At 70.2% G+C, this 106,894-nt stretch carries 132 protein-coding genes and 2 tRNA genes (1 of these 134 cut by a window edge); 39 read left to right on the top strand and 95 right to left on the bottom strand.

All coding sequences use genetic code 11. The features are described from left to right. Nucleotides 1-183, bottom strand: partial view of a mandelate racemase/muconate lactonizing enzyme family protein gene (locus ACYSUO_RS19010; protein ID WP_461777328.1) — the start only. 975 nt of this gene lie to the left of the window's left edge; 183 of the gene's 1,158 nt are visible here — the first part of the coding sequence; its start codon is at nt 181-183; its stop codon lies off the left edge, out of view. 203 nt (nt 184-386) lie between these two features. Here ACYSUO_RS19010 and ACYSUO_RS19005 point away from each other — a divergent pair, with 203 nt between their 5' ends. After that, nucleotides 387-1,046, top strand: a complete 660-nt coding sequence (locus ACYSUO_RS19005; protein WP_461777327.1) for an SCO2400 family protein — start codon at nt 387-389, stop codon at nt 1,044-1,046. A 33-nt stretch (nt 1,047-1,079) separates the two neighbouring features. On the opposite strand, the gene ACYSUO_RS19000 is transcribed toward ACYSUO_RS19005, so the two are convergent. Beyond that, nucleotides 1,080-1,529: a MarR family winged helix-turn-helix transcriptional regulator gene (locus ACYSUO_RS19000; protein ID WP_461777326.1), complete on the bottom strand. Its 450-nt coding sequence runs from the start codon at nt 1,527-1,529 to the stop codon at nt 1,080-1,082. Between the two features lie 125 nt (nt 1,530-1,654). On the opposite strand from ACYSUO_RS19000, the gene ACYSUO_RS18995 reads away from it, so the two are divergent. From ACYSUO_RS18995 to ACYSUO_RS18985, 3 genes are all read left to right on the top strand, one after another. After that, entirely contained in the window at nt 1,655-2,680 is a 1,026-nt protein-coding gene (locus ACYSUO_RS18995; protein WP_461777325.1) for an NADP-dependent oxidoreductase, read from the top strand. 158 nt (nt 2,681-2,838) lie between these two features. Continuing rightward, on the top strand, nt 2,839-3,261 hold the full coding sequence (locus tag ACYSUO_RS18990; protein ID WP_461777324.1) for an organic hydroperoxide resistance protein: 423 nt from the start codon (nt 2,839-2,841) through the stop codon (nt 3,259-3,261). Nucleotides 3,262-3,315: 54 nt separating this feature from the next. Continuing rightward, complete coding sequence (locus tag ACYSUO_RS18985; protein ID WP_461777323.1) at nt 3,316-4,236, top strand: EI24 domain-containing protein; 921 nt, start codon at nt 3,316-3,318, stop codon at nt 4,234-4,236. Between the two features lie 15 nt (nt 4,237-4,251). Here the strand turns inward: ACYSUO_RS18985 and ACYSUO_RS18980 are convergent, their stop codons facing one another. Next, on the bottom strand, nt 4,252-4,818 hold the full coding sequence (locus tag ACYSUO_RS18980; protein WP_461777322.1) for a TetR/AcrR family transcriptional regulator: 567 nt from the start codon (nt 4,816-4,818) through the stop codon (nt 4,252-4,254). Nucleotides 4,819-4,947: 129 nt separating this feature from the next. Between ACYSUO_RS18980 and ACYSUO_RS18975 the strand changes: the two genes are divergently transcribed. After that, entirely contained in the window at nt 4,948-7,398 is a 2,451-nt protein-coding gene (locus tag ACYSUO_RS18975; protein ID WP_461777321.1) for a beta-glucosidase family protein, read from the top strand. A gap of 101 nt (nt 7,399-7,499) precedes the next feature. Here the strand turns inward: ACYSUO_RS18975 and ACYSUO_RS18970 are convergent, their stop codons facing one another. Both ACYSUO_RS18970 and ACYSUO_RS18965 read right to left on the bottom strand, forming a co-directional pair. Next, on the bottom strand, nt 7,500-8,498 hold the full coding sequence (locus tag ACYSUO_RS18970) for an aldose epimerase family protein (RefSeq protein ID WP_461777320.1): 999 nt from the start codon (nt 8,496-8,498) through the stop codon (nt 7,500-7,502). 46 nt (nt 8,499-8,544) lie between these two features. Continuing rightward, nucleotides 8,545-9,468 carry an SGNH/GDSL hydrolase family protein gene (locus tag ACYSUO_RS18965; RefSeq protein WP_461777319.1) on the bottom strand — a complete coding sequence of 308 codons (924 nt, stop codon included), beginning with the start codon at nt 9,466-9,468 and terminating at the stop codon, nt 8,545-8,547. A gap of 351 nt (nt 9,469-9,819) precedes the next feature. Here ACYSUO_RS18965 and ACYSUO_RS18960 point away from each other — a divergent pair, with 351 nt between their 5' ends. Further along, nucleotides 9,820-10,314 carry a DUF3145 domain-containing protein gene (locus ACYSUO_RS18960; RefSeq protein ID WP_461777318.1) on the top strand — a complete coding sequence of 165 codons (495 nt, stop codon included), beginning with the start codon at nt 9,820-9,822 and terminating at the stop codon, nt 10,312-10,314. A gap of 167 nt (nt 10,315-10,481) precedes the next feature. Here ACYSUO_RS18960 and ACYSUO_RS18955 read toward each other — a convergent pair whose 3' ends face one another. From ACYSUO_RS18955 to ACYSUO_RS18935, 5 genes are all read right to left on the bottom strand, one after another. After that, the gene (locus ACYSUO_RS18955; RefSeq protein WP_461777317.1) at nt 10,482-11,753 is read right to left on the bottom strand and encodes a beta-ketoacyl-[acyl-carrier-protein] synthase family protein; all 1,272 of its coding nucleotides are present in this window, start codon (nt 11,751-11,753) and stop codon (nt 10,482-10,484) included. 88 nt (nt 11,754-11,841) lie between these two features. Further along, complete coding sequence (locus tag ACYSUO_RS18950; RefSeq protein WP_266720003.1) at nt 11,842-12,090, bottom strand: acyl carrier protein; 249 nt, start codon at nt 12,088-12,090, stop codon at nt 11,842-11,844. 73 nt (nt 12,091-12,163) lie between these two features. After that, nucleotides 12,164-13,195 (bottom strand): beta-ketoacyl-ACP synthase 3, encoded by a 1,032-nt coding sequence (locus ACYSUO_RS18945; RefSeq protein ID WP_461777316.1) that lies wholly within the window; start codon nt 13,193-13,195, stop codon nt 12,164-12,166. Between the two features lie 18 nt (nt 13,196-13,213). Beyond that, the gene (locus tag ACYSUO_RS18940; protein ID WP_461777315.1) at nt 13,214-14,140 is read right to left on the bottom strand and encodes an ACP S-malonyltransferase; all 927 of its coding nucleotides are present in this window, start codon (nt 14,138-14,140) and stop codon (nt 13,214-13,216) included. Nucleotides 14,141-14,229: 89 nt separating this feature from the next. Further along, entirely contained in the window at nt 14,230-15,459 is a 1,230-nt protein-coding gene (locus tag ACYSUO_RS18935; RefSeq protein WP_461777314.1) for a PucR family transcriptional regulator, read from the bottom strand. 94 nt (nt 15,460-15,553) lie between these two features. Between ACYSUO_RS18935 and ACYSUO_RS18930 the strand changes: the two genes are divergently transcribed. After that, complete coding sequence (locus ACYSUO_RS18930; protein ID WP_461777313.1) at nt 15,554-16,210, top strand: pirin family protein; 657 nt, start codon at nt 15,554-15,556, stop codon at nt 16,208-16,210. A 90-nt stretch (nt 16,211-16,300) separates the two neighbouring features. Here ACYSUO_RS18930 and ACYSUO_RS18925 read toward each other — a convergent pair whose 3' ends face one another. Beyond that, nucleotides 16,301-17,110, bottom strand: a complete 810-nt coding sequence (locus ACYSUO_RS18925) for a serine hydrolase domain-containing protein (protein WP_461777312.1) — start codon at nt 17,108-17,110, stop codon at nt 16,301-16,303. 30 nt (nt 17,111-17,140) lie between these two features. Continuing rightward, the gene (locus ACYSUO_RS18920; protein WP_461777311.1) at nt 17,141-17,608 is read right to left on the bottom strand and encodes a GNAT family N-acetyltransferase; all 468 of its coding nucleotides are present in this window, start codon (nt 17,606-17,608) and stop codon (nt 17,141-17,143) included. A gap of 111 nt (nt 17,609-17,719) precedes the next feature. Between ACYSUO_RS18920 and ACYSUO_RS18915 the strand changes: the two genes are divergently transcribed. Then, nucleotides 17,720-18,193: a MerR family transcriptional regulator gene (locus ACYSUO_RS18915; RefSeq protein WP_461777310.1), complete on the top strand. Its 474-nt coding sequence runs from the start codon at nt 17,720-17,722 to the stop codon at nt 18,191-18,193. A 5-nt stretch (nt 18,194-18,198) separates the two neighbouring features. Next, a complete protein-coding gene (locus tag ACYSUO_RS18910; RefSeq protein ID WP_461777309.1) occupies nt 18,199-19,245 on the top strand; it encodes an aldo/keto reductase in 1,047 nt (348 codons plus the stop codon). A 42-nt stretch (nt 19,246-19,287) separates the two neighbouring features. Here ACYSUO_RS18910 and ACYSUO_RS18905 read toward each other — a convergent pair whose 3' ends face one another. The 7 genes from ACYSUO_RS18905 to ACYSUO_RS18875 all read right to left on the bottom strand — a co-directional run bounded on the left by ACYSUO_RS18905 (nt 19,288) and on the right by ACYSUO_RS18875 (nt 26,873). Continuing rightward, nucleotides 19,288-20,517, bottom strand: coding sequence for an acyltransferase family protein (locus ACYSUO_RS18905; protein ID WP_461777308.1), 1,230 nt, complete (start codon nt 20,515-20,517; stop codon nt 19,288-19,290). Continuing rightward, nucleotides 20,514-21,644, bottom strand: a complete 1,131-nt coding sequence (locus ACYSUO_RS18900; RefSeq protein WP_461777307.1) for an alpha/beta hydrolase — start codon at nt 21,642-21,644, stop codon at nt 20,514-20,516. Before ACYSUO_RS18900 ends, ACYSUO_RS18905 begins: the two co-directional genes overlap by 4 nt. A 153-nt stretch (nt 21,645-21,797) precedes the next feature. After that, entirely contained in the window at nt 21,798-22,475 is a 678-nt protein-coding gene (locus ACYSUO_RS18895; protein WP_461777306.1) for a response regulator, read from the bottom strand. 15 nt (nt 22,476-22,490) lie between these two features. Further along, nucleotides 22,491-23,867, bottom strand: coding sequence for a sensor histidine kinase (locus tag ACYSUO_RS18890; RefSeq protein ID WP_461777305.1), 1,377 nt, complete (start codon nt 23,865-23,867; stop codon nt 22,491-22,493). An 81-nt stretch (nt 23,868-23,948) separates the two neighbouring features. After that, nucleotides 23,949-24,827 carry a DUF4429 domain-containing protein gene (locus tag ACYSUO_RS18885; RefSeq protein ID WP_461777304.1) on the bottom strand — a complete coding sequence of 293 codons (879 nt, stop codon included), beginning with the start codon at nt 24,825-24,827 and terminating at the stop codon, nt 23,949-23,951. Nucleotides 24,828-24,903: 76 nt separating this feature from the next. Then, a complete protein-coding gene (locus ACYSUO_RS18880; RefSeq protein ID WP_461777303.1) occupies nt 24,904-26,115 on the bottom strand; it encodes an alpha/beta hydrolase in 1,212 nt (403 codons plus the stop codon). A gap of 116 nt (nt 26,116-26,231) precedes the next feature. Next, nucleotides 26,232-26,873, bottom strand: a complete 642-nt coding sequence (locus ACYSUO_RS18875) for a TetR/AcrR family transcriptional regulator (RefSeq protein ID WP_461777302.1) — start codon at nt 26,871-26,873, stop codon at nt 26,232-26,234. 110 nt (nt 26,874-26,983) lie between these two features. Here ACYSUO_RS18875 and ACYSUO_RS18870 point away from each other — a divergent pair, with 110 nt between their 5' ends. From ACYSUO_RS18870 to ACYSUO_RS18860, 3 genes are all read left to right on the top strand, one after another. After that, nucleotides 26,984-28,594, top strand: a complete 1,611-nt coding sequence (locus ACYSUO_RS18870; protein ID WP_461777301.1) for an MFS transporter — start codon at nt 26,984-26,986, stop codon at nt 28,592-28,594. 214 nt (nt 28,595-28,808) lie between these two features. Next, nucleotides 28,809-29,183 (top strand): peptidase inhibitor family I36 protein, encoded by a 375-nt coding sequence (locus ACYSUO_RS18865; RefSeq protein WP_461777300.1) that lies wholly within the window; start codon nt 28,809-28,811, stop codon nt 29,181-29,183. 102 nt (nt 29,184-29,285) lie between these two features. Then, entirely contained in the window at nt 29,286-29,597 is a 312-nt protein-coding gene (locus ACYSUO_RS18860; RefSeq protein ID WP_461777299.1) for a small hydrophobic protein, read from the top strand. Nucleotides 29,598-29,694: 97 nt separating this feature from the next. Here ACYSUO_RS18860 and aceE read toward each other — a convergent pair whose 3' ends face one another. After that, nucleotides 29,695-32,442, bottom strand: coding sequence for a pyruvate dehydrogenase (acetyl-transferring), homodimeric type (gene aceE / locus ACYSUO_RS18855; protein ID WP_461777298.1), 2,748 nt, complete (start codon nt 32,440-32,442; stop codon nt 29,695-29,697). A 443-nt stretch (nt 32,443-32,885) separates the two neighbouring features. Between aceE and ACYSUO_RS18850 the strand changes: the two genes are divergently transcribed. The 6 genes from ACYSUO_RS18850 to ACYSUO_RS18825 all read left to right on the top strand — a co-directional run bounded on the left by ACYSUO_RS18850 (nt 32,886) and on the right by ACYSUO_RS18825 (nt 37,497). Further along, nucleotides 32,886-33,317: a DUF3052 domain-containing protein gene (locus ACYSUO_RS18850; protein WP_266720038.1), complete on the top strand. Its 432-nt coding sequence runs from the start codon at nt 32,886-32,888 to the stop codon at nt 33,315-33,317. Nucleotides 33,318-33,487: 170 nt separating this feature from the next. After that, complete coding sequence (locus ACYSUO_RS18845; RefSeq protein WP_266720040.1) at nt 33,488-33,946, top strand: peroxiredoxin; 459 nt, start codon at nt 33,488-33,490, stop codon at nt 33,944-33,946. 132 nt (nt 33,947-34,078) lie between these two features. Then, complete coding sequence (locus ACYSUO_RS18840; protein WP_461777297.1) at nt 34,079-34,654, top strand: TerD family protein; 576 nt, start codon at nt 34,079-34,081, stop codon at nt 34,652-34,654. Nucleotides 34,655-34,758: 104 nt separating this feature from the next. Continuing rightward, nucleotides 34,759-35,334, top strand: a complete 576-nt coding sequence (locus tag ACYSUO_RS18835) for a TerD family protein (RefSeq protein ID WP_461777296.1) — start codon at nt 34,759-34,761, stop codon at nt 35,332-35,334. A gap of 160 nt (nt 35,335-35,494) precedes the next feature. Next, nucleotides 35,495-36,640, top strand: coding sequence for a DUF475 domain-containing protein (locus ACYSUO_RS18830; RefSeq protein ID WP_461777295.1), 1,146 nt, complete (start codon nt 35,495-35,497; stop codon nt 36,638-36,640). A gap of 113 nt (nt 36,641-36,753) precedes the next feature. Then, the gene (locus tag ACYSUO_RS18825; RefSeq protein WP_461777294.1) at nt 36,754-37,497 is read left to right on the top strand and encodes a TerD family protein; all 744 of its coding nucleotides are present in this window, start codon (nt 36,754-36,756) and stop codon (nt 37,495-37,497) included. Here the strand turns inward: ACYSUO_RS18825 and ACYSUO_RS18820 are convergent. Next, complete coding sequence (locus ACYSUO_RS18820; protein WP_461777293.1) at nt 37,484-38,326, bottom strand: TerD family protein; 843 nt, start codon at nt 38,324-38,326, stop codon at nt 37,484-37,486. The genes ACYSUO_RS18825 and ACYSUO_RS18820 overlap by 14 nt on opposite strands. 220 nt (nt 38,327-38,546) lie before the next feature. On the opposite strand from ACYSUO_RS18820, the gene ACYSUO_RS18815 reads away from it, so the two are divergent. From ACYSUO_RS18815 to ACYSUO_RS18805, 3 genes are all read left to right on the top strand, one after another. Continuing rightward, nucleotides 38,547-39,719: an HpcH/HpaI aldolase/citrate lyase family protein gene (locus tag ACYSUO_RS18815; RefSeq protein ID WP_461777292.1), complete on the top strand. Its 1,173-nt coding sequence runs from the start codon at nt 38,547-38,549 to the stop codon at nt 39,717-39,719. A gap of 83 nt (nt 39,720-39,802) precedes the next feature. Then, nucleotides 39,803-42,199, top strand: a complete 2,397-nt coding sequence (locus ACYSUO_RS18810) for a phosphoribosyltransferase (RefSeq protein ID WP_461777454.1) — start codon at nt 39,803-39,805, stop codon at nt 42,197-42,199. Continuing rightward, on the top strand, nt 42,196-43,002 hold the full coding sequence (locus ACYSUO_RS18805) for an HAD family hydrolase (protein ID WP_461777291.1): 807 nt from the start codon (nt 42,196-42,198) through the stop codon (nt 43,000-43,002). The genes ACYSUO_RS18810 and ACYSUO_RS18805 overlap by 4 nt, the downstream gene beginning before the upstream one ends. A gap of 390 nt (nt 43,003-43,392) precedes the next feature. On the opposite strand, the gene ACYSUO_RS18800 is transcribed toward ACYSUO_RS18805, so the two are convergent. The 4 genes from ACYSUO_RS18800 to ACYSUO_RS18785 all read right to left on the bottom strand — a co-directional run bounded on the left by ACYSUO_RS18800 (nt 43,393) and on the right by ACYSUO_RS18785 (nt 46,520). After that, nucleotides 43,393-43,617, bottom strand: coding sequence for an FmdB family zinc ribbon protein (locus ACYSUO_RS18800; protein ID WP_461777290.1), 225 nt, complete (start codon nt 43,615-43,617; stop codon nt 43,393-43,395). A gap of 15 nt (nt 43,618-43,632) precedes the next feature. Next, nucleotides 43,633-44,151 carry a DUF4383 domain-containing protein gene (locus tag ACYSUO_RS18795; protein ID WP_461777289.1) on the bottom strand — a complete coding sequence of 173 codons (519 nt, stop codon included), beginning with the start codon at nt 44,149-44,151 and terminating at the stop codon, nt 43,633-43,635. Between the two features lie 104 nt (nt 44,152-44,255). Then, nucleotides 44,256-45,662, bottom strand: a complete 1,407-nt coding sequence (locus tag ACYSUO_RS18790) for a hypothetical protein (protein WP_461777288.1) — start codon at nt 45,660-45,662, stop codon at nt 44,256-44,258. A 78-nt stretch (nt 45,663-45,740) separates the two neighbouring features. After that, entirely contained in the window at nt 45,741-46,520 is a 780-nt protein-coding gene (locus tag ACYSUO_RS18785; protein WP_461777287.1) for a DUF4097 family beta strand repeat-containing protein, read from the bottom strand. A gap of 214 nt (nt 46,521-46,734) precedes the next feature. Here ACYSUO_RS18785 and ACYSUO_RS18780 point away from each other — a divergent pair. Both ACYSUO_RS18780 and ACYSUO_RS18775 read left to right on the top strand, forming a co-directional pair. After that, a tRNA-Val gene (locus tag ACYSUO_RS18780) sits at nt 46,735-46,806 on the top strand. Between the two features lie 602 nt (nt 46,807-47,408). Beyond that, entirely contained in the window at nt 47,409-47,639 is a 231-nt protein-coding gene (locus tag ACYSUO_RS18775) for a helix-turn-helix domain-containing protein (protein WP_461777286.1), read from the top strand. Between the two features lie 486 nt (nt 47,640-48,125). Here ACYSUO_RS18775 and ACYSUO_RS18770 read toward each other — a convergent pair whose 3' ends face one another. From ACYSUO_RS18770 to ACYSUO_RS18600, 35 genes are all read right to left on the bottom strand, one after another. Next, a complete protein-coding gene (locus ACYSUO_RS18770; protein WP_461777285.1) occupies nt 48,126-48,461 on the bottom strand; it encodes a hypothetical protein in 336 nt (111 codons plus the stop codon). Then, nucleotides 48,458-48,913 carry a hypothetical protein gene (locus ACYSUO_RS18765; protein ID WP_461777284.1) on the bottom strand — a complete coding sequence of 152 codons (456 nt, stop codon included), beginning with the start codon at nt 48,911-48,913 and terminating at the stop codon, nt 48,458-48,460. The genes ACYSUO_RS18770 and ACYSUO_RS18765 overlap by 4 nt, the downstream gene beginning before the upstream one ends. Nucleotides 48,914-49,000: 87 nt before the next feature. Next, on the bottom strand, nt 49,001-49,837 hold the full coding sequence (locus ACYSUO_RS18760; RefSeq protein WP_461777283.1) for a helix-turn-helix domain-containing protein: 837 nt from the start codon (nt 49,835-49,837) through the stop codon (nt 49,001-49,003). A 16-nt stretch (nt 49,838-49,853) separates the two neighbouring features. After that, nucleotides 49,854-50,582 carry a DUF6879 family protein gene (locus ACYSUO_RS18755; protein ID WP_461777282.1) on the bottom strand — a complete coding sequence of 243 codons (729 nt, stop codon included), beginning with the start codon at nt 50,580-50,582 and terminating at the stop codon, nt 49,854-49,856. Between the two features lie 118 nt (nt 50,583-50,700). Continuing rightward, nucleotides 50,701-51,384 (bottom strand): collagen-like protein, encoded by a 684-nt coding sequence (locus ACYSUO_RS18750; RefSeq protein WP_461777281.1) that lies wholly within the window; start codon nt 51,382-51,384, stop codon nt 50,701-50,703. After that, the gene (locus ACYSUO_RS18745) at nt 51,381-51,713 is read right to left on the bottom strand and encodes a hypothetical protein (protein ID WP_461777280.1); all 333 of its coding nucleotides are present in this window, start codon (nt 51,711-51,713) and stop codon (nt 51,381-51,383) included. The genes ACYSUO_RS18750 and ACYSUO_RS18745 overlap by 4 nt, the downstream gene beginning before the upstream one ends. Nucleotides 51,714-51,758: 45 nt before the next feature. After that, on the bottom strand, nt 51,759-51,986 hold the full coding sequence (locus ACYSUO_RS18740) for a holin (RefSeq protein WP_461777279.1): 228 nt from the start codon (nt 51,984-51,986) through the stop codon (nt 51,759-51,761). A gap of 2 nt (nt 51,987-51,988) precedes the next feature. Then, the gene (locus tag ACYSUO_RS18735; protein WP_461777278.1) at nt 51,989-52,219 is read right to left on the bottom strand and encodes a hypothetical protein; all 231 of its coding nucleotides are present in this window, start codon (nt 52,217-52,219) and stop codon (nt 51,989-51,991) included. A 7-nt stretch (nt 52,220-52,226) separates the two neighbouring features. After that, a complete protein-coding gene (locus tag ACYSUO_RS18730; RefSeq protein ID WP_461777277.1) occupies nt 52,227-53,015 on the bottom strand; it encodes a peptidoglycan recognition protein family protein in 789 nt (262 codons plus the stop codon). Between the two features lie 62 nt (nt 53,016-53,077). Continuing rightward, complete coding sequence (locus tag ACYSUO_RS18725) at nt 53,078-53,416, bottom strand: hypothetical protein (RefSeq protein ID WP_461777276.1); 339 nt, start codon at nt 53,414-53,416, stop codon at nt 53,078-53,080. Between the two features lie 13 nt (nt 53,417-53,429). Continuing rightward, nucleotides 53,430-55,052, bottom strand: coding sequence for a right-handed parallel beta-helix repeat-containing protein (locus ACYSUO_RS18720; RefSeq protein WP_461777275.1), 1,623 nt, complete (start codon nt 55,050-55,052; stop codon nt 53,430-53,432). Nucleotides 55,053-55,065: 13 nt separating this feature from the next. Beyond that, nucleotides 55,066-58,863: a hypothetical protein gene (locus tag ACYSUO_RS18715; RefSeq protein ID WP_461777274.1), complete on the bottom strand. Its 3,798-nt coding sequence runs from the start codon at nt 58,861-58,863 to the stop codon at nt 55,066-55,068. A gap of 3 nt (nt 58,864-58,866) precedes the next feature. Continuing rightward, nucleotides 58,867-61,170, bottom strand: a complete 2,304-nt coding sequence (locus ACYSUO_RS18710; RefSeq protein ID WP_461777273.1) for a hypothetical protein — start codon at nt 61,168-61,170, stop codon at nt 58,867-58,869. A gap of 204 nt (nt 61,171-61,374) precedes the next feature. Then, nucleotides 61,375-61,878: a DUF7426 family protein gene (locus ACYSUO_RS18705; RefSeq protein WP_461777272.1), complete on the bottom strand. Its 504-nt coding sequence runs from the start codon at nt 61,876-61,878 to the stop codon at nt 61,375-61,377. Next, complete coding sequence (locus ACYSUO_RS18700) at nt 61,878-62,348, bottom strand: phage tail tube protein (protein ID WP_461777271.1); 471 nt, start codon at nt 62,346-62,348, stop codon at nt 61,878-61,880. The genes ACYSUO_RS18705 and ACYSUO_RS18700 overlap by 1 nt, the downstream gene beginning before the upstream one ends. A gap of 12 nt (nt 62,349-62,360) precedes the next feature. After that, nucleotides 62,361-62,792, bottom strand: coding sequence for a minor capsid protein (locus tag ACYSUO_RS18695; RefSeq protein ID WP_461777270.1), 432 nt, complete (start codon nt 62,790-62,792; stop codon nt 62,361-62,363). Nucleotides 62,793-62,850: 58 nt separating this feature from the next. Next, nucleotides 62,851-63,201, bottom strand: coding sequence for a minor capsid protein (locus ACYSUO_RS18690; protein ID WP_461777269.1), 351 nt, complete (start codon nt 63,199-63,201; stop codon nt 62,851-62,853). Then, nucleotides 63,198-63,512 (bottom strand): hypothetical protein, encoded by a 315-nt coding sequence (locus ACYSUO_RS18685; protein WP_461777268.1) that lies wholly within the window; start codon nt 63,510-63,512, stop codon nt 63,198-63,200. Before ACYSUO_RS18685 ends, ACYSUO_RS18690 begins: the two co-directional genes overlap by 4 nt. After that, on the bottom strand, nt 63,506-63,925 hold the full coding sequence (locus tag ACYSUO_RS18680; RefSeq protein WP_461777267.1) for a hypothetical protein: 420 nt from the start codon (nt 63,923-63,925) through the stop codon (nt 63,506-63,508). Before ACYSUO_RS18680 ends, ACYSUO_RS18685 begins: the two co-directional genes overlap by 7 nt. Nucleotides 63,926-63,934: 9 nt before the next feature. Then, a complete protein-coding gene (locus tag ACYSUO_RS18675) occupies nt 63,935-64,441 on the bottom strand; it encodes a hypothetical protein (RefSeq protein WP_461777266.1) in 507 nt (168 codons plus the stop codon). After that, nucleotides 64,441-64,749, bottom strand: a complete 309-nt coding sequence (locus tag ACYSUO_RS18670; protein WP_461777265.1) for a hypothetical protein — start codon at nt 64,747-64,749, stop codon at nt 64,441-64,443. Before ACYSUO_RS18670 ends, ACYSUO_RS18675 begins: the two co-directional genes overlap by 1 nt. Before the next feature lie 22 nt (nt 64,750-64,771). Then, entirely contained in the window at nt 64,772-65,716 is a 945-nt protein-coding gene (locus ACYSUO_RS18665; protein WP_461777264.1) for an SU10 major capsid protein, read from the bottom strand. Nucleotides 65,717-65,764: 48 nt separating this feature from the next. Further along, nucleotides 65,765-66,514, bottom strand: coding sequence for a hypothetical protein (locus tag ACYSUO_RS18660; RefSeq protein ID WP_461777263.1), 750 nt, complete (start codon nt 66,512-66,514; stop codon nt 65,765-65,767). Between the two features lie 285 nt (nt 66,515-66,799). Continuing rightward, complete coding sequence (locus ACYSUO_RS18655) at nt 66,800-67,939, bottom strand: phage minor capsid protein (RefSeq protein WP_461777262.1); 1,140 nt, start codon at nt 67,937-67,939, stop codon at nt 66,800-66,802. A 3-nt stretch (nt 67,940-67,942) separates the two neighbouring features. Then, nucleotides 67,943-69,523, bottom strand: coding sequence for a phage portal protein (locus tag ACYSUO_RS18650; protein ID WP_461777261.1), 1,581 nt, complete (start codon nt 69,521-69,523; stop codon nt 67,943-67,945). Continuing rightward, nucleotides 69,504-69,683, bottom strand: coding sequence for a hypothetical protein (locus ACYSUO_RS18645; RefSeq protein WP_461777260.1), 180 nt, complete (start codon nt 69,681-69,683; stop codon nt 69,504-69,506). Before ACYSUO_RS18645 ends, ACYSUO_RS18650 begins: the two co-directional genes overlap by 20 nt. Beyond that, a complete protein-coding gene (locus ACYSUO_RS18640; protein WP_461777259.1) occupies nt 69,680-70,957 on the bottom strand; it encodes a PBSX family phage terminase large subunit in 1,278 nt (425 codons plus the stop codon). The genes ACYSUO_RS18645 and ACYSUO_RS18640 overlap by 4 nt, the downstream gene beginning before the upstream one ends. Beyond that, nucleotides 70,944-71,495, bottom strand: a complete 552-nt coding sequence (locus ACYSUO_RS18635) for a helix-turn-helix domain-containing protein (protein WP_461777258.1) — start codon at nt 71,493-71,495, stop codon at nt 70,944-70,946. The genes ACYSUO_RS18640 and ACYSUO_RS18635 overlap by 14 nt, the downstream gene beginning before the upstream one ends. A 171-nt stretch (nt 71,496-71,666) precedes the next feature. Beyond that, nucleotides 71,667-71,810: a hypothetical protein gene (locus tag ACYSUO_RS18630; RefSeq protein WP_461777257.1), complete on the bottom strand. Its 144-nt coding sequence runs from the start codon at nt 71,808-71,810 to the stop codon at nt 71,667-71,669. Between the two features lie 132 nt (nt 71,811-71,942). Then, a complete protein-coding gene (locus ACYSUO_RS18625) occupies nt 71,943-72,554 on the bottom strand; it encodes a hypothetical protein (RefSeq protein ID WP_461777256.1) in 612 nt (203 codons plus the stop codon). Beyond that, on the bottom strand, nt 72,551-73,063 hold the full coding sequence (locus tag ACYSUO_RS18620; protein ID WP_461777255.1) for a hypothetical protein: 513 nt from the start codon (nt 73,061-73,063) through the stop codon (nt 72,551-72,553). Before ACYSUO_RS18620 ends, ACYSUO_RS18625 begins: the two co-directional genes overlap by 4 nt. Continuing rightward, complete coding sequence (locus ACYSUO_RS18615) at nt 73,060-73,623, bottom strand: hypothetical protein (RefSeq protein ID WP_461777254.1); 564 nt, start codon at nt 73,621-73,623, stop codon at nt 73,060-73,062. The genes ACYSUO_RS18620 and ACYSUO_RS18615 overlap by 4 nt, the downstream gene beginning before the upstream one ends. Beyond that, nucleotides 73,623-74,459, bottom strand: coding sequence for a protein transporter Sec31 (locus ACYSUO_RS18610; protein ID WP_461777253.1), 837 nt, complete (start codon nt 74,457-74,459; stop codon nt 73,623-73,625). Before ACYSUO_RS18610 ends, ACYSUO_RS18615 begins: the two co-directional genes overlap by 1 nt. A 70-nt stretch (nt 74,460-74,529) precedes the next feature. After that, nucleotides 74,530-74,685, bottom strand: coding sequence for a hypothetical protein (locus ACYSUO_RS18605; protein WP_461777252.1), 156 nt, complete (start codon nt 74,683-74,685; stop codon nt 74,530-74,532). Further along, the gene (locus ACYSUO_RS18600; protein WP_461777251.1) at nt 74,682-75,053 is read right to left on the bottom strand and encodes a hypothetical protein; all 372 of its coding nucleotides are present in this window, start codon (nt 75,051-75,053) and stop codon (nt 74,682-74,684) included. The genes ACYSUO_RS18605 and ACYSUO_RS18600 overlap by 4 nt, the downstream gene beginning before the upstream one ends. 182 nt (nt 75,054-75,235) lie before the next feature. Between ACYSUO_RS18600 and ACYSUO_RS18595 the strand changes: the two genes are divergently transcribed. Further along, entirely contained in the window at nt 75,236-75,640 is a 405-nt protein-coding gene (locus ACYSUO_RS18595) for a helix-turn-helix transcriptional regulator (RefSeq protein WP_461777250.1), read from the top strand. Nucleotides 75,641-75,730: 90 nt separating this feature from the next. After that, nucleotides 75,731-75,970 (top strand): hypothetical protein, encoded by a 240-nt coding sequence (locus ACYSUO_RS18590; protein WP_461777248.1) that lies wholly within the window; start codon nt 75,731-75,733, stop codon nt 75,968-75,970. Nucleotides 75,971-76,087: 117 nt separating this feature from the next. On the opposite strand, the gene ACYSUO_RS18585 is transcribed toward ACYSUO_RS18590, so the two are convergent. Further along, entirely contained in the window at nt 76,088-76,318 is a 231-nt protein-coding gene (locus ACYSUO_RS18585; protein ID WP_461777247.1) for a hypothetical protein, read from the bottom strand. Further along, nucleotides 76,315-76,557, bottom strand: coding sequence for an ArsR family transcriptional regulator (locus ACYSUO_RS18580; protein ID WP_461777246.1), 243 nt, complete (start codon nt 76,555-76,557; stop codon nt 76,315-76,317). Before ACYSUO_RS18580 ends, ACYSUO_RS18585 begins: the two co-directional genes overlap by 4 nt. 114 nt (nt 76,558-76,671) lie before the next feature. Between ACYSUO_RS18580 and ACYSUO_RS18575 the strand changes: the two genes are divergently transcribed. Together ACYSUO_RS18575 and ACYSUO_RS18570 are read left to right on the top strand one after the other, a co-directional pair. Then, nucleotides 76,672-76,884 carry a hypothetical protein gene (locus ACYSUO_RS18575; protein ID WP_461777245.1) on the top strand — a complete coding sequence of 71 codons (213 nt, stop codon included), beginning with the start codon at nt 76,672-76,674 and terminating at the stop codon, nt 76,882-76,884. 18 nt (nt 76,885-76,902) lie between these two features. After that, a complete protein-coding gene (locus ACYSUO_RS18570; protein ID WP_461777244.1) occupies nt 76,903-77,187 on the top strand; it encodes a hypothetical protein in 285 nt (94 codons plus the stop codon). A gap of 40 nt (nt 77,188-77,227) precedes the next feature. On the opposite strand, the gene ACYSUO_RS18565 is transcribed toward ACYSUO_RS18570, so the two are convergent. The 22 genes from ACYSUO_RS18565 to ACYSUO_RS18460 all read right to left on the bottom strand — a co-directional run bounded on the left by ACYSUO_RS18565 (nt 77,228) and on the right by ACYSUO_RS18460 (nt 86,820). After that, the gene (locus ACYSUO_RS18565; RefSeq protein WP_461777242.1) at nt 77,228-77,398 is read right to left on the bottom strand and encodes a hypothetical protein; all 171 of its coding nucleotides are present in this window, start codon (nt 77,396-77,398) and stop codon (nt 77,228-77,230) included. A gap of 360 nt (nt 77,399-77,758) precedes the next feature. Then, nucleotides 77,759-78,508, bottom strand: coding sequence for a hypothetical protein (locus tag ACYSUO_RS18560; protein ID WP_461777241.1), 750 nt, complete (start codon nt 78,506-78,508; stop codon nt 77,759-77,761). 95 nt (nt 78,509-78,603) lie between these two features. Beyond that, on the bottom strand, nt 78,604-78,867 hold the full coding sequence (locus tag ACYSUO_RS18555; protein ID WP_461777240.1) for a hypothetical protein: 264 nt from the start codon (nt 78,865-78,867) through the stop codon (nt 78,604-78,606). Continuing rightward, a complete protein-coding gene (locus ACYSUO_RS18550) occupies nt 78,864-79,100 on the bottom strand; it encodes a hypothetical protein (protein WP_461777239.1) in 237 nt (78 codons plus the stop codon). The genes ACYSUO_RS18555 and ACYSUO_RS18550 overlap by 4 nt, the downstream gene beginning before the upstream one ends. Continuing rightward, the gene (locus ACYSUO_RS18545) at nt 79,097-79,228 is read right to left on the bottom strand and encodes a hypothetical protein (RefSeq protein ID WP_461777238.1); all 132 of its coding nucleotides are present in this window, start codon (nt 79,226-79,228) and stop codon (nt 79,097-79,099) included. The genes ACYSUO_RS18550 and ACYSUO_RS18545 overlap by 4 nt, the downstream gene beginning before the upstream one ends. Next, the gene (locus tag ACYSUO_RS18540; RefSeq protein ID WP_461777237.1) at nt 79,225-79,497 is read right to left on the bottom strand and encodes a hypothetical protein; all 273 of its coding nucleotides are present in this window, start codon (nt 79,495-79,497) and stop codon (nt 79,225-79,227) included. The genes ACYSUO_RS18545 and ACYSUO_RS18540 overlap by 4 nt, the downstream gene beginning before the upstream one ends. Before the next feature lie 77 nt (nt 79,498-79,574). Continuing rightward, nucleotides 79,575-80,126, bottom strand: a complete 552-nt coding sequence (locus ACYSUO_RS18535) for an Lsr2 family DNA-binding protein (RefSeq protein ID WP_461777236.1) — start codon at nt 80,124-80,126, stop codon at nt 79,575-79,577. A gap of 67 nt (nt 80,127-80,193) precedes the next feature. Further along, a complete protein-coding gene (locus ACYSUO_RS18530) occupies nt 80,194-80,439 on the bottom strand; it encodes a hypothetical protein (protein WP_461777235.1) in 246 nt (81 codons plus the stop codon). Then, a complete protein-coding gene (locus ACYSUO_RS18525) occupies nt 80,436-81,254 on the bottom strand; it encodes a hypothetical protein (RefSeq protein ID WP_461777234.1) in 819 nt (272 codons plus the stop codon). Before ACYSUO_RS18525 ends, ACYSUO_RS18530 begins: the two co-directional genes overlap by 4 nt. A gap of 83 nt (nt 81,255-81,337) precedes the next feature. Beyond that, the gene (locus tag ACYSUO_RS18520; protein WP_461777233.1) at nt 81,338-81,775 is read right to left on the bottom strand and encodes a hypothetical protein; all 438 of its coding nucleotides are present in this window, start codon (nt 81,773-81,775) and stop codon (nt 81,338-81,340) included. Further along, nucleotides 81,775-82,011 (bottom strand): hypothetical protein, encoded by a 237-nt coding sequence (locus ACYSUO_RS18515; RefSeq protein WP_461777232.1) that lies wholly within the window; start codon nt 82,009-82,011, stop codon nt 81,775-81,777. The genes ACYSUO_RS18520 and ACYSUO_RS18515 overlap by 1 nt, the downstream gene beginning before the upstream one ends. After that, nucleotides 82,008-82,301, bottom strand: coding sequence for a WhiB family transcriptional regulator (locus ACYSUO_RS18510; protein WP_461777231.1), 294 nt, complete (start codon nt 82,299-82,301; stop codon nt 82,008-82,010). Before ACYSUO_RS18510 ends, ACYSUO_RS18515 begins: the two co-directional genes overlap by 4 nt. 2 nt (nt 82,302-82,303) lie before the next feature. Further along, nucleotides 82,304-82,735, bottom strand: coding sequence for a hypothetical protein (locus ACYSUO_RS18505; protein WP_461777230.1), 432 nt, complete (start codon nt 82,733-82,735; stop codon nt 82,304-82,306). Next, a complete protein-coding gene (locus tag ACYSUO_RS18500; protein ID WP_461777229.1) occupies nt 82,732-82,950 on the bottom strand; it encodes a hypothetical protein in 219 nt (72 codons plus the stop codon). Before ACYSUO_RS18500 ends, ACYSUO_RS18505 begins: the two co-directional genes overlap by 4 nt. Next, nucleotides 82,947-83,252, bottom strand: a complete 306-nt coding sequence (locus ACYSUO_RS18495) for a hypothetical protein (protein WP_461777228.1) — start codon at nt 83,250-83,252, stop codon at nt 82,947-82,949. The genes ACYSUO_RS18500 and ACYSUO_RS18495 overlap by 4 nt, the downstream gene beginning before the upstream one ends. Beyond that, entirely contained in the window at nt 83,249-84,163 is a 915-nt protein-coding gene (locus ACYSUO_RS18490) for a hypothetical protein (RefSeq protein WP_461777227.1), read from the bottom strand. Before ACYSUO_RS18490 ends, ACYSUO_RS18495 begins: the two co-directional genes overlap by 4 nt. Further along, nucleotides 84,160-85,050: a PD-(D/E)XK nuclease-like domain-containing protein gene (locus ACYSUO_RS18485; RefSeq protein WP_461777226.1), complete on the bottom strand. Its 891-nt coding sequence runs from the start codon at nt 85,048-85,050 to the stop codon at nt 84,160-84,162. Before ACYSUO_RS18485 ends, ACYSUO_RS18490 begins: the two co-directional genes overlap by 4 nt. Next, complete coding sequence (locus ACYSUO_RS18480) at nt 85,047-85,307, bottom strand: hypothetical protein (RefSeq protein WP_461777224.1); 261 nt, start codon at nt 85,305-85,307, stop codon at nt 85,047-85,049. Before ACYSUO_RS18480 ends, ACYSUO_RS18485 begins: the two co-directional genes overlap by 4 nt. Next, on the bottom strand, nt 85,301-85,633 hold the full coding sequence (locus ACYSUO_RS18475) for a hypothetical protein (protein WP_461777223.1): 333 nt from the start codon (nt 85,631-85,633) through the stop codon (nt 85,301-85,303). The genes ACYSUO_RS18480 and ACYSUO_RS18475 overlap by 7 nt, the downstream gene beginning before the upstream one ends. Continuing rightward, entirely contained in the window at nt 85,630-86,118 is a 489-nt protein-coding gene (locus ACYSUO_RS18470) for a hypothetical protein (RefSeq protein WP_461777222.1), read from the bottom strand. Before ACYSUO_RS18470 ends, ACYSUO_RS18475 begins: the two co-directional genes overlap by 4 nt. After that, nucleotides 86,115-86,489, bottom strand: a complete 375-nt coding sequence (locus ACYSUO_RS18465) for a hypothetical protein (protein ID WP_461777221.1) — start codon at nt 86,487-86,489, stop codon at nt 86,115-86,117. The genes ACYSUO_RS18470 and ACYSUO_RS18465 overlap by 4 nt, the downstream gene beginning before the upstream one ends. Before the next feature lie 94 nt (nt 86,490-86,583). Next, on the bottom strand, nt 86,584-86,820 hold the full coding sequence (locus ACYSUO_RS18460) for a hypothetical protein (RefSeq protein WP_461777220.1): 237 nt from the start codon (nt 86,818-86,820) through the stop codon (nt 86,584-86,586). A 565-nt stretch (nt 86,821-87,385) separates the two neighbouring features. On the opposite strand from ACYSUO_RS18460, the gene ACYSUO_RS18455 reads away from it, so the two are divergent. The 3 genes from ACYSUO_RS18455 (at nt 87,386) to ACYSUO_RS18445 (ending at nt 89,776) form a co-directional block, all read left to right on the top strand. Then, the gene (locus ACYSUO_RS18455; RefSeq protein ID WP_461777219.1) at nt 87,386-87,736 is read left to right on the top strand and encodes a helix-turn-helix domain-containing protein; all 351 of its coding nucleotides are present in this window, start codon (nt 87,386-87,388) and stop codon (nt 87,734-87,736) included. A gap of 549 nt (nt 87,737-88,285) precedes the next feature. Beyond that, nucleotides 88,286-89,578, top strand: a complete 1,293-nt coding sequence (locus tag ACYSUO_RS18450) for a site-specific integrase (RefSeq protein ID WP_461777218.1) — start codon at nt 88,286-88,288, stop codon at nt 89,576-89,578. A gap of 80 nt (nt 89,579-89,658) precedes the next feature. Continuing rightward, nucleotides 89,659-89,776, top strand: a tRNA-OTHER gene (locus ACYSUO_RS18445). A 34-nt stretch (nt 89,777-89,810) separates the two neighbouring features. On the opposite strand, the gene ACYSUO_RS18440 is transcribed toward ACYSUO_RS18445, so the two are convergent. After that, complete coding sequence (locus ACYSUO_RS18440) at nt 89,811-90,245, bottom strand: hypothetical protein (RefSeq protein ID WP_461777217.1); 435 nt, start codon at nt 90,243-90,245, stop codon at nt 89,811-89,813. 160 nt (nt 90,246-90,405) lie between these two features. On the opposite strand from ACYSUO_RS18440, the gene ACYSUO_RS18435 reads away from it, so the two are divergent. After that, nucleotides 90,406-90,657: a DUF2277 domain-containing protein gene (locus ACYSUO_RS18435; protein WP_461777216.1), complete on the top strand. Its 252-nt coding sequence runs from the start codon at nt 90,406-90,408 to the stop codon at nt 90,655-90,657. A 57-nt stretch (nt 90,658-90,714) separates the two neighbouring features. Here the strand turns inward: ACYSUO_RS18435 and ACYSUO_RS18430 are convergent, their stop codons facing one another. Beyond that, complete coding sequence (locus ACYSUO_RS18430) at nt 90,715-91,347, bottom strand: DedA family protein (RefSeq protein WP_461777215.1); 633 nt, start codon at nt 91,345-91,347, stop codon at nt 90,715-90,717. Nucleotides 91,348-91,586: 239 nt separating this feature from the next. On the opposite strand from ACYSUO_RS18430, the gene ACYSUO_RS18425 reads away from it, so the two are divergent. Further along, nucleotides 91,587-92,120, top strand: coding sequence for a superoxide dismutase family protein (locus ACYSUO_RS18425; RefSeq protein WP_461777214.1), 534 nt, complete (start codon nt 91,587-91,589; stop codon nt 92,118-92,120). Nucleotides 92,121-92,208: 88 nt separating this feature from the next. Here ACYSUO_RS18425 and ACYSUO_RS18420 read toward each other — a convergent pair whose 3' ends face one another. The 4 genes from ACYSUO_RS18420 to ACYSUO_RS18405 form a co-directional block, all read right to left on the bottom strand. After that, complete coding sequence (locus ACYSUO_RS18420; RefSeq protein WP_327663548.1) at nt 92,209-92,658, bottom strand: DoxX family protein; 450 nt, start codon at nt 92,656-92,658, stop codon at nt 92,209-92,211. 96 nt (nt 92,659-92,754) lie between these two features. Continuing rightward, entirely contained in the window at nt 92,755-94,740 is a 1,986-nt protein-coding gene (locus ACYSUO_RS18415) for an FAD/NAD(P)-binding protein (RefSeq protein WP_461777213.1), read from the bottom strand. A 292-nt stretch (nt 94,741-95,032) separates the two neighbouring features. Then, nucleotides 95,033-96,667 (bottom strand): alkaline phosphatase D family protein, encoded by a 1,635-nt coding sequence (locus ACYSUO_RS18410; RefSeq protein ID WP_461777212.1) that lies wholly within the window; start codon nt 96,665-96,667, stop codon nt 95,033-95,035. 148 nt (nt 96,668-96,815) lie between these two features. Continuing rightward, nucleotides 96,816-97,460: an HNH endonuclease family protein gene (locus ACYSUO_RS18405; protein ID WP_461777453.1), complete on the bottom strand. Its 645-nt coding sequence runs from the start codon at nt 97,458-97,460 to the stop codon at nt 96,816-96,818. A gap of 275 nt (nt 97,461-97,735) precedes the next feature. Between ACYSUO_RS18405 and ACYSUO_RS18400 the strand changes: the two genes are divergently transcribed. Both ACYSUO_RS18400 and ACYSUO_RS18395 read left to right on the top strand, forming a co-directional pair. After that, on the top strand, nt 97,736-98,482 hold the full coding sequence (locus ACYSUO_RS18400) for a DUF4142 domain-containing protein (RefSeq protein ID WP_461777211.1): 747 nt from the start codon (nt 97,736-97,738) through the stop codon (nt 98,480-98,482). A gap of 205 nt (nt 98,483-98,687) precedes the next feature. After that, a complete protein-coding gene (locus ACYSUO_RS18395; RefSeq protein WP_461777210.1) occupies nt 98,688-99,365 on the top strand; it encodes an HAD-IA family hydrolase in 678 nt (225 codons plus the stop codon). A 113-nt stretch (nt 99,366-99,478) separates the two neighbouring features. Here ACYSUO_RS18395 and ACYSUO_RS18390 read toward each other — a convergent pair whose 3' ends face one another. Beyond that, nucleotides 99,479-99,712: a peptidoglycan-binding domain-containing protein gene (locus tag ACYSUO_RS18390; protein WP_461777452.1), complete on the bottom strand. Its 234-nt coding sequence runs from the start codon at nt 99,710-99,712 to the stop codon at nt 99,479-99,481. Between ACYSUO_RS18390 and ACYSUO_RS18385 the strand changes: the two genes are divergently transcribed. Then, nucleotides 99,705-100,205 (top strand): hypothetical protein, encoded by a 501-nt coding sequence (locus ACYSUO_RS18385; RefSeq protein WP_461777458.1) that lies wholly within the window; start codon nt 99,705-99,707, stop codon nt 100,203-100,205. The genes ACYSUO_RS18390 and ACYSUO_RS18385 overlap by 8 nt on opposite strands. Nucleotides 100,206-100,568: 363 nt before the next feature. Further along, complete coding sequence (locus ACYSUO_RS18380) at nt 100,569-102,638, top strand: DHA2 family efflux MFS transporter permease subunit (protein WP_461777209.1); 2,070 nt, start codon at nt 100,569-100,571, stop codon at nt 102,636-102,638. Here ACYSUO_RS18380 and ACYSUO_RS18375 read toward each other — a convergent pair. Further along, nucleotides 102,568-103,119, bottom strand: coding sequence for a GNAT family N-acetyltransferase (locus ACYSUO_RS18375; RefSeq protein WP_461777208.1), 552 nt, complete (start codon nt 103,117-103,119; stop codon nt 102,568-102,570). The two genes, ACYSUO_RS18380 and ACYSUO_RS18375, sit on opposite strands and share 71 nt — an antisense overlap. A 126-nt stretch (nt 103,120-103,245) precedes the next feature. Here ACYSUO_RS18375 and ACYSUO_RS18370 point away from each other — a divergent pair, with 126 nt between their 5' ends. Both ACYSUO_RS18370 and ACYSUO_RS18365 read left to right on the top strand, forming a co-directional pair. After that, nucleotides 103,246-103,902: a hypothetical protein gene (locus tag ACYSUO_RS18370; protein ID WP_461777207.1), complete on the top strand. Its 657-nt coding sequence runs from the start codon at nt 103,246-103,248 to the stop codon at nt 103,900-103,902. A 5-nt stretch (nt 103,903-103,907) separates the two neighbouring features. Beyond that, nucleotides 103,908-104,510, top strand: coding sequence for a hypothetical protein (locus tag ACYSUO_RS18365; RefSeq protein WP_461777206.1), 603 nt, complete (start codon nt 103,908-103,910; stop codon nt 104,508-104,510). 138 nt (nt 104,511-104,648) lie between these two features. Here the strand turns inward: ACYSUO_RS18365 and ACYSUO_RS18360 are convergent, their stop codons facing one another. After that, nucleotides 104,649-104,972, bottom strand: coding sequence for an antibiotic biosynthesis monooxygenase family protein (locus ACYSUO_RS18360; protein ID WP_461777205.1), 324 nt, complete (start codon nt 104,970-104,972; stop codon nt 104,649-104,651). A gap of 25 nt (nt 104,973-104,997) precedes the next feature. Next, the gene (locus ACYSUO_RS18355) at nt 104,998-105,423 is read right to left on the bottom strand and encodes a DnaJ family domain-containing protein (RefSeq protein WP_461777204.1); all 426 of its coding nucleotides are present in this window, start codon (nt 105,421-105,423) and stop codon (nt 104,998-105,000) included. Between the two features lie 87 nt (nt 105,424-105,510). On the opposite strand from ACYSUO_RS18355, the gene ACYSUO_RS18350 reads away from it, so the two are divergent. After that, the gene (locus tag ACYSUO_RS18350) at nt 105,511-105,918 is read left to right on the top strand and encodes a hypothetical protein (protein WP_461777203.1); all 408 of its coding nucleotides are present in this window, start codon (nt 105,511-105,513) and stop codon (nt 105,916-105,918) included. On the opposite strand, the gene ACYSUO_RS18345 is transcribed toward ACYSUO_RS18350, so the two are convergent. Beyond that, nucleotides 105,903-106,589 carry an O-methyltransferase gene (locus ACYSUO_RS18345; protein WP_461777202.1) on the bottom strand — a complete coding sequence of 229 codons (687 nt, stop codon included), beginning with the start codon at nt 106,587-106,589 and terminating at the stop codon, nt 105,903-105,905. The two genes, ACYSUO_RS18350 and ACYSUO_RS18345, sit on opposite strands and share 16 nt — an antisense overlap. Between the last annotated feature and the right edge of the window lie 305 nt (nt 106,590-106,894).

The following is a 106,894-nucleotide window of genomic DNA, read 5'->3' as shown; positions in this document are numbered from 1 at the left end:
CGGGTCGGAGCCGACAATGTGGTTGGCCTGGGCCTCGTGCAAGTAACCGATGAGCGCATCGGTGTGGCCCAGCATCCGGGTCTCGCCGACACCGGTGAGTCCTTCGTCGGTGTGCACCTGTACGTAGGTCAGGTTCCGCCACGGAGTCCCGACCACGTGCGTGCTGATTCCCGTGATCCGCAAGGCAGTTGCCCCCTGTGCTGTTCGAAATTTCGTCACACGTTCGAAATGCTGGCGAGACAGTAAGTCGGCCTCACAGGGCTGTCAATGGGTCCGGACCGGACTGGGAGTGATCGAGGGCCGGTCGATCGGCGTCGCGTTCCGTGCAGAAGTTTCACAGGACAGGCATTTTCTCCCACCAGCCCCGCGCATAGCCTCCGTTGGTCATGGACGACTACTGCCATCCGTGCCGCAGACATCTCAACGGGGCCCTGGCCTGCCCGGGTTGCGGCACGCCGGAAGAGGCCGTGCGGGCCTACGGGGAGTGGGTCGCCTCGCACGAGGGGGCGGCGGAGGAGGAGCCGGGCCAGGAGACCGCGCCGGTCCGGGCGCGGGTCCGGCGCCGCGCGCACCGCTCGACACGCCGCTCCGCTCGGTCCCGGCGGCGCGGGCGCGTCCTCCTCACCACGGCGGGTATCGCGCTCGTCGCCGGCGGCGTCGGCCTCGGCGTCGCCCGGCTGGGGGAGGGGCCCTCCGGGGGTGGATCCCACGCCCAGGCGGCTCCCGACATCTCCGAGGCCCCTACGAAGGGCGCCGACTCCGTGTCCCCGTCCACCACGGCCGAACGCTCCACCCCACCCGCGTCCCGCGCCTCTCGTACGTCATCGGCCCCCGCCTCGACGCCACCGGAGCGCACACCGACCTCCGGTCCTGTGGACGCCGACACGACGCACCGGGCGACGCGCCCCGCCCCGACCACGTCCGAACCGCGCACCTCCGCGAGCTCCCGGCCGACGCCCTCACCCTCCCGCTCGTCGTCCGCCACGCCCACGGCGGAGCCGAGCCCTTCGGAGTCGTGCGAGCGCTTCCTGTGGTGGTGCACGTAGAGCGCTCCTGGCGGTGCGCGTAACGGGCTGCGGTCAGACCGCCCCGACGTCCGTCCCGAGCATCCGCCGCAACATGTCCCGGAACGCCACCCGCTCCTCCTGCGAAAGCCCGGCCAGCGGCTCCCGCGCGAAGTCGAGCGACTCGCGCAGGGCCCGCGCGATCCGCCGCCCCTCCGCGGTGGCGGCGGCCACCTTCACCCGGCGGTCGCCCGGCGAGGGCTGCCGCTCCACGAGGTCGCGGGCCTCCAGCCGGTCCACGATCCCCGTCACGTTCGACGGCTCGCACTTCAGCCGCTGCGCCACCTGCCGCATCGGCAGCGGTCCCAGGGACAGCAGCCCGAGCACCCGCGCCTGCGCCCCGGTGAGCCCGTGCCGCGAGGCGGCCTCCTCGTACTCCTGGTGGTAGCGCGCGACGATCTCCCCGATGAGCTCGACGACCTCGAGCGTGAGGGGGTCCGTGCGGGGGGTACGCGTGGCGGCCATACGCACCAGGGTACCCAGTTGCTTGACATCATGAAATATTCAGGAGCATTGTTGTTTCAGGTACTGAAGTATTTTTCGCATGCTTCGGCCCACGTGCTTCCGCCCCCTCGACAAAGGATCAGCGCATGACCGCCGACACCCCCCAGATCCCCACCACCGGCCGCGAGTGGGTCCTGCTCAGCCGCCCCGTCGGCTGGCCGAAGCCCGAGGACTTCGAGCTGCGCGAGGCCCCGGTGGCCGAGCCGGGCCCCGGCCAGGTCCTGGTCAAGAACCTGTACGTATCCGTGGACCCGTACATGCGCGGCCGGATGAGCGCCGCGAAGTCGTACGTCGCCCCGTACGAGCTGGGCAAGCCCATGCAGGCCGGCGCCGTCGGCGTCGTCCTCGCCTCGAACGACGAGGGCGTGTCCGTCGGCGACCACGTGCTGCACTTCTTCGGCTGGCGCGAGTACGCGACGTTCGACGCGAAGCAGGCCGTGAAGGTCGACCCGGATGCCGCGCCCCTGTCCACGTACCTCGGTGTGCTCGGCATGACGGGCCTCACCGCGTACGCGGGCCTGCTGCGCACGCTGGACTTCAAGGAGGGCGACAGCGTCTTCGTCTCCGGCGCGGCCGGTGCGGTCGGCGGTCAGGTCGGCCAGATCGCCAAGCTCAAGGGCGCCTCGCGCGTCATCGGCTCGGCCGGCTCGGACGAGAAGGTCAAGCTGCTCCTCGAGGAGTACGGCTTCGACGCCGCCTTCAACTACAAGACGGGCGACGTCCACACCCTCCTGAAGGAGGCGGCCCCCGACGGCATCGACGTCTACTTCGACAACGTCGGCGGTGACCACCTCGAGGCCGCCATCGCGCGCCTGAACCGCGACGGCCGCATCGCCATCTGCGGCCAGATCTCCGTCTACAACAACACGGAGCCGGCCCCGGGCCCGCGCAACCTCTCCCGCCTGATCCAGACCCGCGGCCGCATCGAGGGCTTCCTCGTCGGCGACCACTACGACCTGCAGCCGCAGTTCGTGCAGGAGGTCGGAGCGTGGGTCCGTTCCGGCGAGCTGAAGTACCGCGAGACGTTCGTCGAGGGCATCGAGAACAACCTGGAGGCGTTCCTCGGGGTACTGCGCGGCGACAACACGGGCAAGATGGTCGTCAAGCTCTGACGTTCCGCGCTTGATGTTCCGCGCTTGATGTTCCGCGTTCTTGCCGGGTGGCCCTCGTCCTCTGTGACGGGGGCCACTTTCGTTCCTCCGTGCATTCGATACGCTGCTTCCATCTAACGGATGACACTTTCCGCATTCTGGAATCAGGGAGTACGGCCATGGCCATCACGCAGTCCGACGTCGTCTACACCGCCACCGCCACCGCGGAGAACGGCCGCGACGGCCGCGTCTCCACCAGCGACGGCAAGCTCGACCTCGTCGTCAACCCGCCCAAGGAGCAGGGCGGCTCCGGCGCGGGCACCAACCCCGAGCAGCTCTTCGCGGCCGGCTACAGCGCCTGCTTCCAGGGCGCGCTCGCCGTCGTCGCCCGCCAGGAGGGCGCGGACGTGTCCGGCTCGACCGTCACGGCCAACGTCGGCATCGGCAAGAACGACGACGGCTTCGGCATCATCGTCGAGATCTCCGCCGCGATCCCGAACGTGGACGCGGCCACCGCCAAGTCCCTGGTCGAGAAGGCCCACCAGGTCTGCCCGTACTCCAAGGCCACCCGCGGCAACATCACGGTCACGCTCACCGTCTGAGCCTGATCCGCCGGTCTTTTCTGTGGGCCGGGCCCGTCCCGTAAGGTTTGCGCCATGCGTGATCTCGGGGCGGGCTTCGGCTATTTGATGAAGGGGCAGCGTTGGGTTGCCCAGCACGGAAAGCAGTACGGCTGGGGCCTGCTGCCGGGACTGATCACCCTCGTCCTGTACGCGGCGGCGCTGGTCTGCCTCGGTGTCTGGGGCGGCGACTTCATCTCCTGGTCCACCCCGTTCGCCGACGACTGGACCTCCCCGTGGCAGGGCGTCTTCCGCGGCTTCCTCACGGCGGTCCTCTTCGCCCTCGCCCTGCTCCTCGCGGTGCTCACCTTCACCGCGGTGACCCTGCTGATCGGCCAGCCCTTCTACGAGTCGCTGTCCGAGGAGGTCGACCGGGCCGAGAGCGGTGGGTACGCGCCGGAGTCCGGCCTCTCGCTCATGCGTGAACTGTGGATCTCGGCCCGCGACAGCCTGCGGCTGCTCGTGCGCGCCGTCCTGTGGGGGATCCTCCTCTTCGCGCTCGGATTCATCCCCTTCATCGGCCAGACCGTGATCCCGGTCATCGGCTTCTTCGTCACCGGCTACTTCCTCACGGAGGAGCTGACGTCGGTGGCGTGGCAGCGTCGCAACCGCGAAGTCCGTGAGCGCCTTGCGGTGTTGCGCTCGCGGCGGGGTCTCGCATGGGGTTTCGGTACGCCGCTGGCCCTCGCGTTCCTGGTCCCGTTCGTCGCGGTGTTCCTGATGCCCGGGGCGGTGGCGGGCGCGACGCTGATGGTCCGCGAGCTGGAGGGTGAATCGGGCGGCCCGGAACCGGCGCAGGCGCAGGCGCACGCGCAGACGCCGGGCCCCGAGGCGCAGTGGCCGGCCGCTTATGGCCAGGGCCAGGGGCAGGGGCCGGTTCAGGGTGCGCACGGCCAGGGGCAGGGTCAGAGCGCGCAGTGGTCGGGCCCGCAGCACGGCCAGGGCTGGACCAACTAGCCACATCGGCCCCGACTAGCCCTCCACGGCGAGCAGTTCCAGGAAGTCGCGCACCGCGCCGGGCATGTCCACGGCCTCCGGGTCGAGCAGCCACTGGTACTGCAGTCCGTCCAGCACCGCGACGAGCAGCGGCGCGGCCCGCTCGGGCGTGAGCCCGCCCGGCAGCCGCTCCCCGTACTCGGCGCGCAGCACCTCCGCCATCGCCCCCCGTACGTCGGCGTAGCGCCGCGTGAAGAACTCCCGCGCCGGGTGCCCCTCGGTCACCGACTCGCCGAGCAGCGCCGAGAAGGTCTGCACGATCGCGGGCCGCATCGCGTTGTACTCGACCAGCGTGCCGAGCAGATCGAGCCGCCACTGGCTGCTGGGTACCGAGTCCCACTGGTCGCGCTCCTCGAGGACGGCGACGAGCAGCGCCTCCTTCGTGGGGAAGTGGTGCAGCAGCCCCTGCTGGGTCAGCCCCACGCGCTCGGCCACCGCCGCCAGGCTCGCGCCCCGGTAGCCGCGCTCGGCGATGACGTCGAGCGCGGCCCGCAAGATCTCGGCCCGACGTTCCTGGCTCCTGGCGGTCCTGGTGCTGCTCATGCGGTCACGGTACGTCACGGCCGTGACATGCCCCGACCTCGTAGATTACGTAAAGGTAACGAAACCTACCGCTCTACAAGTAGCGGGTGCAGGATGGAGGTGCCCAGACTTCGACGAGGAGGTGCCGGCATGGCGCAGCAGGCGGACGACGGTAAGGGGCGGGCCGACCGGGCCCGCGAGGCGGCGGTCGAGGCCGCGCTCGGCAAGCTCGACCTGGACACCAAGGCCCGGCTGCTCGGCGGCCAGGACATGTGGTCGCTCCCCGCGGTCCCCGACATCGGCCTGAAGTCCCTCGTCATGTCCGACGGCCCCATCGGCGTGCGCGGAGTGCGCTGGAGCGCCGACGACCCGTCGATCGCGCTGCCGTCCCCGACCGCGCTCGGCGCCACCTGGGACCCCGAACTGGCCCGCCGTGCAGGCGAGTTGCTCGCCCAGGAGGCCCGCCGCAAGGGCGTCCACGTGCTGCTCGCCCCGACCGTGAACCTGCACCGCTCCCCGCTCGGCGGCCGCCACTTCGAGACGTACAGCGAGGACCCGTACCTCGCCGGGGTCATGGGCACCGGCTACGTCCAAGGCGTGCAGTCCGGCGGCGTCGGCACCACCATGAAGCACTACGTGGCGAACGACGCCGAGACGGACCGCTTCACGGTGAACAACCTGGTATCCGAACGGGCCCTGCGCGAGCTGTACTTGGCGCCCTTCGAGGCCATCGTCAAGAACGCCCACCCGTGGGGCGTCATGACCGCCTACAACTCGGTCAACGGCACCTCGATGACCGAACACCGCTACCTCGTCAACGAGATCCTGCGCGGCGAATGGGGCTTCGACGGCTTCAACGTCTCCGACTGGATGGCCGCCCGCTCGACCGTCGGGGACATCAAGGGCGGCCTGGACGCCGCGATGCCCGGCCCGCAGACGGTGTACGGCCCGGCCCTCGTGGAGGCCGTCCGCTCCGGCGAGGTCGACGAGTCCGAGGTCGACGGGGCCGTACGCAATGTGCTGCGGCTCGCCGCCCGCGTCGGCGCCCTGGAAGGCGCGGAACCCGTCGTGCCTCTTTCGGGGCTTCCGGCGGAGGTCGACGGCGAGGCCCTGGCCCGCGAGATCGCCCACCGCGCCTTCGTCCTTGTCCGTAACTCCGGGGTGCTGCCGCTGAGTTCGGACGCCCGGGTCGCCCTCATCGGGGCCGCCGCGCGCGACGCCCGCGTCCTCGGCGGCGGCTCAGCCACCGTCTTCCCGTCCCGAATCGTCTCGCCGCTCGACGGGTTGACCGCCGCGCTGCCCTCGCTGACCTACAGCGTCGGCGCCGACCCGAGCGATGAACTGGCCGTCGCCGACAAGGGGTTCACGCTCCGCGCCGTCTGCCGCGACGCCGAAGGCGCCGTCCTGGGGGAGGGCACGCTCCCGAACGGCCAGGTCCAGTGGCTGGGCGACGACCTGCCCGCCGGCGTCACCCACGAGGCCCTGCACAGCATCGAGGTGACCGGCACCTTCACGCCGCGCGAGAGCGGCGACCACGCCTTCGGAACGCGCGGCCTCGGCGCCTTCACCCTCACCGTCGACGGCACCGTCCTGTACGAGGGGGTGCAGGCCATGGGCCCCGAGTCCGACCCCTTCGAAGCCTTCTTCGGCGCCCCGGTGGAACGCGGCAAGGTGACGCTCGCGGGCGGGCAGCCGGTCGAGATCTCCCTGCTCCACACCCTCGACAAGTCCCTCGCGATGCCGCTGCCCGCGGTGCTGTTCAGCCTCGTGCACCTCGACCCGCGTCAGGACGAGGACACCCTGCTCGCCGAGGCCGTCGCCGCCGCGCGCGACGCCGAGGTCGCCGTCGTCGTGGTCGCCACGACGGACCGCGTGGAGTCCGAGGGCTTCGACCGCGCCGACCTCCGACTCCCGGGCCGCCAGGACGAGTTGGTGCACGCGGTGGCCGCCGCCAACCCGAACACCGTGGTCGTCGTCAACTCCGGCTCCCCGGTGGAGATGCCGTGGCGCGAGGACGTCGCCGCCGTGCTGCTGTCGTGGTTCCCCGGCCAGGAGGGCGGCGCGGCCCTCGCCGACGTCCTCACGGGTGCCGAGGAACCGGGCGGCCGCCTCCCCACCACGTGGGGCTCGCTGGCCGACGCCCCGGTCACCCAGGTGACCCCGGTCGACGGCGAACTCCCGTACACCGAGGACGTCTTCATCGGCTACCGCGCCTGGGAGAGGTCGGGCGCGGTCCCCGCCTACCCCTTCGGCCACGGCCTCGGCTACACCGACTGGACGTACGAGTCGCTCGAGGTCCACGGCACCACGGCCACGGTCCGCGTCCGCAACACGGGCTCCCGCCCCGGCCGCGAGGTCGTCCAGCTTTACCTGTCCCTGGTCGACCACGACGAGACCCGCCCCTCCCGCTGGCTCGCCGGCTTCACCACGGTCACCGCGGCCCCCGGCGAAACCGCCTCGGCCACCATCGACCTCCCCCGCCGCGCCTTCGAAACCTGGGACGAGACGACGCACACATGGTCCTTGGGAACCGGCCCGTACGAACTCCTGGCAGGCCGCTCCCTGACGGACATCCGCCAATCGAGCCTCTGCACTCCTTAAAGCCCCTGCGGCGATTGAGCAGCGGGGTTTGGGGCATAGCCCCGATCTTTTCAGCCCCGCCGGCGATTGAGGCGCGGGGTCCGGGGCAGAGCCCCGAGTCGTCAACCCCGGTTCCCGAACCGATACACCGTCTGCGACCGGTACACGCCCCCCGGCCGCAGCACGGTCGACGGAAACTCCGCCCGATTCGGCGAATCCGGAAAGTGCTGCGTCTCCAACGCGATCCCGTCCCCGGGCGCAAACGGCAGCGCCGCATCGAACCCGTCCGACGTATACAACTGCACACCCGGCTCGGTCGTCCCCACCACCAGCACCCGCCCCGACGCCGGATCCCGCAACTCGGCCACCTCCACGGCCTCGCCGCCAACGCCCTTGTCGAGCACATAGTTGTGGTCGTACCCGCCCCCCACCTTCCGGCTCTCCCGGAAGTCGAACCGCGTCCCGCCCACATCAACCAGCTCCCCGGTCGGAATGAGCCCTTCGTCGACGGCCGTCACCCGCCCACCGTCGATCCGCAGCTCATGACCGCCCGCGCTCCCGGACGCGGCCCCGCCGAGATTCCAGTACGTGTGATTGGTCAGGTTCAGATGCGTCGGCGCATCGGTCACGGCCTCGTACGAGATCCGCAGCGCCCCACCCGCCTCCAACGCGTACGTCACCGAGACCTCGACCCGCCCGGGGAACCCCTCCTCGCCGTGCGGCGACACACGGCTCAGCCGCACCCCGTGCTCGCCGACGGCCTCGGCGTCCCACACCCGCTTGTCGAAGCCGCGCTCACCGCCGTGCAGCGAATTCGGACCGTTGTTCTGCGCGAGGTGGTAGATCCGCTCGTCCAGCGTGAACCGGCCGCCGGCGATCCGGTTCGCGTACCGCCCGACCACCGCGCCCAGATACGGCTCCGGGTGCGTCAGATACCCGTCGAGATCGGCGAACCCGAGCACCACGTCGGCCACGGCGCCGTCCCGGTCGGGCACCTCCACCGACTGCAGGATCCCGCCGTACGTCAGGATGCGTACCCGCACTCCGTCCCGCTCCAGGGTCCAACGGTGGACGGGCGTGCGGTCGGGGTCGGGCAGGGTGCCGAAGAGTTCGCTGCTCATGATCGCGACCCTACGCCCGCGCGCCCGGTCCCTGGTCGGGAGGTTGCTACGGCCGTTCGGCCGTCACCCCGCGGTACGCGAGCGCGGCGAGCCGGGCCTGCCCGTTCACGCTCGGGTGGAACCAGTCCCACTCGCTCAACTGCGCCTGCCCGAACTTGTACCCGAACACGGCCCCGCCGTCGTACCGGCACTTCTTGTCCTTCGCGCAGACCTCGCGCAGCACGTCGTTGTACGCCCTCACGCGCGCCTGCACGGAGTCCCGCCGCGCGGTGGCCGCGGCGTTCAGATCGTCCGGATCGGCCAGCATCGACGCGCAGATGCCGAGCTTCCACACCTGCTTGCCCAGCGGGTTCGCCCGCCCCTGCGACCAGAGCCGCTTCAGATCCGGCACGCTCAGGACGTACACCTGTGCCTTGGGCGCCGTGCGCCGCAACTGGCGCAGGGATTCCTCGAAGTCGGCCCGGAAGTCCGCGACAGGGGTCATTCCGGCGGCCGTGGGCCGGCACGCGTCGTTCGAGCCGGCCATGACCGTCACGAGTTCCGGCTTCTCGGCCGCCGCCAGGCTCATCTGCGCGGGCAGATCGGCCATTCGCGCCCCGGTCCGCGCGTGGTTCCAACTGTGCGTCCTGGCGCGACTCTCACCGAGCAACCGCACGGCGAGACTCTTGACCGACTTGTCCGTCCCCGTCGCCCACGACACCTTGGGGCAGTCGGAGAGCACCGAACACGCGTCGAAGCCGCGCGTGATCGAGTCACCCACCGCGGCAACCGACCGGGGCTTCGTGTCCCACGTGGGAGTGGGCTTCGGCGACGGCTTCGCGGAGCTAGGGGAGCCGGAGGGGCCGGGAGAGTTGTCACCCGTGGCGTCGCACGCGACGAGCGAGCCGGCTCCGATCACGGCCGCCGTCACAGCGGCGACAGCGGCCCGAACGGCGAACGGCCGGTCGCCACGGTCGCTACGCTTCCGCATCGGCCCTCCTGCCTCTCGCTCGCCCTCACCACCCTTACCCGACCCGTCTGACGTCGCCCGCGGGGGCGGGGTTGCCTCCCGCCGGGTGAAAGGTCGGTGTTTGTGAGCCCCGGGACCGACAGTACGTCACACTCCTTGCGCTGCTGCGCGATAGCCTCGCCCCGGGATCCCCGGTCGACCCACTGGGGGCCCGCTGTACCGGTTCCGCTAAATTACTACACGTCAGATGTGTCCCTTTTTGTCTGGACCTTTTCGTTCCGGACAAGGTCGTTCAGGACAAGAGGGAAGAAGGCTCGGCACGGGCGCGAGGCCGCTGGGGAAGGCGAACCTCGACCCACACTGGAGGTCCCGGTGACGACACGTGGAGTTCTGTACGTGCACTCCGCTCCGCGCGCGCTGTGCCCGCACGTCGAATGGGCGGTCGCGGGCGTACTCGGCGCGCGCGTCAGCCTCGACTGGATCAGGCAGCCCGCGGCGCCGGGCACCTGGAGATCAGAGTTCTCCTGGCGGGCCGAGGCGGGCACCGCGGCCAAGCTGGCGTCCGCGCTGCGCGGTTGGCAGCTGCTGCGCTTCGAGGTGACGGCCGAACCTTGCGCCGCCGCCGAGGGCGAGCGCTACAGCGCCACCCCCGAACTCGGCATCTTCCACGCCATCACCGGCGTCCACGGCGACATCCTCATCCCGGAGGACCGCCTGCGCGCCGCACTGACCCGCTCCAAGGCCGGCGAGACGGACCTGGAGGCCGAACTGGCCTCCCTCCTCGGCAAGCCCTGGGACGACGAACTGGAGCCCTTCCGCTACGCCGGCGAAGGCGCCCCAGTCCGCTGGCTCCACCAGGTGGTGTAATCCCGCACGGGGATCTGCTTTTCAGGGGCGCGGGGAACTGCGCAAACCCAGCCACAGCGAATCCGCACCCGCAATCACCCACCACGCCACACACATACACACGCGAAAAACGAAGTGGGCCTGCCCCAGAACCCCGGGGCAGGCCCACTCCCACGTTCAGCGGAGCGTCAGACCGTGCGGAAGGCCAACACCACGTTGTGCCCACCAAAGCCGAACGAGTCGTTCAGCGCGGCAATCCGGCCATCGACCGGCAGCTTGCGCGCCTCACCACGGACGACGTCGGCCGTGCCCTCGGCCTCCGGGTCGAGGTTCTCGACGTTGATGGTCGGCGGAGCCATGCGGTGGTACAGCGCGAGCACCGACGCCACGGACTCGACACCACCGGCGCCGCCGAGCAGATGCCCGGTCATCGACTTCGTGCCGGAGACGGCGAAGTGGTCGGTGTCGTCACCGAACACCTTGCGCAGCGCCTTCAGCTCGGCGATGTCACCGGCGGGCGTCGACGTCGCGTGTGCGTTGACGTGCACGATCTCCGACGGGTCCAGGTCGGTGTTGTCCAGCAGGTTCTGCAGGGCGTGCGCGATGCCGCGGCCCTCCGGCTCCGGCTGCACGATGTCGTGGCTGTCGGCGGAGATGCCCTGGCCGACCGCCTCCGCGTAGACGCGGGCGCCGCGCTTGGCGGCGTGCTCGGCCGACTCCAGGATGATGACGCCGGCGCCCTCACCGAGGACGAAGCCGTCCCGGCCCGTGTCGTAGGGGCGCGACGCACCCTGCGGGTCGTCGTTGTTCTTGGACATCGCCATCATGTTGCCGAACGCGGCGATGGGCAGCGGGTGGATGGCCGCCTCCGTGCCACCGCAGACGACGACGTCGGCGCGGCCGGTGCGGATCATCTCGATGCCGTAGCCGATGGCCTCGGCGCCGGAGGCGCAGGCGGAGACCGGCGTGTGCACACCCGCGCGGGCGTTCACGGCCAGACCCACGTTGGCCGAGGGGCCGTTGGGCATCAGCATCGGCACGGTGTGCGGGGAGACGCGGCGTACGCCCTTCTCCTTCAGCACGTCGTACTGGTCGAGGAGCGTGGTCACGCCGCCGATGCCGGACGCGATCACGGCGCCCAGACGGTCGGGGTCGACGGACGGGTCGTCGCCCGCCTTGTCGGTGAAACCGGCGTCGGCCCAGGCTTCCTTGGCGGCGATCAGCGCGAACTGCGCGGAGCGGTCCAGCTTGCGGGCCTGCGGGCGGGGAATGACCTCGCCCGGCTCAACGGCGACCGGCGCCGCGATGCGGACCGCCTGGTCGGCGGCCCACTCCTGCTCGAGGGGCTTGACGCCGGAACGTCCGGCGACGAGGCCCTCCCAGGTGGATGTCGCGTCGCCACCCAGCGGTGTGGTTGCGCCGATACCGGTGACGACCACGGTGCGATTGGTCGAGCTCACAGGAATTCTTTCTCCAACGGATCCGAGGGATTCAGCGGCGCCACCGCCGGGTGGCGGAGCGACTGACCAACTGACTGAGGCTTGTGGCTCAGTTCTGGTGGTCGAGGATGTACTTCGTGGCGTCGCCGACGGTCTTGAGGTTCTTGACGTCGTCGTCCGGGATCTTGACGTCGAAGCGCTCTTCGGCGGCGACGACGACCTCGACCATGGACAGCGAGTCGACGTCCAGGTCATCGGTGAAGGACTTGTCCAGCTGGACGTCCTCGGTGGGGATCCCGGCGATCTCGTTCACGATCTCGGCGAGACCGGCGACGATCTCTTCCTGAGTGGCGGCCATTGTGGCGCTCCTTCGGTGTGTATCCAGAGGGTGTGGCGGCATCCGGTTCGGATCGAAGATCCGCACAGGATGCCTAGGGGAGGGTAACGACCGTGGCGGCGTACACGAGACCCGCCCCGAAGCCGATGACGAGCGCGGTGTCGCCGCTCTTCGCCTCGCCGGTCGCCAGAAGCCGCTCCATCGCGAGCGGAATCGAGGCGGCCGACGTGTTGCCGGTGGTGCGGATGTCACGGGCGACCGTGACGTGCTCCGGCAGTTTCAGAGTCTTCACCATCGAGTCGATGATCCGCTCGTTGGCCTGGTGGGGAATGAAGACATCCAGGTCGTCCGGGTTGATCCCGGCCGCGTCCAGCGCCTGCTGGGCGACCTTCGCCATCTCGAACACGGCCCAGCGGAAGACCGCCTGGCCCTCCTGCGTGATCGCAGGGAACTTGACGTTGCCCTGGGAGTCCAGCGGCAGCTGCGAGACATCACCGATGCGGTACGTGTCCCACGGCACGGTCTGCTTGATGGTGCCGGCCTTGTCGCCCTCGGAGCCCCACACGGTCGGGCCGATCTCGGGCTCCTGGGACGGGCCGACGATCACGGCACCGGCGCCGTCACCGAACAGGAAGGCCGTCGCGCGGTCCTCCAGGTCGGTCAGGTCGGACAGCCGCTCCACGCCGATGACCAGCACGTACTCCGCGCTGCCCTCGACGATCATGCCCTTGGCGAGCGTGAGGCCGTAGCCGAAACCGGCGCAGCCCGCGGAGATGTCGAACGCGGCGGCCTTGTCCGTGCCGAGCTTGTCCGCGATCTCCGTCGCGATGGCCGGCGTCTGCGCGAAGTGCGAGACGGTCGACACGACCACGGAGCCGATCTGCTCCGGCCGGATACCGGCGTTCGCGATGGCCTTGCCGGACGCCTCGATCGACATCATCGCGACGGTTTCCTCGTCACTGGCCCAGTGACGGGTGGAGATGCCGGAGCGCGAGCGGATCCACTCGTCGGACGAGTCGATCTTCTCGAGGATCACCTCGTTCGGCACGACCCGCGTCGGCCGGTAGCCGCCTACGCCGAGGATGCGCGCGTACGGGGCACCCTTGCTGGGCTTGATCTTCGACATGCTGCTCGGATCTCCTTGTCAGGCCGTGGCTGCTGCGGCTACTTCGGCGATCAGGGCGCGGGCTGCGTCGAGGTCGTCGGGGGTCTTCAGGGCGAGAGTCTTGACGCCCGGGAGCGCGCGCTTGGCGATCCCGGTGAGGGTGCCGCCCGGGCACACCTCGATGAGCGCGGTGACACCGAGCTCCTGGAACGTCTCCATGCACAGGTCCCAGCGGACCGGGTTCGCGACCTGGCCGACCAGGCGGGAGACCACCTCGGCGCCGGACGCGACGGCCTTGCCGTCCTTGTTCGAGACATACGTGACCGTGGGGTCGGCCGGGGCCAGCTCCTTGGCGGCCTCTTCCAGCTTCGTCACGGCCGGGGCCATGTGCCGGGTGTGGAACGCGCCCGCCACCTTCAGCGGCACCACGCGGCGCACCCCCTCGGGCTTGTCGGCCTCGAGGGCGGCCAGCTCCTCCAGCGTGCCGGCGGCCACGATCTGGCCCGCGCCGTTCACATTCGCCGGCGTCAGGCCCAGCTTCTCCAGGTGCGGGACGGTGACCTCGGGGTCGCCGCCGAGCAGCGCCGACATCCCGGTCTCCTTGATCGCCGCGGCCTCCGCCATGGCCAGACCACGGGTGCGCACGAGCTTCAGCGCGGTGGCCTCGTCGAGCACCCCCGCGAACGCCGCGGCGGTGATCTCACCGACGCTGTGCCCCGCCACGGCACCCGGCGCGACATCGCCGAGCGCGGAGGCCGAGAGCAGCCCGGCCGCGACAAGGAGCGGCTGGGCGACGGCCGTGTCACGGATCGCGTCCGCGTCGGCCTGCGTGCCGTAGTGGGCAAGGTCGAGGCCGATGGCGTCGGACCACGCGGCAAGGCGGTCCGCGGCACCGGGGAGTTCGAGCCAGGGAGTCAGGAAGCCGGGCGTCTGGGCGCCTTGGCCGGGAGCGACGAGTACGAGCACTCTCACACTCTCTCTTGGGGACGGGTCGGGCCGCCGGTGGGGACAGGGACGAAGAACCGAAGGGGGAATTGTAGGCCCCCGACAAAAGCCTACGACTGGGGATCGGCCTCGGCCAGACGCCCCAGGATGAGGGCGATGCGCAAGGTGAAGGCCGAGCGGACATCCGAAGGTGACCAGCCGGTGACGTCGGTCACACGTCGAAGCCGGTAGCGGACGGTATTCGGATGCACGAAGAGCATCCGGGCCGCGCCCTCCAGACTGCTTGCCTGTTCCAGGTACACGCTGAGTGTTTCGAGGAGAGCCGAGCCGGCCTCTTCGAGCGGTCTGTAGATCTCCTCCACCAACTGGTCTCGCGCGGCGGGGTCTCCTGCGATCGCGCGCTCCGGAAGCAGATCGTCCGCCAGAACGGGACGCGGAGCGTCCTGCCAGGCGCTGCACGCCTTGAGCCCGGCGGCCGCGGCCTGGGCGGACCGCGTGGCGGCCAACAGGTCCGGCACCACGGGCCCGGCGACCACGGCGCCCGCCGCGAACGGGCCGATCAGCGACTTCGCCACGGCCAACGGATTGTCGCTACCGCCCGCGATCACGACGAGCCGGTTCCCGAGCACCCCGGTCAGGACCTGCAGCTTGGCGTGGCGGGAGGCCCGCCGGATCGCCTCCACCGTCAGCTCGCTGTCCCCGTCGGGTGCCGTGCCGAGCACCACGCACACGTGCTCGGGGGAGTTCCAGCCGAGCGCCGCGGCCCGGCTGACCGCACCCTCGTCGGCCTCCCCGGACAGGACGGCGTTCACCACGAGCGACTCGAGCCGCGCGTCCCACGCGCCCCGCGCCTCGGCGGCCTGCGCGTACACCTGGGCGGTCGCGAAGGCGATCTCCCGTGCGTACACGAGCAGCGCCTCCCGCAGCACGCTCTCGTCGCCGGGCGCCGCCACCTCGTCGATGGCGGACTCCATGACCTCGATGGTCGTCCGCACCATCTCCACGGTCTGGCGCAGCGTGATCGCCCGGGTCAGCTCCCGGGGCGCGGTGCCGAACACATCCGTCGAGATGGCCTGCGGGGCGTCCGGGTGCCGGAACCACTCGGTGAACGCGGCGATACCCGCCTGTGCCACCAGACCGATCCACGACCGGTTCTCCGGAGGCATCGCCCGGTACCAGGGCAACGTCTCGTCCATGCGCGTGATCGCCTGCGCGGCGAGTGCCCCGGACGATTTCTCCAGGCGCTTCAGGGTCGCCGAGTGCGGGTGAGGCTCCGCGGGGCCGCCTTGACGGTCCGCTGGGTCGTTCGCTGAGGGCTGCTCTGATTCCGATTGGGGCACGGGGACAAGACTGCCTTATCGGGACGCCTCAGCGGAGTGGAGGGTCCGAGGTGAGCCCGTCGAAAGGCCGGAAACGGGGACTACCGTGTACCGCGTGATTGATGTACGCCGCTCCGGCGACCGCTATGTCGGTGGCGAACCCGAGGCGGGGATCGAATCCCTCCACGCGTTCTCCTTCGGACCGCACTACGACCCGGACAACCTGCGCTTCGGCGCCATCCTCGCCTGCAACGAGGAGCGCCTCGCGCCGGGCGCCGGCTTCGACGAACACCCCCACAGCCACACGGAGATCGTCACCTGGGTCGTCACCGGCGAACTCACCCACCGCGACTCCACCGGCCACGAGTCCGTGGTCCGCCCCGGCGACGTGCAGCGCCTCAGCTCCGGCGGCGGCGTCCGCCACGTCGAACGCAACGACGGCGTCGAGCCCCTCACCTTCGTCCAGATGTGGCTCGCCCCCCTCGACCCGGGAGGCGACCCGGCGTACGAGGTGGTGCACGGCATCGCGGACTCGACCCCGTACGACGTCCCCGCGGCGGGCGCCATGCTGCACGTCCGGCGCCTGGCGGCGGGCGAGCGGGGAGAGGTGCCGGCCGCCCCTCACGTCTACGTCCACGTGGTGCAGGGCGAAGTACGGCTCGGGGGAACGGAGTTGGCCGACGGGGACGCCGCCCGCATCACCGCGGAGACCGACCTCGAGGTCCTGGCGGCGACGGAGGCGCAGCTGCTGATCTGGGAGATGGGCGGGTGACTCGCGGCGGGTGACCTGAGGTGGGTGGTGGCCCAAGGGGGGGGAGCTTGAGGCGGGCGGTGACCCGGGGCAGGCCACCCGGCCCCGTGGTCAGATCTCCGCGAGCACCGCGTCGGTGAACGGCGGCCACACCTCGGCCGCCCACGGCCCGAACGCCCGGTCCGTCAGCGCCACAGCGGCCACCCCGGCATCCGGGTCCACCCACAGGAACGTGCCCGACTGCCCGAAGTGCCCGAACGTCCGCGGCGACGACGAACTCCCCGTCCAGTGCGGCGACTTGTGGTCCCGGATCTCGAACCCGAGGCCCCAGTCGTTCGGGTTCTGGTGCCCGTACCCCGGAAGCACGCCCTTCGTGCCCGGGTACTGCACGGTCATCGCCTCGGCCACGGTCCGCGGGTCGAGCAGTCGCGGCGCCTGCACCTCGGCGGCGAACCGCACCAGGTCGTCCACCGTCGACACACCGTCCTTGGCCGGCGACCCGTCGAGCGCCGTCGCCGTCATCCCCAGCGGTTCGAGCACGGCCTGGCGCAGGTACTCGCCGAACGGAATGTCCGTCGCCTTCGCGATGTGGTCCCCGAGCACCTCGAAGCCCGCGTTCGAGTACAGCCGCCGGGTGCCCGGCTCCGACGTCGTTTTGTGCTCGTCGAAGGCGAGGCCACTGGTGTGCGCGAGCAGGTGCCGGACCGTCGAGCCCTCGGGGCCCGCCGGCTCCTCCAGCTCGATCGCCCCTTCCTCGTACGCGACCAGCGCCGCGTAGGCCGCGAGCGGCTTGGTGACCGAGGCCAGCGGGAAACGGTGGGCCGTGGGTCCCCGGGTCCCCAGCACTGTGCCGTCCGCACGGACGACGGCTGCTGCGGCGGTCGGTACCGGCCAGTTCTCGATCAACGCGAGGCTCTGCATGCGTACGAGCCTAATTCCTCGCTGACGGCGTCAGAGAGTCAGCCTCATGGCGGGCGCGGGAGTGCGGGCGAAGCCGAGGGAGGAGTACAGGGGCTCACCCTCGGTGGAGGCGTGCAGATCGACGCGGCGCACGTCGCGCTCCTTGAACCAGGCCAGCAGCGCCTCCATGCAGGCACGTGAGTAGCCGCGGCGCCGGTGCGCGGGATCGGTGCAGACATTGAAGACGTGACCCGCAGTGCCCTCGGGGTTTCCGGGGCCGCCCAGGCTCAGGTTGATGGTGCCGGTCGCACAGGCCGCGAGCGTGCCCGGAACGTCCGGTGCCTCGACCACGAAAACCGCCAACGGGCCACCCTCGTCGGCCAGATGGGACCGCAGGGTCCGCGCCGTGTACGGCTGCCACCCCAGGTCGTCGCTCGGTCTCATCGAGTCCAGCATGATCTTGCGCAGGCGGACCAGTTCTTCGGCGTCGGCGGGCGTGGCACGGCGTACGGCAGTCATGGCCCGCACCGTAACCGGGCCGTCTTCGAGGTGTCCTCCCTTTTCCTGTGCCGCGCTATTTCCTGAGCCGCGCTTGCTTGGAGTGCACTCCAAGGTTCTAGCGTGGGGGCCATGACGGTGATGGAGACCACGTCCCGGTCCCGCGCGGCGACCCGGAAGACCGACAACTGTGCCTCGGCGCCCCCCTCGCACCCCCGCCCGGAGGGCCAGGACCACTACACCATCAGCGAGGTCGTCGCTCTCACCGGACTGACCGCCCACACCTTGCGCTGGTACGAGCGGATCGGCCTGATGCCCGACGTCGACCGCTCGCACACAGGGCAGCGCCGCTACAGCAACCGTGACCTGGACTGGCTGTCGCTCGTCGGCAAGCTCCGGCTCACCGGGATGCCGGTGGCCGACATGGTGCGCTACGCCGAGCTCGTGCGCCGGGGTGAGGAGACCTTCGACGAGCGCAGGGAGCTGCTCGAAGCGACCCGCCGCGACGTCCTGAACCGGGTGGCGGAGCTGCAGGACACCCTGTCCGTACTGGACTACAAGATCGACTTCTATGCGGGCGCCCGACCGGCGCCGGAGGGGGCTTGAACCGCATGAGCAGCACGGAGCGGACGCCGCGGGCGGGCGAGCAGCGGCGCATTTCCACTGTTGAGTTGGGAAACAACGGGCCCGTGGTGGGCATTCAGGGCCTCGGCTGCATGGGAATGAGCTGGGCCTATGGACCGACGGACGCCGACGAGGCCAGGGCCACCCTGGAGCGGGCGCTGGAAATCGGCGTCACCTTGTACGACACCGCCGACGCCTACGGTGCCGGTGAGAACGAGAAGTTCCTCTCTCCTTTCGTCAAGGCGCATCGGGACGAGATCGTCCTCGCGACCAAGTTCGCCATCGGATCCGATCCGAGCGACCCGTACAAGCGCGTCATCAACAACGACCCCGCCTACATCAGGACCTGCATCGACGCCAGCCTCCAACGCCTGGACGTCGACTCGGTCGACCTGTACTACATGCACCGCCGCGACCCGAAGGTGCCGATCGAGGAGACGGTCGGCGCGATGGCCGAACTCGTCGCCGCCGGCAAGGTCAAGCACCTCGGCCTGAGCGAGGTGACCGCCGCCGAACTGCGCGCCGCCCAAGCCGTGCATCCGATCGCTGCTGTCCAGTCCGAGTGGTCGCTGTTCAGCCGCGACATCGAACGCTCGGTCGTGCCCGCCGCCGCGGAACTCGGCGTCGCCCTCGTGCCGTACTCCCCACTCGGCCGTGGCTTCCTCACCGGGGCCTTCGTCTCCGCCGACAAGGAACTCAGCGACGACGACTTCCGACGCCAACAGCCCCGGTTCACCGGAGACAACGCCGCTGCCAACGCGGCCCTGTTGGAGCCGGTCCGTCAGGTCGCGGATGCCCACGGCGCCTCCCTCGGCCAGGTCGCCCTGGCCTGGGTGCAGCAACAGGCGGGGGCCTTCGGCCTCGGTGTCGTCCCGATCCCCGGCACACGCAAGCGCACGCGCGTCGAGGAGAACACCGCGGCGACCCGGATCGTGCTCACCGACGAGGAACTGGCGCTCCTCGAGCCCATCGCCGAGAAGGTCGCCGGAGACCGCTACGCGGACATGACCTTCACGTCGGCGGGCCGCGAGTAGCCGGTCCGCCGGGGGAGGGGTGGCCGTGAGGCCCGCGGGGCCTCACGCCAGCCCCAGCGCGAACACCGCGAACCCGGCGGCGAGCAGCCCCGCCAGCGCCCGGCGCCCCCGGCTCACCCGCTTCCACGGTGACTCGAAGCCCCGCGCATAGCGGCCTATCAGGACGAGCAGAGCCGCGAACAGCGGTAGCCACGCGAGGCGGATCGCTATCCAGGCGAGCGTGTCCGGGGCTGTCGTGAGGCCCGGTATCGCGCCGGCGAACGAGCCGGGTATCGCCGCCGCGAGCAGCGCCGTCTGATGCCAGCACAGGATGGTCATCGCCGACAGGTTGATGACCACGACCGGGGCCCACAGGGCCGGGCGGCGCAGCAGCTTGCCCAGGCGGTCCCGCACCAGTATCGCCGCGCCGCTCTGCGCGGCCGCGAGGGCGAGGACGAGCAGCGACGGCGGATGCGAGTTCGTCCGCGCCTCGCCCGGCACCCCGACCATCGACGCCGGGTAGTGGAAGACCAGCAGCAAGGCCGCGAACAGAGCCGTGCCACCGACGAGCAGTGCCCAGGCGCCCCGCTTGCCGAGCCTCTTCTCGCCCCAGCAGACGCCGAGTTGATAGGCGAACAGCCAGCCCGGCAGGAGATTGAGCAGGCTCAGCCACGACGGCATGGCCGAGGAGGAGGGCCCGTACCGAAGGAAGTCGACGACGGCGACCGAGCCGATCAGTGGCACCACGGACCAGGCGCCGATCCTGTGCGCCGCTTTGATGCACCACGGTGTGAGCGCGGTGATCACGGTGTAGATGCCGACGAACCACAGGGGCTGTATCACCAGCGTGGAAGCCGTGCGCAAGGTCGGCAGGGGCACCCCGAGGGCGTACAGCAAGGGGGCCAGTGCGGCCCACACCGCGGTCACGCCCAGCACGGGCCGGCCCAGACGGGCGAGCCTGCCTCGCAGCCAGCCGACCGTCGACGTGCCCCGCTCCCGGGCCCGCCGGAACGACAGGACCGACGCGTATCCGCCGACGAGGAAGAAGACCCCGAGCATCTGCAACACCCAACTGAGGGGCGCGAAGAAGCCGAAGCTGCTCAGCGGGCTCGCATTGTGCAGGGCGCCCTGCGGGTCCAGCGTGAAGCCCGCGAGCAGCCAGTGCCCCGTGGGCACGGCGAGCAGGGCCAGCGCCCGCAGCCCGTCCACTGCCCGATCCCGGTGGGCCGGGGTCTTCGCGTCGATCGAGGCGACGGCCGAGGACACGGAGGCGCGGAGAGAAGTGGCGGTCATGACGAGGCTCCCGTGGCGATGTCGGCGAAGGCACGCAGCGAGTCCGTGCCCGGCGCGAAGTAGCCCGTGTGACCCTGGGCTTGCTCGGCAGGCACCCGCCGGGCTCCGAAGGACGGGTCCGTCGGGTCGGTGCCGTGTCCCAGGCCGAACAGCTCGACGTTCGGCACCTTGCCGATCCAGTCGCTGTCGTCCCGGGCCGCCCACACCCTGGCGTGCGTGTGCAGTTCGGCCACCGTGTCGGCATGCAGTCCGGGTGAACCGAGGGCCACAAGGTCCGCCGCGGGAAGCCGGGACGCAGCGAGCCCGCACACCACCGAGCCGTAGCTGTGGCAGAAGACGGTCGGCTTCGGGGTGCCTGCCGCGGTGAGGCCCTGCGCGAAGCGGGCCAGCCTGGGGGCTCCCGCCTCGGCGAGCCGGCCCGTGGCCGCATCCGGGCCCAGACCCACCGGAGTGGTGTATCCGGCCCACGCCACCACGGCCGACTGCCCGGCCGTCGCCCGGTGCAGCGAGCGCGCCATCCCGGCCGGTGTCCCGTACACGTCCCTGGTCCGGTCGAACGTGCCCAGGTCGATATCGGAACCCGGCACGATCACGGAGACATGCCGAGCCCTCTCCAGGTCCCCGTAGACCTCGGCCACCTGGCCACGCCCACGGGGGTCGAAGGCGAGTATCCGGCGGCCCTGCGCGAGCAGTTGGGAGCAGCGGTCGGCGAGCTCCCGCGCCGAGGTCCGCTGTCGCTCGGTGAGCGTTCGATCCTTGGCGTCGGCGCGGGCCCTGGCCTGCTCGGCCCGCAGCGACAGCGCGTTCGCCTCGTACCGCAGAGCGATCGGGGCCCCGTCCAGATTGCCGACGACCGACGGGTGTCGCGCGACCAGAGCGTGCTGCTCCGCTCCGCTCAACCCGCGGAAGAAAGTAGCGAATTGCGAAGGCCTCGACGTCGCGGGGTCAGGCAGTTCGCGGCCCAGCGAATCGTCCGCGCGCCACGAGGCGGTGCCAGGGGGAGGGCCGGTGAGCGGGCGCTGTTCCTGGCCCGATGCCCAACCCACCGTGCCGGACACGGCGATTGCCGTGAGTGCGGCGGCCGCCACGGCGCGACGGCCACGTTGTTTCCAAGAACTCAGGCCCATCGCCCGTCTCCCCTTCGTCCAGTGGTGTGACGAGGGGAAGGTAGGAGGACGGACGCGGCCAGGGCGTCACACTGGGGAGCCAACCAGCCCTTGATACCTGGGTATTGATGACTGATACCGCAGTAGGGGGTCGGACGCCTCAGGCGTGGCGCATCACCGGCCGCCGGGCTCTACGAGACCCGATTCATACGCGAAGATCACGGCCTGCGCCCGGTCGCGCAGGCCCAACTTCGCCAGCACACGGCCGATATGGGTCTTCACCGTCTGCTCGGCCAGCACCAGCTTCTGCGCGATCTCCTGGTTGGACAGCCCGCGCGCGATCAGCTCGAGAACCTCGGACTCACGCGGTGTCAGGGTCTTCAGCAGCGGATCGTGGTTCTTGCGGTGCGCGGGGCGGGTCTTGGCGAAGTCCGCGATGAGGCGCTTGGTAACCGTGGGAGCGAGCAGTGCCTCACCGGCCGCGATCACGCGCACCGCGGCGATCAGATCGGCCGGTGGCGCGTCCTTGAGCAGAAACCCGGACGCGCCCGCCCGCAGCGCGGCGTACACATAGTCGTCGACGTCGAACGTGGTGAGCATCAGGACCTTCGGCCGGTGCACCACGCCGGGCGGCGGGTCCAGCAGTTCCTTGGTTGCGGCCAGCCCGTCCATCTCGGGCATCCGGACATCCATGAGGACGACGTCGGGATGCGTGGAGCGGCTCACCTGGACGCCCTCCTTGCCGTCGGGGGCCTCTCCCACGACGTCGATGTCGCTCTGCGCGTTCAGCAGCGCGGCGAAACCCGCCCGCACCATGCTCTGGTCGTCGACGATGATCACGCGAATGGTCATGCGTGCCGAATTCCTTTATGCCGTCGGGGAGTCGGGCACGCTCAAGGGGAGCCGGGCCGCGACACGGAAACCTCCGTCGGGCAGCGGTCCCACGTCCAGCGTGCCGCCGACCAACCGTACGCGTTCGTTCATGCCTATCAGCCCGTGTCCGGTACCGGCGGTCGATTCCACAGGCGATACCGGTTCCGCCGCCGGCCCGTTGACCACGACCACCAGCAGGGCGTCGCCGTCGAGGCTGATGGAGATCTGGGTCCGTGCGCCCGGAGCGTGCCGCACCACGTTCGACAGCGCCTCTTGGACGATGCGGTACGCGGAGAGGTCCACCGCCGGGGGCAGCTGGACCAGCTCCCCGACGAGAGCCAGTTCCGGATAGGACAGCTCGGCCGGGACCCCGCCTCGTACGGTCGCCTCGACCAGCTGACGCAGGTGCGTGAGGCCGGGCTGCGGTGCCAGGTCGCCCTGCGCCTCTTCGCTGCGCAGGACCGCGAGGAGACGGCGCATCTCGGTCAGCGACGCGCGCGCACCCGTGGCGATCGACTCGAACTCCTCGCGCGCCTCGTCGGGCAGGCCCTGCAGCCGGTAGGGCGCGGAGTCCGCCTGCACGGTGATCACCGACATGTGGTGCGCGACGACGTCGTGCAGCTCGCGCGCGATCCTGGCCCGCTCCTCGAGCAGCGTTCTGCGGGTCCGCTCGGCCTCGCTGATCGTCTCCTGCGCGACGAGCTTGCGTCTGGTCTCGCCGCGCTCCCGCAGCAGGGCGCCCAGGAGCAGCACCCCACCGCTCAGGACGATGAGGAGCACCCCCGTGTCCTGGCTGGTGCTGTCGCGGAAGATGCCGACCACGATGCTGGCGGCCACGGTGACCAGCCAGATGTTGACGAGAGTGCGACGGCTCTCCCGCAGCGCCAGCGCGATGCACAGCACCACGTAGGCCACGATCATCATGGCCGTCCATGGCGAGGGATTGTGGGCGTCCCCCTGAAGCACCGGGACCGTGCCCAGCACGGCCGCGGTGATCATGATGTACCAGGCGGCCAGCGGGCGGCTCACCGCGAGGACCAGGGGAGCGGACTGAGCCACGCCGATCGCGGCGGCCAGTCCGCCGCCGACCCCGTAGTCGTTCGCCAACACCTGGGTCGTGGTCGGGATCAGCGCCGCGGTGAAGCCCAGCGCGAGCAGATAGGGCAACAGCCGCATCCAACGGCGGGGCGCATGCGCCAGCAGGGGCTCCGACCGGTCGTCGCCCAGGGCCACGGTGAGTGTCGAACCGGCCCAGGCGAGCCGGTCGCCCAGCCGACGCACCGCTCCGGCCGTGCGCCGAGAACCCGCTCGGCCGGAACCTTCGTCCGGCGGGCGGGGCGTCTTCTCGGGAGATGGCGGTGCGGTGCTCATGGCCAGATCAGCGTAGACACCCGGACCCGGTCGTGCCGTCATACCGGAGTGCTCAACCGCACCCCCTACCCAGGTATGAGGTCACAGCTCGGCGAGCAGCTCGGCCTTCTTCGACGTGAACTCCGCGTCGGTCACAAGGCCCGCCTGGTGCAGCTCGCCCAGGTGCCGGATGCGGTCGGCGATGTCCGCGGGATCGCGTCTTCCGGCCCCCGCCGACTCGGTGCACAACGCCCCGCCCTGCGGCGGGGCCGGCCCGGACGCCCGCACGGCCGCCAGCACCGAGGCGGCGAACGGCAGCGACTCGTGCACCGGACCGTAGCCGAGGCCGAAGACGACCGCGGCCGGGTCCTGGTCCGCCTGACCGGGCTGTTCCCCGGAGGCGTCCCGGGGCAGCAGGCGCAGATGGCCCTCGAAGAGTTCGGGCGAGCGCCATTCGACGCCGCTCAGGTCCGAGATCGGGAACGTCTTGTCCCCGGCCTTCCACTTCGCGGAGGACGCCCCGGTCCAGAACCAGCGGAAGGCCACCGAGTCCCCGTCGAACGTGGCCTTCCCGTCGTAGGCCTTGAACTGCCGGGGCGCCTCGGGAGGCGCCACCAGATACTTCTCCGGACGCACGTCGTCGTGGTCGGAGAGCTTCGCCCGCAGCTCGTCCGCGTAGTACTCGCCGAGCGTCTCCCGCTCGGCGGGCAGCACGAGGCGGTACGGGTCGCTCCCCTCCTTGAGCTGACCCGCGGCAGCGTCCATCAAGGGGTCCGCGCCCGGTCGCGGCACCGCGTGCAGCACGACGGTCCCGCGTTTTCCAGGCGTCAGGGACACCGCCGCGACCGCTTCCAGAGGGATGCGGCGTTCGCCCAGCGCCTGAAGGAGCTTCGGCGTGCGGATCCCCCGTTCGAAGCGGATGAGCACGGAGTCGGACTCGAACTCCCAGGCGGCATGAAATCCGGCCAGTACGTCACCCATGTGGCTCATCGTAGGCGGAGCGCGCGTCTCCGTCGCCTGTCGTGGCAGACCGCTGTTTCAGCACTTTCTACGCGCGTCAGGCGGAGACGTTCCCGGAAAAACCGTCCAGACAGCCCTGACCTCCGCCGGCGCAGTGCACTGTCTTGTACCCGCCGGTGCCGATGTCGGCGAAGTTGGCGAGGCTCTCGGTGCCCGGCACGAAGTAGCCGGTGTGGCCCTTGGAGTCGCCTGCCGCCAGGACGCGCGCGCCGAACGCGGAGGAGACGGGGTCCGCTCCGTGCCCGAGACCGCCCACCTCCATGTAGGGAATGTCCTGGATCCAGTCGTCCTTGTCGCGCATGGCCCACACGCGCGCGTGCGTGTCCAGGCCTGCCGCGCTCTGGGCGCGCATACCGGGACTGCCCGCCACCGCGATGTCGCTGACCCGCCCCGGCATGTGGTGCGCCGCGACGCCGCACACCACCGAGCCGTAGCTGTGGCAGTACAGGGCGACGGAGGACCGGCCGGGCAGGCCGCGCAGCATCGCGTTGAGCCGCACCGCTCCGTCCTCCGCGCGCATCGCCGTGGCGGCGTCCACACCCAGGCCGGCCGGCGCCGTGTAGTCGGCCCACGCGACGACCGCGGTACGCGTGTGCGGGCTGGCGCTGCGCTCGGCGCCGTACAGCGAGCGCGCCATGCCCACGGGCGCCGAGTACTGGCGGGACGTGCGCTCGAAGGTGAGCACGTTCGTGTCGACTCCCGGCACCACGACGGACACCCGCTGGGCCTTGTCGAGGTCACCGAAGACCTCGGCGACCCGGCCGGCGCCCAAGGGGTCGAAGGAGAGGATCTTGCGATCGGGCTTCGCCAGGGACGCGAACCGGTTCATGCGCTTCTTCGCGTCGGCGTGACCGACGGACGACAACCGGTTGTCGTACATGCGTCTGTGCTCGACCTGGCGGGCCTGGTCGAGCGCGATGCGGTTGGCGCGATAACGCAGCTCTACAGGCGCACCGTTCATATTGCCGACCGCGAGCGGATACCGGGCGGCGAGCTCGCCGCGCTGGTGGGCGCTCAGCGAGCCGAAGAAATGCGCGAGGCGGTTGGGGGAGCCGTCGTGCGCGGGCAGTGCATGTCCGTTTATCCGGCCGTGCTCCCAAGAGGTGAGCGCGGTCTGGAGCGGAGACGTGACGCCTCGCTGATGACGCACCGCGGTCCAGCCGGTGGTGGCCAGCATGACGAACACGACGACCAGCGCAAGCAGTGCGCGCCAGACGTTGAGTTGGGGAGAGGTATCGAAGGAAGTCACTGCGGGACACCCTAGGAGAAGCGCATGCGGCACCGTGAATGAGGTGAGGCGGATCACGTTTCACGTGGTGTATTTGGGTAAAACCGGACGCGGGTGCGTTGTTGCCTCACGCTGTGTCATCCCTGGTCGCGGCGCCATTGTCCGGCCAGTGAAGGCCTCAAGTGATCAAGGTAAGACTCGGTGAGCGCGCGGATCGATTCGAGGCTCACGTCCTCTCCCGCACCCCACAGTCGACCGGTCATCCGCATGACGCCACCGAACGCGGCGACGGCCACGCGCGGCCGTGGATCGCTGTTCACGTCGAGGCCTTCGCGGCCGGCGATCACGCACGCGAGTTCCTCTTCCAGTTCGATGGAGCGGCGCAGGTGAACGGCGAGCAGGGCAGGGGTCGACTCGATCATCTGGTAGGTACGCATGTGGAGTTCGAGGGGGATGAGCTCCTCCACGACGCGGCTCATCGCGTCCCATGCGCCGAGTACGGTCCGCCGCAGTGCCTCGAACGGGCTTTCCTCCAGGGGGCGTTCACGCAGCGCGGCGACGAATCGGGCCTCCACCGTCTGCTGCACCGCGAGGGCGACCTCTTCCTTGTTCGCGAAATACCGGAAGAAGGTGCGTTGGGACACCCCGCAGGCGTCGGCGATCTCGTCGACCGTCGTCCGGTCGAACCCCTGGGTCGTGAAGAGCTCAAGTGCGGTACGCAGCAGGGCGTTTCGAGTGCGTTGCTTCTTGAGTTCACGCAGGTTGATTCGATCCGTCATCGTTCTCTTTCTCGCCGTTTGTGCAGCTCACCCTAGTGTGAGCGACGTGACAGTCACTGACTTGTGAAATGGTTCGCCAACTGTCAGTGGCTGTCATTAGCCTCGAACGTATGACTAGTCAGACCACTGTCGACAAGGCGGATCGGGTACCGGAGCCCGAGCACGTCCCGGCACCGGCCAAGGGGCTGCGCGGTCACCCCTGGTTGACACTCTTCTCCGTCGCGATCGGCGTCATGATGGTCGCCCTCGACGGCACCATCGTCGCCATCGCCAACCCGACTATTAAGAAGGACCTCGGCGCGACCTTCGCCGACGTTCAGTGGATCACCAACGGCTACTTCCTCGCCCTCGCGGTCGCGCTGATCACCGCGGGCAAGCTCGGTGACCGATTCGGTCACCGGCAGACGTTCCTCATCGGTGTCGTCGGCTTCGCCGCCGCGTCGGGGGCCATCGGCCTGTCCGACAGCATCGCCTTCGTCATCACCTTCCGCGTGCTCCAGGGCCTGTTCGGGGCGCTGCTCATGCCTGCCGCGCTCGGCCTGCTGCGCGCCACGTTCCCTGCCGAGAAGCTGAACATGGCGATCGGTATCTGGGGCATGGTCATCGGCGCCTCGACCGCCGGCGGGCCGATCGTCGGCGGGCTGCTCGTCGAGCACGTCAGCTGGCAGTCGGTCTTCTTCATCAACGTCCCCATCGGTGTTCTCGCCCTGGCCCTGGGGCTTTTCATCCTCCTGGACCACCGTGCCGAGAACGCGCCGCGGTCCTTCGACATCCTCGGCATCGTGCTGCTGTCCGGCGCGATGTTCTGCCTGGTCTGGGCGCTCATCAAGGCGCCGACCTGGGGCTGGGGCGACGGCATGACCTGGGCGTTCATAGCCGGTTCGGTGCTGTGCTTCGTGGTGTTCGCGCTCTGGGAGACCCGCGTCGCCGAACCGCTCATCCCGCTGGCCCTGTTCCGGTCCGTGCCGTTGTCGGCCGGTGTGGTGCTGATGGTGCTGATGGCCATCGCGTTCATGGGCGGACTGTTCTTCGTCACCTTCTACCTCCAGAACGTGCACGGCATGAGCCCGGTCGAGAGCGGAATGCACCTGTTGCCGCTGACCGGCATGATGATCGTCGGCTCTCCGCTGGCGGGGGCGATGATCACGAAGTTCGGCCCTCGTGTCCCGCTCGCCGGCGGCATGGCGCTCACCGCCGCCGCCATGTACGGGATGTCCACGCTGGAGCCGGGAACGGGCAGCGGGATCATGTCCCTCTGGTTCGCCCTGCTGGGTCTTGGCCTCGCGCCCGTGATGGTCGGAGCGACCGAAGTCATCGTGGGCAACGCCCCGTTGGAGCTCTCCGGCGTGGCCGGCGGACTCCAGCAGGCCGCGATGCAGATCGGCGGAAGCCTCGGCACCGCCGTGCTCGGTGCCGTCATGGCGTCCAAGGTCGACAGCGATCTCGCCGGAAACTGGACGGGCGCCGGCCTCCCGCCGCTCACGCACGCCCAGTTGGGCCAGGCGTCGGAGGCGGTCCAGGTCGGTGTCGCGCCGGTGCCCCCGGGCGCCCCGCCGGCGCTCGCCGAGAAGATCACGGGCGTCGCGCAGGACACCTTCATCTCCGGCATGAGCATGGCCTGCCTGGTCGCCGCGGGTGTCGCCGTCGTCGCCATCCTCGTCGCGCTGCTCACCAAGCGCGGGGAGAACGCGGAGGCGGGCGCGGGCGCAGCGCACATCTGACGGCCGGCCACCGGGCCGGACCGCGTGAAATCACCTTTGAGCTGCGCGAAACCGCCCGTACGAGGGAAGCCCCCGGGAACGATCCGGGGGCTTTCGCTTATCAGGGTGACGTCCCTCGGCAACCCTTCCCGGAACCAGAGCTTCCGGGCCAAAGTGTCTGGCAGACGATCAGTCGCGAACGCAACTGGTCGACACGACACGGGGGTTGAAGCACATGCGTACATTCATGACCACGGCTGCCGCCGCTACCGCGCTCGCCGCGGTGGCGCTCACTCCGGGCCTCGCCACCGCGGCGGCGCCACCGACCATGGGCGACTGCTCGGCGGGGGAGCTGTGTCTGTGGGGAAAGAGCGGGTTCAAGGGGGCACGGCACGCCTATGAACTGGCCGATATCGACATCGAGAGCTGCATCGCGCTGCCGGAGGGGAGCAGCGCGGCGTCCCTCGCCAATCGGACCGGCCGTCCCGTCACCACCTATCAATCCGCGGTGTGCGCGGAGACCGGCGAGTTCCAGACGTACCCGGGCAGCGGGACGTGGGAGCCCGAATCCCCTTACCGGGCACGGGCGTTCAAGGTCTGGGAGCAATAGGGTTCCGGCAGGGACAGTGGAGTACGCGCGCGATAGACCGCGGTAAGTGGGGTACCCGAAGCATCGCCCGAGTCCGGAAGAACCGGAAGAACTCAGGGAGTGATGATGGCGGGCTTCGGACACACCACGCGCAAGCACCCCCGCTCACGTGGCCGCACATGGTCACGGACCGGGCCGGACCGCGCGTCGCTCGGAATCATCGGCCTCATCTGCGCGATCGCCGGCTTCTTCACCCTGGGGATCGTGCTCGGACCGGTCGCCGTCGTCTGCGGTTGGCTGGCCATGGGCCGACGCTGGACCGGCACAGAGTCGGTACCGGCACTCGTCGCGGTCGTGCTCGGCGCGATCGACACCCTCCTCGCGATCGTCTGGCTGGCCTCGGCGGCCGGACCGCTCGCGGGAGGAGCGTTCTGAGCGCGACCCGATAGATGCCGGAGGGCGGCGAGGCCGAAGCTCTCGCCGCCCTTTGCCGGGGCATCGCCCCGGCAGACACCGCTCAGACAGACACCGCTCAGGCGTCGCCCCCGGCCGCGCCGGGATCGGCGGCCGAGACATCCAGCAGCTGGTAGCGGTCGATCGCCTGCTTGAGGACCGAGCGGTCGACCTTGCCCTCGCGCGCCAGCTCCGTGAGCACCCCGACCACCACCGATTGGGCGTCGATGTGGAAGAAGCGACGCGCGGCGCCTCGGGTGTCCGCGAAACCGAAACCGTCCGCACCCAGCGACTGGTACGTGCCGGGCACCCAGCGCGCGATCTGGTCCGGGACGGAGCGCATCCAGTCGGAGACCGCGATGAACGGACCCTGCGCGCCGGACAGCTTCTGCGTCACGTAGGGCGTGCGCTGCTCCTCCTCCGGGTGCAGCAGGTTGTGGCGTTCCACTTCCACCGCCTCGCGGCGCAGTTCGTTCCACGACGTCGCGGACCAGACGTCGGCCCGTACGTTCCAGTCCTGGGCGAGGATCTGCTGCGCCTCGATCGCCCACGGGACGCCGACGCCCGACGCCAGGATCTGGGCGGGGATCGAGCCCGAAGTCCCGGTGCTGATGCGGTGGATGCCCTTGAGGATGCCCTCGACGTCGACATCGGCCGGTTCGGCGGGGTGCTGGATCGGCTCGTTGTAGACGGTGAGGTAGTAGAAGACGTCCTCGCCCGGCTTGCCGTCGGCGGTCGGGCCGTACATCCGGCGCAGGCCGTCCTTGACGATGTGCGCGATCTCGTAGGCGTACGCCGGGTCGTAGGCGACGCAGGCGGGGTTGGTCGAAGCGAGCAGCTGCGAGTGCCCGTCCGCGTGCTGGAGACCCTCGCCGGTCAGCGTCGTGCGGCCGGCGGTCGCACCGAGGACGAAGCCGCGCGCCAGCTGGTCGCCCATCTGCCAGAACTGGTCGCCGGTGCGCTGGAAACCGAACATCGAGTAGAAGACATAGACCGGGATCAGCGGCTCGCCGTGGGTCGCGTAGGCGGATCCGGCGGCGATCAGCGAGGCCGTGCAGCCTGCTTCCGAGATGCCGTCGTGCAGCATCTGGCCGGTGGCCGACTCCTTGTAGGCGAGCAGCAGTTCACGGTCGACGGACTCGTACTGCTGGCCGAGCGGGTTGTAGATCTTCGCGCTCGGGAAGAAGGAGTCCATGCCGAAGGTGCGGTACTCGTCGGGAGCGATCAGCACGAAGCGCTTGCCGATCTCCTTGTCCCGCATCAGGTCCTTGAGCAGCCGGACGAAGGCCATCGTGGTGGCGATCGACTGCTGCCCCGAGCCCTTCTTGACGCCCGCGTACGCCTTGTCGTCCGGGAGCTGAAGGGGCTTCGCGCGCACGACGCGGGTCGGGACGTACCCGTCCAGCGCCTTGCGGCGATCGTGCATGTACTGGATCTCCTCGGAGTCCCGGCCCGGGTGGTAGTACGGCGGGGCGCCGCCCTCCAGCTGCGCGTCGGTGATCGGGATGTGCAGCCGGTCGCGGAAGCCCTTGAGGTCGTCGACCGTCAGCTTCTTCATCTGGTGCGTGGCGTTGCGGCCCTCGAAGTTCGGGCCGAGGGTCCAGCCCTTGACCGTCTGCGCCAGGATGACCGTCGGCTGCCCCTTGTGCTCCCTGGCGGCCGTGAACGCGGCGAAGATCTTCTTGTGGTCGTGACCGCCGCGGCCCAGGTGCTGGATCTCCTTGTCGGTCATGTTCTCGACCATCGCGCGCAGGCGGTGGTCGTCGCCGAAGAAGTGTTCGCGGATGTAGTCGCCGGTCTCCGTGGCGTACGTCTGGAACTGGCCGTCGGGCGTCGTGTTGAGCCTGTTGACCAGGACGCCGTCCCGGTCCCGCGCGAGCAGCGGGTCCCAACTGCGGTCCCAGACCAGCTTGATGACGTTCCAGCCGGCGCCGCGGAACTGGGACTCGAGCTCCTGGATGATCTTGCCGTTGCCGCGCACCGGGCCGTCGAGGCGCTGCAGGTTGCAGTTGACGACGAAGGTGAGGTTGTCGAGGCCCTCACGGGCGGCGATGGAGAGCTGGCCCAGCGACTCGGGCTCGTCCATCTCGCCGTCGCCGAGGAAGGCCCACACCTGCGACTTGGAGGTGTCCGCGATGCCGCGGGCCTCCATGTAGCGGTTCATCCGGGCCTGGAAGATCGCGCCGAGCGGACCGAGACCCATGGAGACGGTGGGGAACTCCCAGAAGTCCGGCATGAGGCGCGGGTGCGGGTACGAGGAAAGGCCGTTGGGCGCCTTCGACTTCTCCTGGCGGAAGCCGTCGAGCTGCTCCTCGCTGAGGCGGTCCAGCAGATAGGCGCGGGCGTAGATGCCCGGAGAGGCGTGGCCCTGGAAGAAGACCTGGTCGCCGCCGTCGCCCTCGTCCTTGCCGCGGAAGAAGTGGTTGAAGCCCACGTCGTACAGGGACGCGGAGGAGGCGAAGGTGGCGATGTGGCCGCCCACGCCGATGCCGGGCCGCTGGGCGCGGGACACCATCACCGCCGCGTTCCACCGCGTCGCGTTCAGGACCTTGCGCTCGATGTCCTCGTTGCCGGGGAAGAACGGCTCGTCCTTGGTGGCGATCGTGTTGATGTAGTCCGTGCTGCGCATCTCGGGCACGGCCACGCGCTTCTCGCGGGCCCGCTCGATCAGCCGGAGCATCAGGTACCGGGCCCGCTCGCGGCCGCGCTCGTCGATTGCGGCGTCAAGAGAGTCGAGCCACTCCTGGGTCTCCTCGGGATCGAAGTCCGGGACCTGGCTGGGAAGACCGCCAATGATGATCGGGTTGCGATCGGATCCGGAAACCACGCTGTTCCTTCACTGTCGGTGATGCCACTGTTCCACTGTCGGGTACGCCGGGTACGCCGCTGTCCATCGTGTACCTCGAATTCGGAATCGTCATCTCTACCGAGAGGTAATTCGAGGTCCGGTCCGCGTCCCACCAGCCGTCGCGCTCAAACCGCCACGATACGCCGATTTCGCTCAGGTGTTCCGTGAAGGGGCGGTCGGCCCCGGTCGCCCTCGGTGCTCGGGCAGTGACGGGCAAAGCTGACAGATCGCTGTGGCATACATCACTGGCCAGCGGGGATCCTTGACAGGAGTTGCGGTGACACGGCCTGGAAAGTCACCGTTTCGGCGGTCTTGACGGCCGGGTACTTGCGCGATCCGTCGCGCACGTGTGGACTACGGCCAACGCTTCGCGCGTACGCGAGGCTGTAGACAACTTCGTAAACACGATCAGGAGGCAATCCGTGAGCGCGACCGCGGACCACGCGGAAACGAACCTTGCCGTAAGGCTTGGTTTCCAGACCGACCAGGTGGTCCAGGAGATCGGCTACGACGACGACGTCGATCAGGAGCTCCGAGAGACCATCGAGGCGGCCATCGGCTCCGAGCTCGTCGACGAGGACTACGACGACGTGGCTGACGCCGTGGTGCTCTGGTTCCGTGATGACGACGGGGACCTTACTGATGCGCTGGTGGACGCCATCGCTTACATGGAGGAGGGCGGGTCCATCCTGCTTCTGACGCCGAAGACCGGCCGCGACGGTTACGTCGAGGCCAGTGAGATCGGCGAGGCCGCCACTACGGCGGGCCTGACCGCGAGCAAGAGCGTCAGCGCGGGTAAGGACTGGACCGCAAGCCGTCTGGCCACACCGAAGGCAGCCGCCAAGAAGCGATAGCAGTCGCGGCGGAACGAGAACCTCGTGAGGGCCCCCGCAGGTGCGCCACAGCGCCCGCGGGGGCCCTCACGCATGGCCGGGCGCCCCCGCACCCACCTGCGCGGCGACGCCCGTACGCGGCCAACTAGGCTGAAGCCACCCGAACAGCCCCACGGAAGGGAAGCTTCACCATGGCGATCGAGGCCGGCACCAAGGCTCCGGAGATCGAGCTCAAGAACCAGCACGGTGAGACCGTGAAGCTCTCGGACTTCCGGGGCGAGAAGAACGTGGTGCTGCTCTTCTACCCGTTCGCCTTCACCGGGGTGTGCACCGGAGAACTGTGCGCGCTGCGTGACGAGTTGCCGAAGTTCGTCAACGACGACGTGCAGCTGCTCGCCGTATCGAACGACTCCCCGTTCTCGCTGCGCGTCTTCGCCGAGCAGGAGGGCCTGGAGTACCCGCTCCTGAGCGACTTCTGGCCGCACGGCGAGGCCTCGCGCGCGTACGGCGTCTTCGACGAGGAGAAGGGCTGCGCGGTGCGCGGCACGTTCATCATCGACAAGGAGGGCGTCGTCCGCTGGACCGTCGTCAACGGCCTGCCGGACGCGCGTGACCTGAACGAGTACGTCAAGGCGATCGACGCCCTGTAGATCGAGCCACCGACGGACGACACCGTGCAGGATCCCTCGCCGGGGCGGGAACCCCTTACTAGGATCCAGACGTTGATCCGATACCAGAGCACTACGGGGGCTCCCCGCCCCTAGAGACCATAGGGAGGATTCGTGGGAGTCAGCCTCAGCAAGGGCGGCAACGTATCGCTGAGCAAGGAGGCCCCTGGCCTCACGGCCGTGGTCGTGGGCCTCGGGTGGGACGTGCGTACCACCACCGGTACGGACTTCGACCTCGACGCCAGCGCCATCCTGACGAACGCCGAGGGCAAGGTCCGCAACGACCAGGACTTCGTGTTCTTCAACAACCTGAAGAGCGCGGACGGCTCGGTCGAGCACACCGGCGACAACACCACCGGTGAGGGCGAGGGCGACGACGAGCAGGTCAAGGTCGACCTCGCCTCGGTTCCGGCCGATGTCGACAAGATCGTGTTCCCGGTGTCGATCTACGACGCCGAGAACCGCCAGCAGTCCTTCGGCCAGGTGCGCAACGCGTTCATCCGCGTCGTGAACCAGGCGGGCGGCGCCGAGATCGCCCGTTACGACCTCTCCGAGGACGCCTCCACCGAGACCGCCATGGTCTTCGGTGAGCTGTACCGCAACGGGGCGGAGTGGAAGTTCCGCGCTGTCGGCCAGGGCTACGCGTCGGGTCTGCGCGGCATCGCGCAGGACTTCGGCGTCAACGTCTGAGCCGAAGCACCGCAGCACGTTCATCCCGTCCGGCGCCGCACCACCAGTGCGGCGCCGGACGCGCTCGACCACAGCACCACCACACCTCGGGGAGGACCACGATCATGGGCGTCACACTCGCCAAGGGGGGCAATGTCTCCCTCTCCAAGGCCGCACCGAACCTCACACAGATCCTGGTCGGGCTCGGATGGGACGCGCGCTCCACCACCGGAGCCGACTTCGACCTCGACGCCAGCGCGCTGCTCTGCAGCGATGGCCGGGTCATGGGTGACGAATGGTTCATCTTCTACAACCAGCTCAAGAGCCCCGACGGCTCGGTCGAGCACACGGGGGACAACCTCACCGGTGAGGGAGACGGCGACGACGAGTCGGTCCTGGTCGACCTCTCGAAGGTCCCGGCCGACTGCGACAAGATCATTTTCCCGGTCTCCATCCATGACGCGGACAACCGCAGCCAGACTTTCGGCCAGGTCAGCAACGCGTTCATCCGCGTCGTGAACCAGGCGGACGGCCAGGAGCTCGCCCGTTATGACCTCTCTGAGGACGCATCCACCGAAACTGCCATGATCTTTGGCGAGGTGTACCGATACGGAGGAGAGTGGAAGTTCCGGGCAGTCGGCCAGGGGTACGCGTCCGGGCTCCGGGGCATCGCTCTAGACTTCGGAGTCAACGTTTCCTAAAGCGTTTTCCTGGTGAGGTTCAAGCTCGGGCGGTTCCGGGGTTTTCCTGCTGGGGGTCCGGGGGTCGTCCCCCGGAAGAATGCAGTGTAAAGCCGTGCACGGAGCGGGGGAGCCCCGTACAACCAGCACGGGGAAACCCGTACACATGATGGGGTAGCCAGTGGTTCTGAAAACCTTCGGCTGGTCGTTCGCGATCACCGTGCTCGGCCTGATCGCCGCGGTATTTTACGGCGGATGGCAGGCCTTCGGGGTCGTCGCGATCCTCGCGATCATGGAGGTCTCGCTCTCCTTCGACAACGCGGTGGTCAACGCCGGAATCCTGAAGAAGATGAATGCCTTCTGGCAGAAGATCTTCCTCACGATCGGCGTGGTCATCGCCGTCTTCGGCATGCGGCTCATCTTCCCCGTCGTGATCGTCGCCATCAGCGCCAAGCTGGGGCCGGTCGAGGCGGTCGACCTCGCGTTCAACCAGCCCGACCGCTACCAGCAACTGGTCACGGACGCGCACCCGTCCATCGCGGCCTTCGGCGGCATGTTCCTGCTGATGATCTTCCTCGACTTCATCTTCGAGGAGCGCGACATCAAGTGGCTGGGCTGGCTCGAGCGCCCGCTGGCCAAGCTCGGCAAGGTCGACATGCTGTCGGTCTGCATCGCCCTGATCGTCCTGCTCGTCGCCTCCCTGACCGTCGCACTCAACGCGCATCAACACGGTGGCGTCCATGTGGACAAGCAGGCGACGGTCCTGCTCGCGGGCGTCGCCGGTCTCGTCACGTACCTCGTCGTGAACGGTCTCTCCAGCTTCTTCGAGCACCGCATCGAGGAAGAGGAGGAGCGTGAGCACGAGGAGGAGGAGCGGGCCAAGCGCGAGGGCAAGCAGCAGTCCGCGGTGCTGCTCGCCGGCAAGGCCGCGTTCTTCATGTTCCTCTACCTCGAGGTCCTGGACGCGTCCTTCTCCTTCGACGGCGTGATCAGCGCATTCGCCATCACCAACGACATCGTGATGATGGCGCTCGGCCTCGGCATCGGCGCCATGTACGTCCGTTCGCTCACGGTCTACCTGGTCCGCCAGGGCACCCTGGACGACTACGTGTACCTGGAGCACGGCGCGCACTACGCGATCGGCGCGCTCGCCGCGATCCTCCTGGTCACCATCCAGTACGAGGTCAGCGAGCTCATCACGGGCCTGGTCGGCGTCTTCCTGATCGCCTGGTCCTTCCTGTCCTCGGTGCGGCGCAACAAGCGGATCGCGGCCGAAGGCGGGGAGTCCGGGAGTTCGGACAAGGCCGAGGTGTCATCCGGAGTCTGACCCACGGGTTTGACCCCTGGGGCATTCCTGGAACGCTGTGAGCGGGGCGGCTGTACGAGGACAAGTCCTCAGCGGCCGCCCCGTCGGCATGGACGGCGGAACTTGGGGGCGGTATGTCCTTCTGGGACAGGCTATGGCGCGGGAACTCCGCACAGTTCGAGTTCGATTCGGGCAGCGCGGCGACCAACTCGATCGAACTCACCAAGCGACATCCGGTCGTCTCGCTCTCCAAACAGGGCGCGGCCACCGGCAACCTGCGGGTCAACCTGTCGTGGCGGATGCGGACTTCGGACATCGGCGGTCCCAAGCGGAACAGCCTGATGCGGCATCCGTTCAGCATGTTCAAGCCCGATGTGGTGCAGGCCCATACCCAGTCGATGGTCAATGTGGACCTCGACCTCGGCTGCCTGTACGAGCTGAAGGACGGCACGAAGGGCGTCGTGCAACCGCTCGGCAGTTTCTTCGGGTCTCTCAACGAGGCGCCGTACGTGAAGCTCAGCGGTGACGACCGGTTCGGCTCGGCGTCCGGTGAGACGCTCTACGTCAATCTCGATCACCGCGACTCCATCAAGCGCCTGCTGCTGTTCGTCTACATCTACGACCAGACGCCGGCGTTCGACCGTACGCATGCCCACGTGACGCTGTACCCGAGCAACGGCCCCAGGATCGAGATCAGCCTCGACGAGCGGGCACCGCAGGCCCGGTCGTGCGCCGTGGTCTCCATCGAGAACGTGAAGGGCGACTTCGTCGTGCGCCGCGAAGTGCGCTTCGTGTACGGGTTCCAGGCCGAGCTCGACCGGCTGTACGGGTGGGGCCTGCAGTGGGGCCGGGGCTACAAGACCGTCACTGGCCGATGAACTGCGGCCCCTGCGGCGGCAGCTTGAAGGCCGGGTCGGGCCACGCCGACACCGGCTGCGGGTACCCGTACGCGGGCGGCTGCTGCTGGGTGGCGGCCGCGGGCGGATAGCCGTACGCGGGAGGCTGCTGGGGCGGCAGCGGGAACGACGTCGCCGAGACCGGCGCCGCCTCGGGCATCGGGCCGGGAGCCGCGAGGGGCGGCGCGGGCTCGGGGGCCGGGGCGGGTGCGAGGAGTTCGGTCACGGGCTCGGAGCCGTCGGCGGCGGCATCGGGTTCGGCGGACTCGTCGACCGAGATGCCGAAGTCCGTGGCGAGGCCCACCAGGCCGTCGGAGTAGCCCTCGCCGACCGCGCGCAGCCGCCAGCCGTCACCGCGCCGGTACAGCTCGCCACAGATCAGCGCGGTCTCCGCACCGGTTTCTGGCTTGATGTCGAAGTACGCGATCGGCTCGGCGCCCTCGGCCCCGGCGTCGTACAGGGACAGCCGCAGCGACCGCACGTTCTCGAAGGGGGTGGCGTCCGGGTCCGTGGAGGCCGTCACGAGGATCCGGGTGATCTCCTCGGAAACGCCCGAGAGGTCCGCCTGGACGGTGTCCGTCATGCCGTCCGCGACGCGCTTCTGGCCGAGCCGCCAGACCTTCCCCGAGGGGTGGCGCGGCTGGTTGTAGAAGACGAAGTCCTCGTCGGAGCGGACCCGGCCGTCCGACGCGAGCAGCAGCGCCGAAGCGTCGACGGCGGACACGCCCTGCCCCGGAGACCAGTGGAGCACGGCGCGCACCGCCGTGGCGTCGAGCGGGACGTTCGCCCCCTTGAGCATCGCGTGCGTCATGCGGTCATACTGCCTCCCCGCTCCTGGCCGGGACAACGCGGGGTGCAAAGATCGACATCTCTGTGCGCAGGCATCGCCCGCCGCGCGCGAGGCCGGAAAACAGCACACGACATGCGCCAGTTACCAGAACTTCATTACGCGCGGGAACCTTTGACACACCCTTGTACGTACTATTACCGGCCACATCATTTCGGGTGGACCGGCAGTGCGGGGGAGTCTTATGCGTCATTTCGGGCACATCGCCCCTGAGGTGCGGGAGCGTCTGTTCCACGAGGAGCCGCGGGACTTCACCGCGGGCTCTCCGCCCCGCATGCTCGCGGCGGCACTCGGAGCGACGCTCTACAGTCCGGCCACCCGCCCCCAGCTCGCGGACGACGTGCTCAAGCAGGCCGGACGCGGTGTCGTCTCCATGGTGCTGTGCCTGGAGGACTCGATACACGACGGCGAGGTGCCGGACGCCGAGGAGAACCTGGTGCGGCAGTTCGCCGAGCTCTCGGGCCGGGCCGCCGAGGGGGCCGAGCCGCCCCTGCTCTTCATCCGCGTACGGTCCCCGGAGCAGATCACCGATCTCGTGGCGCGGCTCGGCAGCTCCGTGGACCTGCTGTCCGGATTCGTGCTGCCCAAGTTCACCGAGGAGCGGGGCGTCCCGTTCCTGGAGGCCGTCACCGCGGCCGAGGCGGCCACCGGACGTCGGCTTTTCGCCATGCCGGTCCTGGAGTCGCCCGACCTGCTGCACCTGGAGACCCGCGGCGAGACCCTCGCCGGCATCGCCCGCACCGTCGACAAGTACCGCGACCGCGTCCTCGCGCTGCGCCTCGGCGTCACCGACTTCTGCTCGGCGTACGGGCTGCGCAGGCCCGCGGACATGACGGCGTACGACGTCCAGATCGTGGCCTCCGTCATCGGCGACGTGGTCAACGTGCTGGGCCGGGCGGACGGCACCGGGTTCACGGTGACCGGGCCCGTCTGGGAGTACTTCCGCCACCAGGAGCGGATGTTCAAGCCGCAGCTGCGCCGCAGCCCCTTCCTGGAGGGGCGGGCCGACGACCTGCGGCAGGCGCTCATCCAGCACGACATGGACGGGCTGCTGCGCGAGATCGAACTGGACCGGGCCAACGGACTGCTCGGCAAGACCTGCATCCACCCCACGCACGTGCTGCCCGTGCACGCGCTCTCCGTCGTCAGCCACGAGGAGTACAGCGACGCCCGCGACATACTGCGGCCCGAGCGGGACGGTGGCGGTGTGCTGCGGTCGGCGTACACGAACAAGATGAACGAGGTGAAGCCGCACCGCGCATGGGCGGAGCGGACGCTGCGGCGCGCGGAGGCATTCGGGGTGGCGCGGGAGGACGTGGGGTTCGTGGAGCTGCTGACGGCCGGGTTGCCGGGATGAGTGACGAGGAGAGTCGGGCTTTCGGGGTGCGTGGATTCGGGGTGCGTGAGTTCGGTGTGCGTGAGGCGAGAGGCAGCGGGAACGTGGTGTGGTCGGGGGAGTGGGTCGCCGAGCGGCTCGGGGTCGAGCTGACAGGTGACCGGGAGCTGCCCGGACTCCTTGGGCTCGCGCTGCGGCGCAACCCCAAGCGCGCGCACCTGTTGGTGTCGAACGTGCTGGGCAAGCACGTTCCGCAGCGACCCTCGGTGGTGTGGGGTGCGGGGCGTGAACTCGGCGTCCGGGTACGGGAACTGCTGGGCGACGACGCGGCGCGCCGCGCGGTCGTCCTCGGCTACGCCGAGACGGCGACGGGACTCGGGCACTCGGTCGCCGACGGTCTGGCCCTCGCGACCTATCTGCACTCCACGCGCAGGCCCGTCGAGGGCGTGGCCCGCGCGGGCGGCTTCGAGGAGTCCCACTCGCACGCCACCTCGCATCTGCTGCTGCCCGAGGACCCGCACCTGCTGGCGGGGGACGGCCCGCTGGTCCTCGTCGACGACGAGTTCTCCACGGGGAACACGGTCCTGAACACCATCCGGGCGCTGCACGAACTGCACGCGCGCGAGCACTACGTCATCGTCGCGCTCGTCGACATGCGCTCGCCGGGCGACCAGGGCCGGCTCGAGGAGTTCGCGCGCGACATAGGCGCGCGCGTCGACCTGGTGGTCGCGGCGCGCGGCACGGTGCAACTGCCGGACGGGGTGCTCGAGAAGGGGCAGGCGCTCGTCGCCGCGCACGAGGGCGGGCAGTTGCCCGCGCCCCGCCGCGAGCGCGCCGAGCTGGTGCGCGTCGACGACCTCGGCTGGCCGCGGGGCCTGCCGGACGGCGGACGGCACGGGTTCACACCGGAGCACCGGGAGCGCCTCGAAGCGGCGCTGCCCGACATGGCCGCGCGCCTCGCGCCGCACCTCGGCGAAGGACGCGTACTCGTCCTCGGCAACGAGGAGTTGATGTACGCGCCGCTGCGCCTCGCCACCGAGCTGGAGGCGGCGGGCGCCGATGTCGCGTACTCCACCACGACCCGCTCGCCCGTCCTCGCCGTCGACGACCCCGGCTACGCGATCCGCAGCCGCCTCGTCTTCCCAGCGCACGACGCGCCGGCCGACGGGCCGGGGGAGCGGTTCGCGTACAACGTCGCGGGGGGCGGCTTCGACACGGTCGTCGTCGTGCTCGACTCGGTGGGCGACACCGCCGAACTGGACGGTCCCGGTGGGCTGTTGGAGCAGGTGGCCGCGCACGCGGCGCGGGTGGTCGTGGCCGTGGTGCCGTCGTACGTTCCTCAGGAAAGGTCCTCCATGCCGTTGCCCGAGCCGCTGCGCGGTCCCGCGTTCTCCTCGTACGAGCCGGACGAGGTGGGGTGGCTGCTCCAGGACCTGTCGGACGTACAGCTGGAGGCGCCGACCGAGGAGCGCGAGGAGGCCATTCAGGGTGGGGGTGCGCACTACGCGGAGTCGCTGCCCGTCGAGTACCAACCCAGCGCGCAGTACCAGGAGTTGTTCCACGCCGCCCTCGAGGCGTCGGCGGGCCGAATAGCCCACGCGGTGGGCGTGGTCACCGAGACGGTGCTCGCCGAGCGGTCGCCGCGACCGGTCCTTGTGTCGCTCGCGCGCGCGGGGACGCCGGTGGGGGTGCTGATGCGGCGCTGGGCGCTGCGGCGGCACGGGCTCGAGCTGCCGCACTACGCGGTGTCGATCGTGCGCGGGCGGGGGATCGACGCGAACGCGCTGCGCTGGCTCGCCGCGCACCACGATCCGGCGGACGTGGTGTTCGTCGACGGGTGGACCGGCAAGGGTGCCATCACGCGGGAACTCGCGGCCGCGGTCGCCGGGTTCGAAGGGTTCGACCCGGAAATCGCCGTGCTCGCCGACCCGGGGTCGTGCGTGCGGACGTACGGGACGCGGGAGGACTTCCTCATCCCCTCGGCCTGCCTCAACTCCACGGTGTCCGGGCTGATTTCGCGGACGGTGCTGCGGTCCGACCTGGTCGGGCCCGACGACTTCCACGGGGCGAAGTTCTACTCCGAGCTGGCCGGTTCGGACGTCTCCGGGCGGTTCCTCGACGCGGTGGAGGAGCGGTTCGCGGAGGTCGCCGACGCGGTCGACGCCGAGGCCAAGGAGTTGCAGGGGGTCGATCGGGCGCCCACGTGGGAAGGGTGGGCGGCCGTCGAGCGGATCAGCGAGGAGTACGGGATCCACGACGTGAACCTGGTGAAGCCCGGGGTCGGGGAGACCACGCGGGTGCTGCTGCGGCGGGTGCCGTGGAAGATCCTGGCGCGGGCGGATGCGGGGGCGGACCTCGACCATGTGCGCTTGCTGGCGGAGCAGCGGGGGGTGCCGGTGGAGTTGGTGGATGAACTGCCTTACACCTGCGTCGGGTTGATCCATCCGAAGTTCACGCGTGGGGCGACGGGGACGGACGGCAAGGCGGTGGCGGCGAAGTGACCACGCCTGTTGTCGTCGCGAGTGACCTCGACCGTACGCTCATCTACTCCGCCGGGGCGCTCGGCCTGACGATGCCCGATGCGCAGGCCCCGCGGCTGCTGTGCGTCGAGGTGTACGAGGGCAGACCCCTGTCCTACGTCACTGAGGATGCCGCCGAGATGCTGGTCGAGCTGGGGCGGCGAGCGGTGTTCGTGCCGACGACCACGCGGACGCGGGAGCAGTATGGGCGGGTGCGGTTGCCGGGGGCGGCGCCGACGTACGCGATCTGTGCGAACGGTGGGCACCTGCTGGTCGACGGGGTGTCGGACCCGGAATGGCGGCGGGCGGTCGGGGAGCGGCTCGACTCGGAGTGTGCGCCGCTCGGGGAGGTGCGGGAGCGGATGGTTGCCGCGGCGGATCCGGCGTGGCTGCTGAAGGAGCGGGTCGCGGAGGATCTGTTCGCGTACCTGGTGGTCGACCGGGCGGCGCTGCCGGAGGGGTGGGTCAAGGAGCTCGGGGAGTGGGCCGACGGGGTCGGGTGGGGTGTGTCGCTTCAGGGGCGGAAGGTGTATGCCGTGCCGAAGCCGTTGACCAAGGGGGCGGCGGTTTCGGAGGTTGCGCGGAGGGTTGGGGCGGGGTTGACGTTGGGGGCGGGGGATTCGTTGCTCGACGCGGATTTGCTGCGTGTGGTGGATCGGGGGTGGCGGCCGGGGCACGGGGAGTTGGCGGATGTGGGGTGGGTGTCGGCCGGGGTCACGGTGCTGGCTGAGCGGGGGGTTGTTGCGGGGGAGGCGGTGTTGCGGGGGTTCCTCGGGTCGCTGTGAGGGGCGCGCGGCACCGGGGTTTTTGAGCTGTGCCGGGGTGGGCGCCTTCGTGATGTGCGGCCTGCACCGGGGCGCCGCCTTGCCCACCCTGCCGCCCAAGGCGGCAGATTGCCCAAGGCGGGTGGGCTCGACCGCCAGGGTGGGAAGCCGTGGTGGGAGGCGGATCGCCTGAGGCGGGGTGGCGTCGGCCGCCATGGGTGGGAAGCCGGGGTTGGCGGCGGATTGCCCAAGGCGGGTGCGGTCGGCCGTGGCGGGTGGGGAGCCGGGCTGGTGGCGGATTGCCCGAGGCGGGGGCGGCGGGGGCGGGTGGTGCCGTGCCATTCGAGCCCCTCCGGCGATTGAGGAGCGGGGTATGGGGCAGCGCCCCAGCCTTGCAAGCCGCAGGCGGGGTCAGCCGCAGCAGCCGCCTCCGCAGCAGCCGCCGCCTCCGCCGGCCCCGGCGCTCGGGGCGGAAGCGGAAGCGGAAGCTGTGCCTGCCACCGATACCGTTGAGAGGAGTTTGGTCGTGTCCTCGTGGCCCTCCGGGCAGGTGGCCGGGGACGCCGACTCGGACATCGGGCGGGACAGTTCGAACGTGGTGGTGCACCTGCGGCAGCGGTACTCGTAGCGTGGCATGCGCCAAGAGTACGGTCAGGCCCGGTCAGTTGGGGTGTGCCTGGCCTGCCAGTACGGGTTGTCGTGCGGCAGCGAGCCGCTGACCCGGCCGTACATGCCGAAGCACATCAGCAGCACGCCGACGACAAAGCTGAACAGCACGTTCTGGATGCGGAACGCCAGGAAGTTGAAGTCGGTGTTCAGCAGGGCCAGGTTCACGAAGCCGCTGAGGATGAACAGGACGCCCAGCACCATGTTGAGCGTCGACGCGAAGTTGCCGCCGATCACCATGCCGACGAAGAGCAGCAGGCCGACGCAGATGGACAGGACGCTCAGCGCGCCGTTCGTGCTGAGGCCCGCGACCGTGTCCCCGCGGGTGTCGAAGAGGCCGATCCTGTCGATGAGCCCGAGGATCCCGAAGGCCAGCAGGACCAGCCCCATCAGGCCCGCGCCAGTGCGGTACACCTTGCTGAGCCGGTGATCGAGTGGCAGATGCTCGTCGAGCGTGACATGGCGTCGGGGACGGGGACCGGGGTGGAGTACGTGCGTGGACATGATCGCCTCGCCTCCTGGCACGCGGCACGTGGCACGTGTGCACCTGACGTACGTACTGACTCACGTACCTCAAGGGTCCGCCCGTCACCCGGCGAACGCCAACCTCAGACGCCGCCGCCCCGGTCCTCCCGGATCTGCGTGACCACGCGGGCCACCGTCCGCCGCACGCCCTCCGTCTCGGTCAGGAAGTGCCAGTAGTCGGGGTGGCGCCCCTCCAGGCCCGCGACGGCGCGGTCCAGGCGGGCCACGGAATCGTCGAGGGGGCGGGCGTGCCGCGGGTCCGGCGTGGAGCGGCCCGCCATCGCGAGGCGCTGCGCGTCCCGGATCGCGAACCGGGTGCGGTCGATCTCCGCCCGCGGATCCTTCGCCACCGCGTTCAACCGCTGCAGGCGCTCGGAGGCCGCCGACACCGACTCGTCCGTCGCGTTCAGCAACGCCCGCACCGTGGACAGCAGCGCCGTCGCGTTCGGCCAGTCCTGGCTCTCGCGGGCCGAACGCGCCTCGGCGAGCTTGGACTCGGCCTGCCGCACGTTCTCCGCGGCCGTGTCCGGCACGGACTGAAGGTCCTGCCAGCACGCGACGGTGAACCGGCGCCGCAGCTCGCTGAGCACCGGCTCGACCTGCCCCGCCCGCGTCTGGAGCGCCTGCGCGCGGGTCCGCAGCGAGACCAGCCTGCGGTCGATCTCGGCCGCCCGCTCGGGCAGCCGCTCGGCCTCCGCCCGCACCCTCTCGGCATCCCGCGCGACCCGCTCCGCCCGCTCCAGCGTCTCCGGTACGCCGTGCTGCCCCGCCCCCTGGTTCAGCCTGGTCAGCTCGGGGCCGAGGGCGGCGAGCCGGGCCGCCAGGTCGTCGGCCTTCAGGCCCGCCTGCCGTACGGAGTCGAGCGCGGTCGTCGCCGCGAGCAGGGACTGCCGGGCGCGCTCCACGGACGGGGCGAGCCGCGCGAGCTGCGTCTCGGCCTTGCCGAGCAGCGGTCCGATGCCCTGCGCGAAGCGGTCCAGGTCCTGCTTGACCTGCGTCAACTGCTGCTTCGCCTGCGTCAGTTGGGCGTGGGCGCGGGAGGCGGCGGACGCCTCCAGGTCGTCCCGGTCCAGGTCGTGCGCGTCGACCGCGGTGATGTACTCCCCGCTGACCTCGTCGATACGGCGGCCGAGCCCCGCGAAGTCGTCGACGGCACGGCGGGCCGCCGGCGAGTCGTCGACCGCGGTGATCGTCTCTATCGAGATCCGCAGGTCCCGCTGGGCGGTGTCCAGCTCGTAGAAGGCGGCGGCCGCATCGTCCTTGGCGGCCTGCGCCTGCGCGCGCTGCGACTCGGCGCGGCCCCCGAACCACCGCCGGGTGCCCCCGGCGTTGAACGCGCCCGTGAGCGTGGCCGCGAGGAGGGGGAGGGGCAGGAGGGTGAGGGTGACGAAGTCCCGGAGCGGGCCGGAGCGGCGGCGCTCCCCGCGAGGGCGTGGATCACGGTCGGGGGACGACGGATGCTGTCGCACGGATGTCGTCGTCGCCGTCACAAACCTCTCCTGTGCTGCCCGTACGGTTCTTAACCGGTGTCCATTCTCCCACCGGTTAAGAACGAATACACGGGCCGGTTAGTTCGCGGTTCGGACCGTGACTTTCCCGTCCTCGGTGCGGGCGGATACCCGGTGGTCACTGTGGGTGTCGCGCGGGACGGAGACATCGACGGCTCCGTCCTGCGTGTCGGTGGTGACGTCGTACGCGGCGGAGCCGGGCAGCCCGAGGGTCAGGCTGCCGTCCTGGGTGGTCGCCTCGACGCGGGCGGGGGCCGTGCGCAGGTCGACCCGGGCATTGCCGTCCTCGCTGTGGACGGTGACCCGGCGGGCGTCGATGCCGGAGGCGTCCAGGGAGCCGTCCTTGCTGTCCAGGCGCAGCGGGCCCGAGGCGTTCTCGACGCGGACCGAGCCGTCGCTCGTCGTGATGTCGAGCCCGTTCCTGAAGTCGCGGGCGTGGACCCTGCCGTCGTCGTTGCGGACGGCCACGGCGACGCCGCGCGGCACCTCGACGCGGTGCCGGACCGAGCAGTCGGCGATCAGGCCGTTGCAGTGCAGGCGCAGGGTGAGCCGGTCCTCGTCGGACTGCCATTTCCACGTCGCCTTCGGCGAGGAGCCGACCACGGTGGAGCCCTGGAACCACCGGGTGACCTTCACCTGGTCGCCGTCGCCGGGGACCAGGTCGAGCTTCGAGTCGTCCGAGTCGACCGTGAGCGTCCTGCCGTGCAGGGCGAAGGAGCGGTGCTGGGGCTTCTCGTCGTCGGAGGAGTCGGCCCCGCACGCGGTCGCGATCGTCGCGACGGCGACCGCGGCTCCGGCGGCGGCCAGGACGCGGACGGTGCGAGGCGAGCGGACTGACATGGTGAACTCCCCGTGTGGAAACCGGTGTTGCGGCACCGGCCCGGTGGTCGGCACTCACGAACGTACGGGGGTGGGGGCCGCCTCCGGGATGTGGACGACCACCGGATTGCGAGGGGGGTTAACCCCCGCAGGCGTCGCGGCCGCCACGGGATTGCGGAGCACCGGCACCGGCAAGGTAGTCTGTCCATTCGTCCTGGCCACACGCCGGGATCACGGGCGCGTAGCTCAGGGGTAGAGCGTCTGCCTTACAAGCAGAATGTCGGCGGTTCGAAACCGTCCGCGCCCACACTGGTAAGTAGCAGGTCAGAGGCCCCTCGGTGGATCACCGGGGGGCCTCTCCTGTGATCGAAGTCCACATAGAGTCCACAACCCCCGGCGATCTTGGTGTTCTGTCACCGGTTCGAGGGATTGATCGACGCACGCCAGTCCGTAAAGTCACTGGGTGACGAGGGCTGGCGCGACTCCCCGCGTGCGCCAGACGCGCGCTCGTCTTCTTCCTGTGATGTCCGGGCGGGGAGGCCCGGCTCGCAGGCCGCGGCCCCTGTCGCTTAGCTCGACGGGGGCCGCGCGACAAACATAAGCGCCCCACCCGGGGTCTCGGGGTGGGGCGTCGTGCTCTGACTGGATCAGAGCGGATGCGTCCCTCTCGACGGACGCGCGTACATCTGAGAGAGACGCAAGGCCCTCACCAGGAGGGCCGCTTTGTGGGCTAGGTGCCTGTCATATGCACCGTGCCGGATGATTGCTCAGGGCATCGACATACGGGGCTTGAATCACTCGAACGTGTGTTGTATTCGCACGGCTCTTGCACGTGTGGCCGATTAATGATCGAAAAATGTACGGTCGACGATACAGACACTCGATCATGATCGGACCAGCGTTGAGCGGGTGCCGCCCGCCCCGCCCACGCCCCGCGTCCTCGCCGCCCGACGCGCCGTCGGCGACCGCATCCGGGCCGCACGCCTCCACGCGAACATGACGCAGGAGACCTTGGCCGAACGCGCCGGCCTCGACCGGCAGGCGATCAACAGGATCGAGCAGGGCCACGCCTCGCCCGTCCTCGACAACTTGATCCGCATCGCCGACGCCCTCGGCGTCCCGCTCCGCGACCTCGTGTAGCCGAGGAGCGTCAGCCCTTCACGGGAACCATGAAGCCGCGTACGGGTCTCTCGCCCGGGCGGGGTGTCGATTGCTGTGCGCGTCTCCAGGCCGCGACCAGGGCCGCGTGCCGAGGGGCTGTCCACTCGGTCATGCATCACCTTCCAAGTTGATGGGCGGCGGCGCGTCCGCCGTCGTGCCGCCGCCCGCCCGCGCACGGGGTCCGGGAGCGCGGGAGCGTGAAGCGGCCGCCCGGCGCACGGGCGCGGGACGGCCGCACATCCCGACACCGGGGATCCGTGGGGTCCGGCGGCGGGGTCTGCGGTCACCTCCGTGCGGTCCACCCGGCCGGGGCGGTCTGCCTCGGTGGTGGGGTGACAGGACACGTGAGATGTCGATCGACGGGCCCGCCTACGCCAGAGGGGCTGAACTTGGCGATGGTGTCGAACTCCTCGCCGGGCAGGATCGGCTCGTCGCATCTGGCGCAGATCCGTCCGCGGTCGGTGGTCATCGGGCCCGCCCTTCCTTGAGCGCTCGCCGTAGCTCGGCGGAGGCCGGGCACAAGCCGCCGTTGTCGACGCACTGCTCGCAGGACGAGGCGTGTTCTATGAGCTGTACGTACACCTGCTCCGCCGAGCACCGCGGGCAGCCGCGCGGGAACCAGTGCCGGCCGGTGTCGTCATCGCGCTCGCCGACGTCGACGCTGTGGCCCATCGCGAGAGCGCTGCTGCACCACACGCAACTGCGCCCGCATCGCTGTGGCTCGGACAGTGTGTTGACGGGCGGTACGGATACGAGGATCGGCTCGGCCGCCGCCGGGACTGGTGCTGTTCTTGGGGTCATCCGAACGCCTCCGCGCGAAGTCGGCCGGCTGCGGGACCGACCGCCGCGGCAAGGTATGTGGGATCCGTGATCACGCCAGAACCGTCCGGGGCGTCGAGCCAGAACCGGCCGCACGCCGGGCGCTGGGACGACGGGCAGTGCAGCGGCCAGTCGTAGGGGTGCACGGTGAGGGGGCGGATGTCGGCGAGGTCGGCGGCGGCGTCCAGTGGGACAAGCCACCACGCGACCTCGAGCCCGGAGTCGATGAGCAGGGGCCCGCGCGCTCGGCTGGGCATGCGCTTGCGTGCCTCCAGCGCGGTAAGGAGCTGGGCCTCGACGGCGAGCCAGTGGGTGCAGTGAATCGGTGCGAGCCCGCCCACCGACCACACCTCGTGCACGAGGCGCTGATGTCCCGAGCATCCGGCGAGCCACACGTCACCGGGTGGGTGAGTTGCGCGAGGTTTTGCGGCCATGACCAGGACGTTAGGGCGATCCGAGAATCATCGGCGGCAGCGATTCTCCGATATTCTCGCGCCCGCGCTCACGATTCCTGGTGATGCTCAGGCCATCTCCAGGTGCGCGCGAGCGCGGGCGATGACCCGGTGAGCGTTGGCCCCGTACACGGCCGACTGTTCAAGGGAGTTCCACACCCGGCGGTACACGCGGACGCTGTCCGTGTCATCAAGCCACAGCTCGGCGTGCCAGTCCTCGACGATCGCGAGCCGGTCGTCGTACAGCCAGAAGCCGTTGGCCGGCGGCACGGCGACTCCGGCGCCGAGCGGCACGATGCCGAGCTTCACTGTGTCGAGGCCCACCGCGCCGATGAGCCTGTCGAGCTGCGCGCCCAGGACGTGCGGTGGGGCGACGCCTGCGTGCAGTGCGGCTTCCCACATGACGATGTGGAAGACCCGGCCGGGCTGGTAGAGCATCTCCTGACGCTTCACCCGGGCCCGGACCGCGTCGTCCAAGTCGCGTGGCGACTGCTGGAGCTCGGCGTACCGGGCGAACACGTGACGGGCGTAGTCGGGGGTCTGGAGCATGCCCACGACCATGGCGCCCTCCCAGGCGCGGAGGATCGTGGACCGCTCGTACTCGACGGTGAGCGCGTCCTGCACCGGCTTGTGGCCGCTGGTCAGCTGGCGGCGCCAGGACCGAATGTGCGACTCGATCCCCTGGAGGCGGGCACCCAACTCCTCGGCCGCCGATGGCTGTTCCACGGCCTGCGCCCACGCCGTGAGGTCTTCCAGGGTGGGCGTCTGGCGTCCTGACTCCAGCTTGGACACCTTCGACTGCGGCCAGCCGAGCCGCTCGGCGAGCGCGCGCTGGGAGACGCCGGCGCGCAGCTCCCGAAGCCGCGCACCCAGCGCCGTCCGCCCTTGTTGGAAGTCGGTGCTCACATGGTGAACGTACCTGTTACACCTGGTCGTACGGGATGGCGTGGTGCCAGGCAGCTTCGCGGGCCTGCGCGTAGCGGAGCACGTCGACCGGGTTCGTGATCAGTTCGACGCTGGTCATCTCGTCATCGTCGTTGTGGTGCAGGAGCGCGACGACGCGGGAGTCGAAGAGCCAGAAGTCCTCGCGGAGGAGGCCGAGTCCGTCGGCGCGGCTGCGGGTGATGACGCGGATGTCCTCGCCGACGGCCGTGTTGCGGCGGGCGTTGTCGAGGAGGTAGCGCTGGCCGACGGTCGGCGGCTCGTCGAGGATCCGCACCCGCTCGAACCGCTTGCCCAGAGCTGACTGTTCGCGCCGCTCGATGCACCATGGGTCGTCGAGGTCCCAGTCGACCCGGCCCTTCGCGAGGAACTGAGCGTACGTGTCCTGCTGCTCGTCGAAGGCGTACCGGCGCCGGGTCTCCAGCCTCCACGCGGAGTGCTTGAAGGTGGTGAACATCCCGTCGAACTCTTCGAAGCTGATCATCTGCGGCACGTGGACAGCCTCCCTCGGAGCGAAGTTGGCGAGCAACTCCCGGGGGACGACGACTGCATCCTCCTCGACAGTGAGGTTCTCCAGTTGGCCGAGCTCGCCCTCGTCGGTGACCTTGTCACCCTGGACGACATAGCGGTCCGTGCCGGGGATCTCGTACAGGGTCGGGCATCCGTTGTTGCCGCTGTTCGTGCCGACTTTCCACAGGCTTCGCGTCATCGTGCGTCCTTTCGTGGTGGGTTGACGCTCGCACCGTAGCCCGCAGGCAGACGCGCGCAAGGGCGCCTTGGGCATGACGAAACGGCCCCCACCGCCCGAAGGCGATGAGGGCCAAGTGTCATACGTACTGGCGTCGCTGCGGATCAAGGCCCACGGCGAGCGGCTCAGTGTCCGACGGTGATGGGGCTGGCTGCTCCGGTGGCGCCGCGCCGACTCGACGGCACACCAGCGCGTCCGGGTCGGCGGCAGGGGCCTGCCACGAGTAGCCGTCCGGGCACTCTGTCGTGCCGTTCGTCCCATCCCTGCCGTCCGCGCCGTCCTGCCCCGCGGGACCGGGTGGACCGGACGGGCCGGGAACCGTCGAGCCGGGGCCCGGCACTGTCGAGTCCGCGCCCGGAACGCCAGGCACACCGGACGCCCCCGGTGCACCCGACGGACCCGGCTCCGGCATAACCGTCGGCGCCGGCTTCCCCGACGCCCCGCGCCGCCCGCGCGGCCCCGGCACGAGCACGGGATCGCCCACCTGCTCCGGAAGGTCGACCGCTCGCGACGGGTCCGGTGCGGCCGGTGTCCCGCCCTCCGCGCGTACCTGCTTCCGCAGGATCCGTACATCCTCGGCGAGCGTCGTCACCGCGTCGCCGCGGCGGGCAGACTCCGCGCCGAGCTGGTCGGCACGGTGCGCCTCCGAGTCGATGCGCAGCCACACCAGGACGACCGCCCCGGAGAGCACGAGGAGGATCGCGGCGAGCATGAGGGAGCGCCACCGGCGGGCGAGGAGGGACTGGGCGTGGCGTCCACTCACGTCGGTTGGCCTCCCAACTCGGCGAGCTGCTCGCGTAGTCGTCGGTTCTCGTGCGTGAGGTCGCCGATCTGGGAGAGCAGTGCAGCTTTCTCGGTGCGCTCACTGGAGAGTTCGGCGTACGCGGCCGCCAACTTCACTTCGTTCTCGGCGAGCTGGGTTCGCAGCTTGTCGCGTTCCTCTTGGAGGTTGTCGACGAGCGTGGAGTAGCCGCCGAACACGGCGCCGGATTGATTGGCCCGGTTGGCTCCGCGCTGGCCGATGATGCCCGCGATGGCCGCGGCGAGCCCGACGACGATTGTTCCGACGGCGCCGAGCGTCGCTGCGTCCACGTAAAGCCCCCTCCATGATTGCTAGTTCGGGGCGGGCTGCTCGGCTCAGGTGTCCGAGCGTGGGGTGTGCGGGGCTGCCCACCCTGCGACCCACGACGCGGCGGCCGGCACGAGGGCGAGGACGAACGGCTCCAGGGCGTCGGGCATGCCGCTGATGAGCGACGGGTCGTCGGTGACGCCGCCGAGGACTGCGAGCCCGGCGAGGCTCGCCAGGTAGGCGAGCGCGGAGCTCGCGGTGACCTTCTTCTCGATGGGTGCGGACGGTGCGGCCATGGTCAGGACTCCTTGGGGAGATCGAGGGCGGCGCGAACGAAGCAGTCCTTCGCCTCCAGCAACTTGCGCAGGCCCGCCGTCAGTTCGGGCCCGTCGGGCAGCTTCTCGACGAGCTTGTAGGCGAGGTTGCAAACGTCGAAACTGACGGACTGAAGAGGCTGCGGGAGGTGCTGGTACTCGAAGTGCCGCATCAGCTGCTGTGTGCCGGGGTGCCGCTGGCTGTAGTCGGTCATGCAGACCTCACTTCTTGGGGAGGGTGAGCTTCAGGCCGGGCGTGATCGCGTCGGCGTCCTCGATGTCGTTGGCCGCGGCGATCTCGCGCCACCGGTTGCCGTCGCCGAGCTTGGTCGCGGCGATGGACCAGAGGGTGTCGCCGCGGGCGACGGTGTACTTGGACGTGCCGCCCGGCGACCAGGACGCCGAGTGCTTGAGCCGCTCGGCGACGCGCTCGCGGATGTCCGACATGGAGACGCCCGGCCCCTTGGGGTCGATCTTTCCGGGCTGCCACTCCTTGTGGCCGATGACCGAGGTGTCGCCGTCCTCGCCCCACCCGTGATGCCGGCAGATCGCCGCACTCACACGGACCGCGGCCTCGACCTGCTCGGCCGGCCAAGGGTCGCGGCCGTTGCCGAGGTTGATGCACTCGAAGCCGTAGAAGCGGGCGTTGCCGTCGGTGTTCGCCTCGTTCGCAGCGGGCAGGGAGCGCTCGGCGATGACGGCGCGCAGCACGTCGTCGTCGCCGGATCCGGCGTGGTTGGCGCGGCCGTAGCCGACGAGGTGCACGACGCCGTCCTTGGCGATGACGCCGTGGCACAACGGGCCGGGCAGCGACGAGTATCCGTCGCGGCAGATCTTCACCGACGAGGAGGTGCCGGACGTCACGGTGTGATGGATCATCACGCCATGCACCGGCCCCCAACTGCCGTGGCCTGCACGGTTGTGGGTGCGCCACGAGCCGACCTCCTGGACGCGAACGCCCTCGGCACGCAGGGCCGCGAGGAACGCGGACGCGGACATGGGTGTCGCCATGGACTCTCCAGAAATGAGAAAGGCCCCGGCCAGCGGGCACGGGGCGTACGAAATGAGCGGGATCAGCCGAAGGCTGGGACCCACTCGACCTGCGTCGACTGCACGGTGGACTCGTCGACCACTGTGGTGACTTGTTTCATCACCAGCGCCTCGAAGACCACGGATGAATCCGGATCGTCGGTGTACTCGATGATCGTGGTCGGATCCGCCCACAGCGCATCGTTAACGGCCTTCTTCCAGTCCAAGGTCTGCCAAGACGCAAGCTGCGTGGCGATCCCGTTGACCGCAGCCGTCTTGGCGCAGTCCTCGGGGGTCGCCGCTCCGTAGATGCCCGTGATGACCTTGCCGGTGTCCGCATACCGCAGGACCACTTCGAACCGTTCGGTGACCGTGGTGCCCATCGCGTGCCCCCTATCAGGTACTTACGTCGGTGGCCGACGTGTTTGGCGAGGTGGGGTCCGTCAGCGCCGCGCCGGTCCATGTCGAGCCGCGCCAGTCGTTGCCGAACCGGTGGATGAAGGTCACGCCCGCGTTGACTCGGAGCCCACCCTTGCCCTCGGGGGCGCTGCCATTCGGGCGGGTCTTGTTCCCGCTGATCGTCACGGACGACGAGTTGCCCGTGATGTTGATGCCCCAGAAGCCATCGTTCGTGTCCCGCGAGGGGCCCTTGATGAAGTTGCCGCGCAGGTGAATGTCGCTGGCGTTCTCGTCGACGAGGATGCCGCCCTTGCCCGGGTAGCAGATCTGGTTGTCGGCGACCGTGGTCTGCGTGCAGTCGACGACGGTGATCCCGTAACCGTGGCCCCACGTGAGCTGGTTCGAGCCGACAGTGACGCGCGAGCAGTCCTCCATCGAGATGGAGGTGTTGCCGATGTTCGCGACGGCGTTGCCGGTGACGGAGGAGCGTTCCACGTACTGCAACCGGATGCCGTTGGCGGTGGTGCCGGTGTTGTCGAAGACGTTGCCGCTGATGGCGACGTTGAGGACCGTGCCGGTGATCTCGCCGCGGGCCTCGATGGCGTCGGCGTAGGTGCCCATGTCGCGGAAGGTGTTGCCGACGACGGACAGATTCCGCATCGGCTGGCTGCCGCCGGTGGGGTTGCCGTTGACGTCCTTCGTGTCCTCGGGCTCCCCGAAGATGACGCTGCGGAGGCGCACGCCGCTGCCGCAGGCCACGAAGGTGTTGCCGGTGACGGTCAAATCCTCGTAGCTGTAGGCGCTGATCGCGTACTGAAGCAGCCCTTCAAAGGAACAGTCGCTGATGCGGATGCGGCGGTGCCAGCGGCCGATCGTCGCCGAGTGCGAGCCCACCCCGCGCGGCCACGCGGTCGTGCCCGCGGTGCCCGAGGCGCCGAAATGACAGCCGGTGACCAGCACGTCCTCGCACGGCGTGTGGTCGTAGGGCCCGAAGCCGCCGAAGACGCCGCTCGATTTGGCGAGGTCGATCTGGATGGCCTCCGAGAAGGTCCTGCCGCCAGGATCGATGTAGCCGCGGAATTTCGCGTTGCGGATCACGCCGTGCGACGTCGAGTTCAGCTCGATGGCGTGATAGCCGGGGACATCGCGAATCTCCAGGTCCTGGATGGTGATGTCGGTGGCGTGCCCGATGCTGATGCACATCGCCGAGCCCGTGAGCCCCGCGGTCGTGCCGCGCATGTTCCACAGGCCGCCCTCGATGACGATCCGGGAGTGGCCGGTGTAGCCGCCGAGGGCCTGCCCGCTGTCGCCGTTGATGATCATCGTTGCGGCGACGTTCCGCCGGAACTCGGCGCCCGCCATCAAGGTCAACCTGGTGTTGCTGTAGATCCGCAGCGTCGTGCCGATCAGGTAGACGCCGGGCGGCACCATCACCTGAGCGCCGCCCATATCCCTCGCGTAGTTGAGCGCGGCCTGGATGCCCGGCGACGCGTCCGTCGAACCCGACGGGTCAGCACCGTAGTTCGTCACCGCCACCCAGGACTTCTGTTGGTTCATGGACTGGAGGCGGCCGGCCGAGATGTCCATGCCGGAGAGCCACTGTTCGACGGGGGTAGCCAAGGGTCGTCCTCCTCTACAGGGATGCGATCGCCGGATGGGCGAGGGCCAACGCGGTGCGGGCCGCGTGGGGCTTGTTGACGCCGTTGACGGATCGGGTGACTGTGAACGTCTGGCTGTCCGTGATCTGGAAGTCGTCGTAAGCGATCGTCACCGGCAGGGCGTTGGTGTTCGTGTTGCTGATGTAGGACCGGAGCCCGACACCGCCAGAGGCGGGGACCAGGGGATCCGAATCCGTGGCTTCCACGTGCCACACGGCAGGCTCCGGTGAGCCGTCCTTCCAGGCGCGCGCCATCAGCGCACTGCCCTCCACCCTGAAGCGGATCCAGTAGGGCGTACCGGGTTCGTGTGACAGCGTCGTTGACGCCGTCGCCAGAAGAGTCTCTGCTGGCGTGCGTTTGCGGAGCGAGAGCTGGGCCACGCCGCCGGTAGAGACGTACAGCCGCGCGAAGTAAAAGCTGGCCAGCGCCGGGTCCGTCCTGGCCAGGAAGTAGACGTACACGCCGTCACCCGTGGGTGTGAAAGGCACCGCGACACGGAGCATGACCTCCACGTCGACCAGCACCACCGAGTTGAGCGCAGTGACCCGGAAAAGGTTCCTGGTCGTCGCCAGGTGCCGGGCTGCGGTGCCGTTCACGTCGTAGTCCGTGGCAACCGTGCCACCCGATGCGGTCCAGGCCTGGCCCGAGTCGGCCACGCCCCAGCCGCCCGTGACGGAGCGGGTGAAGGTGTCGGCGACTACGGGTGCAGGGCCGAGCAGCACGGGCGCCCACACGTACAGCACTTCGCCCGCGGAGGCGGGCACGAAGCGTGGGCGTACACGAGCGCGGGACGCCGCGGGGGCCGTCACCGTTGCGGACACGTACGTCCAGGTCGCTGCGGGAATGATCACGGACGGGGCCGGCGACGAGGATTGGAACGTGCCGGCCGCGTTGTACCAGGACACCGTGGGCCGGACATCCGTCCCGGTCGGGCTGTACGCCCAGAAACCCGTCCGGTAGGTCGCCCCCGCGGTGACGGCGTCCACGGCGGTGAGCGGGCCGACACCTCCCGCCCACAGCGTGCCTGTGGCCGTGATCGCCAACGCGGCCGTGGCGCCCGCCTTGGGAGGAAGAGGGGCCGTGACTCTGTCGAGCGTGGACGAATCGACGAGCCAGCCGGAGATGGTCGGATCGAACGTCGCCGGGCCGGACAAGACTCGTCCGACGGCTTTGACCGTGACGACTTCACCGCCCACCTGCACGTCAAACGGCAACTCTGCCTGGTCTTCGGTCCATTGCGGGCCCGCCGTCGTGCGCACCGCCAAGGTGGTGTCCACCGCCGTGGCCGGCCCCGCCAACATCGAGCCGTCCGTGTTCGCCTTCCCATAGACCGGGTGGTCGGCCTTCGCGGTCATCCACGGGCCGCCCGGCTCGCACGGCAGCGTCACCGTCCACGTGCGCGGCAGGAGCGTCTCGGACAGGCCGGTGATGAGGAGATCCACCGGCCCGTACGCCACCCACGGCGGAAGGTTGACGATGCGGAGGATGTCGCCCTCACGCAGCCCGAGCACGGTGTCGATCAGTTCCGGGTGCTTGTGCAGCCGGATCGTCACCGCCGGATACCGCGCCCCGTCGTACGTGCCCAGATGGAGCCGCCACGGGGCGATGTACTCCAGCTGCACATCGTCATTGACGTTCAGCGTGACCGACTCGTCGTACAGGCCGATCCCGGCCGGCGGAGCCTGCACCGACAGCGGGCCCTCCTCGAGGAGGGAGCGCGCCGAGCTGCCGCCCGTTCTGGTGACGGTGATGTCATTGCGGGTCGCATCGTCGTCGTCCGTCGGCTCCAGCGACCCCGCCGCGATGTGCCCGGCCGCGTAGTCGAGGACGAGCGCGGGCTCCTGCGTGTAGAGGCTGGAGCGGTCGCGGTAGAGGAGGCCGAGGCGGTCGCGGGACTCGACGAGCATGCCGCCGTCGGCGTCCGCAGCCTCCTGGAGCAGGGAGAGGAGCGTCTCCGGGCGCTGCGGGCCCACACGCTGCGGGGCGAGTGGCCCGGCGATCCGGGACACAGGGATCGCCTCCTCCAACGCCAGGCGCTGGATTCGGGCCCACGCGGTCTCGCCCGCGTAGCCGTCGTCGGATCCGGTGTAGAGGCTGTTGGCTGCGGTGGGCAGGACGGACAGGTGCCCGATGCCCCATCCGGCCATGGCCTCCGTCCAGGTCGCTGTCACGGCGGTCACGTGGCCTGTGGTGCCGGTGATGGTGCTGCCGTAGCCGCCTGCGTCGCCGCCGACGTCCTGGAAGTCCAAGCGCCACTCGACGCTGCCGGCGCCGTTGTCGCGGGCCCACAGGCGCAGCCGCACCCACCCGTGGAACACATCGGAGTTCACGCTGATCGACCTGAAGATGACGTCCTCGCCTGACGAGTTGAACCCGAAGACCCGAACGTCGGCGTTCTGCATGCCGATCACCCAACGGCGAACCGTGCCCGTCGTGGACACGCTGATCAGTTCGTGGTGCACGTCCGAGGCGGGCGGTGGCTTGTCGTCGGCGTTGTAGACGAGCTCGACCTGCCACTCGCCGCGGTCCGCGTGCGCGGGCACGATCGCGGACAGAGTCCCGCCCGCGGAGATCTTCGGCAGCGCCTTGGACGAGGGCAGCGTGTCGAGAGCGCCGAACTCCACCCCAGTCAGCGCGGCCGGGCGCACGCCGAGGATCGGCGAGTAGGCGCGGGTCGCCTCGCGGTCCTCCTCCATCGGCCAGTACGCGATCGGCCTCCCGGACGGGATGCGGCGGCGCAAAGTGGAGTCGAGAGCCTTGGCGCCCTGGCCGTAGCGGCGGAGGATGCCCGCCGCCTGCACGGGTGTCCACACGTCCGCTCCGCTGGGCACCCACTTCTGCGGCCATGAGGCGATCTCGCCGACGAACAGTTCACGCCTGTCCGCCACGGTGGCGGACCCCGAGAACGACCAGGTACGGCCCGCGGAGTCAATGAACGCGCCCGCTCCTACGGGGCGTTGCGTGAAGTCCGGGGCGGCGACGAGCGTGCCGTCGATGCCGGCGCGGACCTGTGCCGCGTAGACCCGGCCTTCCAGGGCGCGGCGAGGCGGCGACGTGTTCAGTTCGGTCGGGGCGATCGTCAGGGGTGCCGTGCCCGCGTAGATGGTGACCGGGCTGTCGTTGACCGAGTAGTCGGCGCTGATCTGCGTCCACGGCCCGGCCAGGGACTCAGCCCAGTAGTGCCGGAACGTGTAGCCGCCCGCAGGCGTCGTGGTGTCGATCGTGGCGCGCAGGGCCGCGCGTCGTGGCAGTGCGGGCAACGGTCGTCCGGCCCACGGCCCGGTGACACCGTCCCGGGAGACGTGCAGGAACAGCGCGCCGTCCTGAATCCGCAGGTGGTAGGAGCGGTTGCCTGCCTCACCCCACTTGCCGATCAGCATGGTGGCCCCGGGCCCGTACCAGTTCGCCTCGCCCTCCCAACGCAGGTCGAGGCTGCCGGTGATGTCGAGCGCCGCGACGTCCGGAGTGGAGGCGTAGGAGGCCGGGTCGCCGTCGAGGTCGAGGAAGTGCCCACCGCCCGGCAGCGACAGACGTACGGGCGTGTTGCGCCCGATGAGCCCGTAGTACGGACCTACCGGGTTACGCGGGCTGTACTTCCCGTCGCGGTTGTTGATGGTCAGCGGCACCGACGCAGGCTCTGCGGTGGTGCCGCCCGACCGGATGCCGCGCGTGTGCGTGATCGCATCGCGGGTGTAGACGTCACCGGTGATGTTCGTCCACTGCCCGGCCTTGATCTCGACGCGCAGCCCCAACGGGTCCTCGGGAAAAGCCACGGGTCACCCCCTTCCGAGGACGGTCTGAACGTTGCCGCCGCGTACCTTCACGAAGTCGCGGATGAGGGTGGCGAGCAGCTCGTCGGCCGCGCTGCCCCCGGTATCAACCCGGAGCGTGATCGCGGACGAGCCACCTCCTCCGGAGGCGCCAGCCACTGCTCCGCCCATTGAGGCGGCCATCGCCGCGGACGGGGATGGGGTGTTGACGAGGCCCGCCATGGTCTTGTCCAGGACGCCCGCGTTGGCCTCGGCGCCCTGCGCGATACCGGCCGGGATCCAGTGGCCGATCTGGTCGGCCATGAGGCGGCTCGGGGAGGCGATCCCGAGCGCCTTGGCGATCGGCCCGGGAATCATCGACTTCGCGAAGCCGATCAGCTTGTCCTTGAGCCAACCGCCCATGCGTGAGACCCCGTTGTAGAGGCCTCGGATCAAGTCGCGTCCCTTGTCAGCGAGTAGATCCTTCAGGCTGCCGATGGCCCGGGAGATCCGGCCGGGCAGCCCGCGCACCCACGCGATCATGGAGTTGACCTTGTCGGACGCCATCTGACGGAACGCCTGGAACGAACGGGACGCCCAGCCGCGCAGGGTGCCGAGGAGCCCGGAGACGGCGGCGCCGACCCGGCCCGGGAGCCCGGCCAGCCAAACGACCATCTCGGCCATCTTCTGCACGGCCCAGTCCTTGGCCTGCCCGAACCAGGCGCCGATCTTGCCGGGGATCTGGCCGAGCCACTCGATCGCGCCGAGCACCCAGTTGACCGCGGCCATGACCGCGGCCACGACGGCGTTCCAGGCCGCGACCGTCCACGCGCGGACCGTGTCCCAGTTCGCGATGACGAGCGCGACCAGGGCGATCACAGCGGCGATGATCCAGCCGATCGGCCCCATCGCGATCAGCCACTGCGCGGCCATCACGGCAGCCCACACCACGGCGCGGGCCGCCATCATGACGAACTGCGCCACAGCCACCGCAGCAGTCCGGATCATCTGCGCGGCGAACGTCGCCATGGACCTCAACGCGGCCCCCGCCCACGCCGCGGCCGTACGCGCGGCCGAGGCGACCGCGGCCGCCGCAATACGCGCGTAGGCAGCGAGCCCGGCCGCCATCATCCGCGCCCACCCGGCGATCGCCGCGTACGTGGACGACGCCATCAGCCGGTTCGCCACGGCAACCGCCGCACTGCCGGCCGCCCACAGCTTCATCGCGATCACGACGGCCGTGATCGTCGTCGCGAGGACGGACAGCACTCCCGGCGGCAGCGCGTTGATGATCCGCGCCAGCGCGAGCGCCACCTGCGTCGTGATCCCGATCAGCGGGCCCAACGCCACCAGCAAGTTGCCCGCGGCCATCGCGAGTTCGCCGAGCATCTGCCCGCCCTGGCGGGCCAGTTCGAGGAACTGCGCGAACCCCTCCGAACCCTGGAGGGACGTGCCCCAGTTGGCGAAGGCCTCGCTCATCGAGACCAGTCCGCCGGTCATGCCGGCCGACACGGGCAGGAACGCCTGGAGGAGCCCGCCGAAGCCGATCGCCAGGTTCTTGATGACGGACAGGAAGTTGCTCAGTGCGGGCCCGGCCGCCGATGCCATGTCGGCCGCCCACTGCTTGAACCCGGCCGACTTGACGCCGACCGAGACCTCGTCGAGGAACCCGCCGATCGCGTCGGCTGCGGCCTTCACGAACGGGGTCAGCGTCGGCAGCAGGTCCCGCAGGATCTCGATGCCCTTGGTGACCAGCGGCATCGTGGTGCTGCTCAGCCCGTCGGACCACGCCTTGTAGTCCGACTTCAGGCCGATGAACGCCTTCGCCGCTCCCCGTGTCGCGGGTGGGAGGTCGGCGAGCGCGTCGGTGTACGCCTTCTGCTTCTCGGCCGCGTCCGCAGCTCCCTCGGCGGCCGCCTTCTCTGCCTCCTCGGCGAGCTTGGCGACATCGGTCACCGCGGTCATCTGCGGGCCCACAGCGAGCGAGAAGGCCTTCACCGCGATGCCCGCCGCGACCGCCCCGGCGGCAAGGCCCATGAGTCCCGTGGTGACGGCGGCGACCGCGGGCAGGCCCACGCCGATGCCGGCCACCGCGGGTGCCAACTTCTTCAGCGCGTCGACCGCCATCCGCGCGCCGTTGCCGACCTGGTAGGCGAGGTTTTGCCCCATGCCCCGCGAGCTCGTCGCGAACTGGCCGTCGAGCGTGCGGAGCTGCCCGTTCACGTCGCGCGTCAGGCCGCGCATCGCGAGCTGAGCGCGGGTCATAGACCGCGTGAACGGGCCTTCGTCCGCCCGCAGGCCGGCGACCAGGTCACCGAGATGCAGCGCCACGTCGTACCCCCTTGGGTTGCTTGGGTTCGGGAGGTGCGAAGCGGCGCGCGAGACGGGACTCGGCGGACAGCAGGCCGACGATGCGCAGGCGCAGCCAACGCCAGGTGCGCTCGCGCATCAGGCCCGGGGCGTTGAGGTCGATGCCGTAGACCTCGTGGAGGTCGCACTCGATGAGGGCCCACTCGCCGAGGAGGGAGCCCCAGGTCAGGTCTTCGCGGCCTTGCGGGCGCGGCTGGTAGCCCTCTGGCCGCTCGTACCACTCGTAGAGCCCCGTCGCTTCGTCGTACTCACCGCAGCCGATGAGGCCCGGCGAGCCGCCCGGTTCGGGGCCAGACGAGAAGGGTCGCCGTCGGCCTCCCAATACTGTTCGGCGACGTCGAGCCCGGCAGTGATCCACATGACGGCGGTCATCGCCACATGCCGGAAGCGGCCCCAGTTCAGGTCGGCCGCGCGCAGCTCCTCGTAGGCGGTGCCGAGCGCGACCTGGAACAGGTCGAGTTCGGCGTCGTCGTCGAGTACCTCGGTGTCCTCCGGGGCGCCCCCGGCGGCGAGGCGGCGGGCCTTCTCCATGAGGTGCTGCACCCGCAGGCCGTCCTCGGCGGTCGGGGCCGGGATGCGGAACTCGCGCACGGTGCCGTCGGGGCAGCGCACGGGCAGGGTGAGCGCGTCGTCCTGGAACTCCTCCAGGACCTTGAACGATCCGGCCATCAGGGGCTCACCGGGTTCGTGATCGGCGTGAGCGGGCCCGTGCCGGTGAACGTCACCTGCACTTGGTCGAGGTCGGTGGCCTCGCCGCCCTGCGGCTCCCACTCCGGCAGGCCCTTGCCCTCGTACGCCTCGGGCAGGCCGTTGCGGTCGAAGAACCTCAGGTGGACCTTGGAGGCGTCGCCGTAGGCGAAGAACGCGGTACGGATCTTCTCGTGGACCACCGAGTACGTGGTGTTGTCCGGGGACGCCTTCCGGTTGAAGGTGACCTCGACTTCCCACGATTGCCCCGTCTTGGTGTTCTCGGCCCAACCGTCGGTGTCGTACGAGGTGTCGTCCTCGTGGTTGGGCTCGGCCGTCCACGCGAACTCCGTGACAGCCGGGCACAGTTGCCAGTTCGGGCTGGCCTCCGTGCCCATGTTGATCTCCAGGCGCCAGCGGCGCGCCAGAGCGGTCTCGGTCGGCGTCGACATGACGCAGCCTCCCTATTCGTACAGGTGAGATCCGGGGCGCGTCGCCCGGAGGTAGTAGTTCGCCGAGATCTCCTGACGGCCGTGGACGTCCTGGCCCATGGGGGCCTGTGACTGGCGCCAGATCAGGGCGACTTGGATCCCGCCGAGGACCAGGCCCCGGCGGTTGTGGAGCAGGTCGAACACGTCCTCGGCCAGCTGCTCGACGAGGCGCGGATCGCGGCCCTGGCGCATGCGCACCTGAATGCCGGTGACCGCGTCGGTCAGGTCGGTGTCCTCGACCGGGTAGGGGGTCAGGCAGACCAGCCCGTCGGGGGTGTCCGGCATGATCGCGACCGTGATGCCGGTCTCGCCGGTGGTGTAGATCCCGTTCGGCCGGTAGACGGCGAGGCCCGCGCCCGCGATCAGCGAGGCGAGGCCCTCCGTGAGCGCGTTGGTGTAGCCCACCGAGCACCTCCGGGCATGCGAAAACCCCCGCGTAGGGCGGGGGTTCGGGGTGGGTGGGTCAGCCGCGCAGCCAGCGGCGCAGCGGTACGGCCATCAGCCGCAGCATCACGTCCCGCTCGGTATTCATCGGCTGTTCCAGGTACTTCGCCTGCCGGCCCGGCAGGTGCTTCCAGGTCAGTTCCTCGTGCTGGCGGACCGCATAGACGGTGTCGTACGAGATCACGCCGTTGAGGCCGTCCACGTCGACCCGGCCCGAGCGGCGCAGCGTGCCCTCGTCGAGGGGTACGAGCTTGTCCGCCTCGCCGAGGGTGTGCTCCAGGGCGCGTTGCAGCCCCTCGGAGGCCAGACGCCGGCCGCGGGCGCCCCACAGCCGTCCGCCCTGCCAGTTCATGCGCGCGTACTGCGTCACTGGAGCTGCACCTCCAGATGATCGGGGGTGGGCAGGTTCCCGCCGTCGCGCTGGTAGGCGGCGATGACGGTGGTGGTCCGGCCCGAGGGCAGGGTCACCCGCGAGCGGGCCGGGCACACCGCGTCCGGGAGGGCGTACGCGGTGCTCGTCGAGGTGACGTCCTCGCCGCCGGGGCTGCGGACCATTCGGGTCTGCTCGTCGAGGAAGCACCGCACCGTGACCGGAGCGGCGTACGAGGGCCCGTAGGGTCCTTCGCCCTGCCACGCCTCCACGGTCACCTCGTGTTGGAGGAGGAAGGCGGGGATCAGCACTGGACCACCTCGCCGAGGCGGAACAGGTCCGAGGTCAGGTCGGGTGTGCGGAGCGCTTCGAGGGCGGCCTCGGCGACCGTGCGGCCCGTCGAGGAGCCTCCGGCCCCGGACGACGAGCCGGGCCCGGACAGACTGACGGACCCGATCTTCACCGAGCCCCACTGTCCGGCCGTGCCCAGCTCGTCGCCGGTTTCCGCCCACCACTGCACCTGCGCGCAGACCGCATCGGCGAAGGCCTCCCGCACGACCGTGTTCGCCGGGTAGCCGTCGCCGTCCGCCTCGTACCAGCACAGCCGGAACACCTCGGAGTCGAGGAACCGGCTCGCGCGGCCGAGGCGGGCGTCGATGTCCGCCGGGACCGTTTGCCCGGTGTACGTCGCGTACTGCGCCGAGGTGGCGTAGCTCCGGGCCATGGCCACCCCCTACGCGGACGAGCCGACGATGACGATGTCGTACGAGACCGTGCTGCCCGCACCCGAGTTGGCGATCTTGAGCAGGTCAGCGGTGCCGGCCGTGACCGCATACGCGGTGGTGTCGGCCGGGCCCGCCATCGCCCCGACCGAGGCGCCCGGCCGCAGCGTCAGCGTGCCCGTCGCGGACAGGAGCGTCGCCCACGCGTTCGTTGCGGCCCCGACGACGACGTTGTTGGTGTTCGCCGCCGCGGCGCTGATGAACAGGCCTTTGACCCGCACGAAGGTGATCGTGGCCCCGAAGGCGTCCAGGAGCACGCCTGCCAGGTCGAGATCCTCTGTCGCGGACGCGGCCAGGGTGCGCCGGTCGTGGAACACCCGGTCGGCCTTGCCCGCGCCGGTGCCGTCGTTGAGCTGGACGGCACGCCGGAAGGCCAGCCCATCGCGCGCCGTCGTGAGGTCCAGCGCCTTGGACAGGTCGACCGAGGCGGCCATGGACAGGGAAGCGGACATGGGCATCAGGAGTCACCTCCGTCCGCGTACCGCGCGGCCAGCTCGTCGCGGGTCGCCTTCTCGGCCTCCGCCTCGTCCAGGCCCTGGCCGACGGCGTACGCCTTCCAGTCCGCCTTGGACGCCGACTTGGCCGGCCGGACGTCCACCTCTTCGGGCTCGTCCGCCTCGATGGTGATGCCGTACGCGGACGCGATCTCCGCGACCGCATCGGCCTGTTCCGCTGTCGCCTCCGCCACGCCGTCCGTGAACTTCACGGGCCCGGCCGAGGTGTTCACCTGCATCGTCGGATGCTTCTCGCACCGCAGCGCAATCATGATCGGTACCCCTTTCCCGGGCCTACAGAAGGCCGGTGATCTTGCCGTGGGTGCGCTCGTTGCCGAAGTTCAGGCCGACCTCGCCGTACAACTGCGTGCGGTCCTTCGCGCCGGTCCGCGCGAGCGGCTCGGCGAAGAAGTGCCCCTTGCCCGGGATCTCCTGGTACACCGGCATGCACTGCTCCAGCGAGACGACCGCGATCTGATCGGCGGGCATGTGCCGGTCGAGCATGATGTTGAGCGAGCCGAAGTCGGTCTCGATGGTCTGGACACGGACACCGCCGACCGTGCGGCTGGTCTCCTGGTAGTTCTTGTCCGTGACGAACAGCTTCGTCAGCACCCGCTTCTGCTTGCTGTTCGTGAGCAGCGTCGCCGTCTCCGACTCCTGGATGCCGCCGTTGTCCCACACCATCTGGAGCAGGTCGAGGATGGCGTTCTCGGTGAGCGCGGCGGCCGGCGCGTTCGCCACGACGTTGGTCGCGATCGCCGAGAGGATGCCTCGGGTCTTGCGCGCGGTCGTGTTGTCCGCGGGCTTCGCGTACGTGCCCTGAATGAAGCTGAACTCGATGTCGCGAACCATCTGCTTCAGCATCTGCTCGACCTGCCAGTCGAGTTCGTTCGTGATCGGGTTCGTCTCGGAGTTGTTGATGCCGGCCTTCACCTGCGTCGCCGCGAGCTTCGTGTAGGACACGCCCACGGTCTCGTGGTGAATCTGCACGATGTTGGACACGTTGGCCCGCACGCGCTCGCTCTCGGCCGGCGCCTCCGCGCCTTCGAGCTTGGTGTTCTGTGCGGCCGCGCGCAGGTCGAAGGTCTGCCACTCGAACTCGATCGAGTTGGTCTGCCCGCCGCCCGTGAGGCCGCCGACTGCCGAGAAGAAGGGCGTATCCGACGGGGTGAGCTGGTGCAGGATCCCGGTGTAGTTCGGGAGGTTGTACGTGGTGCCGAGGGCGGTGATACCGGCCATGGCCACTCTCCTTAGGTGTGATGGGGCGCGGCCACGAGCCGGGCCCTGCTACTGCTGTCCCGCCTCGACGGCGGCCAGCTTGCTGTTCTCCAGCTGCATCACGCGCCGCCAGTTGCCGTCGGCCTTGGCCTGCGCGATCTGCTTGTCGAGGGATGCCGCCTGGTCACCGGAGCCGCCCGAGCCCATGTCGCCGCCCGAGCGGCCGGGGCCGCGCGGGGCGAGCTTGGAGAACTTGGTGACTGCGGACTTGATGGCGGGGACGTTGACCTCGCCGTCCTCACCGACGAAGCGCGAGACGTCGATGTACTCGGCGGCGTCGCCGAGGTCGATGCCCGCGGCGGCGACCGCTGCCCGGAACTCGGCGGCGGCGAGCTTCTGGCCGTACTCCGTGGCGGCGGCCGTGCGGCCCTTCGCCTCGGCCTCGGCGACCGCCTTCTCCTGCTCCGTCATCTGGGAGGCCTTGAGCGTGGCGAGTTCATCCTGCGCCTGCTTGTTGGCCTTGGCGCGGTCCTCCCACTTGCGGGCCTCGGCCTTCCAGTCGGTGCCGTCGCCCGCCTCCGATCCGGACGCCCCGGATTCCTGTCCGGACTGCTGTCCGCCCTGGTCACCGGGCTGCCCGCCGGACGGGTCTCCGCCGGTTCCGGACTGGCTGGACTGCTCGGATCCGTTGGATCCGGAGCCGCCTTCGCCCTCGCCGCTGCCACCCGCGATGGCGTAGATCGGCGAGCCGTTGCGGCGATAGCCGAGCACCTCCATCGCGTGATGCGTCGCGGAAGGGTGCTTGAAAGGGTGCTGCATGGTGATCTCCCGTGCGGGATTGTCCGGCGGTCGCCGTGCGGCGGATGCCGGGAAGGGGTTTGTTCGACATGCCGCCTGTGCAGGACGGCCGTAGCGTCGGGGCATGAGCGAGGAGCGGCGAGACGTAGACCCGCCGGAGCCAGACGCCGACCCCGGCCCGTGCCGAGGCTGCGGGGAGCCTCGGCAGTGGCGATTGCAGACCAGCCGGAAGGCTGTGCCCAGTGGGCAGGTGAAGACTTGGGCGCCCACTTGCGTGAACGACTCGTGTTTCCTGCACGGAGCGCGTTAGCGGGCCGCGCCGATCTGCTCGCGCGGACGCTTCCGCGCCAGGCCCTTCTCGTCCGTGAGAGCACGGATACGGGCCTGATAGGCACGGACCTTGGCGTTCGCCGTGCGGCGCGCGCCCTCGTCCATGCCCGCCGCAGCCCTGCGCTTCCACGCGCGCACTTGGCGCTCGTAGTACCGCTGCCGCTGCGTGTCTTCGTACGTCGCACCTTGCGGATGCGGCGGAGTCTTCGGCCGGGTGGTGACGCCCGGCAGGTAGGCCGACAGCGCGTGCCGGCAGTTCGGATGGAACAGGCCCGCGGCGCGCGCCTCGATGAGCGAGCCCGCGACGTGCACCACGACCGTCTGCGTAGCCGCGAACAGGCGCTTCGGCTGGATCGCGTGCTCGACGCGCAGCGACCGCGGCCCCGACTCCGCGCCCAGGGACAGGACTTCGCCCTCCCACGGGGCGCACAGCGGGCACTCCAGCGGCGCATCCGACACGATGACCAGGCCCACGCCGATCTCCGCGAGGGCGTCGATGTGGCCCTCGACCGCTGCTCGGGCAGTCACGGAGCGGACGGCCATCTCCGCGTACGCGCCGAGCTCCCAGTTGCGGCCGGCCTTGTCGGTGAAGCCGGTCACGCCGCGCCGGGCGAACCGATTGAGTGCCTCCTGGCTGGCCTGCCGTCGGGTCATCGTGCCCAGCAGCGTGCCCGTGGAGACGCGGGTGACGATGTCGCGGAAGAAGTCCAGGACCGCTCGGGTGATGCGCGCGTACAGGGGCCGGGTGTCGGCGGCCCACGAGGCAGCGAGCCGGTCCACCGCCGGCGCGTTGGGCAGCTGCGCGCGGGCCTGAAGTTCCCGGCCGATGTCGAGCGCGCCGAGCTCGGCGACCGCGGCCTGCCTCCCCCGCCCGTACGCGGTGGCCAGCGCCTCCGCGACCGCCCCGTCCGCGTCGGTCTGGAGCGCCTGCGTGACCTCCTCGACCGCCTGCCGGAGGTCGCCGATGGACCGCAGCTTGATCTCCGCCCACAGCGGCGACTCCAGGCCGTCGGCGAGGGCCTGCCGGAGCTTGTCGATCAGTGTCAGCTCGGCGTCGTCGTACAGGGTGCGGATCGCGGCGGCGAGGTCCTCGGCCATGGCCGGTGATACGGGCATGGCCTACTCCTCCTGCTCGTCCTCCCCGGGGACGCCCGGAGGCTTCGGCGGACCGTCGGCCGGGTCTTCTGCGCCGGTGAGGAACGGGTCGGCGACCTCGCGGGCCTTGCCGAGCCGGTCGACCTCGGCCTGCACCTGGTCCTCGTCCCAGTCGGGGTGGATCATCTGCACGAGCGTCTCGTCCGAGGCTGCCTCGGCGCGGCGCAACAGCTCGGCCGTGGTGGCGAGTTCGGTCATGCCCTCGCTGATCGAGTCCTGGAACTCGACGCGCGGCGGCTCGACCTCCAGGTCCCCGACGCGGAACCGCGGGCCTGCCTCGACGGCGAGCAGCGCGGCGGCCCCGTCGGCGATGCCCGGGCCCCAGTACATGGACTTGCGTCCGCGCGTGCTCATCGAGCGGCGCTCGCGGGCCCGGATCTCCGTCGCGGTGACCGCGGCGCCGTCGCCCGTCTCCCCGAACGTGGACGCCGAGTAGCCGGCCTGCCGCACCGCCTGCTCCAGTAGCGCCTGGCAGGTGTTGCGGTGCTGCTCCACGCGGATCTCGAACTGGACGACGGTGAGCGGGTTCGGGTCGCCGGGCCTCTGGAGCATGTTGAGCCCGGAGTAGATCCGCCGTTCCTCGTCCCATGCCGCGCCCTGCCCGGGGCCGAGCGACTCCAGCATGGTGTTCGGGACGACGATGCGGCCCTTGCCGTTCTGCACGTCCCGCATCCACGACGAGTAGGTCTCGTCGAGGGAGTCCATCAAGGCCTCGATGCCCTGGAAGTCGGACTGCCCCCAGTACGCGGCGGACGGAATGTGTCTCCAGGCGCGCGCGGGGCGCACGTTGGGGACGTACGAGGCGGTGAGGTGGTCCGGGGCGCCCGTGTCGAGGCCGCCCTCCTCGTCGACCTCCGTGGCGAGGCCGGCTGTGGCCGGGTGCTCGGTGAGCGGGATCGCGTGGCCGAGCGCGGTAAGCGAGCCCTCGTAGAGCCCGTGGAAGATGCGACCGCGCTCGTGGCGCTCCAAGTGGCGCAGGATGCGGCGCGAGTCCTCGGTCTCGAGCACGGTCCAGAACGTCACCGCGGAGAGCCGCCCGTACCGGAACTCGGGGACGGCCCGGTCGGCGGCCACAGCGTCCAGCCACGGCCGGTCCGACACCTCCTCGTCCCAGACCACGCGCAGATACGCGCCGCCGAGCGCCGCGCACAGCTCGCCGGCCTCCAACAGGGTCGGTTGGAGGCCGGTGTTCATCAGCTCGTCGAGCCGGTCCTGCGTCGTCGTGTGCTCGGAGACGAGCTTGGGCGGCTCGGAGAACAGCAGCTCGGACGAGGTGCGGGCGATGTCCCCAGCGAGCGGCACGTGCAGCTTGGTGCGCTTCTCGCCCGCACTGGTGGGGTTGCCCCAAAACCATCGGGCGACCTTGCCGACGAGGCCGCCGCGGTGCTGCGCGGGCCGGTCGAGGGCCTCGCGGTAGCCGCGGCCCTGGTACCGGTTTTCGAGCCGGTCGGGATCGGCGGAATACCAGGCGTCCCAGTCGGCGAGCGCGGCCTGTACCTGGTGGTCGGTGGGCGGCCAGGGGGTGTCAGACGTCGGAAGCGGCATCGGGCACCTCCTCGTCGTCCATGGTCTTCTCGAACTCGTCGGCCAGATCGCGCATGAGCCTCGGGAGTTCCCTGCGCATCTCCGGCCACGTGTCGCCCTCGGCCTCGCCCACGACGGCCTCCGGCTGGCCCTTGGTACGAAGGATCACCTCGACCTTCACGCGGCCACCTCCAGGAGAGTCGGGATGTGCGGCCGCCACAGGGCCTCGGTCGTGCGCACCCCGTACCGCAGCGCGTCACAGGAGTGGTCATCGAGCTTGATCGGGGCGTCCTCGCCCTTCTCGGCCTTCTCGTCGTCCCAGGAGTAGCCGGGCAGCTCCTCGATCAGGCCGCGCGCGGAGGCGTGCACGCGCAGCCGGTCACCCGCGAACAGCGAGCCGACGGTGCGGATGCCGTCCAACACGGTGTTCTCGGCCGGGGTCACACCGGCCACGCCGTCGCGGTGCAGCTGCTCGATGTACGAGGCCGCCGACGGGTCCACGACCGTCCACTCCGGCTGCACGCCGAGGACGTTGGTCTGCGGCTGCGGAACCGCGGCGAGCCAGCGACGGCGGGCCTGGCTGTACTCGGCGTCGGTCATCTTGCGGCGCTCGGCGCGCGAGTCCCACCGGTACTCGGACACGACGTAGAGCCGCTGGTCGACGCCGAGGCCGATGAGCAGGTCCGCGTATGGGTTCGTCGTGCCGTAGTCGATCGCGTCGCACAGCCAGCGGGCGATGTGCGGGACCTCGGTGACGACGTGCCGCTCCTCGTCGAAGCTGTCGTAGATGGCGCCCTCGGCCTGCACCCAGTGCCCGAGGATGTTCCGCCGGTAGAACAGGCCCGTGTACGTGGCCTTGAGCGCGGCCACGTACTCGGGGTCGAGGAACGGGTTGTCGTCCAGGACGAAATGCCAAGAGCGCAGCCGTACGGCCTCGGCGCGCTTGAGGTACTCGCGGCGAGCCCAGTGCCCGGGGTTGTCCGGGTTGGTCGTCGCGAAAATCTTGGAGCCCTTGACCGAGCAGCGCGCGACGAGCTGGTCAAAGAACGTCCGCGGGATCGTCGTCAGCTCGTCCACGTAGGCGCCGGCGCACGTCATGCCGCGCACCTTCGGCTCGGCCTTGGCGTCGTTGGCGCCGATCACGTGGACGGGGCGGCCCATGATGTACGCGATCGGGGCGCCGTTGTTGTAGCGCACCTGGGAGGCGAGCGGCCCGAACAGGTCGGGGTTCATCAGCGGGCCGATGATGTTCCGGAACAGGGAGTCGCGGGTGCGGCCGACCATGACCAGCTCGCCGCCGCGCGGCGCGTTCGCTACGTAGATCAGCCAGCGGAGCAGTGACGCGACGGTCTTGCCCGAACGGACCGAGCCCTCCCACACGTTGATGCGGGACTCGGCCTCGACGATCGACACGACCTGCTTGCGGGACAGCGGCAGCGCATCAAGGAGACCCACCTTCCGCCTCCTCGTCGGCCCCCCGCTGCTCGTCGTACACCGCGGCGAGCCCGCTCATCAGCTTGCCGAGCATCGACCGGGCGTCATCGGCGCCGGTGTCGCTGTCGATCGCTTCGAGCTTCGCGGCCTGCGTGAGGTACTGGCTGGCCGCCGTGGCGAGAGAGCGTTCCTCGGGGCCGGGAACGTGGTCGAGGGTGGTGGTCTCGATGCCGTTGACCGTGGTCGCGGTGAACCGGTATCCGCTGGTCTCGTCGGCTTCGAGTCGGTCGAAGAGCCGCTCTGCGCGCGCGTAGGCGCGGTCGATGAGTGCGGCGCGGCGGGCCTTGGCGTCGATCTTGCGGGCTTCGGTGGCCACGGCGGTGGCGGTGCGGTCGAAGTCGAGGCCGAGTTCCTGCGCGATGAGGGTGACGGTGCGCGAGGATCGCTGGATCCGGCGGGCGATCTCGTTGCGGCCGAGGTTCTCGCCGTGGAGGCGGATGATCTCGGCGCGCTCCTCGTCGGTGACGAGAGTGCCCTTGGAGAACTTGGGCTGCGGCATGGTCATCACCTCCGGACATGCGAAAGGCCCGCACGTGGCGGGCCTGTTGTGTCCGGGCACGCCGGACGTGGGGCCAGTGTGCGACACGATCACTCGCGGCGCAACTACGGGCGTAGTGAGGCCCCGCCGTCACGGGGGTGTACGGCGGGGCCTTGGCTCAGTGTGGCTGAGCTACTTCTTCGGTGCACCCGGAACAGGCGCGTCCTTCTTCACCGGGTAGTAGCCGCCCTTCGATGCCTGGTACTTGGTGGTGTGCTTCGTGTCGGTCTCCGCACGCTTCGGGTCACGGATCGGCATGTTGTTGTTCAGTGCCATGATGGCGCTCCTGTCTCGTTCGGGATGGGAACCGGGGCGGCCGGCTAGCTGCCAGGCGGACGGCCGCCCCGGGGTAGATGACCGGGTAGATAGCCCGGTAGATGGCGGTAGATGTGCCGGTAGACCCGCAGGTCAGACGGCGGTAGACGGCGCGGTAGACGTCTCCTCGGCGGGATCCGGGGAAGGGGCCAGATCCGCGCGGCGGACGCCCCTCGTCGGGCCCCGCCCGCCGGCCTTCACCTTGGGGTGGACGGGGATGTTCAGGGCCTCCAACTGGGCGCGCAGATCGGACACCTGCCAGGAGGCTGTGAGGGCCTCGGTGTCGGGCCGCTTCTGGAGGTGGTCCAGGACCGTGGAGAGGTGCACTGCCGAGCCGCTCCCCATGAGGTCGAGGAGGAGGGCGCGCATCGTCTCCCCAGGGGCCTGCGCCGGGGCCGCTCCAGGGGCGGGCTGTTCGGGGGCGCGGCCGGCCTTCCACGCGGCCCGGCACCATAGCGTGGCGAGGAGGCCGAGGAGCCAGGGCAGCGTGCGGAGGATGGCGTACGCGAGGTAGGCGAGCAGGCCGACGAGGAGGAGCCGCAGGAGGGGGCCGAGGGCGGCCTGCCAGCCGGTGAGGTCGTCGCGGCGGCCCGCGCGGATCCACGCGGTGATCCGCGCGGTGCGGCGCTGGAAGACGAGGGCGCTGCCGCGGGCGAGGCGGTCCGCGGCGTGCGCGCGCACGGTACGGGTAACGAGGTGCTTCACAGCAGGCCCGCCCCCTCGACGCTGCTCCGGAGGATGGTGCCCGCCTGGTTGATCAGGCCGGGCAGCCAGTTCAGCAGCGAGGCGACGCCGGCGGTGAGGCACAGGCAGACGCCGCAGAACGTTCCTCCGACCATGCGCTTGCGCTCGTCCTTGCCTGCGGCCCGGAACGCGAAGATCGTTGCGCAGGTGAGCAGGAAGACGATCACGGCGCCCTCGGGTGTGAGCTGGCCGAGGTTCCCGTGCGTGATCGCGGCGTCGGACGTCTTGCCGGTGGCGGCCTGAACGCCCTTGCTGCCGCCTGTGTTGGCGATGCTCGCGGAGCATCCGGCGAGCCAGCCGAGGACTCCGCCCGCGCACATTGTCGACACGGAGCCGAGCAGCGAGCCGAGTCCGAAACTCTTGAGCTTGGCGGGGTCGCGGTCGCCCTTCCACCAGGGGCGCAGGTTCGCCCACAGGATGACGAGGACCGCGGCGACGCCCGCGAGCGTGAGGCCGGTGCTGCCGGTCATCGGTGGACTCCTGTGACGAAGGTGATCGGGTCGAACCAGTCGAGGACGCCGAGGGACCCGATCACGGAGGTGACCAGGGCGAGGCGCAGTAGCCAGCGACGTCGCTTGAGGTCGAGCAGGTACGTGACGGCGACGGCGAGGGCGGCGGCGGTGTAGGCGCCGCCGATCGTGTCGTCGCGCATCTCGTGCAGCACGCGGGCCCAACCGGTGGCCAGGGACCAGCCGCTGAAGAGAGGCAGGACGCTCACGGCCCCGGCGGTGAAGGTGCCCCAAGGGCGGAGCCACTGCCACAGCCACGACCAGTCGCGCCGCTCGCGGGGCGCTGCGTTCGGCTCGGGCTGCTTGGCCGGCCGCGGCGCGCGGGCGGGGCGCGGGGCGGGCTCGTCGGCGTTGCCGTCGAGGATGTCGTCGAGCCAGTCATGGGCGCGCGGCTCGAACCCTGCGGGCAGGTGCGCGGGAGCGGCCGGGAGTGGCTGCTCGTCGGCATCGGGCCCTACGCCTGCTCTGCGCAGGAGGAAACGAACTCGCTTCTCGTCAGCCCCGGGGCGGGTGTCGGTCATCAGCTGGCCAATCGGATGTAGCGCGAGACGGTTTCCTCGCGGGCGTTGGCGTCGGCGACCTTGCGGACGTAGGCGAGTACGCGGTCGGGCTCGCGGATTCCCGAGTCGAGGGCGGTCCGGACCGCGTCCTTCACGGTCATCGGGCCCGTGGCCGTCGGTTGCGGATTGGGGTCTGGATGAGGTCCGGACTGATCCGGAGCGTTGGATCCGCCGGGCTCCACGGTCCGGGCGCGCTGCTCCGCGTCGACGAGGGCCTCGCCGCGCAGGAGTTGGCGCCGCACGGGGATCATGGCGAGCTGTCCGTCGAGGGCGGCGCGTCGCTTCGCCACCCACTGCGCCGTACGCGGGTCGAGGGGGCGGGCGTGGGCGCGCATTGCGATCGTCCAACCGCCCTTGGCGAGCAGCGAGACGGCGGCCCCGGCCGCACCGACGGGCCACTGCCCGAAGTGCCGGCCGTGAACGAACACGGCGGCCATCGAAATGGCGAGCGCTACGTGCCCGGCTCGGCGGGCAAGGGCAGCGCGCTCGGGGTCGTAGCGGAGCAGCCACTCGACGCCCATGCACATGATCCAGGTGAGGTCGAAAGCGACGCCGGCCGCGTAGGCGACGGCAGTGATCGTCGCAAGGGAGAGGAGGTCGCCGATGCTCGCGGTCGTCCAGACCAGGGAGACGGTGACGAGCGCGCAGGCGATGGCGGTGACGCCGATGCGGACGATGCTGTCCCAGTCGCGGGGCGGGAGCGGCTCCTCGACGTCGTACTCGTCGAGGACGAGTTCGGTGTGGCCGTCGACGGTGTGCTCGACGAGCTGCTTACGGCGGACGGTTCGGGTCTTCACGGAGCTGCTCCAGGAAGCGAAGGTGGCCGGGCCCGCACCGGGGGTGAGGCGGGCCCGGCCGGTCGGCGGGTCAGTTGGTGCTGGCCTGCTCGTTGCCGTGGGCGCGGGCGTGGGCGAGCTGGTCGCGGGCGGCGGCCTGCTGCGCGGGGTTCTGCGCCTTGGCGTAGTCGGCGGCCGCCTGCTTCTGGAGCTCGGCGACGCGCTCGGCCTCGGTTGGCGCGCTCATGCGATCAGCTCGGCGGCCGGGATGTGCCGCATGATCGGCAGGTCGGTGCCGCCGCTCGGCTCGTCCCAGTCGGTGACGATCTGGACGTCGCCGATGTTGGGCACGGGGACGGTGAGGGTGATCTCGGTGGCGGGCCATGTGCGGCTGCCGTCGCTGGTGGAGCGCGAGACGAGGCGGGTGGTGACGGTGCCGCCGGCGCGGACATAGATCGCGTTCAGCTCGTGCTGCGTCCACGCGGTGATGAAGTGGAGGGTCTCGCCGAGGTGCTCGTTCGGCGTCCAGCCGCGGGGGAAGCCGAGGGCGCGGGCGACGAGGGCGGCTCGGCTGGGGGCTTCGCTGGTGGTCTTGGTGTCGGTACCGTGGGCCACGGACCTGCTCCTTTGATCGCGTCGGGGTGGGTCCGCCCCGGCCCAATGGAGGTGCAACTCCGGGCCGGGGCTTCCTTGTTGGTGCAGTGCCAGACTGGCAGGAACCTCTTTACAACGTCAAGAGGTTCGGGAAGGATGTTGCCGTGCCCAAGAGCCCTGATGCAGAGGGGAGCCCGCGCTTGATGACGACCAGCGAGATCGCGGTGGAGCACGGGGTCAGTCGGCAGACGGTGCACACGCACCGGAAGCGCGGCGACTTCCCGAAGCCTGTCGAGGGTGAGGGCAGTACGCGGCCCCGGTTCCGGGCTGACGAGGTGGCCGCGTTCTTCGCGGCGAACCCTCCGAGCCCGGGCAAGCGCACGGATCTGGCCTCACGAGACGAAGGAGTGCCCATGAACGTCACCGAGTTGCACCCGGCGGGCGACCCCGAAGCGGATCTCACCAAGGGGGAACGACTGGCGAACGTGCTCTCCTACCAAACCGGTGTCGCAGCCCAGAAGATCGGCCTCACCGACGAGCAGGCCGAGAGGGCCGCACAGGCGGTCGCGCGGGCCGTGCAGGAGGTGTCTGCCGACTGGGACGCGTAGCCGCGCGCAGTCGAGCCCCCGGCCGTCGTGGTCGGGGGCTTCGTCGTGCCCGCCGCGCCCCGTCGTGGGGCGCGGCTTAAGATCCGGTTCGTGGCGATCGAACTTCCGGATGACCTGATCAAGTTGCAGCGCGCGGCCGACGACGAGGGCAAGAAGCTGGAGCACCTCGACGACGACGACCGCGAGAAGCAGCGCGAGGTGTGGTTCGAGGCGGCGGCGAAGGCTCAGGCCGCGGTCACCGTGTACGCGCAGGAGGCCGGTCTCAACCGGTTCGACGTCGAGAAGCAGCTCCGGCAGATCACTCGTCATCCTCCGAAGGCGGAGGAGTAGCTCGACGACTGCGGCGGTTCCGTAGCCGAAGGTCATGCACCGTTGTGGATCGGACCCACCAACTCAGGACCACGATGCCGCCGATGGCGATGCCGAAGGCCACTGTCAGGAAGCCGTTCATGTGGTGTCGTCTGCCCCGGTCGCTCGCGGCCACTCTCGGAGCGGCCACTCCCGCCCGCCATCCCATTCCGTGAGGAGCAGTCGCGCGCTGGCATGCTCCTCGTGCTGCGCCTGGAGCCCGTCGAACTTCCCGTCGGCCGTGTCCGGGTCGTCCCACCAGCCGTCCAGGATGCGCGTGCCGTCGCGGTCGAAGGCGACGTGATAGCGGCCGGGTGGGGTGTAGGTCACAGGTCGCCGCCGCAGTGCGGGCACATGCGCCGGCGTCTCCATCCGCGCGTGCGGATGTCGATGCCGCGCTCGCGCATCTTCTTGAGTTGAAGGCTGATCGTCGAGGGGGTGACGCCGACGGCGTCGGCCAGTTCGCGCACGCTCGGCTCGCCGTCGAGCTTGAGGAGCAGCTCGCGGTAGGCGCGCTCGATGCCGGCCTGTCGGATGTCGGCGGGCTGCGAGTGGATGGTGCGGGACATGGTCACCCCCGGAGGCTTGGCGATCACTTCCCTTTAACTAGAGCACGTGTTCGATTTATTCGGCAACGAGGCGCGCGACCTGCGAGGCTCGCCCGCCAGGCGCACCCTGGAGGTATGGCGAGCGCCCCGATAGTCGTGCACCCGCCGCTCGGCACCGGCGGCCGGCGCGTCACGGCTCGCGGACAGATCCTCGGCCTCGCGCACAGCGACCACGACGTCGTGGAGTTCCTGCGCCGGGCCGGGCTGGACGACGCGGAACGACTGCTCGACGATCCGTCGTGGGTGAAGTGGCGGGGCGGGCGCGCGCACCACTACGAGGCGGCCTGATCCCCGCAGGAGGCGATCATGGCGGAATACGATGGACCGGCTGTTCTTGAACTCGATGACGGCAGACGATGGCAGGCGCGGGCGCAGCTCGATGGATTTGACCCGCCCTTCCGCGGACGGCTCGACCTCGACCACGGGCCTGTTGACGCGGCGGCCGAGGGCATCCCTCGGGAGGGCCTCGGGGTACAGCTGCACCTGCTTGACGAGCCGCGGTATTCGCTGGAGGTCGCGATCTACCGGCGTGAACAGAAGTGGAACGGGGGCGTGACGCTGCGTATCGCGGACACGTCGGCGACTCGGTGAGGCTCCTCGGGGTGACCGGGCGTAGCTGCTTGCCCGTGACTCATCCACGCGACGGTACCCGGCCAGCGAGGTTGGCGAGCAGGTGGCGCGCGAGCTCGGCATCCGGCTCATGCCCGTCGCGGACGTCCGCGAGCAGCCCCATCAGGTCGTGCGCGTCGTCGAGGTCGAGCACGGGGAGTAGCGGAGCGGGCGGCGGGGGTACGAAGGTCACGTCGTCGTCGAGGTCCACGGCCCGGTAACGCTCGCGCAGCGAAACGAGTCACGGGGTGCAGCATGGAGCTCCCGGCCTCGCGCGAGGTCGGGCGCTCTTCATGTCAGGGATCAGCTAAGCCATTCCCAGATTGTTCGCGCCAGCAGCCATCGAGCTGTGTACGCGGCCAGGGGGCCTATCGCGCGTAACCCCGTCTTCACGAATGCGCGCCAACTTGTTGCCGCCACCCGTACTCCTTTCGTTGGAAAATGCGGTTCGTTATGGACCGCCGCATCTCCTCGGGAGCACTACCGATTTTACTCCTTTCGGTATGTTTCGGGCGGCTGGGCTCGTCGACGTTGCTCGAGCGTGGAGGCACGTTCATGCCGCGATCGCCCCGCCCGCCGTCCAGATCCCCCCGCACCCGTTGCAGTGCGCGACCGGGGCCCGGCCTTCGCCGCCGTGCATGTCGATCTCCCCGCCACAGGCGCAGCGTTGGGCGAGCGTCCTCTTCTGCGCTGCAATGTCGAGGGCCTTCTCCACGCGCTCCGCGGCCCCCGCGGCGACGATGCCGATCCGGCGGGCCTCGTCGTCGGTGAGGCGCCGGCAGGGGCCGGGCTTGAACTCGATGCGGGCGAGGAGCCACAGCGCGGCGTGGGGTGCGGAGCGTCGGCCGGTGTGCCGCCACCTGCGGGGGTCGGCCAAGTCGGCGCGGGCGAGCACGGCTTGGCGTTGCCGGTCGCGGTGGGCGATGTCGGCCTCCCGCTGGCTGCCGTAGGTGGCGTGGCGTGCGGTCGGCATAGCCATGGGCGGGCGTTGTGCGGCGCGGGCGATGTCGTCGGCGCACTGGGTGAGCGCGGCCTCCACGGCGCGCATGGTGTCCACGATGGTCAGGCTCAAGGGCGGCCGGGTGACGCCGAGTTGGTTCGGGTCGCGGTCGAGGTACTGCCGGTTGTAGGCGGCCTGCCAGCGTGCGGCTTCGGCGAGCTGCTCGTCGGCGTGGTCGAGGGCGGTGAGGTAGTCGCTCATTCGGCCGGCGGGGGGCCAGGTGGTGCCGGTGGTCGTGAGGGCTTCGCGGAGGTCGGTCCAGTGGAGGGCGATGGTGCGGAGGTGTGCGGCGGTGGGGTTCATCGAGCGCTCCTGGTGCTGGTGGGGCGGTACGGTGTTGCCACCGGATGGGGCGTGCCTGCTGTCGTGGTGGACCTGGGCGCGCCCCTTCGTCGTGCTCAGCGAACGTCGTGGACGCAGGTGGCGCCCGCGGGCTTTCCACAGCAGCGCTCGGTCGCTGCCGGCCCGGGCTGCTCGTCGAGGGATGAGCGAACCATCGCGAGGGCGTGCGCGCCGGCCGAGTCGCCGTTCGTCATGCACGACGTGCGCCACTCTTCCTCGACTTGTCGGGCCCGCTCGATGGCGGCTTCGGCCTGCTCGGCGCGCTCGTACAGGGTGTCGAGTTGGTCGCTGGTCAGCGCGTCCAGCGGGATCCGGTTCATGCGGCGCTCCGGTGGCTCTTGTGGTTGGGACAGGTGTGGTCGTGTTCGAGGCCGGTGGACGTCCACCAGAGGTCGCAGCACGCGTCGTTGAGGTCGCGGATCGCTTGGATCATCAGCGCGTTGTCGTCCTGGCGGGCGGTGGCGCCGACGTTGATGATCCGAATGCGGGCGCTGGAGTGGCCCCAGATCCAGCCGAGCGCGACGGCGAGCAGGGCGACGATGAGCAGGGTCATCGGGACCTCCTTCTGTGGATGACACCGGCGAGGGCAACAGCCGCGGCGGTGGTGAGGGCGGCGCCGCCGGCGATCCAGGCGAGCGCGCCGACGATGACGGTCTGGGCAGCGGCGATGAGGTCGGTCATCCGTCGGGGTGGCCTTCCCATGCGGCGAGACGGGCGGTGGTCTCGGCTTGGGCGTTGGTCAGATGGGTGTGGTCGCGGAGGACCTCTTGCAGGGCGTTCCAGCAGCGGGCGGCGAGCAGGTACAGGTCGCGCTCGACGTCGGTGTCGAAGTGGCCGCAGGCGGCGTTGAGTCCGGTGGTGAACTGCATAGCCTTGATCTGCGCGAGGCGGGCCGGGGTGATGGTCGACGGGCTCGGTTCGTAGTGGGCCTCGTAGTCGGTCTCGGTCATCGTGGCTCCGGGGTGTTGTGTGGTGGACTGGTCGGGTCGGCCGCCCCCGGTATCAGCGGGGGCGGCCGTGCTGCTGTTCACGCGCTGTTGCGGGCGCGCCAGGCGTCGAGGACGCGCTTCGGGATCTGGCCGACCGGGGCGCACTCGATGTCGTTCGCCGCGGCCCATGCCCGGACCTCACGCGTGTCGTAATCCCGGGCCGGAGCGCGGCGCTTGCGCTTGGCCGGCACCAGCTCGGCCTCGCGGGCGCGGAGTTCGGCGAGGCGCTTCTCCAGCTGCTCGGCCTCGGTGCCGATCGCGGTCAGCTCCTGGTCGGCGGCGTGGCGTCGGCGGAGGCCGGTGAGGGCGACGCGGGCGCGTGCGGCCTGGTCGCGGATGTCGCTGTCGGGGTGGTCGTCGCCCCACTTGAGGAGTTGGCCGACGGGAATGGCTTCCTGCGCCTTGAGGCGGACGTCGGCGTCGCGCGTGATCTGCACGTCGGCGACCGGGCGGGCCGGCCGGAGGACGGGGGCTGTGGTCATGGTCTGGGGCCTTTCGTCGGGGAGGTGGAGTCGGTTGTGTCGGGCTGCGTCGGGGCCGCCCTGCGTGTCGATCTCGTCGAGGAGCGCGTGGAGCGCGGCGATGGTCATTGGCAGATCCGTGGTGTCGGGTCCGTAGGTCTTGCGCGCGGGGCGGCCGTAACCGAGTGACGCGCGCTCAGGCGGCGTTGGTGTCGGCTTGTCCGTCGATGAGTTGGAGGTGTCGGCGTTGGTCGGCGCGGGCGTCTTCGTCCCAGATCCATCCGTCGATGGCGGTGAGGAGGTCGGCGCAGTGCTGGGCTTGCTCGGTGGCGCTCCAGGTGGGGCCGGGCCGTACGTGGGCGTCTGAGGGGCGAGGGGGGAGTGCGTGACCGAAGGTGCCGGTGGGCACGTCTTCGGCGGCGAGGCGCTCGTGTGGCGTCATGACGCGGTCCTCTCGCTGGGTTTCTGGCATGCGGTGTGGGTGGTGCGGCCGGGGCGGCGGGGGTCGGGGGCGAGGTGCCAGCCGCATTCGGTGCAGCGGGTGATGCCGTCGGCGGCGGGTTGTTCGCCGTGGGGTTGTTCTTGATCGGGATCGCTCTGTTGGGGTTCGGGAGCCCCTACCAACTTGGGTTTGGAAACAGACCCGGCCCCGTCTTGGGAAAGACCTTGGGAAGTACCTGGGTTGTTCGGGTCGCGGTCACCCGAACCATTCGGGTCGCGGTCACCCGAACTCATACGGGTCGCGGTCACCCGAACTTCCTCGGCCTGATCCGCCTCAAGTTCGGGTCGCGGTGGCCCGAACTGGTTCGGGTCGCGGTCACCCGAACTTTCGTCGGTCTCCTGCCATACGGCCGGCCGCTTCCCTGGCTTGCGTGCCGTCGAGCGGAGGTGGTCCTCGGCGGCCTGCCAGTCCGGGAACGGGGCGAGGAGGAGGCAGTACACGGTGGGTACGCCGCGGCGCCGTTCACCCCTCACTCCGACGACTCCCGCGTGGATCGCTGCGTCGAGGTAGCGGCGGGTGTCCTTCTCGGCTGCGCAGGCGGCCTTGGCGATGTCCTGGATGCGGATGGCCTTGCGGTCGGCGAAGCGGAGCTCTCCGGCGGCGTTGGACATGGCGCGCAGGGCGTAGAGGAGCGTGGGCAGCCCGGAGCGCCGTACGGCGGTGGGCATCTGCCGCGTCCACTTCCAGGCGAGCGCGTTGCCGAAGCTGTTCGGCACGCTGCCGGGGGTGGGGGCGGGCTGCTCCTCAGTGCTCAACTCGGGTCTTCTCTCGTGATGTTGCGGAAGCGTTCCGTCAGGGCCGTGCGCGGGGCGGGCGGTGTGCCCGCCCCGAACGCGGGTTAGCGGACGTACTCGGAGCGGCGGCGGTCCTCGACGCGGCGCTTGTGCGCCTTGAGCTCGTCCTCGGTGGGCTTCGTGACCGTGACGTCGAGGAGAGCCGCGTCGGGGCGCTGCGGGCCCTCGCCGACCTCGTCGAGCGTTCCGTCGATCTGGCGGCCCCTCCACATGGCGCGCTTGGCGTCGGCCAGGGCGGCGGCGTCCTCGTTGCTGCGGGCGACCTCGCACTCGGTGACGCGGACCTTGACCTGCGGGTCCTTGTCCTCGCCGTCGGCGTGACCCGTGTAGCTCTTGGAGGTGAGCGCGACGATCGCGTACACGGTTGTTCCGGGCTTCTCGAAGAGGCCGCGGCGTTGGTCGCGGGAGAGCGAGGCTTCGATGTGCGCGGCGCCGGCGTCGAGCTTGACCTCGGGGACGTCGGCGGGGCTGAGCTTGGGCATTACAGGGTTCCGTTCTGGTAGGCGTCGGCCGCGTCGGCGGCCTGTTGGGCGAGGGCCTGCTCGGCGCAGGTCTTGTGTGCGGGCTTGTGCTTGGAGTCGCGGAGGTGGGTCGGCTCGGCGCAGTACCGGCAGGGGCGTGCGTGCTCGAAGTCCCAGTGGGAGGAGTCGCTCCAGTCGAGGAGCCCGCCGGGCGGGGGCTCGGTCGGCGCGCGCCGCTTGGCCCGTCGGCGCGTCACGGCAACCGCCCGCTGACGCGGAGCCGGGTGTAGCGGCGGTGGCGTTGTCTCGGGGTGAGCCCGCCGAAGATGCCCCAGCGCATGTCCTTCGAGCGGGCGCCCTCGATGCGCATGGCGTCCTGGAGGCACTGCTGTTGTACCGGGCAGCCGGCGCAGACTCTCTTGGCGTACGCGATGCCGGCCTCGTTGCTGTCCGGGAACATCACCTCCGGGTCCTCGCCCCGGCACGCGGCGAGGTCACGCCAGGCGTTCGAGTCGGGCAGGACCAGGGCGAGGAGCGCAGCGAGCATGGTCACCACGCCCCGCTCGCGAGGGGGTCCTCGCCCTGATCGAGGCCGGTGACGACGAGGACGAGGCGCCCGCCTTTTACCTTGTGGCCGAGGCGCATGTCCGGGCCGACGAGCTGCGTGTGGTCGTCGTCCTCGAGGAGCCCGGCGTCGACGAGCCCGTCCACGGCGGCCTTGAACGACGGGTACCAGTTCGCGGGGTCGGCGCGGCCGTCACGACGCGGGTGCAGGACGCCGAGGATGTGCGCGCGCTGGAACAGCGGGCCCGGCTTGGCCGCGGCGAGCGCATCCATGAGCGCGGGGCACTCACTGACCGCTTCCATGGCCTTGGCGCGGATCTCGGCTGTGATCTTTGCCTTCGGGCGGTGGTGCATCCGCTGGTTCGCATTCAACAGCGGCATCCCGGCCGGGAGTTGGATCACGTACGGGGTGCTCACTCGGTGTCGTCCTCGGTGTAGTGGGTGTGGCCGCAGTCGCCGCAGGTGTGTGCGTCGCGGTGCAGGACGGCCGGCGTCTCCGTGCCGCAGGGGGTGCAGTAGCGGAAGGCCTGCGTGATGACGGGCCGGTGCGGCGCGGCCGGGAACAGCGCGGCCCGGGGCGCGGTGGCGGCGCGGTGCTGGCCGGTGGGGCGGATGAGTCCACGGAGCTTCACGGCTTCACCTCGGTCTTCTTGTCGGGGCGGCGTTGCTGCCAGCGGGCGCCGTCGGTGACGGCGGTGGAGTTGAGGCCGAGGGCGTCGTCGAGTCGCGCCTGGAGCTGGTCCGCGCGGCGGACTGCGGCGGCCCGGGCTTCGTCGGCCTGCACGTAGTGCTCGGCGGAGGACTCAGCCGCGGCCTTGAACGCGTCCCGGTCCTTGGCGAACTGGTCCCGTTCACCGCGCAGACGCTCACGGTCGGCGGTCGCGGCCTTCAGGTCGCGTACGAAGCGGCGGCGGGTGACGAGCGGCCACTTCATGCGCGGGCCCCCGATCCGGGCTCCGCGGCGGCCGGCCACTGGCCGGAGTCGGCGTCGCCATCGCTCGGGGCGGGCGCGCTCTGGTCTTCGTGCTGGCGGGTGATCTCGGCGACGGTCACGCGCTGCTGCGGGAACTCCTCCTCGACCGTCAGCTCACCGCGGCGGATCGACTCCGAGATGATCTGGAGCTGGCCGAGATCCAGGTTGGTCCACTTCCCGGAGGCGCGGCCGGACCGGTTCTCCTCCAGCTGCTCGACGGTGACGCCGAGCCCTTCGAAGTGGCTGATGCAGTCGGCGACGCGCTGTGCAAGCGGCTTGTCGCCCTGGCCGTTCTCCACGGTGTTCGTGGCAATGGTCTTAGCCTGCTCGCGGAACCAGTCCGGCAGGACACTGAAGATCATCTCTCGCAGTCGGCGGGCGCCGTTGTTCGAGTTGTTCTCGTAGACGTCCCGCGGATCCTCCAGGCGAGTCCCGCCGCTGTCCTTGGTCCACCGGGTGTGCGGCACGATGAACGTCGTGGACGCCCGCTCGTTGGTCTCCAAGTCCCAGGCCCACGCCTGCATCTCGGACTCGCCGGCCGCGTCGTCGCGGCGCAGCTCGTGCACGCCGTAGTGGATGTTCGTCCAGCAGCGGGCGAGTTCCTTGGCGAACTGGATGGTCTCGCCGGACACGTTCGAGGTGCCGCGGCGGAAACGGAAGAACGAGCGGATGGCGAGGCTGTGCTGCGAAAAGCCGGTACGCATCTTGGCGATGGCCTGCGCCTCGTTCCGGGGGAACTGGCGAGCCACGATGACAGCGGCCTGGACCTCGGCGACCGCACGGGACTGCTCAACTGCGGTGCCCTGTCCGACGAACGACGGGGCGGGCGCGGCAGGGACAGCGAAGTCGCTGGTGTGAGCCGGGTAGTTCACAGGTACTCCAAGGTGTCTCGGGTCTCGGCCCACGGCGGCACGGCGACGGATACGACGTCGTCGCTGTAGCCGGGCCAGTAGCCGTCGGCGGTGCACTTCGCGAAGGTTTCGAGGGCGCGCCGGTTGCGTGCGGCGGCGATGCGGCGGGCCGTGGCGTTGACCTCGATCACGGTGATCACGTACGGCGCGGTCTTCTCCTGGCAGACGAAGACGAACGCGGCCTCGTCGTCGGCGATGCCGAGCGCGTGACAGCCGGACCGGTAGGTGTCGTCCTGCTGGTGGTAGCCGAGGTCGTCGATGACGCGCGTGAGCTTCTCGGGGTTGGCCGAGACGCACGTCTTGTAGTCCGGGATGATCAGCCGCCCGGAGCGGGGGTTGGGCAGCCAGTCGAGGCGGGCGCGACGCATGACGGCGGTCTTCTCGTCACGCCAGAAAAGCGACCGCTCGGGGGTGCCGTGGTCCGGGTCGAACAGCAGGCTCGCGACGGGGTGCCGGCGCAGGGCGTCCGCCATGTCGTGCACCATCTGGAACTCGGCGGGCTTCAGCGGGATCTCGCCCGCCTCGCGGGCCTGGAGCACGGCGGCCTTCGCAGCGTTGGTGTTCCAGGTGTCGTGCTCGATCTTGCGCAGCGTCGGCCCGTTGCCCAGCACGAGCTTGTGGGCGGCGTTGCCGATGTCCCACACCTTCTTCACCGGCTGTGGGTGGTCCTGCTCGTATCGGAAGATCGCCGGGCACGAAGGCGGCAGAAGCTTCCGGGCTCCGCTCGAGGAGAGGGCGTACCGGTGGGAGTGGTACTCCTCGTTCGTCATGTCGTAGATGCCGGGCTCGGTGATGGGGGCCGGGCCGGCGGCCGGGGCCGAAGCCCCGGCCTGCACGGTCGTCGTCATGCGGCGGCACCGCCCTCGCGCTGCCTCGGCACCGGACGCGGCACCCATCGGCGCCCCGTGTCCGCGAGCGCCACCTCGTCCGCGATGTCCAGCTCGTCGGCCTCGGGCTCGTTGTTCAGGTCGGAGTCGTCGGACATAGCGCCTTCGCCCTTCGGGTCGTTGTTCATCGGGAACTCGCGGTCGAGGCCGTGCTTGAAGAGGAGGAGGCCCTCGCCGGAGAGCGCGAGGGAGAAGACGAGGAGCGCGATCGTCAGCACGAGGCACCGCCCATCTCGGCCTCGCGGAGGGCCTGCGTCGGCGCGAGCAGCGCCGTCAGCCGGTCTGCGGAACGCCGCGGATCCGGCGTCGGCTCACAGTCGCCGGAGTGTCCGGCCGGGCGCTGACACCGATAGCCAGGGCCGAGATCCGCGCCGCACTCCAGCTCGGCGAGGCGCTCGCGCATGGCGGCCACCTCGGCGGCGTGCTCCGGGGAGTTGAGGAGCCCGGCGGCGTCGAGGGCGAGCGCGATGCCGGCGGCGACGCGCCCCTGCTGCTGTGCGGCGAGGATGGCCCCGGACGCGGCGTTGATGGCGCGCGTGTTCACTCGTCGGCCTCCTCGTCGTACTCGGAGGCGATCTCCAGCGGCGTGACGAAGTAGCCCGAGCACACGACGTCCTCGCCGATGCACAGTTCTTCCGCCGCCAACTCGGAACCGTCGTCCGGGACCCAGCCGAGGAACACCTCGTCGCCGATCTCGCGGCGCAGTACCGTCTCGCAGTGCTGGCGCGCGGCCTGGCGGTTGGAGTACGTGCCGAGGGTGATGCCGGAGTCCGGGTGCTCCGCGCGGTAGACCGTGGTCGGTGCGGCTTCCAGCTCGGTAACGCGGGCCTCGGCGTCGAGCAGGCGGCGCAGCACCGGGGCCATACGCTCACCCATGTACGACACGAGGTTGAGGCAGTACAGGTCTTCCCACGTGGGGTGCTCGTGCTCGCGGACCTTCTGCGTCGCCTCGGCGAGGGAGACGAGCAGGTCATCGCGCACTGGCTTCGCGTCACCCAGGAAGGCGGCAAGTTCGACGGGGGCGTTCATGCGGCGACCGCCGCATCGCGAGCCGCGGGCACCCAGGTCACGGCCGAGATCCGAACCTCGGCTCCGCTCACCTCGAACTCGGCGGCGTGGTGCACGGCGTGGCCCTGAGCGGTGGCCCCGCTCGCCGAGTCCGTGAGGGTCATGCCGAACGCCTGCGCCCACAGAGCGGCATCAGCTTCGGTCGAGGACTGCAACGTGATGTGCGCCCGGTTCGTCGACGCCTCCAGGCTCACGGCGAGGAGCGGGGGCATCGCCTCGCCACCTTCGGCGATGAGGCGGGTGGCGACCTCGCGGACGAGGGCAGCGCGCTCGTCGACGAGGGCCATCGCCTTCACGGCCATGGTCATCGGGTCGGTAATCTCAGTGGCCATCGGGGCCTCTCTTTCTGTGATGGGTAGGGGCGCCGTAGTCGTGGGGTCGCTCAGGCCGGGAAGTCGGAGCGGCTCTTCGGCGCGTGAGGGGGAGTCAGCCGGTGGCGGCGAGCTGCGGGTCCGGCTGCGCGTTCTCCGCGTGCCAGGCCTCGCAGTCGGCGAGGTTGAAGCGCCGGCCACGTCCGGCGTAGGGGACCGTGGGCATCCCCTGCTTGATCCACTGGAGGATCTGCCAGTCGGAGACGCCGTAGTACGTCTCGATCTCTCGCTGGCTCAGCAGCGGGACGAGTCCGGCCGGGAGGGCGACTATGCGGTCACTCTTCTTCGGCATCAGACCTTGACCTTTCTACTGTCGTAGTCGAACGTGTGGGCATGCTGAAGAGGTCCTGGAGGGGGGCGCTCGTTCTCCGGTGCAGCGCTTCGGCGACGAGCCAGGCCGTAGACAGCTCGCATTGGGTGCGTGCGGTCCTGCCGCGTCCGGTGAGGCGTCCGACGGTGGCGGGGCTGATGCCCCTACCGATCGGGTCCACTTCCTTGGTGGCCTCGGCGAGCTCCGGACCGGAGAGTCCAGCTCGGGCCATGGCGTCTCTAAGTGGCTTGCCTTCGCCCTTGCGGCTGACTTTGGGCATGCGGACCTCGTGCCTGGTGGTGGTGTTGCTCACTCCGGTGTCGGGGTGATGCGACATTTCTACAGTCGAAGTCGAAGATGCGTCAACGGGTTCGCCGAGTTCTGCCGAGAATTCGTGAGGGCCGCGCGATCTTCGAACCTGTGTTCTATTCTGGTGGCATATACAAGCGCCGACGGCGCGCGACGGGGAGGTCACGCGCCGGACTAGAACGCGTCACGCTTCTACTTTCACTTGCGAAAAGTAGAAGCGGCGGGGCAATCTTGGCGCGTGAAAACCGAGGAGCCTCACGAGGACTTCGCGCAGGTGCTCGCCGAGCTGATGGACCAGAACAACCTCGACGGCAGCAAGCTCGCGCGGCGCATCGGTGTGTCGACTTCCACGGTGAACACCTGGATCCACCGCAAGCGCACTCCGCGCGACGACGCCATCCGGAAGCTCGCTGACGCCTTCCCCTCGTTCTCGGTCAAGCGCCTAAGCGATGCGGCCGGCCGCAAGGCCCCCGGCCCCCTCTCTCCTGATCGCGTGGAGCGACTCATGGAGCTCTTCGCTGGCCTCACTGAGGATCAGCAGGAAATGATGGAGATCCAGGCGAAGGCGCTCCGCGACAGCAACCAGTAGCGCACTGATGCGCCGTCAAGTGCAGGCGTACAACCTTTCCTTGATCGCGCGAGTCTCCTCCAAACGGACTCGTTCACTCAACGTAAGAGTTCGCTCACAAACCTTGCGCTGAGTGGTCGCATATTCCATCGGCAGGGGCTATCTTCGACCGCACGGCCGATGTCCTCCCCCACGGCTCTCTCTGACCACTCGTGTCTCTGGGGGGACCGTCATGTGTATTCGCGCGCAGTACGCGCCGCTTGCCTCGCTCGTACCGTGGGACGCCGACCGCCAACTCGTTTCGATCCCAGCCGAGTTGCGCGTGCCCGGGTACGCACTCCTGGCCCTCCGTGCCGTCCTTTCCGAACTCGCGATACCCCAGGGCGAGTTCGGTGCACGCTGCTGGTGTGGCGAGCCAATCCGGCTCGTCGCGCACGTCCCACAGCAGCGAAGGAGTGGCGAGGTGATCAACCTTGGCGCGTAACCGCGAGCAGGGAACCACGCGAAGCAGTGCGGATTTCCCTGCCGATCATCAAAGGCAGAGCTACGGCGCAACCGAGGAGGACCGTCGTGCCGCGTAAGCCTCTGAACAACCCACGCCAGATCGAGACCAAGTCCTGCGGCTGCCCGGCCTGCATGGCCAAGTACCCGCCCGAGCAGTACGGCGAGCGCCGGCCCCGCCGGGACTGCATCGGGTCCTGGCAGGCCCGTTACCGCGACCCCACCGGCAAGCAGTGCTCGAAGAACTTCCCGATCAAGAACGGCGGGAAGAAGGCCGCCGAGGACTTCCTCGACAGGACTAGGACCGAGGTCCGGGATCGGAGCTACCGGGACCCGGAACGCGGCAAGATCCTCGTCGGCGACTGGTGGGAAAAGTTCTGGGAGGTCCAGAGCAAGAAAGGCAAGGTCAAGACCCGCAACCGGAAGCTCAGCATCTGGAGCGCCCACATCGAACCGAAGTGGGCCAAGTACAAGCTGATCGATCTGGAGTACATGGCGCTCCAGCGGTGGCTCACGCACGAGGTGAAGGGCTACCGGACGCAGTGCCAGGTGCGGCGCCTGCTCATCACGCTCCTGGAGGCGGCGATCAAGGATGGCGAGCGGATCAAGATCAACCCCGCCGAGCACCTCGAAGTCACGGCACCCAAGCCCGCCAAGCACCCCGACGACCTGAAGCCGCCGACGGTCGCGCAGTACGCCCTGATCCACGCAGCGCTCCCCGAGTACTACCAGCGCATCCTGCGGGACTTCGCGTACGAGACCGGCATGCGGCCGGGCGAGTACGCGGGCCTGCGCCTCCACTGCCTCGACGAGGAGAACATGGTCGTCCAGGTGCGGGAGATCCTCGTCCTCGACAAGGGGCGGTTGTGCCGGCAGGAGGCGCCCAAGACCGAGGCAGGGTTCCGGACGGTGCCGCTGACGCCGACGGCGATGGAGGCGCTGCGCTGGATGGTCGCCAAGTGGCAGCCGAAGCGCACGCGTTCAGCGATCGGTGACGGGTACGACCTGCACACGGAGGAGCTGGTGTTCCGGGGTCCAAAGGGTGCTGCGCTGAACATGAACAATTTGCAGCGCCCGTGGAAGAAGGCCATCGAGCAGGCGGGCGTGGCGCGCAAGGTGAAGGACCCGGAGACGGGTCGCACTGAGTGGTGGCCGCGGCTGTACGAGTACCGGCACGACGTGGCGAGCCGTCTGCACCACGCAGGCGTGAAGGAGGTGGACGCTCAGGCGTTCCTCGGGCAGAAGCGTGGCGGCAAGGTCACGTGGATCTACACCCACGAAGGCGAGGGGGCGCAGGAGCGGGTGCGTAAGGCGCTGACCGGCGAGGGCGGCGAGGGAAGTGGACTCCGGGCCGTTGAGTGACCCAATGGCGGTGGAATCCACAAGGAGTCCACAAGACCCCCTCGGCGAGTCTCGGCGAGATCCGAAGGGACTCAAAGTGGGGGCGCAGTGAGGGTGTGATCGAGGTCCGGCGAGTCTCGGCGAGACTCGGAAACGCTGGTCAGAGCGATGTACTGCCTTACAAGCAGAATGTCGGCGGTTCGAAACCGTCCGCGCCCACCGTGAAGCACGATGAACGAAGGCCCTCAGGCGATCAAGCCCGGGGGCCTTCGCCGTTCCCGGAGCCTTCATTGCTCCCGGGGCCTCCATCGTTCCCGGGACTGTCTTCGTTCCCGGCGTCGTCGCGCGCGGGCTCGTCGTGCACGTGCTTGAGGCGCGCGCGGGCCCGCACCGCGTCGCTGCCCGTCAGCTCGGACCAGTACCGATGGCACGTCACGAAGACGGCCAGTTCCAGCTCGCGCCTGCGGAGTTTCTCCACCTCCGCCTGATCGTCCTCGCTCCAGCCGGGCGAGGCCGCGCGCTCCATCTTGCGCCAGCCCTGCGTGTCTATGACCGCGTCATGGGGCTCGACCGACCAGGGGAGCCGCTTGAGCAGGGCCAGAAGCTCGGCCCTGATCTGATGCAGCTCTGCCTGGCCGGCGAGAAGGTCGCCGGGAAAGTCGAAGTCGGAGTCATCGGTCGCTGCCACCCGGCAATGGTACGTCTGTTCGAATTCAGGGTGCGAGCAACTTCGGGTACTTCATCGGGTGGTTCACGCGAACGTGTGGTCATCGGGGGTCCGGCCGTGGGATGCCCGGCCGTTGGGCGATCGCCGGGTGCGGAGCGCTCCCCGGCGGCAGACTGGAGGCATGTGCCGCAGCATCAAGACCCTTCGCCCGCCAGCGCTCCCCGAAGAGGCCACCGGGGACGAGATCAGGGCCGCAGCCCTCCAGTACGTGCGGAAGGTGTCCGGCTTCCGGGCGCCGGCCGCGCACAATCGCGAGGTGTTCGAACGGGCGGTGGACGACATCGCCCGCGCGACCGCCGAGCTGCTCGACGGCCTCGAGGTGCGCGGATCCGCGCACTCGAAGGAACCGAGGGAGGCGGCTCGGGCCTCCTGAGTCGAAGGCAGGGCGGAGCGGCTCAGGCCTCTTGAGCCGAGAGCGGGGCGGAGCGGCTCAGGCCTCCTGGGCCGCCGGCACCGGCCTGCGCATCACATAAGCCGCCACCGCGCCCGCGCCCACCAGGGCGAGGACCGAGACGATGGTGGAGAGCCAGCTCGCGCCGAGCCACTGCGCGCCGAAGTAGCCGAGCGCCACGCTGTACGCGGCCCAGGCCACGCCCGCGGCGGCCGACCACGGCAGGAACTCGCGGACCCGGCGGTGCGCCGTACCGGCCGCGAAGGAGACGACCGAGCGGCCCGCGGGCGCGAACCGGGCGATGATCACGAGCAGCCCGCCGCTGGAGCGCGCGAGCGCCCCGCCGAGACGTTCCTGCGCGGTGCTCAGGCGGCGGGAGCGGGCGAGGGCGCGGTCCAGGCGTTCGCCGCCGCGCCAGGCGATCCGGTAGGCGACCAGGTCGCCGAGGACCGAGGCCGTCGCGGCGCAGAGCGTGAGAGCGAGCAGGTCCGGGAGGTTGGGGTGCGGCACGCCGCCGGTGGCGGCCGCGCCGCCCGCGGTCGCGGTGGCCGCGGCGATCACGAGGAAGCCGCTGGGCAGCACGGGCACGAACACGTCGAAGACGACGGAGAGCGCCACGATCGCGTAGATCCACGAACTGTCGGTCAGTGACCCCAGGACACCTTGCAGCACTGTTCGCCTACTCCCGTACGGACCGTTCCGGTGCTTTCCGGCCGTTCCTCCCGACAGGAGCGGCTGACATGACAGCTCTACAGCGTACGCCTCGGAAGTGGCTGAAGTGGCGAAAGGGGCACAGTTGTTCCTGATCTCACGTTCCCGCGTGTTCCTGCCGTGATGGGTCGGTCACGTCCCGTACCAAAAAGTCAGTATAGGACGGGTCTGGTGACCCCCAGTGATCGGAGGAAAGGGAAATGAAGGCGAAAATCGTGACAGGTGTCCTGGCGGCGGCCGCTCTCGCGGTGACCACCGGCACCGCGAGCGCGACGACGAGTTACTGGGTGCGGATGGCGGGGCACTTCTCGCCGCCCAACGCGTTCGTCGCGTCCTCGGCGCTCACCTACGACAAGGCCCTCGTGCCCCCGGCGTCGTCGATCGAGGTGTCGCAGCACGGGACCGACTCGTCCGGCATGACGGTGAGCATGCGGGTGAGAGGGCTCGTGCCGGGCCACGAGTACGGCGCGCACGTGCACCAGAAGTCGTGCGGCGCCGACCCCGAGGCGGCGGGCGGGCACTACCAGGACGTGGTGGACCCGAAGCGGGTGACCGAGGAGAACGAGCTCTGGCTCGACTTCACCGCCGACGCGAAGGGCGATGGCAGCGCGAAGGTGCACAAGTCGTGGGGGCTGCGGCACGGCGGCGCGGGCTCCATCGTGATCCACGACAAGCCGGGCGCGTCGGGGGAGCGGGTGGCGTGTCTCTCGGTGCCGTTCACCTCGATCTCCTGAGGCCGTACGTGCAAGTACGCGTATGACGGCGGCCCGCCCTCCACGAGTTCACGTGGGGAGCGGGCCGCTGTCATGCGTGCGCGGAACCTCAGGCCGGGACGGCCTCGCCGGTCCGTGCCGTGTCTTCGACCCGCTCGCCGCGTCCGGCGAAGAGGCGGTCGAGGCCCAGCGCGCCGGAGCCGGTGAAGACGAGCAGCAGCATCGCCCAGCAGAACAGCACGGAGGCCTCGCCGCCGTTCTGGAGCGGCCACAGCGACTCGGGCTGGTGGACCTTGAAGTACGCGTAGGCCATCGAGCCCGACGCGATGAAGGCGGCGAAGCGGGTGCCGAGGCCGAGCAGCACGAGGCCGCCGCCGACGAGCTGGATCACGGCCGCGTACCAGGCGGGCCAGGCGCCGGTCTCGACGCTGCCGCCGCCCATCGCCCCGCCGAGGACGCCGAAGAGCGAAGCGGCGCCGTGGCAGGCGAAGAGCAGGCCTATGACGATGCGGAAGAGGCCGAGAGCGTAGGGCTGGGCGCGGTTGAGACGTCCAGTCATGGTGGGGCTCCTTCGGTCGGTGGGGACGTAACCGAGAGCACCGGCGCGAGGAGCGCCTTCATCGCCGCTGCCGCCACCGGTGTGGGGCGCCAAAGATTAGGGGAACCTAATTAGTGCTTGCAAGTTCAACATCCGGCCATGATCGCCCTCCGGGTCGGCCTCCGTTTCGGGCGTCGCGGGGTCCGCGCCGGCCGTGCGCAGGGCCGCGCGGGCCACCGCGTCGGCGTCGGAGAGGGTGACCGAGTCGACCCCCGGGCGGGCGCCCGCGGCGGTCACCCAGTGCACCCCCTCGGTGGGCACCCCGAAGGCGAACCGCCGTGTGTGCAGCCGACCTTGACGGTTGATCAGGTGGTACGGGCGGGGTGTGACGTCGAGGCCCCCGGTCTCGTGCCCGTCGACCGTGTGCGGCCGGGCGCCGCCGGTCTTGAGGAGGCGTATCAGCAGGTCGTCGGCGGTCCTGCGGAGGTCGGGCTCGGGCAGTCGGGCCTCGACGAGTGTGGTGACCCTCACGGTCGAACCGGGCACGTCGGGCGAGTGCGCGACGAAACGGCCGTCCCGCGCCGTCACCTCCATGCGCGGCCCCACGACGGTCAGGACGCCGGCCTCGATCAGTGCGGTCAGCTCCTCGATACGTCGCCGGGGCGGCCCGATCGACAGGAACGCGTTGAGCGGGGTGTACCAGCGGTCGAGGTGGTCGCGGCGCGAAGTGCCGGTCAGGCCGCCGTGGTCGACGACGAGCCGCAGTTCGTTGCGCAGGTCGCGCAGCACGTCGAGGGCGGCCTTCACCGGCCCGTCCACGTTGCCGAGCGCGGCGTGCGCGGCGTCCTCGCGAAGATGGCCGAGAAGCCAGGCGCGCCATGAGGCGGGAGAGGTGTACGTGCGGCCCGAGGCCGGGCGTGAGACGCGGTCCCAGGACCACAGAAGATCCTCGGATATCCCGAACTCCCTCAGAATGGCCGCCTCTTGGCGGGAGCGGTGGGGTGCGGCGAGGAAGCGTTCGCGGAAGGAGTCGTCGGTGCGGGGGCGGGCGTCCGTGGTCCGCAGGAGCGTCTCGTAGTAGACCGTCTCGACCTCCTTCGCGACCAGCGGCCATATGTCGGCGAGGAAGTCGGGGGCGTCGCCGGAGTCGGCCCGTTTGCGGAATCCGGCTATCAACTCTGTTGTGAGTACGGCGGGTTGGTGGCGGCCGTACGCGCCCTTGGCGTTGTCGCCGCGTGCCTGGTGCGGGATGCCGCGGCGTGAACCCGCGTACAGGCGGGGCTCGTTGCCCGAGGGGAGATAGCGCAGGGCGCCGTCCGCCGTGCGTATGTGGCGGCCACCGCGGCCTTCCGTCAACAGGGCCATGTGGTCGAAGAAGTTGAGGCCGAGGCCGCGCAGGAGGACGGGTTCGCCGGGGGCGAGGGGGGTCAGGTCGAGGTCGGCCGGGTTGGCGGGCGGGAGGTGGCGCAGGCCGTGCCGGCGGGCGTACTCGGTGAGGTCGCGTTCGGCCGGGGCGGGGGCGGCGGGCAGGTGGCCCTGGGTGAGGACGACCGCGTGCAGGCCGGTGAGGTGGTGGCCGTCGGCGAGGGTGAGGGTCTGGAGGCGGCCCTCCGTGCCGGGGGTGTCGTCGAGGCGGACGGCGCGGGTGGCGTGTGGGACGACCTCTACGGACTCCGGGGCGGACGCCACCGTTTCGGCGAACACCCAGCGCAGGTAGCGCCCGTACTGGGCGCGGGTCGGATACGCGTCGGGGGCGAGGGCCGCGTCGTGCCGCAGGGCCCACTCGTACAGGCTCGGGCCCGGGCGGATCGGGCCCGAGCAGTCGACGCTGTCGTCGGTGAACAGGGTGACCTGTGAGGCGACCGTGTTCATGAGGAGTTCCGGGGCCTGGTCCGTGCGCCAGACGGCGCCCGCGCCCAGTGGGTGCGGGTCGATCAGGTGGATCGTGAGCCGCGTCCCGGGCGGGAGGAGCTCGTCCGCCGACGCGGTGAGGCGTTCCAGGACGCTGGTGCCGCGGGGGCCTGCGCCGACGATGGCGAGGGCGAAGGTGGGGGGTGCGGGGTGCGTGGGGTGCTCGGGGTGCTCGGTGTGGGGGACGGGCAACGTGGGACTCCCGAGGCATGTGGGGCTGCTGGGAAGCGGATGGACCGCCTCATCATGCCGGTTCCCTGCCGGGGGTGGTGTGGGTCGGTGGGGGTGTGGTCCGTCTCACCTGGGGTGGGGCCGTTGGCCGGTGTCCGTCGGTGGTGGCCCACCGTGCCTACGTCACGGGGCTCTGCCCCGGGCCCCGCGGGCTCTCGTTCGAAAGGCGGGGCTGGATTTGCCGAACCGGCGTTACGGACGCGGGGCTCCGCCCCGGACCCCGCTGGCTCTCGTTCGAAAGGCGGGGCTTGGATTACGTCAGCCTTCGCTCGTGCGCGCGGATCAGGCCCCGGTCCGTGTCCGCCTGGTCGAGGGTTAGGTGGGCGGTGCGGGAGCGGAGGGTCAGGGTCATGAGTTGGTTGCCGAACCAGGGTCCGCCCGTGCGGCGCCAGGCGATGCGGGGGGTGCTCGCGCGGGCGTGGCGGGCGAAGCGGCGGCCGATGATGCGTCCGAAGCGGCTCCAGCCGAAGCGGAAGCCGAGGCGTATCGAGGCGGGGACGGAGTTGTGCACCGGGGAGCAGGTGAGTTGGAGGACGCGGGCGCTCGGTACCTCGGCGTTCGCGGGCCAGGTCGGTTCGGCGACGTAGGCGTGGTGGACGTCGCCGGAGAGGACCGAGATCGTCGCGGGCGCGGCGGGCCCCGAGCCGGCCTCGGCGATCAGGTCCGCGAGCGCGTCGAAGGATTTGGGGAACGCCGCCCAGTGTTCGAGGTCCGCCCTGCGTCGCAGGTCCTCCCCGAACTTCGCCCAGCGCGCCCCCCGTTCGCCCCGGCACAGCGCCGCGTTCCAGCCCTCGGCGTCGTGGATGAGGTGCGGGAGCAGCCAGGGCAGCGACGTGCCGATGAGGAGGTGGTCGTACGTGCCGTGGTCCGCGAGGGTCTGTTCGCGCAGCCACTTCGTCTCGCTGGGCGCAAGCATCGCCCGGTGCTGTTCGTCGAGGACGCGGGCCGCCCGCGTGTCCACCATCAACAGGCGTACGCGGCCGAAGTCGCGGCGGTAGCTCCAGCGGACCGAGCCGGGGTCCGTGTCGGCGCGGGCCGCGAACTCGCGGAGCGCGTCCGTGCCGTCGGGGGTGGCCCGGACGGCCGCGTAGACCGGGTCGGTGGCGAGCGCCGCCGGTGACAGATTGCCGATGTGCTGGTGCACCCAGTACGACATCAGGCCGCTCAGCAGGCGCTCGCGCCACCAGGGGATCTCGCGCATGTCCGCGAGCCAGGAGGCGCTGGTGTTCCAATCGTCGATCAGGTCGTGGTCGTCGAAGATCATGCAGCTGGGGACCGTGGAGAGCAGCCAGCGGACCTCCGGGTCGAGCCACGACTCGTAGTAGAGGTGGGTGTACTCCTGGTAGTCCGCGACCTCCGTGCCCGGTGGCTCCGACAGGTCGCGGCGGCGGGACAGCCACGCCTGCGTCGCCGGTGAGACCTCGTCCGCGTAGACCTGGTCGCCGAGGAGTACGAGGACGTCCGGGCGCTCGCCGTCCGGGTCCGCGGCGATGCGGGCGGCCAGGGTGTCGAGGGCGTCGGGACCCACGGGGTCGTGCTCGTCGGCGGGCGGGGCCGCCCAGCGGCAGGAGCCGAAGGTGACGCGGACCGGGCCCCCGCCCTCGTACGACGGGGTGCGGATGGTGCTCGCCGGGTACGGGGAGTCGGGCAGCGGCCAGACGCCGCCGCCGTCGAGGATCACCTCGTACGTGGTCTCCGTGCCGGGAGTGAGCCCGGTGACCGGGATCAGCGCGTAGTGGTGCCCGTCGACCTGGAACGTGGGCGCGCTGCCCGACGCGCCGTCCGCGCAGCGCACCTCGGCGACGCAGGGCCGGCTCGCCTCGACCCACACCGTCGCCGTCTCCTCGTCCACGTACCGCAGCAGTGGTCCAAGGCGCAGCCTCGCCACGTGATCGCCTCCCGCTCGTTCCTCCGACGTTCCGGCCCCGTACGGTACGGAACGTCGGAGGTGGGCGGGGCGGTTCCATCGGCCCGGTTTTCCGCAGGTCCCTGCTGAGGCCTCGGTGCAGGCCTCAGCAGGGACCTCGGCAGAGCCCTCAGCAGCCGCTGAGCCCCGACTGGATCGCGGACTTCTCCGCCGGGTCGACGCTGAGCTTGTAGTAGTGCTTCACCTGGACCCACATCCGCAGATACGTGCAGGTGTACGCGGTGCGCGAGGGCATCCACTCGGCCGGGTCCTGATCGCCCTTGGACTGGTTGACGTTGTCGGTGACCGCGATGAGCTGCGGCCGTGTGAGGTCGTTGGCGAATCCCTGGCGCGCGTCGTTGGTCCAGGAGCTTGCGCCCGACTTCCACGCCTCGGACAGCGGGACGACGTGGTCGATGTCGACGTCCGCGGCCGCCGACCACGTCGCGCCGTCGTACTCCGAGTACCAACTGCCGGACGTGGCCGCGCAGTCGGAGCCCGTCACGACGTTCTTTCCGTCGCGCTTGAGGACCACCTCGCGGGTGTTGCACGTGCCGGACTGGGTGATCCAGTGCGGGAACTTCTCGCGGCTGTAGCCGTCGGAGGAACCTTCCGCCTTCTCCGTCAGCTCGCCGAGGTACGTACGGGCGGTGGCGCCGCTGATGGGGGTGGGCGGGGAGGCCTGGGCGGACGGGGTGGCGAGCAGCAGGGCGAGGGCGGTGATGCCGGTGGCGGCCGCGGCGAACGAGGATCGACGCGCGTAGACCGGGCGTATGCGGCGCGAGGTCGAGGTGGAACGCATGTGAACTCCCTGGGTGTGGGGTGGAGTTGCGCGGGACCTGCCGCGGTGTGTGTTGTGGGGCGCTCGGTGTGGCAGGGTCGCGTCAACATGGTGGCGGGCCCGGAGGTCGATCACAAGTAGGCCCGGCAAAACGGGAGTTGGCGGGGGCCGGGCGCGAAAAAGAACGCGGGGATTTTTCGCCGGACGCTGATCGGTCCGGGGTTCGCGTCCGTACTCTCCGGTATCCCTTGTTCGCGACTGGAGGCACCATGCGACTCTCGCGCTCCACGGCCGGAAACTTCTTCGTGATCGGCGCGTTGATCGTGACCGTCTCGGCCCTGGCCTATCCGGCCATGCTCGGTGTGCAGAACACGACCACGACGCAGGCGCGCGTCGTCGGCAGCACCCAATGGGGCCCACTCACCGAGGCCGACCGTGACTTCGTGGTCAAGGTCAGGTCGGCGGGGCTGTGGGAATTCCCCCTGGGCCAGGAGGTGTTGAAGCGGGGGACGACGCCGGAGATGAAGACGGCCGGGCAGCACCTCATCGTCGGGCACTCCCTGCTGGACGCCAGCTGCCGCAAGATCTCCCAGGATCTGGGCATCACCCTGCCCAACCAACCCACGCCGCAGCAACAGCAGTTCGTGGCCACCGTGGAGTCCAAGGGCGGCAAGGAGTTCGACTCCACGGCGTCGAACATCATGCGCGTGACGCACGGGCAGATCTTCCCGGCCATCAGCAATATCCGGGCCACCACCCAGAACTCCGAGATACGCCGGCTCGCGAACGAGGCCAACGACGTCGTGCGCGACCACATGGAGGTCCTGGAGAAGACCGGCCTGGTCAATATGGACCAGGCCCTCGCCGAGCAGACCGGGCCGCCGCGGGTCCCGAAGTCGCAGATGACCCCGCCGGTGCCGCAGCCCGGGGCGCCCCAGGTCGCGCTGATCGCGCCGCCGGGGCTGCCGAATCCGTATACGAAGACGTTCCCGTCGTCGCCGCCGACGACGCGGTGAGTGGCGGTTGAGCGGCGGCGCAGGGCGTGCCGGTGCGGAGAGTGGGGGGGCGGGTGGCGATCTTCGGGTGAGTTTTTGTATCGTGGAGAAACAAAGTGGCACCCGCCCGTTAAACCCTGACCAGCGGGCGGGGCCGCCTTGTTCCCTTTCTGCCTCCGCAGCTCTTCGGAGCTCTCCGTAGCCCTCCGCAGTCTGGAGCCCGCCGATGTCGGCCACGCCCACTGTTCCCACTGTTCTGAAGGCGCGCGCACTTCTCCTCGACATGGACGGCACGCTCGTCAACTCCGACGCCGTCGTCGAGCGGATCTGGCGCCGCTGGGCCGCGGCCAACGGATTCGACGCGGAGTACGTCCTCTCCGTCGCGCACGGCCGCCAGGCGCACGCCACGCTGGCCGAGCTGCTCCCCGAGCGGCCGATGGAGGAGAACTACGCGGACAACGCGCGGATGCTCGCCGAGGAGACCTCCGACGTGGAGGGCGTCGTCGCCGTGCCGGGCGCTCCGCGCTTCCTTGAGTCGCTCGTCGCGGGTGGCGTCGCGCACGCCCTCGTCACCTCGGCCGATCTCGCGCTCTCGACGGCGCGGATGGGGGCGGCGGGGCTCGCGTATCCGGCGGTGCGGGTGACGGCGGAGAACGTGGGGGCCAGCAAGCCCGATCCCGAGGGGTTCCTGAAGGGGGCGGCCGAGCTGGGGGTCGATCCGGCGGACTGCGTTGTCTTCGAGGACTCGGGGGCGGGCATCGCGGCGGGGCGCTCCGCGGGGATGCGGGTTGTGGGGGTTGGGCCCAGGGCCGTGGCGCACGGGGCGACCGTGTGTGTGCCGGATCTTTCGGCGGTACGGGTTGAGGTTCTTGGTAGTGGTGAGGTTGCGCTGTACGTGCGGTGACGTTTTGCCCTAGGGCACAGAGGTTCGGGGACGTCGCGGATTGCGCCCTGTAGTGGCTGGGCGCGCCCCGCGGCGGCAGCCGCAAATAGACACAGCCCCGCGCCCCTTTTTGGCTACCCGTGCTCACGTCCCCGTTGACCGCCGGTTTCCCGTTCCAGGGCTGTGCGTGTTGCTGGGCCGTATTCGCCTCGCTCGTCGTCCTGGATGCCTCGGGAGAGTTGGTAGGTGCCTACCGCTGACTCCGTGGGGCTGTCGAAGTCGCCGGTGATTTCGCCTACGTAGATGTTCAACTGCTTGAGGCGCCACTGGAGTTCGGCGACCTCGCGGCCGCTGTCGCCCTTGCGCAGTGTCGGCGTGGTCTCCGGACTCGACGACGACGTCGTGCGGGAGGGCGAGGGGGACGGGCTCTTGCTGCGCTTCTTCGAATCCGACTCGGGCTTCTTGCTGGTCGGGGTGGGGGACGGTGTGATCGTCCGGGAGTGCGAGGGGGAGGGCGGGGCGGATGTGGGGTCCGTCGGGGACGGGGACGCGGAGCGTGTGGTGGGAGTCGACGAGCGGGACGGGGCGAGTGTTATCGCCGTCGCCGTCGCGGCCGTGTTGTCCGAGGCCGAGGCGTCGTCGTCGCCCGGGGACGTGATCAGCACCGTGACCAGGGTCGCCACGCTCAGCACGGCCGTGACCGCGGAGAGCAGCAGCATCCGGCCGTGCTTGGCCGGCTCGTCCGGATCCGGGCCGTCGTCGGCGTCGTCGCCCGCGGCGTGCGGAGGCGGCGGCGGATACGCGTACGGGTCGGCGGCCCGTGGCGGGGTCGGCTGCGAGGGCTCCGAGAGCGAGACATAGGGGCGGACACGGAGCGGAGCGAAGGCTTCCGGCTCGCAGGCGCAGGACGGTGCGCCGTCGGGACCTCCCTCGGTCCCGCACTCCGGACACGTACGACGTTCTTCGCTCACCGCTGGGAACCCCCTCCGAGCGCTCCGGCCCCCCGCCGGGTCTCTGCAGCGCATTATGCAGACCCGTCGGCCCCGGGCGCAGCGCCGGTCCCATAAACGCTCGTCAGCACCCGTGTGCACGCCGTGACCGTACGGCGCCGGGAAAAACTTCGAGCGCCGCACGACTCAACAGGCCAAACCTGGTCACACCTACCAGGATGGGAAGTACCAAGCACCCGGCCACGTCCGTGCCGGGCCGGCTTCGGAGGTGGCCATGAGCAGCCAGGACATCGACAGCGTGGGGCCGGGAGACAGTGGTCGCGGAGCTCCCGCCGCGCCCAAGGAGAACGCCAAGTCCGGTGGCGTCCTCGTGTCGATCGGCGCGCTGCTGCTCGGCATGCTGCTGGCCTCGCTCGACCAGACGATCGTCTCGACGGCCCTGCCGACCATCGTCAGCGATCTGGGCGGCCTGGAGCACCTGTCCTGGGTCGTCACCGCGTACATGCTCGCCGCGACGGCGGCGACCCCGCTGTGGGGAAAACTCGGTGACCAGTACGGGCGCAAGAAGCTCTTCCAACTGGCCATCATCATCTTCCTGGTGGGGTCCGCGCTGTGCGGACTGTCGCAGAACATGGGGCAGTTGATCGGTTTCCGCGCCTTGCAGGGACTCGGCGGCGGCGGTCTGATGGTGCTGTCCATGGCGATCGTCGGCGACATCGTCTCGCCGCGTGAACGCGGCAAGTACCAGGGGCTGTTCGGTGCCGTCTTCGGTGCGACGAGTGTGCTCGGGCCGTTGCTCGGCGGACTGTTCACGGAGCATCTGAGCTGGCGGTGGGTCTTCTACGTCAATCTGCCGATCGGCGTCGTCGCGCTCCTCGTGATCGCCGCGGCGCTGCACATCCCTGTCCGCTCGACCAAGCACCGCATCGACTACCTCGGCACGTTCCTCGTCGCCTCCGTCGCCACCTGCCTCGTCCTGGTCGCCTCGCTCGGCGGCACCACGTGGGCCTGGGGCTCGCCGCAGATCATCGGGCTCGCGGCGCTCGGCGTCGTACTCGGTGTGGCCTTCGTCCTCGTGGAGTTCCGGGCGTCGGAGCCGGTGCTGCCGATGCGCCTGTTCCGGGTCCGCACCTTCACCCTGTCCGCGATCATCAGCTTCGTCATCGGCTTCGCGATGTTCGGCGCGATGACGTACCTGCCGACGTTCCTGCAGGTCGTGCAGGGTGTCACGCCGACCATGTCGGGTGTGCACATGCTCCCGATGGTCTTCGGCCTCCTGCTGTCGACCACCCTGTCCGGGCAGGTCGTCAGCCGCACCGGGCGCTGGAAGGTGTTCCCGGTCGCCGGCACGGCCATCACCCTGATCGGGCTGCTGCTCCTGCACAACATGGACGAGCACACGGCCACCGGCATCATGAGCCTGTACTTCTTCGTCTTCGGCGTGGGCCTCGGCCTCGTCATGCAGGTCCTGGTCCTGATCGTGCAGAACGCCGTCCCGTACGAGGACCTGGGCGTGGCCACATCGGGCGCCACGTTCTTCCGCTCCATCGGCGCCTCGTTCGGCGTGGCGATCTTCGGCACGATCTTCGCGAACCAGCTCGGCAGCAAGCTCGGTGACGCCCTCGCCGGACGGCAGCTGCCGCCGGGCGTCACCCCGGACTCGCTCGGCTCCGACCCGCGTGGCATCGCCTCCCTCCCGCCGGACGTGCGGGCGCCGGTCATCCACGCCTACTCCACGTCCATCACCGACGTCTTCCTGTACGCGGTCCCGGTCACGCTGCTCGCCTTCGCGCTCGCGCTGCTGCTGCACGAGGACCCGCTGCGCGGCTCGGTCACCGCGCCCGACGTCACCGAGACGCTCGCCAGCAACCCCGTCGAGCGCTCCTCGTACGACGAGGCGGTGCGGGCCCTGTCGACGCTCGGGAGCCGCGAGGGGCGCCGCGAGGTGTACGAGAAGATCACCGCCAAGGCCGGCTACGACCTGTTGCCCGCGGCCAGTTGGCTGATTCTGCGCACCCATCGCAACGGGTGGGCCGAGCCCGGCGTGCTCGCCGAGTACACGGCGATCCCGCTGCCGGTGATCCTCGACGCGGCCCGTCAGGTCGAGGAGCGCCGCCTCGCCGTGCGCGAGGGGCCCGATCTGATCCTCACGGACGAGGGCCGCGTGGTCGCCGAACGCCTCGCGCGGGCCCGCGAGGAGTCCCTCGCCGAGCTGCTCGGCGACTGGTGGGGCCCGGACCGCCCCCGCGACCTCGTCCAGCTGGTGGCCGACCTCAACATGGAGATGTGCGGCTCGGACGGGGAGCGGCCGCATGCGAGTTCGGCGGCGTCAGCGGCTTCCTGAACCAGTGCTCGGCGTAGACGTCGTCGTTGTGCGGCGTCGTCTCCTCGTAGCCGAGCCGCGCGTACAGCGATCGGGCCTCCACCAGGTCGTCGCGGGTGTCGAGGCGGATCGCGGCGGCGCCGAGCGCGCGGGCCGCGTCCTCGGCGGCGGCCACCAGGAGCGCGGCGCCGCCCCTGCCGCGCAGCTGCTCGCGTACGTAGACCCGCGTGAGCTCGGCGGTGACCGCGTCCACCAGCCGTACGCCCGCCGTCCCCGCGGGCTCACCCGCGTACCGCGCGAGCAGCAACTGCCCGTGCGGCGGCGCAAGTTCACTTCCCGACTCGGCGACGATCGCCCGCTCCAGCTCGACCGGATCCGTCACATGCCCCTCGTGCAGCAGATACCACCGATCGCTCACCTCCGTGTAGTACGCGCGCCAGAGCGCGGCCGCTGCGGGGGAGTCGTACGGCTCCGGGGTGACGGTCCAGGACGTGGTGTTCATGGGACATGGTGAGGCCGGTGGGGTGGGTGAGTGCAACCGGATTCGGCCGTGACCGGTACCGATCTGTTTCAGGGCGCCAGTGGGGGCAACCCGGCGTGCAACAGCCACAGTTGAGGGAAGGCAGTCATGTCCACAGGCTTGATCATCGCTCTGGTCGTGGTGGGGGTCGTGATCGTGGTCGCGGCCGGTATCTTCGCCGCGCGGACCGCACCCCGTGGCGGGCGCGGTCTTCGGCGCCGGTTCGGGCCCGAGTACGAGCGGGCCGTGGCCCGGCACGACGGCGACACCAAGGCCGCCGAGCGGGAGTTGGCCGAGCGTGTGCGGCGGCACGGTGCGCTGCGCGAGCAGCCGCTGGACCCCGCCGCCCGTGAGCGCTATCTGATGCGCTGGGCCGACGCCCAGGAACGCTTCGTCGAATCCCCGGACGTTGCCGTCGCCGAGGCGGATCTGCTCCTCGCCGACCTGGCGCACGAGCGCGGCTTCCCGGACGGCAGCCGCTACGACGAGCAACTCGACGCGCTCTCCGTCCACCACGGCCCGCACGTGCACGGATACCGGCGCGTGCACCTCGCGGCGCACGCCCGCACGAACGGGAACGGGGCCGGGAGCGGGGCCGGTACGGAGGAGCTGCGCGAGGCGATGGTCGAGGCGCGGCCACTCTTCGACGAGCTGGTCGGCCCGGACCGCGCGACGTCCCGCACCCACACCCCGGACCGACCCGCCCACCACCACGCGAACAAGCGCCACGGCGTCTTCAAGGGCCGCCTGGCAAAGGGGAGTTGAGACCCATGACGGACATCGAGCGCGCGCAGGCGGACGGCGTCGACAAGGGGGTCGCGATGGATCCGACGGTGAGGCGTGAGGCGAACCGCGGACCGGACCGCGGACCGGACCGCGCGGCGGGCCGCGGGGTGGACCCTGCGGTGGGCCGTGGGGTGGATCCCGCGATGGGCCGCGAGGCGGGCCCCGTAGCGGGGCGCGAGATGGATCCCGCGGTGGATCGCGGGGCTGGCCGTGGGATGGGTCCCGCGGTCGGGCGCGAGGCGGACCCGGCGGTGGAGCGCGGGGTGGGCGCCGTGGCGGGCAGCCAGGGCGACCCCGAGCGTGGGGCACGTGCCGGGCGGCGCTACGGCCTCGTTCCGGCGGGCGAGCGCGATGAACTCGAAGGCCGGCTGCGGCACGCGCTCACCGGCTTCATCGACGAGCCGCGCGCTTCCGTGGAGGAGGCCGACCACGTCCTGGAGGACCTGACGGCCCGCCTCACCGAAACCCTCGCGGGCCACCGCCGCACCCTACGCACGTCCTGGCAGGGCTCCCCGGACGACACGGAACAACTCCGCCAGGCCCTCCGGGATTACCGGGAGACGGCGGAGCGGCTGCTGAGCCTCTGAGGGTTGGCACCTCGGGCCCGGGCAACCGGTGGATGAACCTGGAGACAGGACGGCCTGGCCCAACGGGGCGGCCCCGACTCACGGGGCCGCCCCCTTCGGCCTGGCCCCCGCCCCTGTCACCCCCGGGTGCCGGAGGCCTTACGCCGACTTGGGTGCCGCCTGTTGGACGACCTCGAAGGACCACACCGTGGAGCCGCTCGCGGCCGGCTTCGGGCGGTCGCCGCCCTGCGGGCCCTGGTGGGCCGCCTTCATGGGGCCCTCCATCCAGGCCTGGAAGGAGGCCTCGTCGCGCCACCGCGTGTACACCAGGTAGTCGTCAGTCCCTTCGATGGGACGGAGAAGCTCAAACCATTCGAAGCCGTCGGAGTTCTCGACGGCCCCGGCGCGTGAGGCGAACCGCTTCTCCAGGGTCTCGCGCTGCTCGGCCGGCACATTCAGGACGTTGATCTTTACGACAGACATGTGCCCATCCTGCCTCAGCGCCCTCTCAGGCCGACTCGCGGCCCGGCCGCGCCTGCCGCCACTCCCGTACGAGATCCTCGATCTCCTCCGCCGTGTACGGCTTCAGGCCGAGCGGCGGGCCGGGCGGTGGCTTGAACATCATGTCGCGGATCTTGTCGTTGAGTTCCGTGATCGTGCGGCGCACGACGCGTTCCGACGGGGCCTTCGGCAGCGCGGCGAGGGTGTCCTCGGCCTCCTTGCGCAGGGCGAGGGAGGGCGGCAGGACGGAGAAGCCCTCGCGGCGCAGCTTTCCCTTGATCCACCAGTTCTCGTCGTACGTGGAGTCGGCCGAGGATTCGAGCGGCTTGCCCGCTCCGGGCAGCGAGGAGAACTCCCCGCGTCGTTCCGCGTCACGGATCTGCTTGTCGACGAATGACTCGAAGCTGACTCCGGGCGGTTTGCGTTCGGTCATGACGCAAGTGTCCCAGAGCGGATCGTGGCGCCATAGGCTGCGAGGGACAACGGGTGACCAAGCAACGACGGTGGTGGGGGGAGCGCGGTGCTCGAACTGACCATGGCCACCATGGCCGGTGGCGACGAGGGTGCGACGGCCGCGATGGCCATGGCCGAGGCCCGGAGCGAGCCGGGATCCGTGCTGCGCGTCGGCCGCGACGCGAGCGTGTGCCGGCTCGTGATCCCGGAGGACTGGCTGTTCGTGTCGCGGGTGCACCTGGAGTTCCGGTGCGGGCCGGAAGGCGACTGGATCCTGTTCTGGCTGCGCGGCTCGCAGGACGACCCCGCATCCGAGGTGCGGGTGCGGTTCGGGCCGCAGGGGCAGGGCCTCGGACAGCCCGTCGCGTACGGCGGGGTGCTGACGTTGCCGCGCGGCTCCTCCGGTGAGGTGCTCGTGGCCGACCGGAGCGGGCCGCGCAGCGTGCACGTCGGCTTCTGTCACGAACTCACGTAGGCCAGCGCGAAGCCGTCGTGCCCCTTCGAGCCCACCGTCTGGATCGCCGTCGCGTCCAACTTCGGGTGGTCCGCGAGGAGTTGGAGCGCGGCGCGGGTTCCGACCACGTCGCCCTCCGTGGAGTCGGCGTTCGTCACACGGCCGCCCCGCACCACGTTGTCGACGACGATCACGCTGCCCGGATGCGTCATGCGCAGCGCCCACTCCAGGTAGTGCGGGTTGTTGCCCTTGTCCGCGTCGATGAAGACCAGGTCGAAGTCGCTGCCCTCGGAAGCCAGGCCGGGCAGCGAGTCGAGCGCCGCGCCCACCCGTACCTCGACCACCTTGTCCAGGCCCGCACGGGCGATGTTCGCGCGGGCCACCTCGGCGTGCCGGGCGCTGTACTCCAGGGTGACCAGCGACCCGTCGGCGGGGAGCGCGCGGGCCAGCCAGATGGTGCTGTAGCCGCCGAGCGTGCCGATCTCCAGGATCCGGCGGGCGCCCTGGATGCGGGCGATCAGGTTCAGCAGTTTCCCGTTGGTGGCCGAGACGTTGATACCGGGCAGGCCCGCCGCCTCGCTGTCGGCGAGGGCCGCGGCCAGGGCCTCGTCGGCGGGGGCGAGCAGGTCGCCGAGGTAGGCGTCGACGGCGGCCGCGGACTCGGGCGGACCGGAGTGTGGGTGAGTCGTCATGGCCGTCAGCGTAGGCACGGGGAGCGGAAAAGAGGGCGGGGCCGCGGCGATGGGGCCCCCCCCGGGCCCCCCCCCCCGGGCGGGGGGGGGGGGGGGGGGGGCGGGGCGGGGGGGGGGGCGCGGGGGGGGGGGGGGGGGGGGGGGGGGGGGGGGGGGGGGGGGGGGTTTGTGGGGGGGGGGGGGGGGGGGGGGGTGGGGGGGGGGGGGGGGGGGGGGGGGGGCGGGGGGGCCCGGGGGGGGGGGTGGGGGGGGGGGGGGGGGGGGGGGGGGGGGGGGGGTGGGGGGGGGGGGGGTGGGGGTGGTGA

The sequence above is a fragment of the Streptomyces sp. UC4497 genome, from assembly GCF_054871485.1.
This window is presented reverse-complemented; position numbering and strand designations above follow the sequence as displayed.

What these genes read in the sequence shown, in the direction of transcription:
- ACYSUO_RS19005 (WP_461777327.1), top strand. Translation starts at nt 387, where the DNA reads ATGGACGACTACTGCCATCCGTGCCGCAGACATCTCAACGGGGCCCTG.
- ACYSUO_RS19000 (WP_461777326.1), bottom strand. Translation starts at nt 1,529, where the DNA reads ATGGCCGCCACGCGTACCCCCCGCACGGACCCCCTCACGCTCGAGGTC.
- ACYSUO_RS18995 (WP_461777325.1), top strand. Translation starts at nt 1,655, where the DNA reads ATGACCGCCGACACCCCCCAGATCCCCACCACCGGCCGCGAGTGGGTC.
- ACYSUO_RS18990 (WP_461777324.1), top strand. Translation starts at nt 2,839, where the DNA reads ATGGCCATCACGCAGTCCGACGTCGTCTACACCGCCACCGCCACCGCG.
- ACYSUO_RS18985 (WP_461777323.1), top strand. Translation starts at nt 3,316, where the DNA reads ATGCGTGATCTCGGGGCGGGCTTCGGCTATTTGATGAAGGGGCAGCGT.
- ACYSUO_RS18980 (WP_461777322.1), bottom strand. Translation starts at nt 4,818, where the DNA reads ATGAGCAGCACCAGGACCGCCAGGAGCCAGGAACGTCGGGCCGAGATC.
- ACYSUO_RS18975 (WP_461777321.1), top strand. Translation starts at nt 4,948, where the DNA reads ATGGCGCAGCAGGCGGACGACGGTAAGGGGCGGGCCGACCGGGCCCGC.
- ACYSUO_RS18970 (WP_461777320.1), bottom strand. Translation starts at nt 8,498, where the DNA reads ATGAGCAGCGAACTCTTCGGCACCCTGCCCGACCCCGACCGCACGCCC.
- ACYSUO_RS18965 (WP_461777319.1), bottom strand. Translation starts at nt 9,468, where the DNA reads ATGCGGAAGCGTAGCGACCGTGGCGACCGGCCGTTCGCCGTTCGGGCC.
- ACYSUO_RS18950 (WP_266720003.1), bottom strand. Translation starts at nt 12,090, where the DNA reads ATGGCCGCCACTCAGGAAGAGATCGTCGCCGGTCTCGCCGAGATCGTG.
- ACYSUO_RS18945 (WP_461777316.1), bottom strand. Translation starts at nt 13,195, where the DNA reads ATGTCGAAGATCAAGCCCAGCAAGGGTGCCCCGTACGCGCGCATCCTC.
- ACYSUO_RS18925 (WP_461777312.1), bottom strand. Translation starts at nt 17,110, where the DNA reads ATGCAGAGCCTCGCGTTGATCGAGAACTGGCCGGTACCGACCGCCGCA.
- ACYSUO_RS18920 (WP_461777311.1), bottom strand. Translation starts at nt 17,608, where the DNA reads ATGACTGCCGTACGCCGTGCCACGCCCGCCGACGCCGAAGAACTGGTC.
- ACYSUO_RS18915 (WP_461777310.1), top strand. Translation starts at nt 17,720, where the DNA reads ATGACGGTGATGGAGACCACGTCCCGGTCCCGCGCGGCGACCCGGAAG.
- ACYSUO_RS18910 (WP_461777309.1), top strand. Translation starts at nt 18,199, where the DNA reads ATGAGCAGCACGGAGCGGACGCCGCGGGCGGGCGAGCAGCGGCGCATT.
- ACYSUO_RS18905 (WP_461777308.1), bottom strand. Translation starts at nt 20,517, where the DNA reads ATGACCGCCACTTCTCTCCGCGCCTCCGTGTCCTCGGCCGTCGCCTCG.
- ACYSUO_RS18900 (WP_461777307.1), bottom strand. Translation starts at nt 21,644, where the DNA reads ATGGGCCTGAGTTCTTGGAAACAACGTGGCCGTCGCGCCGTGGCGGCC.
- ACYSUO_RS18895 (WP_461777306.1), bottom strand. Translation starts at nt 22,475, where the DNA reads ATGACCATTCGCGTGATCATCGTCGACGACCAGAGCATGGTGCGGGCG.
- ACYSUO_RS18890 (WP_461777305.1), bottom strand. Translation starts at nt 23,867, where the DNA reads ATGAGCACCGCACCGCCATCTCCCGAGAAGACGCCCCGCCCGCCGGAC.
- ACYSUO_RS18885 (WP_461777304.1), bottom strand. Translation starts at nt 24,827, where the DNA reads ATGGGTGACGTACTGGCCGGATTTCATGCCGCCTGGGAGTTCGAGTCC.
- ACYSUO_RS18875 (WP_461777302.1), bottom strand. Translation starts at nt 26,873, where the DNA reads ATGACGGATCGAATCAACCTGCGTGAACTCAAGAAGCAACGCACTCGA.
- ACYSUO_RS18870 (WP_461777301.1), top strand. Translation starts at nt 26,984, where the DNA reads ATGACTAGTCAGACCACTGTCGACAAGGCGGATCGGGTACCGGAGCCC.
- ACYSUO_RS18865 (WP_461777300.1), top strand. Translation starts at nt 28,809, where the DNA reads ATGCGTACATTCATGACCACGGCTGCCGCCGCTACCGCGCTCGCCGCG.
- ACYSUO_RS18860 (WP_461777299.1), top strand. Translation starts at nt 29,286, where the DNA reads ATGATGGCGGGCTTCGGACACACCACGCGCAAGCACCCCCGCTCACGT.
- ACYSUO_RS18845 (WP_266720040.1), top strand. Translation starts at nt 33,488, where the DNA reads ATGGCGATCGAGGCCGGCACCAAGGCTCCGGAGATCGAGCTCAAGAAC.
- ACYSUO_RS18835 (WP_461777296.1), top strand. Translation starts at nt 34,759, where the DNA reads ATGGGCGTCACACTCGCCAAGGGGGGCAATGTCTCCCTCTCCAAGGCC.
- ACYSUO_RS18825 (WP_461777294.1), top strand. Translation starts at nt 36,754, where the DNA reads ATGTCCTTCTGGGACAGGCTATGGCGCGGGAACTCCGCACAGTTCGAG.
- ACYSUO_RS18820 (WP_461777293.1), bottom strand. Translation starts at nt 38,326, where the DNA reads ATGACGCACGCGATGCTCAAGGGGGCGAACGTCCCGCTCGACGCCACG.
- ACYSUO_RS18815 (WP_461777292.1), top strand. Translation starts at nt 38,547, where the DNA reads ATGCGTCATTTCGGGCACATCGCCCCTGAGGTGCGGGAGCGTCTGTTC.
- ACYSUO_RS18800 (WP_461777290.1), bottom strand. Translation starts at nt 43,617, where the DNA reads ATGCCACGCTACGAGTACCGCTGCCGCAGGTGCACCACCACGTTCGAA.
- ACYSUO_RS18795 (WP_461777289.1), bottom strand. Translation starts at nt 44,151, where the DNA reads ATGTCCACGCACGTACTCCACCCCGGTCCCCGTCCCCGACGCCATGTC.
- ACYSUO_RS18785 (WP_461777287.1), bottom strand. Translation starts at nt 46,520, where the DNA reads ATGTCAGTCCGCTCGCCTCGCACCGTCCGCGTCCTGGCCGCCGCCGGA.
- ACYSUO_RS18770 (WP_461777285.1), bottom strand. Translation starts at nt 48,461, where the DNA reads ATGACCCCAAGAACAGCACCAGTCCCGGCGGCGGCCGAGCCGATCCTC.
- ACYSUO_RS18765 (WP_461777284.1), bottom strand. Translation starts at nt 48,913, where the DNA reads ATGGCCGCAAAACCTCGCGCAACTCACCCACCCGGTGACGTGTGGCTC.
- ACYSUO_RS18755 (WP_461777282.1), bottom strand. Translation starts at nt 50,582, where the DNA reads ATGACGCGAAGCCTGTGGAAAGTCGGCACGAACAGCGGCAACAACGGA.
- ACYSUO_RS18740 (WP_461777279.1), bottom strand. Translation starts at nt 51,986, where the DNA reads ATGGCCGCACCGTCCGCACCCATCGAGAAGAAGGTCACCGCGAGCTCC.
- ACYSUO_RS18735 (WP_461777278.1), bottom strand. Translation starts at nt 52,219, where the DNA reads ATGACCGACTACAGCCAGCGGCACCCCGGCACACAGCAGCTGATGCGG.
- ACYSUO_RS18730 (WP_461777277.1), bottom strand. Translation starts at nt 53,015, where the DNA reads ATGGCGACACCCATGTCCGCGTCCGCGTTCCTCGCGGCCCTGCGTGCC.
- ACYSUO_RS18725 (WP_461777276.1), bottom strand. Translation starts at nt 53,416, where the DNA reads ATGGGCACCACGGTCACCGAACGGTTCGAAGTGGTCCTGCGGTATGCG.
- ACYSUO_RS18705 (WP_461777272.1), bottom strand. Translation starts at nt 61,878, where the DNA reads ATGGCCGGATCGTTCAAGGTCCTGGAGGAGTTCCAGGACGACGCGCTC.
- ACYSUO_RS18700 (WP_461777271.1), bottom strand. Translation starts at nt 62,348, where the DNA reads ATGTCGACGCCGACCGAGACCGCTCTGGCGCGCCGCTGGCGCCTGGAG.
- ACYSUO_RS18680 (WP_461777267.1), bottom strand. Translation starts at nt 63,925, where the DNA reads ATGGCCCGGAGCTACGCCACCTCGGCGCAGTACGCGACGTACACCGGG.
- ACYSUO_RS18675 (WP_461777266.1), bottom strand. Translation starts at nt 64,441, where the DNA reads ATGCCCATGTCCGCTTCCCTGTCCATGGCCGCCTCGGTCGACCTGTCC.
- ACYSUO_RS18670 (WP_461777265.1), bottom strand. Translation starts at nt 64,749, where the DNA reads ATGATTGCGCTGCGGTGCGAGAAGCATCCGACGATGCAGGTGAACACC.
- ACYSUO_RS18665 (WP_461777264.1), bottom strand. Translation starts at nt 65,716, where the DNA reads ATGGCCGGTATCACCGCCCTCGGCACCACGTACAACCTCCCGAACTAC.
- ACYSUO_RS18660 (WP_461777263.1), bottom strand. Translation starts at nt 66,514, where the DNA reads ATGCAGCACCCTTTCAAGCACCCTTCCGCGACGCATCACGCGATGGAG.
- ACYSUO_RS18655 (WP_461777262.1), bottom strand. Translation starts at nt 67,939, where the DNA reads ATGCCCGTATCACCGGCCATGGCCGAGGACCTCGCCGCCGCGATCCGC.
- ACYSUO_RS18650 (WP_461777261.1), bottom strand. Translation starts at nt 69,523, where the DNA reads ATGCCGCTTCCGACGTCTGACACCCCCTGGCCGCCCACCGACCACCAG.
- ACYSUO_RS18635 (WP_461777258.1), bottom strand. Translation starts at nt 71,495, where the DNA reads ATGCCGCAGCCCAAGTTCTCCAAGGGCACTCTCGTCACCGACGAGGAG.
- ACYSUO_RS18630 (WP_461777257.1), bottom strand. Translation starts at nt 71,810, where the DNA reads ATGGCACTGAACAACAACATGCCGATCCGTGACCCGAAGCGTGCGGAG.
- ACYSUO_RS18620 (WP_461777255.1), bottom strand. Translation starts at nt 73,063, where the DNA reads ATGACCGGCAGCACCGGCCTCACGCTCGCGGGCGTCGCCGCGGTCCTC.
- ACYSUO_RS18615 (WP_461777254.1), bottom strand. Translation starts at nt 73,623, where the DNA reads ATGACCGACACCCGCCCCGGGGCTGACGAGAAGCGAGTTCGTTTCCTC.
- ACYSUO_RS18605 (WP_461777252.1), bottom strand. Translation starts at nt 74,685, where the DNA reads ATGAGCGCGCCAACCGAGGCCGAGCGCGTCGCCGAGCTCCAGAAGCAG.
- ACYSUO_RS18595 (WP_461777250.1), top strand. Translation starts at nt 75,236, where the DNA reads ATGACGACCAGCGAGATCGCGGTGGAGCACGGGGTCAGTCGGCAGACG.
- ACYSUO_RS18580 (WP_461777246.1), bottom strand. Translation starts at nt 76,557, where the DNA reads ATGTCCCGCACCATCCACTCGCAGCCCGCCGACATCCGACAGGCCGGC.
- ACYSUO_RS18575 (WP_461777245.1), top strand. Translation starts at nt 76,672, where the DNA reads ATGGCGAGCGCCCCGATAGTCGTGCACCCGCCGCTCGGCACCGGCGGC.
- ACYSUO_RS18570 (WP_461777244.1), top strand. Translation starts at nt 76,903, where the DNA reads ATGGCGGAATACGATGGACCGGCTGTTCTTGAACTCGATGACGGCAGA.
- ACYSUO_RS18560 (WP_461777241.1), bottom strand. Translation starts at nt 78,508, where the DNA reads ATGAACCCCACCGCCGCACACCTCCGCACCATCGCCCTCCACTGGACC.
- ACYSUO_RS18555 (WP_461777240.1), bottom strand. Translation starts at nt 78,867, where the DNA reads ATGAACCGGATCCCGCTGGACGCGCTGACCAGCGACCAACTCGACACC.
- ACYSUO_RS18550 (WP_461777239.1), bottom strand. Translation starts at nt 79,100, where the DNA reads ATGACCCTGCTCATCGTCGCCCTGCTCGCCGTCGCGCTCGGCTGGATC.
- ACYSUO_RS18545 (WP_461777238.1), bottom strand. Translation starts at nt 79,228, where the DNA reads ATGACCGACCTCATCGCCGCTGCCCAGACCGTCATCGTCGGCGCGCTC.
- ACYSUO_RS18540 (WP_461777237.1), bottom strand. Translation starts at nt 79,497, where the DNA reads ATGACCGAGACCGACTACGAGGCCCACTACGAACCGAGCCCGTCGACC.
- ACYSUO_RS18535 (WP_461777236.1), bottom strand. Translation starts at nt 80,126, where the DNA reads ATGACCATCGCCGCGCTCCACGCGCTCCTCGACGAGATCGACACGCAG.
- ACYSUO_RS18530 (WP_461777235.1), bottom strand. Translation starts at nt 80,439, where the DNA reads ATGACGCCACACGAGCGCCTCGCCGCCGAAGACGTGCCCACCGGCACC.
- ACYSUO_RS18520 (WP_461777233.1), bottom strand. Translation starts at nt 81,775, where the DNA reads ATGCCCAAGCTCAGCCCCGCCGACGTCCCCGAGGTCAAGCTCGACGCC.
- ACYSUO_RS18510 (WP_461777231.1), bottom strand. Translation starts at nt 82,301, where the DNA reads ATGCTCGCTGCGCTCCTCGCCCTGGTCCTGCCCGACTCGAACGCCTGG.
- ACYSUO_RS18495 (WP_461777228.1), bottom strand. Translation starts at nt 83,252, where the DNA reads ATGAAGTGGCCGCTCGTCACCCGCCGCCGCTTCGTACGCGACCTGAAG.
- ACYSUO_RS18485 (WP_461777226.1), bottom strand. Translation starts at nt 85,050, where the DNA reads ATGACGACGACCGTGCAGGCCGGGGCTTCGGCCCCGGCCGCCGGCCCG.
- ACYSUO_RS18470 (WP_461777222.1), bottom strand. Translation starts at nt 86,118, where the DNA reads ATGAACGCCCCCGTCGAACTTGCCGCCTTCCTGGGTGACGCGAAGCCA.
- ACYSUO_RS18465 (WP_461777221.1), bottom strand. Translation starts at nt 86,489, where the DNA reads ATGGCCACTGAGATTACCGACCCGATGACCATGGCCGTGAAGGCGATG.
- ACYSUO_RS18460 (WP_461777220.1), bottom strand. Translation starts at nt 86,820, where the DNA reads ATGCCGAAGAAGAGTGACCGCATAGTCGCCCTCCCGGCCGGACTCGTC.
- ACYSUO_RS18435 (WP_461777216.1), top strand. Translation starts at nt 90,406, where the DNA reads ATGTGCCGCAGCATCAAGACCCTTCGCCCGCCAGCGCTCCCCGAAGAG.
- ACYSUO_RS18425 (WP_461777214.1), top strand. Translation starts at nt 91,587, where the DNA reads ATGAAGGCGAAAATCGTGACAGGTGTCCTGGCGGCGGCCGCTCTCGCG.
- ACYSUO_RS18420 (WP_327663548.1), bottom strand. Translation starts at nt 92,658, where the DNA reads ATGACTGGACGTCTCAACCGCGCCCAGCCCTACGCTCTCGGCCTCTTC.
- ACYSUO_RS18400 (WP_461777211.1), top strand. Translation starts at nt 97,736, where the DNA reads ATGCGACTCTCGCGCTCCACGGCCGGAAACTTCTTCGTGATCGGCGCG.
- ACYSUO_RS18395 (WP_461777210.1), top strand. Translation starts at nt 98,688, where the DNA reads ATGTCGGCCACGCCCACTGTTCCCACTGTTCTGAAGGCGCGCGCACTT.
- ACYSUO_RS18380 (WP_461777209.1), top strand. Translation starts at nt 100,569, where the DNA reads ATGAGCAGCCAGGACATCGACAGCGTGGGGCCGGGAGACAGTGGTCGC.
- ACYSUO_RS18375 (WP_461777208.1), bottom strand. Translation starts at nt 103,119, where the DNA reads ATGAACACCACGTCCTGGACCGTCACCCCGGAGCCGTACGACTCCCCC.
- ACYSUO_RS18370 (WP_461777207.1), top strand. Translation starts at nt 103,246, where the DNA reads ATGTCCACAGGCTTGATCATCGCTCTGGTCGTGGTGGGGGTCGTGATC.
- ACYSUO_RS18365 (WP_461777206.1), top strand. Translation starts at nt 103,908, where the DNA reads ATGACGGACATCGAGCGCGCGCAGGCGGACGGCGTCGACAAGGGGGTC.
- ACYSUO_RS18360 (WP_461777205.1), bottom strand. Translation starts at nt 104,972, where the DNA reads ATGTCTGTCGTAAAGATCAACGTCCTGAATGTGCCGGCCGAGCAGCGC.
- ACYSUO_RS18355 (WP_461777204.1), bottom strand. Translation starts at nt 105,423, where the DNA reads ATGACCGAACGCAAACCGCCCGGAGTCAGCTTCGAGTCATTCGTCGAC.
- ACYSUO_RS18345 (WP_461777202.1), bottom strand. Translation starts at nt 106,589, where the DNA reads ATGACGACTCACCCACACTCCGGTCCGCCCGAGTCCGCGGCCGCCGTC.